The sequence below is a fragment of the uncultured Microbacterium sp. genome (assembly GCF_947488465.1).
In the GTDB taxonomy this organism is placed as follows: domain Bacteria; phylum Actinomycetota; class Actinomycetes; order Actinomycetales; family Microbacteriaceae; genus Microbacterium.
The window spans coordinates 855,505-970,847 of the sequence record NZ_CANKZA010000001.1; the positions used below are offsets into that span (position 1 = coordinate 855,505).

The 115,343-nt window shown below is 67.2% G+C and carries 112 protein-coding genes and 1 pseudogene (2 of these 113 only partly in view); 29 read left to right on the forward strand and 84 right to left on the reverse strand.

Going from position 1 to position 115,343, the window contains the following annotated elements; genetic code table 11:
• The 3 genes in view from zwf to pgl are tightly spaced (at most 9 nt apart) and all read left to right on the forward strand, a layout consistent with a single transcriptional unit that may run on beyond the window.
• Positions 1–782, forward strand: partial view of a glucose-6-phosphate dehydrogenase gene (gene zwf, locus Q0653_RS04130; RefSeq protein WP_298742559.1) — the 3' portion only. 802 nt of this gene lie to the left of the window's left edge; only the last 782 of its 1,584 coding nucleotides appear in the window; its start codon lies beyond the left edge, outside the window; the stop codon is at positions 780–782.
• A complete protein-coding gene (locus Q0653_RS04135; RefSeq protein WP_298942785.1) occupies positions 779–1,711 on the forward strand; it encodes a glucose-6-phosphate dehydrogenase assembly protein OpcA in 933 nt (310 codons plus the stop codon). The genes zwf and Q0653_RS04135 overlap by 4 nt, the downstream gene beginning before the upstream one ends.
• A 9-nt stretch (positions 1,712–1,720) precedes the next feature.
• Positions 1,721–2,500, forward strand: a complete 780-nt coding sequence (gene pgl / locus Q0653_RS04140; RefSeq protein WP_298942787.1) for a 6-phosphogluconolactonase — start codon at positions 1,721–1,723, stop codon at positions 2,498–2,500.
• 52 nt (positions 2,501–2,552) lie between these two features.
• Here the strand turns inward: pgl and Q0653_RS04145 are convergent, their stop codons facing one another.
• From Q0653_RS04145 to Q0653_RS04195, 11 genes are all read right to left on the reverse strand, one after another.
• A complete protein-coding gene (locus Q0653_RS04145) occupies positions 2,553–2,909 on the reverse strand; it encodes an RNA polymerase-binding protein RbpA (protein WP_298742556.1) in 357 nt (118 codons plus the stop codon).
• A complete protein-coding gene (gene secG / locus Q0653_RS04150) occupies positions 2,909–3,157 on the reverse strand; it encodes a preprotein translocase subunit SecG (protein ID WP_215486355.1) in 249 nt (82 codons plus the stop codon). The genes Q0653_RS04145 and secG overlap by 1 nt, the downstream gene beginning before the upstream one ends.
• A gap of 107 nt (positions 3,158–3,264) precedes the next feature.
• Entirely contained in the window at positions 3,265–4,050 is a 786-nt protein-coding gene (gene tpiA, locus Q0653_RS04155; protein ID WP_298942790.1) for a triose-phosphate isomerase, read from the reverse strand.
• Positions 4,041–5,255, reverse strand: coding sequence for a phosphoglycerate kinase (locus Q0653_RS04160; protein ID WP_298942793.1), 1,215 nt, complete (start codon positions 5,253–5,255; stop codon positions 4,041–4,043). Before Q0653_RS04160 ends, tpiA begins: the two co-directional genes overlap by 10 nt.
• Positions 5,256–5,264: 9 nt before the next feature.
• Entirely contained in the window at positions 5,265–6,275 is a 1,011-nt protein-coding gene (gene gap, locus Q0653_RS04165; RefSeq protein WP_298742553.1) for a type I glyceraldehyde-3-phosphate dehydrogenase, read from the reverse strand.
• 135 nt (positions 6,276–6,410) lie between these two features.
• Positions 6,411–7,031: a superoxide dismutase gene (locus Q0653_RS04170; protein ID WP_298742552.1), complete on the reverse strand. Its 621-nt coding sequence runs from the start codon at positions 7,029–7,031 to the stop codon at positions 6,411–6,413.
• Between the two features lie 135 nt (positions 7,032–7,166).
• Entirely contained in the window at positions 7,167–8,144 is a 978-nt protein-coding gene (whiA, locus tag Q0653_RS04175) for a DNA-binding protein WhiA (RefSeq protein ID WP_298942796.1), read from the reverse strand.
• A gap of 39 nt (positions 8,145–8,183) precedes the next feature.
• Positions 8,184–9,065 (reverse strand): RNase adapter RapZ, encoded by an 882-nt coding sequence (gene rapZ / locus Q0653_RS04180; protein WP_298742550.1) that lies wholly within the window; start codon positions 9,063–9,065, stop codon positions 8,184–8,186.
• 42 nt (positions 9,066–9,107) lie between these two features.
• Positions 9,108–11,009, reverse strand: coding sequence for an excinuclease ABC subunit UvrC (gene uvrC / locus Q0653_RS04185; RefSeq protein ID WP_298942800.1), 1,902 nt, complete (start codon positions 11,007–11,009; stop codon positions 9,108–9,110).
• 1 nt (position 11,010) lies between these two features.
• Positions 11,011–13,932 carry an excinuclease ABC subunit UvrA gene (gene uvrA, locus Q0653_RS04190; protein ID WP_298742548.1) on the reverse strand — a complete coding sequence of 974 codons (2,922 nt, stop codon included), beginning with the start codon at positions 13,930–13,932 and terminating at the stop codon, positions 11,011–11,013.
• Between the two features lie 81 nt (positions 13,933–14,013).
• Positions 14,014–14,460, reverse strand: a complete 447-nt coding sequence (locus Q0653_RS04195) for a MarR family transcriptional regulator (RefSeq protein WP_298942803.1) — start codon at positions 14,458–14,460, stop codon at positions 14,014–14,016.
• Positions 14,461–14,497: 37 nt separating this feature from the next.
• Between Q0653_RS04195 and Q0653_RS04200 the strand changes: the two genes are divergently transcribed.
• Positions 14,498–14,734 carry a hypothetical protein gene (locus Q0653_RS04200; RefSeq protein WP_298742546.1) on the forward strand — a complete coding sequence of 79 codons (237 nt, stop codon included), beginning with the start codon at positions 14,498–14,500 and terminating at the stop codon, positions 14,732–14,734.
• A gap of 9 nt (positions 14,735–14,743) precedes the next feature.
• Here the strand turns inward: Q0653_RS04200 and uvrB are convergent, their stop codons facing one another.
• The 6 genes and pseudogenes from uvrB to Q0653_RS14040 all read right to left on the reverse strand — a co-directional run.
• Positions 14,744–16,813, reverse strand: coding sequence for an excinuclease ABC subunit UvrB (gene uvrB, locus Q0653_RS04205; protein WP_298942804.1), 2,070 nt, complete (start codon positions 16,811–16,813; stop codon positions 14,744–14,746).
• 258 nt (positions 16,814–17,071) lie between these two features.
• Positions 17,072–17,692, reverse strand: a complete 621-nt coding sequence (gene coaE / locus Q0653_RS04210) for a dephospho-CoA kinase (protein WP_298942806.1) — start codon at positions 17,690–17,692, stop codon at positions 17,072–17,074.
• A 22-nt stretch (positions 17,693–17,714) separates the two neighbouring features.
• Positions 17,715–18,755 carry a hypothetical protein gene (locus Q0653_RS04215; RefSeq protein ID WP_298942808.1) on the reverse strand — a complete coding sequence of 347 codons (1,041 nt, stop codon included), beginning with the start codon at positions 18,753–18,755 and terminating at the stop codon, positions 17,715–17,717.
• Between the two features lie 85 nt (positions 18,756–18,840).
• Positions 18,841–20,295, reverse strand: coding sequence for a 30S ribosomal protein S1 (gene rpsA, locus Q0653_RS04220; protein WP_261605711.1), 1,455 nt, complete (start codon positions 20,293–20,295; stop codon positions 18,841–18,843).
• Between the two features lie 188 nt (positions 20,296–20,483).
• Entirely contained in the window at positions 20,484–20,762 is a 279-nt protein-coding gene (locus Q0653_RS04225) for a YchJ family metal-binding protein (protein ID WP_366521956.1), read from the reverse strand.
• A gap of 39 nt (positions 20,763–20,801) precedes the next feature.
• Positions 20,802–20,981 (reverse strand): annotated as a pseudogene (locus Q0653_RS14040) (SEC-C metal-binding domain-containing protein); the annotation flags it as partial.
• Between Q0653_RS14040 and Q0653_RS04230 the strand changes: the two are divergent.
• Positions 20,961–21,479, forward strand: a complete 519-nt coding sequence (locus Q0653_RS04230) for a hypothetical protein (RefSeq protein WP_298942811.1) — start codon at positions 20,961–20,963, stop codon at positions 21,477–21,479. The pseudogene Q0653_RS14040 and the gene Q0653_RS04230 overlap by 21 nt on opposite strands.
• Before the next feature lie 58 nt (positions 21,480–21,537).
• Here Q0653_RS04230 and Q0653_RS04235 read toward each other — a convergent pair whose 3' ends face one another.
• Positions 21,538–21,714 carry a hypothetical protein gene (locus tag Q0653_RS04235; protein ID WP_298942813.1) on the reverse strand — a complete coding sequence of 59 codons (177 nt, stop codon included), beginning with the start codon at positions 21,712–21,714 and terminating at the stop codon, positions 21,538–21,540.
• A gap of 37 nt (positions 21,715–21,751) precedes the next feature.
• Between Q0653_RS04235 and Q0653_RS04240 the strand changes: the two genes are divergently transcribed.
• Entirely contained in the window at positions 21,752–22,237 is a 486-nt protein-coding gene (locus Q0653_RS04240; protein ID WP_298942815.1) for a hypothetical protein, read from the forward strand.
• A gap of 32 nt (positions 22,238–22,269) precedes the next feature.
• Positions 22,270–23,187: a 5'-3' exonuclease gene (locus Q0653_RS04245; protein WP_298942817.1), complete on the forward strand. Its 918-nt coding sequence runs from the start codon at positions 22,270–22,272 to the stop codon at positions 23,185–23,187.
• A 298-nt stretch (positions 23,188–23,485) separates the two neighbouring features.
• On the opposite strand, the gene Q0653_RS04250 is transcribed toward Q0653_RS04245, so the two are convergent.
• From Q0653_RS04250 to trpD, 3 genes are all read right to left on the reverse strand, one after another.
• Positions 23,486–24,478, reverse strand: a complete 993-nt coding sequence (locus tag Q0653_RS04250) for a PHP domain-containing protein (RefSeq protein WP_298942819.1) — start codon at positions 24,476–24,478, stop codon at positions 23,486–23,488.
• Positions 24,479–24,530: 52 nt separating this feature from the next.
• Positions 24,531–25,022 carry an aromatic ring-opening dioxygenase LigA gene (locus tag Q0653_RS04255; RefSeq protein WP_298942823.1) on the reverse strand — a complete coding sequence of 164 codons (492 nt, stop codon included), beginning with the start codon at positions 25,020–25,022 and terminating at the stop codon, positions 24,531–24,533.
• A 105-nt stretch (positions 25,023–25,127) separates the two neighbouring features.
• Positions 25,128–26,189: an anthranilate phosphoribosyltransferase gene (trpD, locus tag Q0653_RS04260; protein WP_298942824.1), complete on the reverse strand. Its 1,062-nt coding sequence runs from the start codon at positions 26,187–26,189 to the stop codon at positions 25,128–25,130.
• A gap of 151 nt (positions 26,190–26,340) precedes the next feature.
• Between trpD and Q0653_RS04265 the strand changes: the two genes are divergently transcribed.
• From Q0653_RS04265 to Q0653_RS04285, 5 genes are all read left to right on the forward strand, one after another.
• Positions 26,341–26,976: a heme-copper oxidase subunit III gene (locus tag Q0653_RS04265; RefSeq protein WP_298742535.1), complete on the forward strand. Its 636-nt coding sequence runs from the start codon at positions 26,341–26,343 to the stop codon at positions 26,974–26,976.
• Between the two features lie 20 nt (positions 26,977–26,996).
• Positions 26,997–27,797: a cytochrome c gene (locus tag Q0653_RS04270; protein ID WP_298942826.1), complete on the forward strand. Its 801-nt coding sequence runs from the start codon at positions 26,997–26,999 to the stop codon at positions 27,795–27,797.
• Positions 27,798–27,836: 39 nt separating this feature from the next.
• Positions 27,837–28,916 (forward strand): Rieske (2Fe-2S) protein, encoded by a 1,080-nt coding sequence (locus Q0653_RS04275; protein ID WP_298742533.1) that lies wholly within the window; start codon positions 27,837–27,839, stop codon positions 28,914–28,916.
• Positions 28,913–30,613 carry a ubiquinol-cytochrome c reductase cytochrome b subunit gene (locus tag Q0653_RS04280; RefSeq protein WP_298942829.1) on the forward strand — a complete coding sequence of 567 codons (1,701 nt, stop codon included), beginning with the start codon at positions 28,913–28,915 and terminating at the stop codon, positions 30,611–30,613. The genes Q0653_RS04275 and Q0653_RS04280 overlap by 4 nt, the downstream gene beginning before the upstream one ends.
• Positions 30,614–30,697: 84 nt before the next feature.
• A complete protein-coding gene (locus Q0653_RS04285) occupies positions 30,698–31,111 on the forward strand; it encodes a rhodanese-like domain-containing protein (protein WP_298942831.1) in 414 nt (137 codons plus the stop codon).
• A gap of 6 nt (positions 31,112–31,117) precedes the next feature.
• Here Q0653_RS04285 and Q0653_RS04290 read toward each other — a convergent pair whose 3' ends face one another.
• The 6 genes from Q0653_RS04290 to Q0653_RS04315 form a co-directional block, all read right to left on the reverse strand.
• Complete coding sequence (locus tag Q0653_RS04290; protein WP_298942833.1) at positions 31,118–31,918, reverse strand: protein phosphatase 2C domain-containing protein; 801 nt, start codon at positions 31,916–31,918, stop codon at positions 31,118–31,120.
• Between the two features lie 49 nt (positions 31,919–31,967).
• Positions 31,968–32,402, reverse strand: coding sequence for a cytochrome c oxidase subunit 4 (locus Q0653_RS04295; RefSeq protein WP_298942835.1), 435 nt, complete (start codon positions 32,400–32,402; stop codon positions 31,968–31,970).
• Entirely contained in the window at positions 32,403–34,166 is a 1,764-nt protein-coding gene (gene ctaD, locus Q0653_RS04300) for a cytochrome c oxidase subunit I (RefSeq protein ID WP_298942837.1), read from the reverse strand.
• The gene (gene coxB / locus Q0653_RS04305) at positions 34,166–35,062 is read right to left on the reverse strand and encodes a cytochrome c oxidase subunit II (protein WP_298942839.1); all 897 of its coding nucleotides are present in this window, start codon (positions 35,060–35,062) and stop codon (positions 34,166–34,168) included. The genes ctaD and coxB overlap by 1 nt, the downstream gene beginning before the upstream one ends.
• Positions 35,063–35,174: 112 nt before the next feature.
• On the reverse strand, positions 35,175–35,534 hold the full coding sequence (gene erpA, locus Q0653_RS04310; protein ID WP_298942841.1) for an iron-sulfur cluster insertion protein ErpA: 360 nt from the start codon (positions 35,532–35,534) through the stop codon (positions 35,175–35,177).
• Positions 35,535–35,636: 102 nt separating this feature from the next.
• Positions 35,637–37,031 (reverse strand): dipeptidase, encoded by a 1,395-nt coding sequence (locus Q0653_RS04315; RefSeq protein ID WP_298942843.1) that lies wholly within the window; start codon positions 37,029–37,031, stop codon positions 35,637–35,639.
• A 48-nt stretch (positions 37,032–37,079) separates the two neighbouring features.
• Between Q0653_RS04315 and Q0653_RS04320 the strand changes: the two genes are divergently transcribed.
• Positions 37,080–37,640 carry a DUF3043 domain-containing protein gene (locus tag Q0653_RS04320; protein WP_298942844.1) on the forward strand — a complete coding sequence of 187 codons (561 nt, stop codon included), beginning with the start codon at positions 37,080–37,082 and terminating at the stop codon, positions 37,638–37,640.
• A gap of 19 nt (positions 37,641–37,659) precedes the next feature.
• Here the strand turns inward: Q0653_RS04320 and Q0653_RS04325 are convergent, their stop codons facing one another.
• From Q0653_RS04325 to dnaE, 5 genes are read right to left on the reverse strand one after another with little or no spacing between them, the layout of a single operon-like run.
• Positions 37,660–38,685, reverse strand: a complete 1,026-nt coding sequence (locus tag Q0653_RS04325) for a quinone-dependent dihydroorotate dehydrogenase (RefSeq protein ID WP_298942845.1) — start codon at positions 38,683–38,685, stop codon at positions 37,660–37,662.
• A 58-nt stretch (positions 38,686–38,743) separates the two neighbouring features.
• Positions 38,744–39,205, reverse strand: a complete 462-nt coding sequence (nrdR, locus tag Q0653_RS04330) for a transcriptional regulator NrdR (RefSeq protein ID WP_298742524.1) — start codon at positions 39,203–39,205, stop codon at positions 38,744–38,746.
• A gap of 3 nt (positions 39,206–39,208) precedes the next feature.
• Positions 39,209–40,507, reverse strand: coding sequence for a histidinol dehydrogenase (gene hisD / locus Q0653_RS04335; protein WP_298942846.1), 1,299 nt, complete (start codon positions 40,505–40,507; stop codon positions 39,209–39,211).
• A gap of 19 nt (positions 40,508–40,526) precedes the next feature.
• On the reverse strand, positions 40,527–41,594 hold the full coding sequence (locus tag Q0653_RS04340; RefSeq protein ID WP_298942847.1) for a hypothetical protein: 1,068 nt from the start codon (positions 41,592–41,594) through the stop codon (positions 40,527–40,529).
• Between the two features lie 56 nt (positions 41,595–41,650).
• Positions 41,651–45,169, reverse strand: a complete 3,519-nt coding sequence (gene dnaE / locus Q0653_RS04345; protein ID WP_298742521.1) for a DNA polymerase III subunit alpha — start codon at positions 45,167–45,169, stop codon at positions 41,651–41,653.
• A gap of 54 nt (positions 45,170–45,223) precedes the next feature.
• Between dnaE and Q0653_RS04350 the strand changes: the two genes are divergently transcribed.
• Entirely contained in the window at positions 45,224–45,697 is a 474-nt protein-coding gene (locus Q0653_RS04350; RefSeq protein ID WP_298742520.1) for an NUDIX domain-containing protein, read from the forward strand.
• A 3-nt stretch (positions 45,698–45,700) separates the two neighbouring features.
• Here Q0653_RS04350 and Q0653_RS04355 read toward each other — a convergent pair whose 3' ends face one another.
• The 10 genes from Q0653_RS04355 to murC form a co-directional block, all read right to left on the reverse strand.
• Positions 45,701–47,401 carry a long-chain-fatty-acid--CoA ligase gene (locus Q0653_RS04355; RefSeq protein WP_298942850.1) on the reverse strand — a complete coding sequence of 567 codons (1,701 nt, stop codon included), beginning with the start codon at positions 47,399–47,401 and terminating at the stop codon, positions 45,701–45,703.
• Between the two features lie 46 nt (positions 47,402–47,447).
• Positions 47,448–48,368 carry an RluA family pseudouridine synthase gene (locus Q0653_RS04360; RefSeq protein ID WP_298942852.1) on the reverse strand — a complete coding sequence of 307 codons (921 nt, stop codon included), beginning with the start codon at positions 48,366–48,368 and terminating at the stop codon, positions 47,448–47,450.
• 1 nt (position 48,369) lies between these two features.
• Positions 48,370–48,972: a signal peptidase II gene (gene lspA, locus Q0653_RS04365; RefSeq protein WP_298942854.1), complete on the reverse strand. Its 603-nt coding sequence runs from the start codon at positions 48,970–48,972 to the stop codon at positions 48,370–48,372.
• A gap of 5 nt (positions 48,973–48,977) precedes the next feature.
• Entirely contained in the window at positions 48,978–49,610 is a 633-nt protein-coding gene (locus Q0653_RS04370; RefSeq protein ID WP_298942856.1) for a DivIVA domain-containing protein, read from the reverse strand.
• 130 nt (positions 49,611–49,740) lie between these two features.
• A complete protein-coding gene (locus tag Q0653_RS04375; protein WP_298742515.1) occupies positions 49,741–50,043 on the reverse strand; it encodes a YggT family protein in 303 nt (100 codons plus the stop codon).
• Positions 50,043–50,498 (reverse strand): cell division protein SepF, encoded by a 456-nt coding sequence (gene sepF / locus Q0653_RS04380; protein WP_298742514.1) that lies wholly within the window; start codon positions 50,496–50,498, stop codon positions 50,043–50,045. Before sepF ends, Q0653_RS04375 begins: the two co-directional genes overlap by 1 nt.
• A gap of 32 nt (positions 50,499–50,530) precedes the next feature.
• On the reverse strand, positions 50,531–51,223 hold the full coding sequence (locus Q0653_RS04385) for a YggS family pyridoxal phosphate-dependent enzyme (RefSeq protein WP_298942859.1): 693 nt from the start codon (positions 51,221–51,223) through the stop codon (positions 50,531–50,533).
• 16 nt (positions 51,224–51,239) lie between these two features.
• Positions 51,240–52,385: a cell division protein FtsZ gene (gene ftsZ, locus Q0653_RS04390; protein ID WP_298742512.1), complete on the reverse strand. Its 1,146-nt coding sequence runs from the start codon at positions 52,383–52,385 to the stop codon at positions 51,240–51,242.
• Positions 52,386–52,548: 163 nt separating this feature from the next.
• Positions 52,549–53,547 (reverse strand): FtsQ-type POTRA domain-containing protein, encoded by a 999-nt coding sequence (locus Q0653_RS04395; RefSeq protein WP_298942862.1) that lies wholly within the window; start codon positions 53,545–53,547, stop codon positions 52,549–52,551.
• A 3-nt stretch (positions 53,548–53,550) separates the two neighbouring features.
• On the reverse strand, positions 53,551–54,951 hold the full coding sequence (gene murC, locus Q0653_RS04400; RefSeq protein WP_298942865.1) for a UDP-N-acetylmuramate--L-alanine ligase: 1,401 nt from the start codon (positions 54,949–54,951) through the stop codon (positions 53,551–53,553).
• A gap of 90 nt (positions 54,952–55,041) precedes the next feature.
• Here murC and Q0653_RS04405 point away from each other — a divergent pair, with 90 nt between their 5' ends.
• Positions 55,042–55,410: a GntR family transcriptional regulator gene (locus Q0653_RS04405; protein WP_298942867.1), complete on the forward strand. Its 369-nt coding sequence runs from the start codon at positions 55,042–55,044 to the stop codon at positions 55,408–55,410.
• Between the two features lie 192 nt (positions 55,411–55,602).
• Here Q0653_RS04405 and Q0653_RS04410 read toward each other — a convergent pair whose 3' ends face one another.
• The 10 genes from Q0653_RS04410 to Q0653_RS04455 all read right to left on the reverse strand — a co-directional run bounded on the left by Q0653_RS04410 (position 55,603) and on the right by Q0653_RS04455 (position 66,435).
• Complete coding sequence (locus Q0653_RS04410; RefSeq protein ID WP_298942869.1) at positions 55,603–56,676, reverse strand: UDP-N-acetylglucosamine--N-acetylmuramyl-(pentapeptide) pyrophosphoryl-undecaprenol N-acetylglucosamine transferase; 1,074 nt, start codon at positions 56,674–56,676, stop codon at positions 55,603–55,605.
• 10 nt (positions 56,677–56,686) lie between these two features.
• Complete coding sequence (gene ftsW / locus Q0653_RS04415; RefSeq protein ID WP_298942871.1) at positions 56,687–57,952, reverse strand: putative lipid II flippase FtsW; 1,266 nt, start codon at positions 57,950–57,952, stop codon at positions 56,687–56,689.
• Positions 57,903–59,450 (reverse strand): UDP-N-acetylmuramoyl-L-alanine--D-glutamate ligase, encoded by a 1,548-nt coding sequence (murD, locus tag Q0653_RS04420; RefSeq protein WP_298942873.1) that lies wholly within the window; start codon positions 59,448–59,450, stop codon positions 57,903–57,905. The genes ftsW and murD overlap by 50 nt, the downstream gene beginning before the upstream one ends.
• Positions 59,447–60,562, reverse strand: a complete 1,116-nt coding sequence (mraY, locus tag Q0653_RS04425) for a phospho-N-acetylmuramoyl-pentapeptide-transferase (RefSeq protein ID WP_298942875.1) — start codon at positions 60,560–60,562, stop codon at positions 59,447–59,449. The genes murD and mraY overlap by 4 nt, the downstream gene beginning before the upstream one ends.
• Positions 60,559–61,971, reverse strand: a complete 1,413-nt coding sequence (murF, locus tag Q0653_RS04430) for a UDP-N-acetylmuramoyl-tripeptide--D-alanyl-D-alanine ligase (protein ID WP_298942877.1) — start codon at positions 61,969–61,971, stop codon at positions 60,559–60,561. Before murF ends, mraY begins: the two co-directional genes overlap by 4 nt.
• Positions 61,972–62,001: 30 nt before the next feature.
• Positions 62,002–63,813 (reverse strand): penicillin-binding protein 2, encoded by a 1,812-nt coding sequence (locus tag Q0653_RS04435; RefSeq protein WP_298942879.1) that lies wholly within the window; start codon positions 63,811–63,813, stop codon positions 62,002–62,004.
• Between the two features lie 5 nt (positions 63,814–63,818).
• Positions 63,819–64,394: a hypothetical protein gene (locus tag Q0653_RS04440; protein WP_298942881.1), complete on the reverse strand. Its 576-nt coding sequence runs from the start codon at positions 64,392–64,394 to the stop codon at positions 63,819–63,821.
• The gene (gene rsmH / locus Q0653_RS04445) at positions 64,391–65,350 is read right to left on the reverse strand and encodes a 16S rRNA (cytosine(1402)-N(4))-methyltransferase RsmH (protein ID WP_298942883.1); all 960 of its coding nucleotides are present in this window, start codon (positions 65,348–65,350) and stop codon (positions 64,391–64,393) included. The genes Q0653_RS04440 and rsmH overlap by 4 nt, the downstream gene beginning before the upstream one ends.
• A 101-nt stretch (positions 65,351–65,451) precedes the next feature.
• Positions 65,452–65,883: a division/cell wall cluster transcriptional repressor MraZ gene (mraZ, locus tag Q0653_RS04450; protein WP_298742500.1), complete on the reverse strand. Its 432-nt coding sequence runs from the start codon at positions 65,881–65,883 to the stop codon at positions 65,452–65,454.
• A gap of 174 nt (positions 65,884–66,057) precedes the next feature.
• Positions 66,058–66,435, reverse strand: coding sequence for a DUF3040 domain-containing protein (locus Q0653_RS04455; protein ID WP_298742499.1), 378 nt, complete (start codon positions 66,433–66,435; stop codon positions 66,058–66,060).
• A 62-nt stretch (positions 66,436–66,497) separates the two neighbouring features.
• On the opposite strand from Q0653_RS04455, the gene Q0653_RS04460 reads away from it, so the two are divergent.
• Positions 66,498–67,589 (forward strand): polyprenyl synthetase family protein, encoded by a 1,092-nt coding sequence (locus Q0653_RS04460; RefSeq protein ID WP_298942886.1) that lies wholly within the window; start codon positions 66,498–66,500, stop codon positions 67,587–67,589.
• Positions 67,590–67,607: 18 nt separating this feature from the next.
• Here the strand turns inward: Q0653_RS04460 and Q0653_RS04465 are convergent, their stop codons facing one another.
• Positions 67,608–67,913 carry an Rv2175c family DNA-binding protein gene (locus Q0653_RS04465; RefSeq protein WP_298943123.1) on the reverse strand — a complete coding sequence of 102 codons (306 nt, stop codon included), beginning with the start codon at positions 67,911–67,913 and terminating at the stop codon, positions 67,608–67,610.
• 183 nt (positions 67,914–68,096) lie between these two features.
• Between Q0653_RS04465 and Q0653_RS04470 the strand changes: the two genes are divergently transcribed.
• Together Q0653_RS04470 and pknB are read left to right on the forward strand one after the other, a co-directional pair.
• Complete coding sequence (locus Q0653_RS04470) at positions 68,097–69,107, forward strand: LysM peptidoglycan-binding domain-containing protein (RefSeq protein WP_298942888.1); 1,011 nt, start codon at positions 68,097–68,099, stop codon at positions 69,105–69,107.
• 59 nt (positions 69,108–69,166) lie between these two features.
• Positions 69,167–71,098: a Stk1 family PASTA domain-containing Ser/Thr kinase gene (pknB, locus tag Q0653_RS04475; RefSeq protein ID WP_298942890.1), complete on the forward strand. Its 1,932-nt coding sequence runs from the start codon at positions 69,167–69,169 to the stop codon at positions 71,096–71,098.
• Between the two features lie 270 nt (positions 71,099–71,368).
• Here pknB and Q0653_RS04480 read toward each other — a convergent pair whose 3' ends face one another.
• The 4 genes from Q0653_RS04480 to Q0653_RS04495 form a co-directional block, all read right to left on the reverse strand.
• On the reverse strand, positions 71,369–72,331 hold the full coding sequence (locus Q0653_RS04480; RefSeq protein ID WP_298942892.1) for a hypothetical protein: 963 nt from the start codon (positions 72,329–72,331) through the stop codon (positions 71,369–71,371).
• A 386-nt stretch (positions 72,332–72,717) separates the two neighbouring features.
• Complete coding sequence (locus tag Q0653_RS04485) at positions 72,718–74,055, reverse strand: class II 3-deoxy-7-phosphoheptulonate synthase (protein ID WP_298942894.1); 1,338 nt, start codon at positions 74,053–74,055, stop codon at positions 72,718–72,720.
• A 57-nt stretch (positions 74,056–74,112) separates the two neighbouring features.
• On the reverse strand, positions 74,113–74,796 hold the full coding sequence (locus Q0653_RS04490) for a lysophospholipid acyltransferase family protein (RefSeq protein ID WP_298745018.1): 684 nt from the start codon (positions 74,794–74,796) through the stop codon (positions 74,113–74,115).
• 2 nt (positions 74,797–74,798) lie between these two features.
• Entirely contained in the window at positions 74,799–75,734 is a 936-nt protein-coding gene (locus Q0653_RS04495) for an ROK family protein (RefSeq protein WP_298942896.1), read from the reverse strand.
• A gap of 192 nt (positions 75,735–75,926) precedes the next feature.
• Between Q0653_RS04495 and Q0653_RS04500 the strand changes: the two genes are divergently transcribed.
• Complete coding sequence (locus tag Q0653_RS04500) at positions 75,927–77,762, forward strand: AMP-dependent synthetase/ligase (protein ID WP_298942898.1); 1,836 nt, start codon at positions 75,927–75,929, stop codon at positions 77,760–77,762.
• Between the two features lie 151 nt (positions 77,763–77,913).
• Here Q0653_RS04500 and Q0653_RS04505 read toward each other — a convergent pair whose 3' ends face one another.
• The 3 genes from Q0653_RS04505 to Q0653_RS04515 are packed head-to-tail and all read right to left on the reverse strand — an operon-like array spanning position 77,914 to position 83,233.
• Positions 77,914–78,405 carry a peptide deformylase gene (locus Q0653_RS04505; protein WP_298745013.1) on the reverse strand — a complete coding sequence of 164 codons (492 nt, stop codon included), beginning with the start codon at positions 78,403–78,405 and terminating at the stop codon, positions 77,914–77,916.
• Positions 78,405–79,775: a MinD/ParA family protein gene (locus Q0653_RS04510; RefSeq protein WP_298942902.1), complete on the reverse strand. Its 1,371-nt coding sequence runs from the start codon at positions 79,773–79,775 to the stop codon at positions 78,405–78,407. Before Q0653_RS04510 ends, Q0653_RS04505 begins: the two co-directional genes overlap by 1 nt.
• Positions 79,776–79,825: 50 nt before the next feature.
• The gene (locus Q0653_RS04515; RefSeq protein WP_298942904.1) at positions 79,826–83,233 is read right to left on the reverse strand and encodes a pyruvate carboxylase; all 3,408 of its coding nucleotides are present in this window, start codon (positions 83,231–83,233) and stop codon (positions 79,826–79,828) included.
• A 95-nt stretch (positions 83,234–83,328) separates the two neighbouring features.
• Here Q0653_RS04515 and Q0653_RS04520 point away from each other — a divergent pair, with 95 nt between their 5' ends.
• Complete coding sequence (locus Q0653_RS04520; protein ID WP_203189615.1) at positions 83,329–84,135, forward strand: ParA family protein; 807 nt, start codon at positions 83,329–83,331, stop codon at positions 84,133–84,135.
• Between the two features lie 268 nt (positions 84,136–84,403).
• On the opposite strand, the gene Q0653_RS04525 is transcribed toward Q0653_RS04520, so the two are convergent.
• The 3 genes from Q0653_RS04525 to Q0653_RS04535 all read right to left on the reverse strand — a co-directional run bounded on the left by Q0653_RS04525 (position 84,404) and on the right by Q0653_RS04535 (position 86,193).
• On the reverse strand, positions 84,404–84,949 hold the full coding sequence (locus tag Q0653_RS04525; protein WP_261605655.1) for a MerR family transcriptional regulator: 546 nt from the start codon (positions 84,947–84,949) through the stop codon (positions 84,404–84,406).
• Between the two features lie 102 nt (positions 84,950–85,051).
• Positions 85,052–85,732 (reverse strand): MerR family transcriptional regulator, encoded by a 681-nt coding sequence (locus tag Q0653_RS04530; RefSeq protein WP_298745005.1) that lies wholly within the window; start codon positions 85,730–85,732, stop codon positions 85,052–85,054.
• Positions 85,729–86,193 (reverse strand): FHA domain-containing protein, encoded by a 465-nt coding sequence (locus Q0653_RS04535; RefSeq protein WP_298943124.1) that lies wholly within the window; start codon positions 86,191–86,193, stop codon positions 85,729–85,731. Before Q0653_RS04535 ends, Q0653_RS04530 begins: the two co-directional genes overlap by 4 nt.
• 214 nt (positions 86,194–86,407) lie before the next feature.
• On the opposite strand from Q0653_RS04535, the gene Q0653_RS04540 reads away from it, so the two are divergent.
• Positions 86,408–86,755, forward strand: a complete 348-nt coding sequence (locus Q0653_RS04540) for a hypothetical protein (protein WP_298745003.1) — start codon at positions 86,408–86,410, stop codon at positions 86,753–86,755.
• Between the two features lie 16 nt (positions 86,756–86,771).
• Here the strand turns inward: Q0653_RS04540 and Q0653_RS04545 are convergent, their stop codons facing one another.
• The gene (locus Q0653_RS04545; RefSeq protein WP_298942908.1) at positions 86,772–87,170 is read right to left on the reverse strand and encodes a hypothetical protein; all 399 of its coding nucleotides are present in this window, start codon (positions 87,168–87,170) and stop codon (positions 86,772–86,774) included.
• Between the two features lie 117 nt (positions 87,171–87,287).
• Here Q0653_RS04545 and Q0653_RS04550 point away from each other — a divergent pair, with 117 nt between their 5' ends.
• Positions 87,288–87,854: a copper resistance CopC family protein gene (locus Q0653_RS04550; protein ID WP_298943127.1), complete on the forward strand. Its 567-nt coding sequence runs from the start codon at positions 87,288–87,290 to the stop codon at positions 87,852–87,854.
• Positions 87,855–87,863: 9 nt separating this feature from the next.
• On the forward strand, positions 87,864–89,264 hold the full coding sequence (lpdA, locus tag Q0653_RS04555; RefSeq protein WP_298942910.1) for a dihydrolipoyl dehydrogenase: 1,401 nt from the start codon (positions 87,864–87,866) through the stop codon (positions 89,262–89,264).
• Between the two features lie 51 nt (positions 89,265–89,315).
• Here lpdA and Q0653_RS04560 read toward each other — a convergent pair whose 3' ends face one another.
• The 4 genes from Q0653_RS04560 to Q0653_RS04575 all read right to left on the reverse strand — a co-directional run bounded on the left by Q0653_RS04560 (position 89,316) and on the right by Q0653_RS04575 (position 92,710).
• Entirely contained in the window at positions 89,316–89,948 is a 633-nt protein-coding gene (locus Q0653_RS04560) for a CYTH domain-containing protein (protein WP_298942912.1), read from the reverse strand.
• Entirely contained in the window at positions 89,945–90,172 is a 228-nt protein-coding gene (locus Q0653_RS04565) for a response regulator (protein ID WP_298744993.1), read from the reverse strand. The genes Q0653_RS04560 and Q0653_RS04565 overlap by 4 nt, the downstream gene beginning before the upstream one ends.
• Before the next feature lie 62 nt (positions 90,173–90,234).
• On the reverse strand, positions 90,235–91,746 hold the full coding sequence (locus Q0653_RS04570) for a CoA-acylating methylmalonate-semialdehyde dehydrogenase (RefSeq protein WP_298942914.1): 1,512 nt from the start codon (positions 91,744–91,746) through the stop codon (positions 90,235–90,237).
• A gap of 13 nt (positions 91,747–91,759) precedes the next feature.
• Complete coding sequence (locus Q0653_RS04575) at positions 91,760–92,710, reverse strand: NAD(P)-binding domain-containing protein (protein ID WP_298942916.1); 951 nt, start codon at positions 92,708–92,710, stop codon at positions 91,760–91,762.
• A gap of 184 nt (positions 92,711–92,894) precedes the next feature.
• On the opposite strand from Q0653_RS04575, the gene Q0653_RS04580 reads away from it, so the two are divergent.
• Together Q0653_RS04580 and Q0653_RS04585 are read left to right on the forward strand one after the other, a co-directional pair.
• Entirely contained in the window at positions 92,895–93,761 is an 867-nt protein-coding gene (locus Q0653_RS04580) for a LysR family transcriptional regulator (protein ID WP_298943129.1), read from the forward strand.
• A 12-nt stretch (positions 93,762–93,773) separates the two neighbouring features.
• Positions 93,774–94,505 carry a glutamine amidotransferase gene (locus Q0653_RS04585; RefSeq protein WP_298942918.1) on the forward strand — a complete coding sequence of 244 codons (732 nt, stop codon included), beginning with the start codon at positions 93,774–93,776 and terminating at the stop codon, positions 94,503–94,505.
• A gap of 90 nt (positions 94,506–94,595) precedes the next feature.
• Here the strand turns inward: Q0653_RS04585 and Q0653_RS04590 are convergent, their stop codons facing one another.
• A complete protein-coding gene (locus tag Q0653_RS04590) occupies positions 94,596–97,052 on the reverse strand; it encodes a glycogen/starch/alpha-glucan phosphorylase (RefSeq protein WP_298943131.1) in 2,457 nt (818 codons plus the stop codon).
• A 151-nt stretch (positions 97,053–97,203) separates the two neighbouring features.
• Positions 97,204–98,199 carry a YihY/virulence factor BrkB family protein gene (locus Q0653_RS04595; protein ID WP_298942920.1) on the reverse strand — a complete coding sequence of 332 codons (996 nt, stop codon included), beginning with the start codon at positions 98,197–98,199 and terminating at the stop codon, positions 97,204–97,206.
• A gap of 138 nt (positions 98,200–98,337) precedes the next feature.
• Between Q0653_RS04595 and Q0653_RS04600 the strand changes: the two genes are divergently transcribed.
• From Q0653_RS04600 to Q0653_RS04610, 3 genes are all read left to right on the forward strand, one after another.
• The gene (locus tag Q0653_RS04600; protein ID WP_298942922.1) at positions 98,338–100,005 is read left to right on the forward strand and encodes an ATPase, T2SS/T4P/T4SS family; all 1,668 of its coding nucleotides are present in this window, start codon (positions 98,338–98,340) and stop codon (positions 100,003–100,005) included.
• A gap of 81 nt (positions 100,006–100,086) precedes the next feature.
• A complete protein-coding gene (locus Q0653_RS04605; protein WP_298942924.1) occupies positions 100,087–100,332 on the forward strand; it encodes a helix-turn-helix transcriptional regulator in 246 nt (81 codons plus the stop codon).
• Positions 100,316–101,539 carry a HipA domain-containing protein gene (locus Q0653_RS04610; RefSeq protein WP_298942926.1) on the forward strand — a complete coding sequence of 408 codons (1,224 nt, stop codon included), beginning with the start codon at positions 100,316–100,318 and terminating at the stop codon, positions 101,537–101,539. Before Q0653_RS04605 ends, Q0653_RS04610 begins: the two co-directional genes overlap by 17 nt.
• 344 nt (positions 101,540–101,883) lie before the next feature.
• On the opposite strand, the gene Q0653_RS04615 is transcribed toward Q0653_RS04610, so the two are convergent.
• From Q0653_RS04615 to Q0653_RS04670, 12 genes are all read right to left on the reverse strand, one after another.
• Entirely contained in the window at positions 101,884–102,837 is a 954-nt protein-coding gene (locus Q0653_RS04615) for a hypothetical protein (protein ID WP_298942928.1), read from the reverse strand.
• Positions 102,838–103,151: 314 nt separating this feature from the next.
• Positions 103,152–104,393, reverse strand: a complete 1,242-nt coding sequence (locus Q0653_RS04620) for a type II secretion system F family protein (RefSeq protein ID WP_298942930.1) — start codon at positions 104,391–104,393, stop codon at positions 103,152–103,154.
• Entirely contained in the window at positions 104,393–105,538 is a 1,146-nt protein-coding gene (locus tag Q0653_RS04625) for a type IV pilus twitching motility protein PilT (RefSeq protein ID WP_298942932.1), read from the reverse strand. The genes Q0653_RS04620 and Q0653_RS04625 overlap by 1 nt, the downstream gene beginning before the upstream one ends.
• On the reverse strand, positions 105,535–106,311 hold the full coding sequence (locus Q0653_RS04630) for a hypothetical protein (protein WP_298942934.1): 777 nt from the start codon (positions 106,309–106,311) through the stop codon (positions 105,535–105,537). The genes Q0653_RS04625 and Q0653_RS04630 overlap by 4 nt, the downstream gene beginning before the upstream one ends.
• A complete protein-coding gene (locus Q0653_RS04635; RefSeq protein ID WP_298942936.1) occupies positions 106,308–106,952 on the reverse strand; it encodes a hypothetical protein in 645 nt (214 codons plus the stop codon). Before Q0653_RS04635 ends, Q0653_RS04630 begins: the two co-directional genes overlap by 4 nt.
• On the reverse strand, positions 106,952–108,013 hold the full coding sequence (gene pilM, locus Q0653_RS04640; RefSeq protein ID WP_298942939.1) for a pilus assembly protein PilM: 1,062 nt from the start codon (positions 108,011–108,013) through the stop codon (positions 106,952–106,954). Before pilM ends, Q0653_RS04635 begins: the two co-directional genes overlap by 1 nt.
• A gap of 27 nt (positions 108,014–108,040) precedes the next feature.
• On the reverse strand, positions 108,041–108,859 hold the full coding sequence (locus tag Q0653_RS04645; protein ID WP_298942942.1) for an A24 family peptidase: 819 nt from the start codon (positions 108,857–108,859) through the stop codon (positions 108,041–108,043).
• The gene (locus Q0653_RS04650; protein WP_298942944.1) at positions 108,856–110,559 is read right to left on the reverse strand and encodes a hypothetical protein; all 1,704 of its coding nucleotides are present in this window, start codon (positions 110,557–110,559) and stop codon (positions 108,856–108,858) included. Before Q0653_RS04650 ends, Q0653_RS04645 begins: the two co-directional genes overlap by 4 nt.
• Positions 110,547–111,086 (reverse strand): prepilin-type N-terminal cleavage/methylation domain-containing protein, encoded by a 540-nt coding sequence (locus tag Q0653_RS04655; protein ID WP_298942945.1) that lies wholly within the window; start codon positions 111,084–111,086, stop codon positions 110,547–110,549. Before Q0653_RS04655 ends, Q0653_RS04650 begins: the two co-directional genes overlap by 13 nt.
• On the reverse strand, positions 111,083–111,526 hold the full coding sequence (locus Q0653_RS04660) for a prepilin-type N-terminal cleavage/methylation domain-containing protein (protein ID WP_298942947.1): 444 nt from the start codon (positions 111,524–111,526) through the stop codon (positions 111,083–111,085). Before Q0653_RS04660 ends, Q0653_RS04655 begins: the two co-directional genes overlap by 4 nt.
• 93 nt (positions 111,527–111,619) lie before the next feature.
• Positions 111,620–112,027, reverse strand: a complete 408-nt coding sequence (locus Q0653_RS04665) for a type II secretion system protein (protein WP_298942949.1) — start codon at positions 112,025–112,027, stop codon at positions 111,620–111,622.
• A gap of 246 nt (positions 112,028–112,273) precedes the next feature.
• Positions 112,274–112,570 (reverse strand): DUF1905 domain-containing protein, encoded by a 297-nt coding sequence (locus Q0653_RS04670; RefSeq protein WP_298942951.1) that lies wholly within the window; start codon positions 112,568–112,570, stop codon positions 112,274–112,276.
• A 141-nt stretch (positions 112,571–112,711) separates the two neighbouring features.
• Between Q0653_RS04670 and Q0653_RS04675 the strand changes: the two genes are divergently transcribed.
• Positions 112,712–114,097, forward strand: coding sequence for an HNH endonuclease signature motif containing protein (locus tag Q0653_RS04675; RefSeq protein WP_298942952.1), 1,386 nt, complete (start codon positions 112,712–112,714; stop codon positions 114,095–114,097).
• Positions 114,098–114,242: 145 nt separating this feature from the next.
• On the opposite strand, the gene Q0653_RS04680 is transcribed toward Q0653_RS04675, so the two are convergent.
• Complete coding sequence (locus tag Q0653_RS04680; RefSeq protein ID WP_298942954.1) at positions 114,243–115,136, reverse strand: L,D-transpeptidase; 894 nt, start codon at positions 115,134–115,136, stop codon at positions 114,243–114,245.
• A gap of 98 nt (positions 115,137–115,234) precedes the next feature.
• Positions 115,235–115,343, reverse strand: the 3' portion of a protein-coding gene (locus tag Q0653_RS04685) for an aldo/keto reductase (RefSeq protein ID WP_298942956.1). The gene runs 875 nt beyond the window's last position; 109 of the gene's 984 nt are visible here — the last part of the coding sequence; its start codon lies beyond the right edge, outside the window — the gene reads right to left on this strand; it ends in the stop codon at positions 115,235–115,237.

A 115,343-nucleotide genomic window follows, 5' to 3' on the forward strand; every position in this document is an offset into this window, starting at 1 on the left:
ACGGCATCGGCGCGGCGCGCGACGTCATCCAGAACCACCTTCTCCAACTTCTGGCGCTGACGGCGATGGAAGAGCCCATCTCCATGGAGGCCGCCGATCTCCGGTCCGAAAAGGAGAAGGTCCTCGCGGCCGTTCGTCTGCCCGCCGATCTCGCGACGGCGACGGCGCGCGGACAGTATGCCGGCGGATGGCAGGGTGGCGAGGAGGTCACGGGATTCCTCGCCGAAGACGGGATGAAGCCGGATTCGACGACCGAGACCTACGCGGCCGTCAAGCTCGAGATAGCGACACGTCGCTGGGCGGGCGTGCCGTTCTACCTGCGCACCGGCAAGCGACTCGGACGCCGTGTGACCGAGATCGCCGTCGTGTTCAAGCGCGCACCCCAGCACCTGTTCCAGCGCAATCAGACGCTCGAGCTCGGACAGAATGCGCTCGTGATCCGCGTACAGCCCGACGAGGGTGTCACGATCCGCTTCGGATCGAAGGTCCCGGGTGCCGCGAACGAGGTCCGCGACGTGACGATGGACTTCGGCTACGGCCACGCCTTCACCGAATCGAGCCCCGAGGCCTATGAGCGGCTCATCTTGGACGTGCTCCTCGGCGACCCGCCGCTGTTCCCGCGCCACGAAGAGGTCGAACTGTCCTGGAAGATCCTCGACCCCGTCGAGGAATACTGGGCCGAGCAGACCGACCCGCTCGAGCAGTACTCCCCCGGTTCATGGGGCCCCCCGTCCGCCGATGAACTCCTGGCCCGTGATGGCCGCGTCTGGAGGCGCCCGTGATCGTCGACCTGCCGGACACCACGGTGTCCAAGATTGCCCGCTCGCTCGTGAACGTCCGCGAAGAGGGCGGCGCCGTCGCTCTCGGGCGCGTTCTCACACTCGTCATCGTGACGACCCATGGCCTGCAGGAGGAAGCCATCGAGGCCGCGAACGATGCGTCTCGCGAGCACCCGATGCGTGTGATCGTGTTGATCACCGACCCTGAGGGTCCCGCGAAGCTCGACGCCCAGATCCGGGTCGGCGGCGACGCCGGCGCGAGCGAGGTCATCGTCCTCCGCGCCACCGGCGACGCGGCGAGCAACCAAGAGGGCCTCGTCACGGGACTCCTCCTGCCGGATGCCCCCGTCGTGGCCTGGTGGCCGGACCACCCGCCGGCCAGGCCCGGCGAGTCCCCGATCGGACGCATGGCCCAGCGCCGGATCACGGATGCATCGACCAAGCCGTTCTCCAAGGACCGCTTGTCCTCGCTCGGCCCGTCATACGCGCCGGGTGACACCGACCTCGCCTGGACGAGACTCACGCACTGGCGGGAGCAATTGGCCGCGGTGCTCGACCAGCCGCCGTACGAGCCCGTGACAGCCATCGACGTCGTCGGTGCCGGCAACTCACCGTCGACGGGACTTCTGGCCGCATGGCTCCGCCTCAAGCTCGGTGTGCCGGTGACGTGGCGATACGCGCCGCCGGAGGAGTGGGCCCACGGCATCCAACGCGTGCGTCTCGTGCGCGCGGGCGGCGACATCGTGCTCGAACGCAGCAACGACATCGACGCCACCCTGACCCAGCCCGGGCAGCCGTCGCACGACATCGTCCTTCCCCGCCGCACTCTGCGCGAATGCCTCGCCGAGGAACTGCGCCGACTGGATCCCGACGTCTTGTATGGTCGAGTCATCACGGAGGGCTGGGAGTTGCTCGGGCCCGCGACGACGTAGGAGTCACACATGGCCGAGTTCTGGACGGACAAGCGTGTCGTGATCGACTCAGATCCCGCCACGGTTGCCTCCAACGTCGCCTGCCGCCTGATCCAACGCATCGCCAAGCAGACGTCTGCCGGGAAGACCGTGCACGTCGGCCTCACCGGGGGCATGATCGGCACGCAGGTGCTCGAAGCCGCCGGAGCCGATCCCGCCCGCACGGCGATCGATTGGTCGCGCGTGCACTTCTGGTGGGGCGATGAGCGATTCGTCGGTCGCGACGACGCCCTCCGCAACGAGCGCGGAGCGCGCGCGGCGTTCCTCGACCACATCAACGTGCCGGCGGAGAACATCCACGCGATGCTGAGCGCTGACGACGCGATGGATGCGGATGCGGCCGCCGAGGCTTATTCCGCCGAGCTCGCGCGGTTCGCCGGCGATGACCAGCCGTGGCCGTCGTTCGATGTCTGCTTCCTCGGTGTCGGTCCCGACGCGCACATCGCGTCGTTGTTCCCCGATCGTCCGGAAATCCAGATCAAGGACAAGGCCGTCGTACCGGTCTACGACTCCCCGACCCCGCCGTCGACGCGGATCACGCTCACTCGCCCCGTATTGAACTCGTCCAAGCGCGTCTGGATGGTGCTCGTCGGAACCGACAAAGCCGCCGCTCTGGGGCTCGCGCTCGCGGGCGCAAGCTACGAAACCGTGCCCGCGGCCGGGGCCAAGGGTCGCAAGCGCACCATCCTGTTCGTCGATGAAGCGGCCGCGACGAACGTCCCCGCGGAATTGATCGACGGCGAATACTGAGCCTCACGCCCGGTCGGAGAATCCCGGCGCGTGAGCGCGTAGCCGCGTGCGATCAGGCTTGGCCGCGCCGTTCGCGCAGCTGCTGCAGTGCGTCGTCGAGGAGAGTCTCTGCTTCATCCTCGGTGCGCCGTTCCTTCACGTACGCAAGGTGTGTCTTGTAGGGCTCAGCCTTGGCGAGCGCCGGCGGGTTCGCCTTGTCGCGTCCCGCGGGAAGACCGGAGTGGGGAGAGTCGATCGTCTCGGGGATCTCCTCCTCGGCGATCCCGGCAGCGAAGTGACGCACGGTCTCGTTGCCCAACGCATCCCAGTACGAGACCGAGATTCGGTCCGCGTGGTGTCCATGGTCCTGTTCGCCCATCGGGCCGGCACCGACTCGGGTGCCACGGATTGCGTTACCGCCGGATGCCATTAGATCCCCTGGAATTTCGTGATGAGGCCCAGGGCGACGATCGCCACGAACCAGACAAGAGCGAGGACGACCGTGAATCGGTTGAGGTTGCGCTCGGCAAGTCCCGAAGACCCCATCGCCGAGCTCATCCCGCCGCCGAACATGTCGGACAGACCGCCACCGCGACCCTTGTGCAGCAGGATCAGGAGGGTCAGCAAGAGGCTGGTGATACCCAGCAGCACCTGCAGTACGAACTCGAGGATGTCCACGATCGATGAAGCCTTTCGCTGCGCCCGCGACAGGGCGCACAATGTTCGAGTATACCGGCGACAGGCCCGAGGACTCTCACGGGTCCTCGGGCCTGTCGCGGTACGGGTCAGACGCCGACGTGCTTCTGGTAGCGGATGATGGCGGCGAATTCGTCGACCACCAGGCTTGCACCGCCGACCAGGGCTCCGTCGATGTCGGGCTCGCGCATGAAGCTCGCGACGTTGCCCGACTTCACCGAACCGCCGTACAGCACGCGCGTGCGCGCTGCTGCCTCGTCACCGAGAACGTCGGCGATCACTGTCCGCAGCTGAGCGCACACCTCCTGCGCCTGCTCGGGCGAGGCAACCTGGCCGGTGCCGATGGCCCACACCGGCTCGTACGCCACGACGATGTCGGCATCGGCGGGAACGCCCGCGAGGGCGGCCTGCAGCTGCGCGACCGAGACCGCGGTCGGTCCGGACTGCTCGCGCTGCTCCAGCGTCTCGCCGACGCAGATCACGGGGACGAGCCCGTGGCGAAGCGCGGCCTGCACCTTGGCTGCGACGACCTCATCCGTCTCGGCGTGGTAGTCACGACGTTCGGAGTGGCCGATGATCACGTAGCCGCAATCGAGCTTCTTCAGGAACGCGCCCGAGATCTCACCCGTGTACGCGCCGGAGTCCTTCGTCGAGAGGTCTTGACCTCCCAGCGAGAACGGGATCTTGTCGGCATCGATCAACGTCTGCACAGTGCGGATGTCGGTGAAGGGCGGGAAGACCGCGACCTCGACCGAACCGTTCTCGTGCCCGGCTTCCTTCAACGTCCAATGCAACTTCTGCACGAACGCGACCGCCTGCAGGTGATCGAGGTTCATCTTCCAGTTGCCCGCGATGAGCGGGGTTCTCACTGCCATCCGAGGATCTCCAAACCGGGCAGTTTCTTGCCCTCCAAGAACTCCAGGCTGGCGCCGCCACCCGTGGAGATGTGACCGAACTGGTCGTCGGCGAATCCGAGCTGGCGGACGGCGGCGGCCGAATCACCCCCACCGACGACAGACAGCCCGTCGACCTCGGTCAGAGCAGCTGCGACGGTCTGGGTGCCGGCGGCGAATGCCGGCATCTCGAAGACACCCATCGGACCATTCCAGAACACCGTCTTCGATCCGCGGATCGCCTCCGCGAACAGCTCGGCCGATGCCGGTCCGATGTCCAGGCCCATCCCGTCGGGGCCGAAGGGCGTGTCTTCGAGCGCATCCGCAGGAGCGACGACGTGATCGGCGTCGGCGGCGAAGCCGGCGGCCATGACGGCATCCACCGGAAGGATGAGCTCCACGCCGCGCTCCTGCGCGGTCGTGATGTACCCACGGACGGTGTCGATCAGATCGGTCTCGAGCAGGCTCTTGCCGACCGAGTGCCCCTGGGCCGCGAGGAAGGTGAACAGCATCCCGCCGCCGACGAGGATCTTGTCGGCGCGCGGCAGCAGGTGCTCGATGACCCCGAGCTTGTCGCTGACTTTGGATCCACCGAGGACGACCGCATAGGGACGCTCGGGGTTCTCGGTCAGGCGGTCGAGGACGTCGACCTCCTTCTCGATGAGGAACCCAGCCGCCGACGGAAGAAGCTCGGCGAGCTCGTAGACCGACGCCTGCTTCCGGTGGACGACTCCGAAGCCGTCGGACACGAACGCATCGCCGAGGGCCGCGAGCTGCTCCGCGAACGCACGACGCTCGCCGTCGTCCTTCGCGGTTTCGCCCGGGTTGAAGCGAAGGTTCTCGATGACGGCGATCTCACCGTCCGCGAGTGCGGCGGCGGCATCCTGCGCCGACTCTCCGACGGTGTCGCGTGCGAACGCGACGGGGGCGCCGAGGAGTTCGGACAGCCGCTGAGCGACCGGCTCGAGGCTGTACTTCGCGTCCGGAGCGCCGTCCGGGCGACCCAGGTGGGAGCACGCGATCACACGGGCCCCCTGGTTGAGGAGATGGTTGAGCGTGGGAAGTGCTGCCCGGATACGGCCATCGTCCGTGATGACGCCCTCTTTCAGAGGGACATTGAAGTCAACACGGACGATGACGCGCTTACCGGCCAGCGAACCCAGCGAGTCGAGGGTGCGCAGAGCCATGGCGGAATCTCAGAGCTTGTCGCCGACGAGCTCAGCGAGGTCGACGAGGCGGTTCGAGTAGCCCCACTCGTTGTCGTACCACGCGGAGACCTTGACCAGGTTGCCCGAGACGTTCGTCTGACCCGCGTCGAAGATCGACGAGTGGTCGTCGTGGACGATGTCGGTCGAGACGATGGCGTCCGTGTTGTACTTCAGGTACCCGACGAGCGCACCCTCGGCAGCGGCCTTCTCGTATGCGGCGTTGATGGTCTCCACGGTCAGGCCGTCGGTCGGCGTGATGATCGTGAGGTCGACGATCGAGCCCGTGGGGATCGGAACCCGGTACGAGGAGCCGCTCAGCTTGCCCTGGAGTTCCGGAAGCACCAGGCCGATGGCCTTCGCGGCACCGGTCGAGGCGGGCACGATGTTCAGCGCTGCGGCGCGCGCACGGTGCAGGTCACCGTGCGGGCCGTCCTGAAGGTTCTGGTCGGCGGTGTAGGCGTGCGCGGTCATCATGAAGCCACGCTCGATGCCGAACGCGTCGTTGAAGACCTGTGCGAGGGGCGCGAGGCAGTTGGTCGTGCACGACGCGTTCGAGATGATGTGCATCGTCTCGTTGTCGTAGTCACCGTCGTTGACGCCCATGACGAACGTGCCGTCGACGTCGGTGCCGGGGGCCGAGATGATGACCTTCTTCGCACCGCCATCGATGTGCTTCTTCGCGTCGACGGCCTTGGTGAAGCGGCCGGTCGACTCGATGACGATGTCCACACCCAGGTCGCCCCAGGGAAGGTTGGCGGGGTCACGCTCTTCGAAGACCTTGATGGCCTTGCCGTCGACCGTGATGGAGTCTGCATCGAACGAGACGTCTGCGGCGAGGCGGCCACCGACGGAATCGTACTTGAGAAGGTGAGCGAGCGTCTTGTTGTCGGTGAGGTCGTTCACCGCGACGATCTCGATGTCAGCGCTCTGCTCCATAGCCGCCCGCAGGAAGTTGCGGCCGATGCGGCCGAAGCCGTTGATTCCGATCTTGACAGTCACTGTTTCTCCCGTTGTGTGTTGCGCCGATGCACCCCTTCGGCACACCCGGAACGCTACTGCTGGATAGAAAGGATGCCGGGCTTTCCACCCCGTTGCCGGAGGGAAACCCGGCATCCTCACCTGGTCATGACCCTACTACGCGAGCAGGCCCGACGTCTTCTCGCGTGCCGTGGAAAAGCGCTCGGCGACGTTCTCCCAGTTCGCGATGTTCCATACAGCCTTGACGTAGTCGGCCTTGACGTTCAGGTAGTCGAGGTAGAACGCGTGCTCCCACATGTCGAGCTGGAAGATCGGCACTGTTCCCTGCGCCGTGTTGGACTGCTGGTCGAAGAGCTGCTGGATGATCAGCTGCTCGCCCAGGACGTCCCAGCTGAGCACCGCCCAGCCGGACCCCTGGATGCCGGTCGCCGCAGCCGTGAAGTGCGCCTGGAACTTCTCGAAGCCACCGAAGTTGTCGTCGATGGCCGCCGCGAGCTCACCCTCGGGCTGTCCGCCGCCGTTCGGGGACAGGTTGGTCCAGAAGATGGAGTGGTTGACGTGCCCGCCCAGGTTGAACGCCAGGTCCTTCTCGAGCTTGTTGACGTTGGCGAGGTTGCCGGAGTCGCGCGCCTCGGCGAGCTGCTCGAGCGCGGTGTTCGCGCCGGTCACGTATGCCTGGTGGTGCTTGTCATGATGCAGCTGCATGATCTTGCCGCTGATGTGCGGCTCGAGCGCCGCGAAGTCGTACGGGAGGTCGGGGAGGGTGTACTTCGCCATGCTGTCTTCTTCCTGTCGGCGCCGCACGTGCGCGCGGCGAGTGGACGTCTTCATCCTATTGACAGCGACAACACACGAGGCAGGGGGTTGCTTCCCTCACGGGGACGTGAGAAAAACACCGCGCGGGCGGAGTCGTCAGTCCTCCATGCCCTCCGGCACGGCGGAATCCGTTCCCGGGATGCCGTCGTGGACGGCCTTCTTGTCGGCCATCGCGAGCAGGCGACGGATGCGGCCGGCCACCGCATCCTTCGTCATCGGCGGGTCGGCGTGGTGTCCGAGCTCGTCGAGGCTCGCGTCGCGGTGGGCCAGCCTCAGTTCGCCGGCTTCGCGCAGATGATCGGGGACGTCGTCCGCCAGGATCTCCAGCGCTCGCTCCACCCGCGCGCACGCGGCGACGGCCGCCTGCGCGGAGCGGCGGAGGTTCGCGTCGTCGAAGTTCACGAGCCGGTTGACGCCCGCGCGGACTTCTCGCCGCTGACGGAGCTCTTCCCAGGCGCTGGCGGTGCGCGCGGCGCCCATTTCTGCCAACGCCACGCGAATCGCCTCGCCGTCACGCACGACGACGCGAGGTATCCCGCGCACTTCGCGCGCCTTCGCAGCGATGCCGATGCGGTGGGCCGCGCCCACGAGCGCCATCGCGGCTTCGCCCGACGGGCATCCGATCTCGAGCGCGGCCGAGCGGCCGGGTTCGGTCAGCGAACCGGCCGCGAGGAAGGCACCGCGCCACACGGCGGCAAGATCGGGCCGGGCACCGGTGGTGAGTTTGTTCGGGAGGCCCCGGACCGGTCGACGACGCGCGTCGAGGAGCCCGGTCTGGCGCGCGAGCGTCTCGCCGCCGTCGATGACTCGGACGGCGAAGTGACCACCGGCGCGACCCCCAGAGGCCTGCACCCGGTGCAATTCGGGGCGGACTCCATAGATCTCCATGAGGTCGCGCGCGACGCGTCGGGCCAGGACCTCCGACTCGACTTCCGCTTCCACGGCGACGCGTCCGGCGATCGAGTGAAGGCCGCCGGAGAAGCGCAACAGGGCCGTCAACTCAGCCACCCGCGCCGTGGGCCGAGGGTCACGAACGCTGGCCAGCTCGGTCTTCACATCAGCGGTCAACGACACAACGATCCTTCGGTAGAGCGGCGGAGGGAAGAGTCCAGCCTACTCGCGACCGAGGTCGCGGTGTTTCACGCGCACAGCCACTCCGGGCACATTCGCCAGTCGATCAGCAATCTCCACAGCGGTCACAACTGAGCGGTGCTTGCCGCCGGTGCACCCGATCGCGACGACCGAATGACGCTTGTTCTCCCGCTGATAGCCCTCGAGCACCGGCCGAAGTGCCGTCGAGTACGCGTCGATGAACTCGAGTGCGCCGGTTTGCGAGAGCACGTAGTCACGGACCGGTTGCTCTTCACCGGTGTGGGCCTTCAACTCCGGAATCCAGAACGGATTGGGCAGAAAGCGCATGTCCGCGACCAGGTCGACGTCGGTGGGGAGCCCGTACTTGAACCCGAAGCTCATGACGGTCACCGTGTGCCGAGCGGCGCCGTCCTCGCTGAAGAGATCGACGATCCGCGTAGCCAATTGGTGGATGTTCAAGTTCGTCGTGTCGACGATCACGTCCGCGCTCTCGCGGATGACAGCCACCCGTTCGCGCTCCCGGCGGATGCCGTCGAGGATCGTGCCGTCCCCCTGGAGCGGATGCGGCCGCCGCACCGATTCGAACCGCCGGACGAGCACTTCGTCGGAGGCATCGAGGAAGAGCACACGCAACTGACGACCACCGCGGAGCGACTGCGTGACGGCGGGCAACTCGCGGAAGAGATCACGGCCACGGACATCCACGACGGCTGCCACCTTCGGCAACGCTTCGCCGGCGAACTCGGTGAGCTCCAGCAGCGGACGCAGCATCTGCGGCGGCAGGTTGTCGACGACGTACCAGTCGAGGTCTTCGAGCGCATTCGCGGCGGTTGTCCGACCGGCGCCGGACATGCCGGTGACGATGAGCACCTCGCCCGGGGGCAACTCGTCCGGTGTGGCCACTATGACTCTCCCCAGGTTCGTCGCGTGGATCGCCCTGCCAGCCTAGCGATTCGCGAGGTGACGATGCACCGCGTCGGCGAGCGTCGGGCCGATGCCGGGAAGCTCGGCGATTTGCTCGGGGGTCGCCTGCGTGAGCTTCGCCACCGACCCGAAGTGCCGGAGAAGTGCCTTGATCCGGATCTGGCCGAGCCCGGGAACGTCGCTGAGCACGGTCGTGATATCACGCTTGCGCCGCGACCGCTGATGCGTGATCGCGAAGCGGTGCGCTTCGTCGCGCAGACGTTGCAGCAGGTAGAGCGCCTCGGACGTGCGCGGCAGGATGACGGGGTACTCCTCCCCCGGGAGCCACACCTCTTCGAGACGCTTGGCGATACCGCACAGGGCGATCTGAGGCCCGCCGGCATCTCGGAGTGCGCGAGCGGCCGCTTCGACCTGCGGCTGGCCACCGTCGACGACCAGCAATTGCGGCCGGTAGGCGAATCTCGGCTTCTTCCGGATCATCACCACCGGCTCATCGCCGTCGACGACCGGGACGGCGTCTGGTGTCGCCGGGTCATCTTCGTCGATGTGGGAAAGACGCCGCGTGAGCACCTGGTAGATCGAGTCGGTGTCGTCGGTGGTCTCGGGAATACCGAAAGATCGGTACTGATCTTTGCGGGGTAGCCCGTCCTCGAAGACCACCATCGACGCGACAACGTTCGTGCCGCCGAGGTGCGAGACGTCGTAGCATTCGATCCGCAGCGGCGCCTCATCGAGCCCGAGCGCCTCCTGAAGATCGGTCAAGGCGCGCGTCCGCGACGTGTAGTCACTCGTCCGTCGCATCTTGTGCAGCAGCAACGCCTGCTCCGCGTTGCGGGTCGCTGTTTTCAGCAACTCCGACTTCTGTCCGCGTTGCGCGACCTGCACGGCCACGCGACGACCGCGGCGTTCGGTCAACCACTGCTCGATCTCGGCGGAGTCATCGGGGAGCACCGGCACGAGTACCTGCCGCGGGATGTCGGCGGCGGCCGCATCACCGTACGTGCGCTGGAGCACCTGATCGACCAGGTCGGCGCCGGCGATGTCGAGCTCTTTGTCGATCGTGGTGGCACGTACCCCGCGCACCCGACCACCGCGCACGATGAAGTGCTGCACCGCCGCGGAGAGCTCGTCCTCCGCGATGCCGAACAGGTCGGCATCCGTATCGTCCGAGAGCACCAAGGCACTGCGCTGGAGGACCGCATCGATGGACTGCAGACGATCGCGGTAGACGGCCGCCGACTCGTAGTCCATCGCGGCGGATGCCTCCCGCATGCGCTTCGTGAGGTCTTTCGTGAAGCGCTGATCGCCGCCAGACATGAAGGCGACGAAGTCGTCGACGATCGCCCGGTGCTCTTCGATCGTCACGGTCATCGAACACGGCCCGCCGCAGCGGCCGATCTGACCGGGGAAGCAGGGCCGGCCGCTCGCCATCGCCTTCTTGTACGACGAGTCGGAGCACGTGCGGATCGGGAACACCTTGATCATGAGGTCGATCGTGTCGTGCACGGCCCAGATCTTCGGGTAGGGACCGAAGTACTTCGCCCCCCGGATGCGGCGGTTGCGGGTCACGATGACCCGCGGCGCCTCATCGGCCAGCGTGATGGCCATATAGGGGTAGGACTTGTCGTCCTTGTACCGCACGTTGAAGGGCGGCGAATACTCCTGGATCCAGGTGTACTCGAGTTGCAGCGAGTCGACGTCGGAGTCGACGACGGTCCACTCGACCGACGAGGCCGTCAGCACCATCCGACGCGTCCGCTCGTGCAGTGTGTGCAACGGTGCGAAGTAGTTCGACAGGCGCGCCCGGAGGTTCTTCGCCTTCCCGACGTACAGCACACGCCCCTGCGCGTCGCGGAAGCGATACACGCCGGGTTCGGTGGGGATCTCCCCCGGCTTCGGCTTGTAGGGAAGTGCGTCGGCCATTTCAGCCGGCCTTGCGCGCCTTCGGCGCCGCGGCGAGCGTCTTCTCCGGAGCGTGAATCCGCCCCGATGCCAAGACCTCGGCGAGGAAGGTGCCGGTGTGGCTGGCCTCGACGCGTGCGACCTGCTCCGGGGTACCCACCGCGATGATCTGACCGCCACCGGCACCACCCTCGGGACCGAGGTCGATGATCCAGTCGGACGACTTGATGACATCGAGATTGTGCTCGATCACGATGACGCTATTGCCCTTGTCGACGAGGCTGTTCAGCACCTCGAGCAACCGTGCGACGTCTTCGAAATGCAGCCCCGTCGTCGGTTCGTCGAGAACGTAGATGCTCCGACCGTTCGATCGGCGCTGCAGTTCCGTCGCGAGCTTGACGCGCTGGGCTTCGCCACCGGAGAGGGTCGTGGCCGACTGACCGAGCCGCACGTAACCGAGCCCGACGTCCACGAGCGTCTTGAGGTAGCGGTGGATCGCCTGGATCGGTTCGAAGAAGTCCGCCGCCTCGGCGATCGGCATCTCGAGCACCTCGGCGATGTTCTTGCCCTTGTAGTGCACGCTCAAGGTGTCGCGGTTGTATCGCTTGCCGTGGCACACCTCGCAGTCGACGTAGACGTCGGGCAGGAAGTTCATCTCGATCTTGATCGTGCCGTCGCCCGAGCAGGCCTCACAGCGCCCGCCCTTGACGTTGAAGCTGAACCGTCCGGGCTGGTAGCCGCGCACCTTTGCCTCGGGCGTCTCGCTGAAAAGCGTGCGGATGCGATCGAACACACCGGTATAGGTGGCAGGGTTCGAGCGCGGGGTGCGACCGATCGGGGCCTGGTCGACGTGCACGACCTTGTCGAGGTTTTCGAGGCCCGTCACCCGCGTGTGCTTTCCGGCGACGCGGCGTGCACCGTTGAGGCGGGTCGCCAGCACTTCGTACAGGATGCCGTTGACCAGCGACGACTTGCCCGATCCGCTGACCCCGGTGACCGCGGTGAGCACGCCGAGCGGAAAGTCGGCGGTCACATTCTTGAGATTGTTCTCCCGCGCGCCGACGACCGACAGCATCCGACTCTTGTCGATCTTGCGACGCTTCTTGGGTGTTTCGATCATGCGACGGCCGCTGAGGTACTCACCGGTGAGCGACGAGCGATCCTCCAGAAGCGACGCCAGCGGCCCGGAGTGGACGACGTGACCGCCGTCGACACCGGCGCGCGGTCCGATGTCGACCACCCAGTCCGCCGCGTGGATCGTCTCTTCGTCGTGCTCGACGACGATGAGCGTGTTGCCGAGCTCCTTGAGCCGGACGAGTGTCTCGATCAAACGACGGTTGTCACGTTGGTGGAGGCCGATCGACGGTTCGTCGAGGACGTACAGCACACCGGTCAGCCCCGAACCGATCTGCGTCGCGAGGCGGATGCGTTGCGCTTCACCGCCGGAGAGCGACCCCGCCGCGCGCGACAAGCTGAGGTAGTTGAGTCCGACCTGGATGAGGAACTCCAACCGGGCCCGGATCTCACGCAACACCGCCGCCGCGATCTTCGCTTCGCGATCGGTGAGCTCGAGCTGGGCGAAGTACTCCTGCGCTTGGCCCAGGCTCAAGCGCGAGGCATCGGCGATCGAGTGGCCGTGCACCAGCACCGCGAGCACTTCCGGCTTGAGTCGGTCGCCCTTGCAGACCGCGCAGGGGACTTCACGCAGATACTCCGACCACCGCTGGCGCTGACTGTCGGATTCGGCCTGCGTGTACTGCCGTTCGATGTAGGGAACCACGCCCTCGAACCCGGAGGAGTACCGCATCTCGCGACCGTAGCGGTTCTTCCACTTCACGGTGACCTTGTAGTTCTCTCCGCGGAGGATCGCTTCCTGTACCTCGGGAGTCAGATCACGCCAGGGCGTGTCGAGCGAGAAATCGAGGTCATCGGCGAGGCCCACCAGGAGACGCTCGTAGTACTGGAAGAGCCCCTTGCCCTGGGTCGTCCACGGAATGATCACGCCCTCGTTGATCGACAGTTCCTCGTCGCCGAGCATGAGCTCGACGTCGACCGACATGCGGGTGCCGAGACCGGAGCACGTCGGGCAGGCCCCGAACGGCGCGTTGAACGAAAAGGTCCGGGGCTCGATCTCGGTGAGCTGCAGGGCGTGACCGTTCGGGCAGGCGAGCTTCTCACTGAAGCTCTGCCACGCGTCATCGCCCTCTTCATCGACGAAGTTCACCTGCATGATCCCGGAGGCAAGGCCGAGCGCGGTCTCGACCGAGTCCGTGACACGGCTCAGGATGTCGGGGGCGGCGACCAGTCGGTCGACGACGACGGCGATGTCGTGCTTGTAGCTCTTCTTGAGCGTGGGCGGCTCGGCGAGTTGGATGAGGTCACCGTCGACCACGGCGCGCGCATAGCCCTTGGCCGAGAGCTCCTTGAAGAGGTCGACGAACTCGCCCTTCTTCTGCGTCACGACCGGAGCGACGATCTGATACCGCGTGCGCTCGGGGAGCTCCATGAGCTGGTCGGCGATCTGCTGCACGGTCTGCCGCTGGATCTGCGCCCCGCACTCGGGACAGTGGGGCACGCCGATCCGAGCCCACAGGAGTCGCATGTAGTCGTGGATCTCGGTGATCGTGCCCACGGTCGATCGCGGGTTGCGGTTCGTCGACTTCTGATCGATGCTCACGGCCGGCGACAGGCCTTCGATGAAATCGACATCGGGTCGGTCGACCTGACCGAGGAACTGGCGCGCGTAGGCGCTCAGCGACTCGACGTAGCGGCGTTGCCCCTCCGCGAAGATGGTGTCGAACGCGAGGCTCGACTTCCCCGATCCGGAGAGACCCGTGAAGACCACGAGGGAGTCCCGGGGGATGTCCAGATCCACGTTCTTGAGGTTGTGGACGCGGGCTCCGCGGACGCTGAGTTTCGACGCTGCGACGGGGACGATAGGCACCGCACAAGTCTAAGCGGGGCCTCCGACACCGGGCCCCCGCGTGCGCTCTGAGCGAAGCCCCTTCCGGATGCCGGGAGCTCCTCACACGGTGCGCCGTCCCGCGAACGGCGCCAGTCCGTCGCGGAGAGTCACCACCTGTTCGGACGTCATGCCGGTGGCCGCCATCACCTTCCCCGGAACGTCGAGCGCACGCTCGCGAAGCGCCACGCCCGCCGGCGTGAGACCCAGCGCGAGTACGCGGGCATCCCCCACACTGCGACCGCGGGAGACGAGCCCCTGCGCCTCCAAGCGCCCGATGAGCGGCGACAGCGTCGCGGGTTCCATCGCCAGCTCGTCGGCCAGCTCCCCCAGGGCGCGGGGCGAGCCCTCCCACAGGGCGAGCATGACGAGATACTGCGGGTGCGTGAGGCCGAGCGGCTCGAGGATCGGGCGGTAGATCGCGACGACGTTCCGCGCGGCGGTCACCACCGCGAAGCAGAGCTGATTGTCGAGCTTCAGCAGGTCATCGCGCGGGTCGTCGGCGTTCATGACCCTCATCCTACATATTCGTTAGTACACTAAGGATATGACCGAGCCCGATCCTGCCCGCCCACCGCTCCGCGAACGCGTGCGTGCGGCCGGGGGCTGGTATGCGTACCTCAACACCCGTCTCATCCGCGTCGCCGGGCCGGCGTCGGTCGGCCCCTACGACACCGAGCCGGAGCCCGTGCGTGCCGAGCGCGCCTGCCCCCTCTGCGGGCACGCGATGTCGGCGCACACGTTCGACCGGTCAGGGCCGAAGCCCCTCATGCACTGTCCGTGACACCCGAGCTCAGGCGTGTCCCGCCTTCTCCATCGCGCGCAGCTCCTTTTTGAGGTCCTGCACCTCATCGCGCAGGCGCCCAGCGAGCTCGAACTTGAGCTCGGCCGCCGCCGCGAGCATCTGCCCGGACAAATCCTGGATCGTCGCCTCGAGTTGATTGGCCCCCTCGGCCGCGATCCCTTCACGGCGGAGCTGCGGCGTCGGAGACTTGCCCTTGCCGCTCTTGGTCTTCTTGGACAGCAGATCCTGGGTGTCGGAGGCCTCCCGTGCGAGCGCCTCCGTGATGTCGGCGATCTTCTTGCGCAGCGGCTGCGGATCGATGCCGTGCTCGAGGTTGTAGGCAACCTGCTTCTCGCGGCGCCGATCGGTCTCGTCGATGGCTTTACGCATCGAATCGGTCATGTTGTCGGCGTACATGTGCACTTCGCCGGAGACGTTTCGAGCCGCGCGACCGATCGTTTGGATGAGCGACGTACCACTGCGCAGGAAGCCCTCCTTGTCGGCGTCGAGGATCGCGACGAGCGACACTTCGGGCAGGTCGAGGCCTTCACGCAAGAGGTTGATGCCGACCAGGACGTCGTACACACCCTGTCGCAGCTCCGTGAGGAGCTCCACACGGCGGAGCGTATCGACATCGGAGTGGAGGTAGCGCACCCGCACTCCGTGCTCGCCGAGGAAGTCGGTCAGCTCTTCCGCCATCTTCTTCGTGAGAGTGGTGACGAGCACACGCTCGTCACGTTCGACGCGGATGCGGATCTCTTCCAACAGATCGTCGATCTGACCCTTCGACGGCTTCACGATGATCTCGGGGTCGACCAACCCGGTCGGACGGATGATCTGCTCGACCACTCCATCGGCGATGCCCATTTCGTAGCGACCGGGGGTCGCCGACAAGTAGACGGTCTGACCGATCCGCTGCTTGAACTCGTCGAAGCGCAGCGGCCTGTTGTCCAGCGCGCTGGGCAGCCGGAAGCCGTGGTCGACCAGCGTGCGCTTGCGCGACGCATCCCCCTCGTACATCGCGCCGATCTGCGGCACGGTGACGTGCGATTCATCGATGACCATGAGGAAGTCGTCGGGAAAGAAGTCGAGGAGCGTGTGCGGCGGTTCGCCGGGCTCGCGCACGTCGAGATGGCGTGAATAGTTTTCGATCCCCGAGCAGAATCCGAGCTGCTGCAGCATCTCCAGGTCGAAGGTCGTCCGCATGCGGAGCCGCTGAGCTTCGAGCAGCTTGCCCTGCCCCTCGAGCTCCTTAAGCCGCTCGGCCAGTTCGGTCTCGATCGTCCCGATCGCGCGATGGACGGTGTCGGTGCCGGCGACATAGTGCGATGCGGGGAAGATCGGCACGCTCTCGAGCTTCTTCACGACATCCCCGGTCAGCGGATGCAGCATGTACAACGCCTCGATCTCGTCACCGAACAGTTCGATGCGGATCGCATACTCCTCGTAGACCGGAATGATCTCGATCGTGTCGCCGCGCACCCGGAAATTGCCGCGGGAGAAATCGACGTCGTTGCGGTTGTACTGCATGGCGATGAACTTGCGGATCAGCGCGTCGCGGTCGTACCGCTCCCCCACCTGCAGCGCGACCATCGCGCGCATGTACTCTTCCGGAGCGCCGAGCCCGTAGATGCACGAGACCGTGCTGACCACGACGACGTCTCGGCGGCTCAGGAGCGAGTTCGTCGTGGAGTGACGGAGACGTTCGACCTCCGCGTTGACCGACGAGTCTTTCTCGATGAAGGTATCGGTCTGCGGAACGTAGGCCTCGGGCTGGTAGTAGTCGTAGTAGCTGACGAAGTACTCGACGGCGTTGTTCGGCATGAGTTCACGGAACTCGTTGGCCAGCTGTGCGGCCAGCGTCTTGTTGTGCGCGAGCACGAGCGTCGGACGCTGCACCTGCTCGATGAGCCACGCGGTCGTCGCCGACTTTCCGGTTCCCGTCGCACCGAGCAGCACGACATCTGTTTCACCGGCGTTGATGCGGCCGGCGAGCTCGGCGATCGCGTGCGGTTGATCGCCGCTGGGCTGATACTCGCTGATCACCTCGAAAGGGCGGACGGAACGCGTGGTCTGCATCATCCCAGCGTAGGCGGGGCGTCCGACACGGCGGCGATCGTTCGCCCTCGGCGTCAGACGTCCTCGTCTTCGCCCGACTCGAAGTCACCGACGGCGAAGTCGTCCCATTCGACGTCCGGATCGGACTTCCGGCGAGCAATTCTCCTCGTGGATGCGCACATGATGACTCCTCGGACCGGTGGAGCTCGGGTGATGCGGCCACGGTAGCGGCTCCCCATGAACGGCCCGTTGCGGAGCCGTGTCGGCGCGATATCGCGCTCAGCGCGCGAGAGCGGTTCGGGTGAGACGCGGCAGCTCTTCCCACAACCGGTCGACCTGCGCTGCCGTCTCCGCGAGCGTACCGGCCGTATCGATCACGACATCAGCGACGGCCAGACGCCGATCGTCGGAGACCTGCGCGGCGATACGGGCGGATGCCTCGGACTCGCTCAGTCCGCGAATCTCGACCAGCCGGCCCATCCGCACGTCGGTGGGAGCGTGCGCGACGACGATCAGATCCCAGGGGTCGTCGACGCGGGCTTCGACGAGGAGCGGAACGTCATAGACGACGACGGCGTCCGGGTCGTCCGCGAAGACCTGCGCGAACCGCCGAGCCGACTCGATGCGGACGGCCGGGTGCACGATCGCATTCAGCGCGGCGAGCCGCGATTCGTCGCCGAACACCCGCGCTCCGAGCGCCGGGCGGTCGAGGGAGCCGTCGGCGCGGATCACCTCCGCACCGAACTCCTCGGCGATTCGCGCGAGAACGGGTGACCCCGCACTCTGCACGTCGCGCACAATCTGATCGGCATCGACGATGACGGCGCCATGATCGGCGAGATGCCGGGCGATGGTGGATTTTCCGGAGGCGATACCACCGGTCAGTGCGATCAATGCCATAAGACCACGATGCCATGTCCCGTCAGCGGTGCGCGGGACGTGAACCGCTGACACCCCCGAACAACACCGACGCTTCCACGCTGTGCGCCGCGTCACCCGCTGCGAGCCGCGCCGACGCGAGGAGGTGTTCGGCGTCGTACCCCAAGGTCTCGGTGAGCGCCACCCCGACCCCGACCTGCGGCAGGAGTCCTCGATCGAGCCCGCTCAACTCGTCGACGCACCCGCGGTAGATCGCCGCTGCCTGCACGATCACATCGCTGAACTCCTCGCCGCGGAGCGCACGCGCCAACGGTCGCTCGGCGGCGGACAACAGGGTGAGGCCGTCCTCTCGATACGAGACGAGGTCCTCATCGACGCGCCCGAATCCCGGGATGCGGAGACGGAACGCGCCGAGCGCATCGTTGACGTGCGTGACGGCGCCGGAGGCATCGATTCGGATCACGCCGAAATCGACCGTGTCGAGCACTTCGGTGACCAGTTGCTCCTGCCGATTCGCCTGGGCCAGCGCGGCGGATAGGCGGTCGGTCTGCCGATCGAGCAAAACGCGTTGCGCAGACGAGCGGCGGGTGGCGGAGTAGCTGGCCCAGCCGATGGCGAACATCAGCATGGGCAACAGCACGTGGGCGTAGGTGCGCTCGGTGGCGCCGGAGGTGGCCACCACCACCCAGTACACAGCCGTCACGAGCATGGACGAGAGAAGGAATGCCCCTCGTCCGAGCGACGAGAGCCACAGCACCGGGAACGCCCACAGCAGGCCGAGTCCCCCGGACGGATCGGATGCGCGGAGAAGTGCGATCGCCCCGATGTCCACCAGGGGGATGATCGCGACCCAGGCGGGGGCGATCCGAGTCCACGGCACCGCGAGGCTCGCCCCGGCACCGACCACGATGACGAGCACCCCGAGTCCGAACAGCTCCGGATTCCGCAGCGACTGCGTCGCGAAGCCGACGACGAACAGTGCGCCGACGATGGCGGTGAGGAGGAGTTGGTTGTTGGCAACCACCCGATCGCGCAAGTCGATCGTCGCACCCGAAGGCCGACGGCCACCTCGGTGCACGTGCATACCTCGACGTTAGCGCGGACCAACCCGAAAGGGCCGCCACCCTCGGATTTCTCCGAGGGTGGCGGCCCTCACACGGGTTCTAGATTCAGCGACCCGACAGCTTCTCGCGGAGTGCCGCGAGCGCCTCGTCATCGGCGAGCGTTCCGCCGCCGGTGCTGTCCGAGGTGAACGACGGCGAGGCCGAGGTGGTCTCGGTCGGGGCGTTCGCCTCGGCCTCGATCGCCTTGGCGACGGCAGCCTTGTGCGACTCCCAGCGACCCTGGGCCGCAGCGTAGTCCTGCTCCCACTTCTCGCGCTGAGCGTCGAAGCCCTCGAGCCACGCACCCGACTCGGGGTCGAAGCCCTCGGGGTACTTGTACTCGCCGAGCTCGTCGTACTCGGTCGCCATGCCGTACAGCGCCGGGTCGAACTCGGTGCCGTTGGGGTCGACCGACTCGTTGGCCTGCTTGAGCGACAGCGAGATGCGGCGACGCTCGAGGTCGATGTCGATGATCTTGACGAAGACCTCTTCGCCGACCGACACGACCTGCTCAGCGAGCTCGACGTGCTTGCCGGACAGCTCGGAGATGTGGACGAGGCCCTCGATGCCGTCTGCGACACGCACGAACGCACCGAACGGAACGAGCTTGGTGACCTTGCCCGGAGCAACCTGGCCGATGGCGTGGGTGCGGGCGAAGACCTGCCACGGGTCCTCCTGCGTCGCCTTCAGCGACAGGGAGACACGCTCACGGTCAAGGTCGACCTCGAGGATCTCGACGGTGACTTCCTGACCGACCTCGACGACCTCGGAGGCGTGCTCGATGTGCTTCCAGCTGAGCTCGGAGACGTGCACGAGGCCGTCCACGCCGCCCAGGTCGACGAACGCACCGAAGTTGACGATCGACGAAACGACACCCTTGCGAACCTGACCCTTGTGAAGGTTGTTGAGGAACGTGGTGCGCGACTCCGACTGCGTCTGCTCGAGCAGGGCGCGACGCGAGAGCACGACGTTGTTGCGGTTCTTGTCGAGCTCGAGGATCTTCGCCTCGATCTCCTGGCCGAGGTACGGCGTGAGGTCGCGAACGCGACGCAGCTCGATGAGCGATGCCGGCAGGAAGCCGCGGAGTCCGATGTCGACGATGAGTCCACCCTTGACGACCTCGATCACGGAACCGGTGACAACACCGTCGTTCTCCTTGATCTTCTCCACGTCGCCCCACGCACGCTCGTACTGCGCGCGCTTCTTCGACAGGATGAGACGGCCTTCCTTGTCCTCCTTCTGGAGAACGAGGGCTTCGACCTCGTCGCCGACCTTGACGACCTCGTTGGGGTCGACGTCGTGCTTGATGGAAAGCTCGCGCGAGGGGATGACACCCTCGGTCTTGAATCCGACGTCGAGGAGAACCTCGTCGCGGTCGACCTTCACGACGGTTCCTTCGATGAGGTCGCCGTCGTTGAAGGACTTGATCGTCAGTTCGACCGCGGCCAGGAAGTCTTCAGCAGATCCGATGTCATTGATGGCGACCTGCTTGGTGGCCGGGGCGGTCGTTGCGGTAGTCATGTAGTGGGTTGTCCTTGTTGGGTTGGGGTATCGGGCTTCGCGCTGTCAACGGCATCCGTCCGCGTGAAGACGTCCGGAAACCTCGAGCCGAAACGGTGAGTAGGGAGTGCATGTCACGAAGGCATGGCAATAGCGCCACACAAATGACACTCAAGGCTATCAGAAGTCCCCGGTTCCCTGCAGGCGAGTTACTCCGCGTCGCCGTCGACGTAGAACCAGCGGCCCGCCGCCTGGCGAAACCGGCTCACCTCGTGAAGCTCGCCCGCGGTGTGGGCGGTGGCGTCATGCCACTGCGCGCGAAACTCCACGATGCCGTGCGTGCCCTGATCCTGCGCGCGGACGATGTCGAGACGTCGCCATTCCCACGTGTCCTCGAGTTCCAACGTTTCGGGTCGCGTTGTCGGATGCCAGGAGCTCAGAAGATGGTCGACATCCCCGAGCGCGAATGCGGTGTAGCGCGATCGCATCAGGGTTTCGGACGACCGGGCCGGAGCGCAGTCGAGAATGGGCCCGCAACACGCAGAGAAGTCCTGGCCGCTCCCGCACGGACACGGATCTACGGCCGGCAGGCGACGGCCACGGCGCGCTGCGGCGGAACCGAACGACATGACGACTCCTTGTGGATAACCGCGACCCCGGCAAGGGCCACTGGCTAGCGTAGGCACATGATGGATCGGATGCTGCATCGCGCCGGCGCGATGCTCGGCGCCCTGGCCATCGCCCTGCTCGCGAGCGGATGCACGCCGGAGCCGACACCGACTCCCTCGCCCACCGGTTTCGCCTCGGAGGAAGAGGCCTTCGCCGCCGCCGAGGCCACCTATCGCGCCTACGTCGACGCGGTGAACGCGCGGCGGGCAGATCCCACGTCAGCTATGGATCCGCAAGGGTTTCTCACCGGTGTGGCACTGGAAGCGGACATTGATGGTCAGAGAACATTCGTGGCGGAGGGCTTGAGCTTGCAGGGCGATTCAATCGTCTCGGCAGTAGCCCCGTCGGACTGGAGCCTGGCTTCCAGTTCAATACTGGTCTGCATCAACGTCTCTCAGACGCGGCTAGTGAACCGTGATGGGGTCGACGTGACACCCTATGATCGAGCAGACAAGCTTGGTCTGGAAGCGACCGTGATCTGGGTAACACCCGAACCACTGATTTCGAGCACCACGGCGACTGACTCCGCATGCTAGGAATCCTCCTGCTCTATATCGCATTGTCAGGTGCGCAGACCGATCAATGTAGCTTCGATCAACGCGCAGCGGGGTTGTGCACGATCTCGAACTCGGGGTCGTCGGTGGAGATCGGCGCCACGCGACCGGGCGGCGGCTCGTCCGGCGGCGGGCGTGAGAACGCCTCCGCGCCGGAGTCCGGACCGCGCCCGCCCGGGGGTCCGGCCGCGCCGGTACCGCCCGGACCGGACTGCATCGCCGATCCGCGGGATCCGCGGTGCTACTCGATCGTGGTGTTGCGTCCGACGCTTGCCGACGTCGCGTCGTTCGCGCCGGCGGCATCGCTCCTCGCCGACGAGCCGGACGGCGTGGGCATCGTCGGCATGCCGATGAACTTCGTCGTCAGCGCGACGCCGCACACGGCGACGGGGACCCTGTTCGACCTGCCGGTGACGGTGCGGTTCGTGCCGGCATCCTTCGTTTTCGTGCACGGCGATGGCACGTCGCGCACGGCGGCGACCGGAGGACAGAGCTGGGCAGCGCTCGGCCAGGCACAGTTCAGCGCCACCGCGACCAGTCACGCCTATGCCGCACGCGGCACGTACGGTGCCGCCGCGATCGTGCAGTACGCCGCGACCGTCGACTTCGGCAGCGGCGATGTGCCCGTTCCGGGACTCCTCGAGGTGCGGACGCCCACGTCGACGATCGAGGTGGTCGAGGTGCGCACCGCGCTTGTCGATCGCACCTGTCTCGAAAGCCCCGGTGGCCCCGGCTGCTGACGCATATCCGCGGTGCGTGACAGGATGTGCACGTGCCCGACCGACTGATGCTGCTTGACACCGCGAGCCTGTATTTCCGTGCGTTCTACGGGGTGCCCGACACGGTGCGCTCCCCCGACGGTCGACCGGTGAACGCGGCACGCGGACTGCTCGACATGATCGCCAAGCTCGTCTCGACGTACGAGCCGACGCATCTCATCGCCTGCTGGGACGACGATTGGCGACCGCAGTGGCGAGTCGACCTCATCCCGAGCTACAAGACCCATCGCGTCGCCACGGAGGTCGAGGCGGGTCCCGATGTCGAGGTCATCCCCGATCCCCTCGAAGCCCAGATCCCGCTTATCCGCGAGGAACTGGGCGTTCTCGGCATCCCGATCGTCGGGGTGCCGGAGCACGAAGCCGACGATGTGATCGGCAGCCTCGCGACGCAGGCATCCATGCCCGTCGACGTCGTCACCGGTGATCGCGATCTGTTCCAGCTCGTTGACGATGCCCGGGGCGTCCGCGTCGTCTATACCGGACGCGGCATGAGCAACCTCGAGGTTCTCGACGACGCAGCCGTCGTCGCGAACTACGCAGTACTGCCCACCCAGTACGCCGACTTCGCCGTGCTCCGCGGCGACGCGTCCGACGGGCTTCCCGGCGTCGCGGGGATCGGCGAGAAGACCGCGGCGACACTGCTCGCCGCGCACGGCGACCTGGCCGGCATCCGCTCAGCCGCCGAGCGGGGCGAGGGGATGACGGCCGGCATTCGCGCCAAGCTCCACGCGTCCGCCGACTACCTCGACGTGGCACCGACGGTCGTCGAAGTGGTCCGCACCCTGGACCTGCCGGAAATTGACAGCCGCCTCCGCGCCGCCGACCCCGCGAAAGCGGCGAGCCTCAGCGCGGCCTGGAACCTCGGATCCTCGCTCGATCGCGCCGTTGCGGCGATCGCCGCCCGCGTCTGATTGCCCGCGCCACACACCTATATGGGGTCCCGTGTGGCCGCTCTGCGAGGGTGGGAGCGACGACATGAGACCCAAAATCTCAAGCTCGAGGGTCACGCGACCCGCGAGCCACCCCTCACGTCAGCCACGGCGACCACAACAGGCCCAAAACTGCAGACCCCTATCTGGGGTCCCGTGTGGCCGCTCTGCGAGGGTGGGAGCGACGACACGAGACCCAAAATCACCAACCACAGGGTCAGCCCCCTCGCCCGGACCCCCTGGCGACCACAGCAGGCCCTCAGTGGGATCCCTCCTGAACTCAGCGACGCCGCTCGGTCCATTCCCGCAGCCTGTCGAGCGGCCACGTCGTGACGATCCGCTCCGGTGGGATGCCGGCCGCTTCTGCGCGTGCCGCGCCCTCGGCGAGAAGGGCGAGTTGGCCCGGTGCGTGCGCATCCGAGTCGATCGAGAACAGGCATCCCTCGGCGAGGGCCAGGGCGATCAACTCATCCGGCGGATCCTCCCGCTCGGGTCGGGAGTTGATTTCGACGGCGACGCCGCGATCCGCACACGCCGCGAAGACCGCAGGCGCGTCGAAGTCCGATGCGGGTCGCAGCCCGCGCGCCCCGGCGACGAGGCGACCGGTGACGTGTCCCAGCACGTCGGTGTGCGGATGACACACGGCGGCCACGAGCCGCCGCGTCATCGCGCGCTTCTCCATGCGCAACTGGGAGTGCGCCGAGGCCACGACGATGTCGAGCACGGCGAGGAGATCCGTTTCCTGATCGAGGTCGCCGCCGTCGAGGATGTCGACCTCGATGCCGGTGAGGAGCGTGAAGCCGGACCTGCGGAATCCCGCGACCACGTCGATCTGTTCGCGGAGGCGCTCGGCATCCAGACCGTGCGCGACGCGCAACCGTGGCGAATGATCCGTGATCGCGAGGTACTCGTGGCCGAGCGCCCGAGCGCCGTCGACCATCAGGTCGATCGAGGTCAACCCGTCCGACCACTCCGAGTGGGCATGCAGGTCGCCCCGCAAGAGCGACCGAAGGGTCGACGGCGGCGGACCGTGCAACGCCCGCAATTCGGCGAGATAGTCAGGCACCGCTCCTCCGCGCGCCTGCACGATCACACGCAGGGTGGACTCCCCGATCCCGGGCCGGCGACGCAGGCTCGCCACGTCGTCAAGCTGCGCGGCGGAGAGTCCCGCGATGGCCGCCGACGCGGTTCGGAACGCCTTCGACTTATAGCGCGACGCACGCTCCCGCTCGAGGAGCGAGGCGATTTCGTCGAGAGCGGCGCCGGGGTCCATGTCGAGAGACGCGAAACGGGCTCGCACCGAAGCGCGAGCCCGTTTCGTCGGGTCAGGAGTTGGTGACCGTCGACCGTCGAACGACGACCGGCACCGAGGCCAGCCGGTTCAGTGCCAACCCGAACAAGATCGACAGGATGCCGATTCCCATTGCAAAGGCGGCGACACCGAACGAGACGACCGAGGTGAACAGCGACGCACGGAGGAACGACGCGTTCATCATCGTGGCGCGCACCGGGTCATCCTGCGCGAGCTCGGCGTAGGTCTTGCCGCCCGATGCGCCAAGAGCGTGGTGCTGGATGATGTCGGCCTGGACATACGCGGTGAAGGGCCCGGCGACTGTCTGACCCTGGAAGGCCATTGCGTCGTCCGGGATGGTGATGTTCTCGGCACGCAACTGGGAGGAAACGATCACCCAGACCACGATTCCGACGACGATCAGCGCGATGCCGCCGAGAATGCCGAGGATGCCGGCGAGCTTGACGATGCCGACCTTTTTCTGGGGCGGCTCGACGGTGTCAGCCGTCACAACCTGTTCTGACATGGCGGTTCCTCTCTAGGGGTGCCGTGATGTTGTCTTCACCGTAACGCCGCTCAGGAGAGGCTCACCAGTACCTATCGCCGGAGAAAATGCGGACGAGGTGCGCTCTCAGACCGATCCCGACGAGGTGGCTTCGACCCACGCGGTCAGCTTCGCGGCGGCGGCTCCGGAGTCGATCGCCTCCGCCGCGCGCGCCACTGCGTCACCCAAGCGCTCCACGATCGGACGCTGAACCTGAGTCGCATCGCGGAACAGGTCGTACGCCACGATGCCGGCGGCGGTGTTCAGCAGCACGATGTCGCGCACCGGACCGGTCTCGCCCGCCAGCACGCGGTGAACGACGGCAGCGTTGTGCTCGGCGTCACCGCCGAGCAGATCGTCGATCTGAGCCAACGGGATCCCGAGGTCGCGGGGATCGAGATCATGCTCGTGGATGTCACCGCGGCTGATCTCCCACAGACGACTGTGACCAGTGGTGGTGAGTTCGTCGAGGCCATCATCTCCGCGGAACACGAGCGCCGTCGCACCGCGCGTCCGAAAGACACCGGTGATCAACGGGACGCGATCGAGGTTCGCGACACCGACGGCGTTCGCCTCGGCCCGGGCCGGGTTGCACAACGGACCGAGGAAGTTGAAGACGGTCGGCACACCCAGTTCGGAACGGGTCGGCCCCGCGTGACGGAAGCCGGGGTGGAAGGCCGACGCGAACGCGAACGTGATGCCCACCTCGGCGAGCACGTCGGCGACGCGTTCCGGCGACAGCGTCAGATCGATGCCGAGCGCACGCAGGACGTCCGATGACCCGGATGCCGAGCTCGCCGCCTTGTTGCCGTGTTTGACAACCGGAATCCCCGCGGATGCTGCGACGATCGCCGACATCGTCGAAATGTTCACCGTACCGAACCGGTCACCACCCGTCCCGACGATGTCGAGCACGTCTGCGGGAACAGGGAGCGGGACGGCGGCTTCGAGGATCGCGTCACGGAACCCGACGATCTCATCGACCGTCTCGCCCTTCGCCCGCAGGGCGATGAGGAATCCGGCCAGTTGCGACGGTGTCGCCTCTCCTGCCATGACGTGGCGCATGGCCCACGTCGACTCTGAGACGGTCAGGTCACGTCGGTCCAGGACGGCCGTGAGAATCTCAGGCCACGAGTAGAGCTCCGCCATGGTGACCGATCCTATCGGGACTCTGACGGCGAACTCACGGCCTCCTCAAAGCGCATGCTCATCCCTCCGAAAGTCGGATGCCGGGACGATTCCACCCAAAACGACCTTCAGTGATGCGAAAACCTCGTCCCCTATCCGCCATAATGGAGAGGTGACGAGCACTTCAGCGACGTATCCCCAGGCATTGCGCTCCGTGAAGCGGCCGGACCCGGTCGCGGTCGGAACGATCGTGTGGCTCGGCAGCGAAGTCATGTTCTTCGCGGGCCTTTTCGCCATCTACTTCACGCTGCGCAACGCCTCTCCGGAGTTGTGGGCCGAGCGCACCGTCGAACTCAACGTGCCCTTCGCCGCGATCAATACGGTCATCCTGATCCTGTCGTCGTTCACCGCTCAGGCCGGCGTTTTCGCCGCTGAGCGCTTCCAGCCGTACCGCAAGGGATCGCTCTGGCAGTTCCGCCAGTGGGGCATGGTCGAGTGGTTCTTCCTCTCCTTCCTGATGGGCGCCGTCTTCGTCTCGGGCCAGGTCTGGGAGTACGCGACTCTGGTTGCCGAGGGCGTCGCGATCAGCACCGACTCGTACGCGTCGGCCTTCTACATCACGACGGGCTTCCACGCCCTCCACGTCACCGGCGGCCTCATCGCCTTCCTGCTCGTCATCGGCCGCGCCTACGCGGTCAAGAACTTCGGCCGTAAGGAGATGACATCCTCGATCGTCGTCTCGTACTACTGGCACTTCGTCGATGTCGTCTGGATCGTCCTGTTCGTCGTCATCTACTTCATCAAGTGAGAGCGGAGCTGAACACTTCCATGGCATCGAAGACCCCGCGCCGTCAGACCGGCCGCCGCAGCAAGTGGGCCGCGGCCGCCCTGATCGGCATCGGCCTACTCGTCACGGGTGGCATCTACGCCGGCGCCTCCGCTGCGATGGCGGCAACCGAGCCCACCGCCGTCGCCTCCGCGCTGACCGCCGAAGACGGCAAGAAGCTCTTCCAGGCGAACTGCGCCACCTGTCACGGCCTCAACCTGGAGGGCACGCCCGACGGGCCGTCGCTGTACGGTGTGGGCGAGCTCGCGGTCGAGTTCCAGGTCTCGACCGGCCGCATGCCCCTGCAGGCCCAGGGACCGCAAGCCCCGCAGAAGCCCTCGCAGTTCACCGAGGAGCAGACACTCGCGATGGCCGCATGGGTCCAGTCGGTGGCTCCCGGCCCCACGTTCCCCGACGAGCAGGTGCTCGACGGGGAAGGTGACGTGGCCAACGGTGCCGAACTCTTCCGCATCAACTGCGCCATGTGCCACAACGTGGCGGCCGCCGGCGGCGCCCTGACGGAGGGCAAGTACGCTCCCGCGCTCACCTCGACCAGCGCGCTGCACATGTACGCCGCCATGACGACCGGCCCGCAGAACATGCCGGTCTTCAACGACATGACCCTCACCACCGAGGAAAAGCGCGACATCATCTCGTCGCTGATCTTTCTTCAGGAGAACGAGTCGGCCGGCGGATTCTCGCTCGGTTCGCTCGGACCGGTCTCCGAGGGTCTGTTCATCTGGATCTTCGGCATCGGTTCCCTCATCGGCCTCACCGTGTGGATCACGGCGAAGTCCAACTGATCACGAACTTCACTGACGAGAAATAACGCGAGGAGCACCATGGCACACGAGGAAGACGCGCTCGAGCACGAGAGGGCTTCATGGAAGCCCTCCGCGGGGCTCGCTGTCGCGGTTCCCGATCCCGTGCAGAACCCGGGACTGCCGCCGCACCGGACGCGAGTGACCGACCAGGACCCGGCCGCTATGAAGCGCGCCGTCCGCACGGTGTACACGCTGTTCTACCTGTCGCTGGCCGGCAGCATCTGGGCGGTCGCCGCCTACATGCTCTTCCCGATCGAGAGTGGCCGGATCATCGATATCCGCCACAACAACCTCTTCATCGGGCTCGGCATCGGCCTCGCCTTGCTGGCCCTCGGCATCGGTGCGATCCACTGGTCCAAGGCCGTCATGAGCGACAAGGAGTTCATCGAGCCCCGCCACGCTACCCGCGGCCGCGACACGACGCGTGAAGGCGCCGTCGCGGCGCTGCGTGACGCGAACGAGGAGTCCGGATTCGGACGCCGCACCGCGATCCGCGGATCGCTGATCGCTGCGCTGGCCGCGTCGATCCTCCCCGGGATCACACTCTTTCGCGGTCTCGCTCCGGAGAACAGCCCGAGCAACCCGATCGCCGGTGACCCGGTCGCTCTCCTCAGTCACACGATGTGGAAGGAAGGGATGCGCCTCGCGCACGACCCGAGTGGCGAGCCGATTCGTGCTGCCGACCTGACCCTCGGCTCCGCTGTGCACGTCATCCCCGCTCCTCTCGCCGAGCTCAGCCACCACGACGGCTATCTCGAAGAGAAGGCGAAGGCGATCGTGTTGCTCATGCGCCTGCTCCCCGAGCAGCTTCCCGCCGACCAGAACAAGCTCGAGTGGTCGTACGACGGCATCGTCGCGTACTCGAAGGTCTGCACGCACGTGGGATGCCCCGTCGCGCTCTACGAGCAGCAGACGCACCACCTGCTCTGCCCGTGTCACCAGTCGCAGTTCGACGTCTCTCGCTCGGCCGCAGTGATCTTCGGCCCCGCAGCGCGTCCGCTGCCGCAGTTGCCGATCACGGTCGATGACGAGGGCTACCTCGTCGCACAGAGCGATTTCCAAGAACCCGTCGGCCCGAGCTTCTGGGAGCGCCATTGAGCACCGCGACTGTCACTGAGACAGACACTGAGAAGAACCCGAACGACAAGCCGCTCGGCGGCCGCTTCGTCGCGGGCGCGGCGAACTACATCGACGAGCGCACGAGCATCTCGGGACTGGTCAAAGAACTCGGCCGCAAGATCTTCCCCGACCACTGGTCGTTCATGCTGGGCGAGATCGCGCTCTGGAGCTTCGTCGCGGTGCTGTTGTCCGGCACCTTCCTGACGTTCTTCTTCCAGGCATCCATGGTCGAAACGCACTACACCGGCGCCTTCCTGCCGTTGCGTGGCGTGGAGATGTCGGCGGCACTCGATTCGTCACTGCGCATCTCGTTCGACATCCGCGGCGGTCTGCTCGTGCGCCAGATCCACCACTGGGCGGCCCTGGTCTTCGTGGCCGGCATCGGCGTGCACATGCTGCGTGTCTTCTTCACCGGCGCGTTCCGCAAGCCGCGTGAGCTGAACTGGGTGATCGGATTCATCCTGTTCATCCTCGCGATGGCGGAAGGCTTCACCGGCTACTCGCTCCCCGACGACCTGCTCTCGGGCAACGGCCTGCGGATCATCGACGGCATGGTCAAGGGCATCCCGCTCGTGGGGACCTGGATCTCGTTCCTGCTCTTCGGCGGCGAATTCCCGGGCACCGAGATCGTCGGGCGCCTGTACACGCTGCACATCCTGTTGTTGCCAGCGATCCTCGTGGCACTCCTCGCGGTGCACCTGATGCTGATGATCGTCAACAAGCACACGCAGTTCGCCGGACCCGGCCGCACGAACAGCAACGTGGTGGGCTACCCGATGATGCCCGTGTACATGTCGAAGATGGGTGGCTTCTTCTTCATCACCTTCGGCGTGATCGTCCTGATCGCCTCGCTGTTCACGATCAACCCGATCTGGAACTACGGCCCGTACGACCCGTCACCGGTGTCGGCGGGTACGCAGCCCGACTGGTACATCGGCTTCGCGGATGGCGCCCTGCGTCTCGTGCCGCCGCACCTCGAGTCGGTCTTCTGGGGCCACACCTGGTCGTGGAACATCCTGCTGCCACTCGGCATCATCGGGATCTTCATCGTCCTCGTGCTCATCTACCCGTTCATCGAAGCGTGGATCACCGGCGACAAGCGCGAACACCACATCGCTCAGCGCCCGCGCAATGCCGCGACGCGCACCGCGATCGGTGCCGCCGGCGTCACGTTCTACGCCGTCCTGTGGGCCGCTGCCTCCTCCGACATCATCGCGACCCACTTCTGGCTCACGATGGAAGGTGTGATCCACACGCTCCAGGCTCTGCTGATCGTCGGCCCGGTCATCGCGTACTTCGTCACGAAGCGCATCTGCCTCGCCCTGCAGAAGAAGGATCGTGAGATCGCTCTGCACGGCTACGAGTCCGGTCGCATCGTCCGCCTTCCCGGCGGCGAGTACATCGAGGTCCACCAGCCGGTCGACGACTACGAGCTCGTCAAGCTCGTGGACTTCGAGACCAACGAGCCGCTGGTCGTGCGTCCGAACGACCAGGGTCGCATCCCCTGGCACGAGAACCTGCGCGCGTCGATCTCTCGGTGGTTCTTCGAGGACCGTCTCGCCCCGGTGACGCAGGCCGATATCGACGAGGCCCGCGCGCACCACCACCACGCTCTCGAACAGGCGGACCACGCCGAGCTCGAAGAAGGCGACGGAACAGGCCACAAGGGGCACTGACCTCTCGTGATCTGGCCGAAAAGCGGCGAGGCGTGACCGTCCCGGTCACTCTCGCCGCTTTCTGCATCCCGTAGCGTCTCAGTCATGACCGACTCCCTCAGCTACTTCTCTCGCAAGCTCGCCCACGAGACCGATCCCTCCGACGTGTACGCCGCGCAGAAAGCCGGCGACAGCGTGGTGCTGATCGATGTGCGCAGCACGGATGCCTGGAACCAGGGCCACGCGGTCGGAGCCATCCACATGCCCTACCGAGACATCGCCGAGCGTGCGCCACGGGAGCTCGACGCGGGTGTGCCCGTCGTCGTCTACTGCTGGAGCCCCGGCTGCAACGCAGGTGCCAAGGGTGCCGTCGAGTTTGCGCGGCTGGGCTTTTCCGTGCGCGAAATGATCGGTGGCTATGAGTATTGGCTCCGCGAAGGTCTGCCGTGCGTCGACGCTGACGGGCAGCTCCCCCGCGTCTTCGACCCGCAGGTCATGTACGTCCGTCCGGAGAACTGAAACCGGTCAGCCGGCGAGCTCATCGAAGCGCTCGATGAAGCGCGTGGCAGCTGCTCCGGCGAACTCCGGCTCTGCGTCGTCGTCGCGCTCCCCCGGCACGATGTCGGCCACCACGGCCGTCACGTTGTCGCGCGAGCCCGCGTCGAGCGCAGCGGCGATCAAGAGATCGGCCGTCTCCTGCGGGACGGCGACCGAGCGGAGAATCGCGGCGATCACCTCATCCGGCAGATAGTCGCTGATGCCGTCACTGCACAGCAGCCACCGGTCACCACGGAGCCCGGTCCGCTCGGTGACGCGGACGACATCCCCCTCATCTCCGCGGAGCGATGCCGTGATGATGTTGCGCCGCGGATGCCTCATGGCGTCTTCCTCGCTCACGGCACCTTGGTCGACGAGGCTCTGAACGAAAGAGTCGTCACGCGTCTGGCGGATCAGGTGATGGTCGCGCACAAGGTACGCGCGCGAATCACCGGTATGCGCCAGGAGCAGCGTCCCCTCATGGGTGAACCAGACGCCGGTGAACGTCGTGGCCATCCCCGTCAATGCCGGATCTCGGCGGACATGTGCGCTCAGATCCCCGTTGGCGGCGCGGATGCGGCGCACGAGCGATTCGCCGTCATCGACCTGCGCTCCCCCGGCAGAGACCAGACGATGCAGAAACGCCGCAGAGGCGAGATCGCCGGCCGGCCCCCCTCCGACACCGTCGGCAACCCCGGCGCCCCACGGTGCGACGAACGCGGCATCCTGATTGATGTCGCGGTAACCGCCGACATCGCTGGCAACGCCCGTGTCGAGGTGCAGTGTCATGACGAAGAATGCCGCCGGATGAATGACGTCTCGGCGTCATCCGATCCGCTCAGCGTGCGAAGTACCCGCGGTAGTACTCGTAGACCCAGCCGACGATCGCCACGATGAACACGGCGAAACCGATCGGCAGCAGGAACGTCCCGACCGCCAGCCCGAGGATCGCCAGCGCCGCTGAGAACGCGAGCACGAGGGGCCACCACGACCACGGGCTGAACTCACCTATCTCGGGGTCAGCATCATCGATATCCGCCGTCAGGGTGTCTTCGGGAAGTTCCCCGCCCTGTGCCTGGTGCACCCGGTTGACGTAAAACGCGATCAGCATTGCCATGAAGACCGTGAACAGCAACGCCACGGTCCCGACCCACTCAATCGCGCCGTACCACGGGAGCGACGAGTGCTCGATGATGTTCCAGCCGGTGTAGACCGCCGTGCAGAGGAAAAAGAACCCGGCGAGGATCCACCAGAGGTTGGTGTTGGTCTTCACTTACTTGACCTCTCCATCAGCCAGGTCCACAACGGGGGCATCGGGTGCGTCCTTCGCCGGACCCACACCGACCGGCGTGGCCGCTTCGGGGTGGTTCAGGTCGAACGCGGGGCGCTCGCTACGGATGCGCGGGATCGACGTGAAGTTATGCCGCGGCGGCGGGCAGCTCGTCGCCCACTCGAGCGATCCACCGTAACCCCACGGGTCGTTGACCGTGACACGGGGCGCCGTACGAGCGGTGATCCACACATTCAGGAAGAACGGAATCATCGAGGCGCCGAGAATCATGGCGCCGATCGTGGACACCTGGTTCTGCCACGTCCACCCGTCTGCGGCGGAATAGTCGGCGTAGCGACGCACCATACCGTCCACGCCCAGCCAGTGCTGGATCAGGAAGGTCATGTGGAAGCCGATGAACAGCAGCCAGAAGTGCACCATTCCGAGTCGCTCGTTCAGCATGCGGCCGGTCCACTTGGGCCACCAGAAGTAGAAGCCGGCGAACATCGCGAACACGACCGTGCCGAAGACGACGTAGTGGAAGTGCGCGACGACGAAGTACGAATCGGACAACGCGAAGTCGAGCGGCGGCGAGGCCAGGATGACACCCGTGAGACCACCGAAGACGAAGGAGACCAGGAAGCCGAGCGAGAACACCATGGGTGTCTCGAACGTGACGGACCCTCTCCACATCGTGCCGATCCAGTTGAAGATCTTCACACCGGTCGGGACCGCGATCAGCATGGTCATCAGGGCGAAGAACGGCAGGAGCACAGCTCCCGTGACATACATGTGGTGCGCCCAGACCGACACAGACAGCGCGGCGATCGCGATGGTCGCGTACACCAATGTCTTGTATCCGAAGATCGGCTTGCGGCTGAAGACCGGGAGGATCTCGGAGACGATGCCGAAGAACGGCAACGCGATGATGTAGACCTCGGGGTGACCGAAGAACCAGAACAGGTGCTGCCAGAGCAGAACTCCGCCGTTGGCGGGATCGAAGATGTGCGCACCGAGAACGCGGTCTGCGGCGGCGGAGAGAATCGCGGCGGCCAGCACGGGGAACGCCATCAGGATGAGGATGCTGGTGACCAGCGTGTTCCAGGAGAAGATCGGCAGTCGCCACATCGTCATACCGGGCGCGCGCATCGTGATGATCGTCGTGATGAAGTTGACGGCACCGAGGATCGTTCCGAAACCACTCATACCGAGACCGAGCATCCACAGGTTGCCACCGGCACCGGGCGAGAAGCTCGCATTGGCGAGCGGTTGATACGCGAACCAGCCGAACGACGCCGCGCCCTGCGGCGTGAGGAACCCGGCGACGGCGATCAGCGATCCGAAGATGAAGAGCCAGAGCGCGAAGGCGTTCAGCCGCGGGAACGCGACGTCGGGCGCGCCGATCTGCAGCGGGAGAATCGCGTTCGCGAAGCCGGCGAACAGCGGGGTCGCGAACATCAGCAGCATGATCGTGCCGTGCATCGTGAACAGCTGGTTGTACTGATCCTTCGTCGGAAGGATCTGCATGCCCGGCTCGAACAGCTCGGCACGGATGATGAGCGCCATCACGCCACCGAGGAGGAAGAACAGCACCGAGGCGATCAGGTACATGTACCCGATGGTCTTGTGGTCAGTGGAGGTGATCCACTTGACGATGATGTTGCCCTTCTGCTCCACGCGGGACGAGCTCAGCAGAGCGGCCTGGCGGGGCGGCAGAGTCGACACCCGACGCGGGGCTTCTCCCTGAAGCGGAACTGTCGTCGCCATCAGTTTTCTCCCTCGGAGGTTGCGCCGGTACCGGGCAGGTTCTGCAGTCGGTCGTAGGCGTCGTTGATGCCACCGGTCTGGCCGGCATCGCGCAGGCTGTCGAGGTAGGCGTCGTACTCGGCCTGTTCGACGACCTTGACCTTGAAGAGCATCATCGAGTGGTACTGGCCACACAGTTCGGCGCACTTGCCGTCGTACTCCCCGACACGGGTCGGCGTGAAGGACCAGTAGTTGTCCTTGCCGATGTACATGTCCTTCTTGTACAGGAAGTCGATGATCCAGAAGGAGTGGATCACGTCACGCGACGTGAGCTTGATCTTCACTTCCTTGTCGACCGGGAGGTAGAGCGTGGGCAGTTCGCTGATGATGTTGCCCTGCGCATCGGTCTCCGCCTGAACACCCATCGACCAGACCGCGGCCTCGTCTTCTTCACAGTCAGCCTCGTTGTACTGGAAATCCCAGGCCCACTGCTTGCCGATCGCGGTGATGCACGCGTCCGGGTCTTCGTACTGTGTCTCGAGAATCGCCTGGTCACGAGCGGTGAACGCGAAGAAACCGATGACGAGGATGAGCGGCACGATCGTGTAGAAAATCTCGATCGGCATGTTGTAGCGCATCTGCACCGGCAGGCCGCTCTGGCCCTTGCGGCGACGGTAGGCCACAGCCGCGAAGCCCATCAGCGCCCACGTGATCACCCCGACGATGAGGAGGACGATCCACGAGTTCACCCACAGCCCCGACACCATCTCGGTGTGGTTGGTTGCGGGCTTCGCGTCAGCATCCTCGAAACCGGGAAGGTAGCCGTTCAGCTCGGTCGGAGTGCAGGCAGCCAGAGCGACTGCGGTGGCAATTCCCATCGGGACGACAGCCCAGCGGAGGCGACGTTTGACGCGCACGGTTCACCTTTCGGGGTCATGAAGGTCGACACCAGCCAGTCTAGGGCAACCTCCCACGCGATTCAGGCCAGGCGCTCAGGATGTCCGGACTATCGGAGGGGGTTTCGTGGGGTCAGTGGAAGCTGTCGCCGCACGCGCAGCTCCCGGCTGCGTTCGGGTTGTCGATCGTGAACCCCTGTTCCGAGATCGTGTCCTTGAAATCGATCTTGGCGCCGTCGAGGTAGGGCACCGACATGTCGTCGACGATGACCTCGACGCCGTCGAAGTCGACCGCCTGGTCGCCGTCGAGGAACCGCTCGTCGAAGTACAGCTGATAGATGAGACCCGAGCATCCGCCGGGCTGGACGGCGACGCGCAGACGCAGGTCGTCGCGGCCTTCCTGGTCGAGCAGGCTCTTGACCTTGGCCGCGGCAGCGTCGGTGAGGCCGACGCCGTGAGCGGACGCGGCGGGGGGCGTAGCGAGGTCGGTCATGAGTACTCCCGGTTGTCGGGCCGTCCGGTGCTCGCGCGAGCGTGACGGCGGGATGCCTCCGATTCTACGCGGTGGCACGCCCCGGGGACCGGAAAAGGGGATTCAGACGGTGGTGGCGTCGAGGCTTTCCAGCAGCAGGGCCTCGGAGACGAGCGCATGGCGGAAGGTATCCAGGTGCAGCGACTCATTCGGACTGTGTGCCCGAGCGTGCGGGTCTTCGACGCCGGTGACGAGGATCTGCGCGGCGGGGAACTCACGGACGAGGTCTGCGATGAAGGGGATCGACCCGCCCACTCCGATGTCGACGGGATCCACTCCGTAGCCTGCGGCGAGGGCGGTTCGCGCCTGCGCGACTGCCCACCCGCTCGTGTCGACGAGGAACGAGTCGCCGCAATCGACGTCGCGGAAGGTCAGCTCCGCACCGAACGGCGCGTGGGCACGCAGGTGCGCCTCGAGCGCGGCGTAGGCCTCACGCGCGGGCTGTCCGGGAGCCACCCGTGAACTGATGACGACGGAGACCTCGGGGCTCAGGGTGTTCGAGGCGTTCGTGACGCTCGGCGCATCGATGCCGGTCACCGTCACCGTGGGCTTGTTCCAGATGCGGCTCAGGATGCTGCCGCGCCCGATGGGGTCGACGCCGGCGGGCAGGCCGGCTTCGCTGCGAAGAGTCTCCTCCGTGTACACGGGCGTCTCAGCGTCGCGCTCGGCGAGACCCGCGACAGCGACAGCCCCGTCCTCGTCCCACAGGGTCGCGAGCAGGCGGATCGTCGCCATCATGGCGTCCGGCACCGCACCCCCGAACATTCCGGAGTGAGACGCATGGTCGAGCGTCTTCACGGTGAGGGTGAAACGCGCGTTACCGCGAAGCGAGACCGTGAGGGCGGGAGTTGCCGCATCCCAGTTACCGGAATCGGCGACGACGATCACGTCGGCGCGCAGCGCCTCGGCGTTATCGCTCAGGAACTGCGCGAACGAAGCGGAACCGGCCTCCTCCTCCCCCTCGATGAAGAGATTCACGCCGAGATCGAAGTCAGCGCCGAGGGCCTCGGTGAGCGCACGGAGCGCCCCCACGTGCGCCATGACCCCCGCTTTGTCGTCGGCGGCGCCGCGCCCGTAGAGGCGGCCATCTCGGACGGTGGGCTCGAACGGCGCGGATTCCCACAGCGCCTCGTCACCGACGGGCTGCACATCGTGGTGGGCGTACAGCAGGATCGTCGGACGCCCATTGCGGGCAGCACGCGACGCCAGGACCGCCGGCATCCCTTCCACGCCCGTCTCGGGGACGATGGCGGTCTTCACCTGCACGGAATCGAAGATGCCGAGGTCGTCGAGAAGGCCCTTCACGGCCGCGGCGCTGCGTTCGACGTCGGCCCGATCGAAACCCGGGAATGCGACGGACGGAATGCGCACCAGCGCGCCGAGATCGGCAAGAGCAGCGGGAACGGCGGACAGTGCCGCCTCGCGGACGGCGGCGGGGCGGGACAGGTCGGAGCTCATGCGGGTAATCTTAAGGGGCACGATTCCCGCCGAACCGAGGTACCTCCCGTGGCCCACACGCCTGCAGCACCCGAGACCGCTCCCGACGCCCCGACCGGAGCCGGCAAGAACCGCCCGACGCCCTCGCGCGCCGAGCAGGAGGCGGCCCGCAAGCGCCCCCTCGTCGCCGACACGAAAGAGGCCAAGGCGCGCGCGAAGATGGAGCTCGCGTCGGCGCGCGAGAAAGCCCGCATCGGCATGGCCAACGGCGACGAGAAGTACCTGCCGATGCGCGACAAGGGTCCGCAGCGCCGCTTCGCGCGTGACTTCGTGGATGCCGGTTGGCACCTCGGCGAGGCGCTCATGCCGCTCATGCTCGTCGTGATCCTGATGACGTTCCTGCCCCAGGCGTTCGTCTACTACGGCTTCGTGGGCCTGTGGATGTTCATCCTCTTCGTGGTCGCCGACATGATCTTCACCAGCATCCGTGTCAAGCGCGCCGTGAAGGCAAAATTCGGCGACACCAAGATGGAAAAGGGTCTCGGCTGGTACGCGGCGATGCGCACCGTGCAGATGCGCTTCATGCGGCTACCCAAAGCGCAGGTGAAGCGCGGCCAGTACCCCGTCTGATCGGAACCGATCCGACGGATCAGCCGCGGGCGAGCGCCCGGCTGATCTGCCGCGCCCAGAGGGGTCCGCGGTAGATGAAGCCCGAGTATCCCTGAACGAGGGTCGCACCCAGGGCGAGGCGCTCCCGGACGTCGGCGGCCGTTTCCACGCCCCCGGCCGAGATCACGCAGAACTGCGGCTGCGGCGCCACCGAGCGGACGATGCGCAACACCTCGAGCGCGCGCTGCGTCAGCGGCGCGCCGGAGAGCCCACCGGCGCCGGCCGCCTCAACCTTCGCAGAATCGGTGCGAAGTCCCTCGCGAGAAATCGTCGTGTTCGTCGCGACGAGTCCGGCAAGTCCGAGGTCCACGGCCAGTCGGGTGACAGCCTCGACCTCGTCGTCGGGGAGATCCGGCGCGATCTTGACGAGCAGTGGTGTCGTCCCGGCGGCATCCTTCACGGCCGACAACAGCGGACGCAGCGTCTCGACTGCTTGGAGACCGCGGAGGCCCGGGGTGTTCGGGGAGGAGACGTTGACGACGAGATAGTCCGCTACCGGAGCGATGAGTCGCGTGCTGGCCACGTAGTCGGCAGTCGCCGAATCGACATCGACCACACGGCTCTTGCCGATGTTCGCGCCCAGCACGAGGCGCTTCGTACGGCGACGCGCCTTCGCGAGCCGCGCGGATGCCGCCTCCGCACCGGCGTTGTTGAAGCCCATGCGGTTCACGAGTGCGCGATCCGGGACCAGGCGGAACAGGCGCGGCTTCGGGTTGCCGTCCTGCGGGATCGCGGTGACCGTTCCCACCTCCACGTGGCCGAACCCGAGCGCGTAGAGGCCCGACGTCGCGAGGGCGTTCTTGTCGAAACCCGCGGCGACCCCGAACGGTGAATCGAACACCAGGCCGAGCGCCTCGGTGCGCAGGTGCGGGGCGGGGCGCGTCAGAGCGTGGACGATCGGTCGCAGCGGCCAGATTCCCAGCACACGGATGACGGGCATCACGAGGTGGTGCGCGACCTCCGGATCCATCCGGGTGAACACGTGGCGGAAGACGAAGTCATACATCAGGTGTCAGCCTATTTCTCAAGCGGCCGCGGCTTACTGCGAGCCCGGCCGGAACAATTCACTCGGACGCGGCGGCGTGGTCGGCGCGCAGCTGCGCGATCGAACTCTCGAAGTCCTCCAGCGAGTCGAACGCCTGGTAGACGCTCGCGAATCGAAGGTACGCAACCTCGTCGAGGGTGCGGAGCGGCTCGAGGATCGCGAGACCGAGATCGTTCGTGTCGATCTGGGACGATCCGGTCTGGCGCACGGCTTCTTCGACCGCCTGGGCGAGAACAGCGAGATCGGCCTCGGTCACCGGCCTCCCCTGGCACGCCTTGCGTACGCCGGAGATCACCTTCTGCCGACTGAACGGCTCGATCACGCCGGACCGCTTGATCACGTTCAGGCTGGCCGTCTCCATGGTGGAGAAGCGACCGCCGCACTCGGGGCATTGCCGACGCCGACGAATGCTGAGTCCGTCGTCGCTCGTGCGCGAATCGATCACGCGCGAGTCTGCGTGGCGGCAAAAGGGACAGTGCACAGCTCACCCCTCGAATCGGGCGATGACAGCCTCGCCGTGCGCGGGCAAGGCCTCGGCGGTCGCGAGCGCCACGATCGCTTCGCGCACGTCCTGGAGGCCCCCGCGGTCGTACGCGATCACCTGTTGCGGACGGAGGAAGGTGGATGCCGACAAGCCGGCCGCGTAGCGAGCCTGGCCGCCGGTCGGGAGCACGTGGTTGCTGCCGGCGAGGTAGTCGCCGAGACTCACGGGCGAGTGCGGCCCCACGAAGACGGCGCCCGCGTTGACGAAGTCGTCGACGCGGGGATCGGCGAGGTGCAGTTCGAGGTGCTCGGGAGCGTAGGCATTGCTGAACGCGGTGGCAACCGCAATGTCATCGACCAGGACGATCGCCGATTGCACGCCTGCGAGGGCTTCTCCGACGCGAGTCGCGTGCAGCGTCCGCGCGGCGCGGGCGGCGACGCGGTCGGCGACGGATGCCGCAAGCTCAGGCGAGTCCGTGACGAGCACGGCCGCGGCCTGCTCGTCGTGCTCGGCCTGGCTCACGAGGTCGGCCGCGACCCAGTCCGCGTCAGCGGAGGCATCCGCGACGATCAGGATCTCCGTGGCTCCGGCCTCCGAATCGGTGCCGACCATGCCGGCGACCACGCGCTTGGCGAGGGCGACGAAGTTGTTGCCGGGTCCGGAGATGACATCGACACGGTGGAGGTCGAGCGAGGCCACCCCGTGGGCGTAGGCGCCGATGGCACCTGCGCCGCCCATCGCGTACACCTCGGTGACGTCGAGCAGGCGCGCCGCAGCGAGGATCACCGGGTGCACGCGGCCGCCGAATTCGCGCTGCGGCGGAGAGGCGAGCGCGACCTCGGTGACGCCGGCGACCTGGGCCGGGACGACATTCATGACGACACTCGACGGGTAGACCGCCTTGCCGCCGGGAACGTAGACGCCGACGCGACGCACGGGCCGCCAGCGCTGCTCGACGTGCGCGCCGGCCCCGATCTCGGTGACGACGGCGGGCGGAACCTGCGCCGCCGAAGCGACACGGACGCGGCGAATGGCTTCTTCCAGGGCCTTCCGCACCTCCGGCTCGAGCGCAACGAGCGCCTCGTCGAGGTGCGCTTGCGGTACCCGGAGCTCGTGTCCCTCGACGCCGTCGAAACGTGCCGCCTGGTCACGGAGCGCGGTCTCTCCTCCGACGGCGACGTCGCTGACGATGCGGGCGGCCGTCACCAGCGCTTCGTCGCGAGCGGCCGACGCACGCGGCACCGCCGCCAAGAGCTCGTCGGTACTCAGCGCGCGACCGCGCAGATCAATCGTGCGCATCGATCAGACCGTCCCGCACTCAGCCACGGGTGACGCCGGAGATGTCGCGCAGCGATCCGATGCGGCCATCTTCGTGGCGGACCACGAAGCTGTCGCCACGGTCCTCGATCACGAGAGCCCAGGCGGTCGGGCCCACGGTGAACAGCGTCTCGCCGGCATCGTCGACCACATCGCGCTCGACGGGGGCGAGCGCCCAGAACGCCTGCGTCGCGGGAGCGGTGACGGGTGTGTGCTCTTCCTCGGCGAGGACATCAAGGACCTGCGTCTCTCCCGCCTCGAAGAGGGGCGACGCGGCGTCGACCTGATCGTCCCCGGGCGTCGCTGTGGCGACGGGCGCCGCAGTCGCCGGCGCCGCCTGAGTTGCCGGGCGCGCGGTGGCAGGGCGGGGGATGACGGGCCGGGCGGGGCTCGCGAAACGGTGGGCCGGGATCTCCGCGCGGTGCCGGAAGTCATCGCCGATCGTCGGGAACAGCGGCGCGAGGACGGTGAGGAAGACACCGGCGAGCATCAGGATGAACTCGATCCACACAACCCACGTGGCGTAGAAGACCCGCGAACCGGCGAGGGTGACGAAGGAGTTCCAGAGCATGCCCAGCCACACCACGGTCGACACCGAGAACGCGACGGACGCGAACTGGTCGATCCCGAGCGAACCGACGCGACGGATGCCCTGCGGCGACAGGCGACGCAGGCCGATCAGGAAGACGGCCACCGTGGGCACACCGATCGTCAGGACCCAGTCGATACCGTTCCAGGTCGAGACGCCATTACCGATCTGACCGTAGATCGGGAAGAACGAGAAGATGAACGCGAGCAGCCACACGCCACCGAGCGCGACCTCACGGATCGAGAACGGGCCCACACCGTACTGGGGTGGTGCGGTCTCGTCGACGGCGTCGGGTCCGTCGGTGACCGCTGCGAAGGCCGCGCCGATCGACTCGAACGACACGTCAGGGTCGTGGTCGGCCGTCTCATCGCGGTCGGGTGCGGATGTGCCGACCTCGGGGTTGTTCGGGTCGTGCGTCGCGCTCTCGGGGGCGAAGACGTCGGCCTGGGCCTCTTCGGGGGTGGTCTTCTCGTCACTCACGGTGATGGGTCCTTCCGGGACGGTTCGGGTGTGATCCTACCCGGCCAGGTGATGAGTCACCCGAGACATTGGGGCCCGAGAAGCCCCTTCAGCTCACCGTAGAGGTCGACCGTCACCCGCACGCGCGTGGGGATCTCGAACACTTTCGCCACTGCGGCCTTGTGCAGTTTGACCGTGATCTCGGTGTCGCCGGGGTGGCGTGTGAAGACCTCGGCGAGCTGACCGATCGTCGTCTCGGTCGCGCGGTGTTCGGGCATGAGGAGCACGAGGGGGCCGGCGGCATCCACCGTGCCGAGATCCGGGGTGAACGCCATCTGACCGTGCAGGTTCAGCCCGTCATCGCGCCGCGACACACGTCCGCGGACGACCAGGATCGCGTCGGCGACCAGCATCGACTGGAACTCGGTATAGGTCTTCCCCATGAACATCACGGTGACCTCACCATCGAAGTCCTCGACCGTGATCATGCCGTACGGATTGCCGCTCTGCTTGGCCACCCGGTGCTGCACACTCGTCACGAGGCCCGCGATCGTGACCTGGTCTCCGTCCTCGACATCGTCGGAGGCGAGGAGATCGTGGATCGACGTGGATGCGTGCTTGGCGAGCGGAATCTCGAGACCGGCCAGCGGGTGGTCGGAGACGTAGAGCCCGAGCATCTCGCGCTCGAACGCGAGCTTGTCCTTCTTCGTCCATTCGGGACGCTCGGGAACCTTGGCAGGCATGATCTCTTCGGCTTCGTCGTACAGGCTGTCGAAGTCGAACCCGATCGCACCGGTGGCGGCCTTGCGCTTCGTCTCGACGGCGGCTTCGGTCGCATCCTCGTGGATCTCCATGAGGGCGCGTCGCGTTGAGCCGAGCGAGTCGAAGGCACCGGCTTTGATGAGCGACTCGATCGTGCGCTTGTTGGCCACGTGGGCGGGCACTTTGGTGAGAAAGTCGTGGAAGCTCACGAAGCTGTCGTCCTGACGGGCGGCGACGATCCCGTCGACGACATTCGCGCCGACGTTGCGGACGGCACCCAACCCAAACCGGATGTCCTCGCCGACGGCGGCGAAGTAGCGGATCGACTCGCCGACGTCCGGCGGCAGCACGCGGATACCCATCCGGCGGCACTCGTTGAGGTAGACGGCGAGCTTGTCCTTGGCGTCACCGACGCTCGTCAGCAGGGCCGCCATGTACTCGGCCGGGTAGTGGGCCTTCAGGTAGGCCGTCCAATAGGACACCAGCCCGTACGCGGCCGAGTGCGCCTTGTTGAACGCGTAGTCCGAGAAGGGAAGCAGAATCTCCCAGAGCTTCTGCACTGCGGCATCCGAGTAGCCGTTGGCGTGCATGCCCGCTTCGAACCCGGCGAACTGCTTGTCGAGTTCTTCCTTCTTCTTCTTCCCCATCGCGCGGCGCAGGATGTCGGCTTGACCGAGGCTGAACCCGGCCACCTTCTGCGCGATCGCCATGACCTGCTCTTGATAGATGATCAGGCCGTAGCTGGTGCTGAGGATCTCGGCGAGCGACTCTTCGAACTCGGCATGGATCGGAGTGATCTCCTGCAGCCCGTTCTTGCGGAGCGCGTAGTTGGTGTGCGAGTTCGCCCCCATCGGACCCGGCCGATAGAGCGCGATGACCGCGGAGATATCTTCGAAGTTGTCGGGCTTGAGCAGCCGCAGAAGCGACCGCATCGGACCACCGTCGAGCTGGAAGACCCCAAGAGTGTCACCCCGGGCGAGCAGCTCATAGGCCGCGGTGTCATCAAGGCCGAGGTCTTCGAGAACCACCTTCTCGCCGCGGTTGGCGGCGATGTTGTCGAGCGCGTCGTCGATGATCGTGAGGTTGCGCAGCCCCAGGAAGTCCATCTTGATGAGACCGAGCGATTCGCACGAGGGGTAGTCGAACTGCGTGACGATCTGGCCGTCCTGCTCCCGCTTCATGATCGGGATGATGTCGATCAGCGGCTCCGACGACATGATGACACCGGCGGCGTGCACGCCCCACTGGCGTTTCAGATTTTCCAGACCCACGGCCGTGTCGAAGACCGTCTTGGCTTCGGGATCCGACTCGATGAGGGCGCGAAACTCGCCCGCCTCTTTGAACCGCGCGTGGGCCGGGTCGAACATGCCCTCCAGCGGCATGTCCTTGCCCATCACGGCGGGCGGCATGGCCTTGGTGAGCTTCTCCCCCATGCTGAAGGGGAACCCGAGCACACGACCGGCATCCTTCAGCGCCTGTTTGGCCTTGATGGTGCCGTAGGTGACGATCTGGGCGACACGCTCGTCGCCGTACTTCTCGGTCACGTACTGAATGACCTCGCCGCGGCGGCGATCGTCGAAGTCGACGTCGAAGTCGGGCATCGAGACACGGTCGGGGTTGAGGAAGCGCTCGAAGATCAGACCGTGCCGGAGCGGGTCGAGATCGGTGATGCGCATCGCGTACGCCGCCATCGAACCGGCACCGGAGCCACGCCCGGGACCGACCCGGATGCCGTGGTCCTTGGCCCAGTTGATGAAGTCGGCGACGACGAGGAAGTACCCCGGGAAGCCCATCTGCAGGATGACGCCGGTCTCGTACTCGGCCTGTGCGCGGACTTCCGTGGGAATGCCGTTCGGATATCGGTACTCGAGCCCGGTTTCGACCTCTTTGACGAACCAGCTCTCCTCGGTCTCGCCGGCGGGCACCGGAAAGCGGGGCATGTAGTTGGCCGACTCGTTGAACTGGACGTTGCACCGCTCGGCGATCAGCAGCGTGTTGTCGCAGGCCTCGGGATTGTCACGGAAGACCTGGCGCATCTCGGCTGCACTCTTGACGTAGTAGCCGTCGCCGTCGAACTTGAAGCGGTTGGGATCGTCGAGCGTCGAGCCGGACTGCACGCACAACAACGCTGCGTGCGAGGTGGCGTCGTGCTGATGCGTGTAGTGCAGGTCGTTTGTCCCGACGAGCGGGATGGACAGGTCTTTCGCGATCTTCAGCAGATCGCCGGTGACACGGCGTTCGATTTCGAGGCCGTGATCCATGATCTCGGCGAAGTAGTTGTCCTTGCCGAAGATGTCCTGGAACTCGGCGGCTGCCGCGCGCGCCGCGTCGTACTGCCCGAGCCGCAGCCGGGTCTGGATCTCGCCCGACGGGCATCCGGTCGTCGCGATCAGACCTGTGCTGTAGGTCTGCAGCAGTTCGCGGTCCATGCGGGGCTTGAAGTAATACCCCTCGAGCGAGGATTTCGAGCTCAGCCGGAAGAGATTGTGCATCCCCTCCGTCGTCTCGCTCAGCAGGGTCATGTGGGTGTACGCGCCCGAGCCGGAGACATCGTCGCGGTTCTGCTCGGGGGTACCCCAGCGGACCCGGGACTTGTCGGAGCGGTGCGTTCCGGGTGTGACGTAGGCCTCGATGCCGATGATCGGTTTGATGCCGGCGGCCTGGGCTTTGCGGTAGAACTCGAACGCCGCGAACGTGTTGCCGTGGTCGGTCACGGCAATCGCCGGCATGTCCAACCGCGCGGCTTCCTGGACCATCGCACCGATGCGGGCCGCCCCGTCGAGCATCGAGTACTCGCTGTGCACGTGCAGGTGAACGAAGGAGTCGGATGCCACCCGACGAGTCTACGTCGGAGGGTCAGGCACCCGCTCCGGTCGTAGGCTGAGCGCATGGCCACTCCCGAGTTCATCCTGGCGCTCCGCGAGAAGATCGGACACGCGCCCCTCAGCCTCGTCGGCGTGACCGCCGTCGTCTTCCGGGACGAGAAAGTCCTCCTGGGAAAGCGCGCCGACAACGGCGCCTGGCAGTGCGTGTCGGGCATCGTCGACCCGGGCGAAGAGCCCGCCGATGCGGCGATCCGCGAGTGCCTCGAGGAGGCCGGCGTCGTCGTCACGGCCACGCGTCTTGCGGTCGTGCAGCAGATTCCCCGCATCACGTATGCGAACGGGGATCAGGCGGACTATCTCGATCTGGTGTTCCGCTGCGACTGGGTCTCCGGCACGCCCCACCCCGCCGACGGCGAGCTCACCGAGGTGGGCTGGTACGGACTGGGCGAGCTCGTGGACGTCGAGCCGTTCCACGTCCGCAAGATCGCTCTCGCGCTCGCGGAGGACGACCCGGCGGTCTTTTCGGGCGGACGCTGAGGGTCAGCCCTGGCGCCGACGGACGAGTTCCTCGCGCACCTCGCGGCGGAGGACCTTCCCGACGAGCGATCGCGGGAGCGTGTCCAACGCGACGATCGCGCGCGGCACCTTGTACGCGGCCAGGTGTGCGCGAGCGAGGTCGCGAATCGCCTCGGCGTCGAACGGGGCGCCCTCGCGCACGACGACAGCGGCCGTCACCACTTCGCCGCCGTCGGCGCGTGGGATGCCGACGACCGCAGCATCGGCGATGTCCGGGTTCAGCAGGAGCGCGTTTTCGACTTCGCTCGGGCTGATGTTGAATCCCCCCGTGATGATGAGTTCCTTGATGCGGTCGACGACCGTCACGAAGCCATGGGCGTCGGCCGTGACGATGTCGCCGGTGCGCAGCCAGCCACCGGCCAGCAGCGTGCGCGCCGTCTCATCGGGTTGCTTCCAGTAGCCCTGGAACACCTGCGGGCCGCGCACGAGGAGCTCACCCGGTTCACCGACGGCGCGGTCGATCGTGGGGTCCTCAGGGTCCACCACTCGGATGTCGGTGCTCGGGAACGGCACGCCGACCGTGCCCGTGCGACGCAGGGGGCCCATCGGGTTACCGATGCTGATGGGTGAGGACTCGGTCATCCCGTAGCCCTCCACGAGGATTCCGCCGGTTGCCTTCTCCCAGCGTTGCACGGTCGCCGCCGGCAGCGCCATCGCACCCGAAATCGCGTTGCGCAGCGACGAGAGATCGAGGCCGGCGCGCGACGTCGCCCGTGCGAGCGCGTCGTAGATCGGGGGCACAGCGGGGAGGAACGTGGGGGGCGTGCGACGGATCGCATCCATCGTCATGCCGACCTCGAACGTCGGGAACAGGACGATCCGTGCGCCGACCGAAATCGAGGTGGTCAGGCACAGCGTCAGGCCGTAGGCGTGGAAGAGCGGGAGCACCGCGTAGAACACCTCGCCGCCGGGAATCAGACCCGGCACCCACGCGACCGATTGTGCCGCATTGGACCGCAGGTTGCGGTGGGTGAGGACGGCGGCCTTCGGTCGCCCGGTCGTGCCGCTGGTGAACTGCAACACGGCGATGTCGTCGAGTGCGGGGCGGGGCACTTTGCGCGATACCCGGCGTGCGCGGGCGACATCCCTCCACGGGATAACGCCCTTCGCGGTCGGCCGCTGTGTGAGGGCAGCTCGCGCTTCGCGGGCCTTCTTCACCGGCAGTCGCAGCATCGCGCGCATGCGCCGCGGCATCGCATCCGGGAGTGTCACGGCGACGATGTGGGCCGGACGGATGTCGGAGGGGAACTCGGCGATCGTGTCGGCGACGGCATCCCACACGATCGCGACGGTGGCGTGGTGGACTTCGAACAAGTGGCGCAGCTCCGGCGCCGTGTAGCGCGGATTGTGCTCCACCACGATCGCGCCGAGGCGCTGCGCCGCGTAGAAGGCGACGACGTGCTGGGGGCAATTCGGCAGGATGAGCGCGACACGGTCACCGGCGCGCACACCGCGTCGGCGGAGGCCTTCGGCGGCCCGCGCCACCTGTTCGCCCAGATCGGCATAGGTCGTCTCCGCGCCGAAAAACTCGAGCGCCGCGCGCGTGGGGTAGCGTGCGACGGCGTCGTCGAGCATGTCGACGAGGGTCTGGGTGACCGGCTCGATTTCGGCCGGCACTCCCTCTGCATAGGAGGACAACCAGGGGCGCGAGGCGAGCGGATTCACACGCTCAGCCTAGGCACTCCGGTGTACCCGCACAGGCATGTGGGGCTCAGTCGCCGCGGAGGACCTCGAGTGCGTGTGAGAGATCGGCGGGATAGCTCGAGGAGAACGTGACCCACTCGGTCGTCGCCGGATGAGCGAAGGACAATTCGCGGGCGTGCAGCCACTGACGGGTGAGGCCGAGCTGTGCCGAGATGGTCGGATCGCTTCCGTACAACGGGTCGCCGACGCAGGGGTGCCGATGCGCTGCCATGTGCACGCGGATCTGGTGCGTGCGTCCCGTTTCGAGATGCACCTCCACGAGAGCGGCGCGCGGGAACGCCTCCAGCGTCTCGTAGTGGGTGATCGAGTCTTTTCCGGACGGCGTGACGGCGAACTTCCACGAGTGTGAAGGATGCCGACCGATCGGCGCATCGATCGTGCCCGCGAGTGGATCGGGGTGACCCTGCACGACCGCATGGTAGATCTTGTCGACCTCGCGCTCTTTGAACGCGCGCTTGAGTGCCGTATAGGCCCGCTCCGTCTTGGCGACGACCATCAGGCCGCTCGTGCCGACGTCGAGTCGGTGCACGACACCCTGACGCTCCGCGGCGCCGGTGGTGGCGATCCGGAAGCCGGCAGCAGCCAATGCGCCCAGAACCGTCGGCCCCTCCCAGCCCACAGAGGGGTGGGCTGCGACCCCGGACGGCTTGTCGACGACGACGATGTCGTCATCGTCGTGCACGATGCCGAGATCATCGACAGCGATCGGAATGATCTCGGGGCCGCGCTTGTCTTCCCATTCGACCTCGAGCCAACTGCCGCCGCGCAACCGGTCGGACTTCCCCACGGGCCGGCCGTCCATCCGGACGCCGCCGCCCTCGATCACCTCGGCGGCGAAAGTTCGTGAGAAGCCGAGCATCTTCGCCAGCGCTGCGTCGACGCGCGCACCGTCCAAGCCGTCGGGAACCGGCAGAGTCCGAGACTCCACGTCAGTCATCCGTCCGCGTGCGGGGCGCCTCGGGCACGGTGGGCGCCACCTCGTGGGTGTCCGCGGCATCCTCCGCGGCCGTGGTCTCGCGTGGCTCACGCGTGCCGTCGAGGCGCAGACCGAGGAGGATCAGGAGAGCGACGAGGATCATCATCGTGACGATGAACATGTCGGCGACGTTGTAGATGGCCGGCATCATCCACGGCGTGTAGATGAAGTCGATCACGTGCCCGACGCCGAAGCCCGGCTCCCGCACGAGACGGTCGGTGAGGTTGCCGAGGATGCCGCCCAGAAGGAGGCCGAGGACCACCGCCCATCGGCGTGATCGGACCCGCGCCACGGCCAGGAACACGACGAGTCCGGCAGCGATAGCCAGGATGATCGTGAAGATCCAGGTGACTTCCTCGCCGAGCGAAAAGGCGGCTCCGGGGTTACGGGTGAGGTACAGCTGCAGGAAGTCACCGAGGACCGGGACCGTCTCCTGGTAGGGCAGGTTCTCGAGCGCGAGGTACTTCGTGAACCGGTCGGCGGCCAGCACCAGGACGGCGAGAAACGCCGTGAGGGTGCCGGCCGCCGCCGCGCGCAGAGGTGTTCTGTCGGTCAAAGCCTTCAGCGACCGGCAGCCGAGGTGGCGCCCGTGACGTCGAGGTCGCGGAGCTTCTCCTCGATGAACCCGCGGAGCTGGTTGCGGTAGTCGCTCTCGAACTGACGCAGTTCGCTGATGCGGGTCTCGAGCGTGGTGCGCTCGGCATCGAGGCGAGCACGCTCCTCGCGTCCCTTGGCTTCCGCCTCGGCGACGATGGCCTTCGCGTGCGCCTCGGCCTCGGCGATCAGCTTGTCGCGCTGGGCGATGCCCTCCGCGACGTGCTCGTCGTGGAGTCGCTGGGCGAGCTCGATGATGCCGGCCGACGCGGCGGCGCCGCCTCCGGCCGCAGCGGCGATCGGAGCGGGCTCTGCGGCGGCGACCGGCGCGGGAACCTCTTCGACGACCTCAGGCTCGGGCTCTGCCTCGACGACCTCTTCCGCCACGACGACCTCGTCGGCAGGAGCGGCGGCAACGGGAGTCTCACCCGACTCATACGCGGCGAGCTTCGTCTTCAGCTCTTCGTTCTCGGCGATCGTCTTGCGCCACTCGACCACGATCTCGTCGAGGAAGTCGTCGACCTCGTCGGGGTCGAAACCCTCCTTGAAGCGGACGTGCTGGAACTGCTTGGTGACGACGTCTTCGGGGGTCAAAGCCATGGTGTTTCCTCTTTCGGGGGCTCACGACGCGGGCCGAGTCGGGGCGGCGTCTCCTACAGCGTGCCGTACAGACTCAGCGCCGTACGGTCTTCAGCATAGCCCGCCACCTCACCTGGATGCGAGAAGACGGTCAGAGGCGGGCGATGACGCGGACGATCGTCAGCAAGACGAAACACGCGAGCATTGTGACCGGAAAGCCCAGGTCGAGGGCAATCGGACCGATCCGCACCGGCGGGAGGAGGCGGCGGAAGAACCGCAACGGCGGATCGGTGACCGTGAAGACGGCCTCGGCGAGCACGAGCCCGATTCCCCGTGGGCGCCACTCGCGGTTGAACATCGGAATGTACTCGAGGATCAGCCTCGCGAGCAGCAGCAGGATGTACAGCAGGAGAAGGACGTCGGCGACCGTAGCCACCCACCGAACGATCTCCACTACGCGGTGAAGGCGGCGGTCTCGGGATCGGCCTGCGCGAGCGTGCCATCACCGGAGACGGCGACGTTCTCGGGCGACAGCAGGAACACCTTGCTTGTCACACGTTCGATGCGGCCGTACAACCCGAGCGAGAGTCCGCTGGCGAAGTCGATCAAGCGTCGGGCGTCAGCATCGCTCATCTGGGAAAGATTGATGATCACCGGGATGCCGTCGCGGAAGTTCTCCGCGATGATCTGCGCGTCGCGGTACTGCTTGGGATGCACCGTGAGGATCTCGCTGACCGTGCCGGACGTCGGCTGACGCACGACGGTGGGGCGGTGCAGGGGCGTGACCGGGGCAGCCTTCTCCACCGGACGCTCCCGGCGCGCGGGGGCGTCGGACGTCGCCTCTTCGTAGGCTTCTTCCTCGTCGGCGAGGCCCAGGTACACCATGGTCTTCTTGAGCGGGTTCGACATCAGCATCCTCCGTTTGCTCGTCTGTTCTGAGGCTAATCGCGCACGGGCCGTGGACCCGTGATTGCCGAGCCGATCCGCAGGTGTGTCGCGCCTGCGGCGATCGCCTCGGCGAAATCTCCCGACATCCCGGCCGACATCCACGTCGCGTCCGGCACAACGCGGCGGACGGCGGCACCCGCATCCGCCAGCTGAGCGAAGGCGGCGGCCGGTTCGACGCCGAGCGGCGCGACGGCCATGACTCCCCGCACCCGTAGCGAACCGCAGGTGCCGGCGACATGCTCCGCCAATGCGACAACCTCCGCCGGTGCCACTCCCCCACGACCGGAATCGTCGGTGAGATTCACCTGGAGGAAGACATCCAGCGGTGCACCGTCCGGATCGACGGCGTGGAGGGCATCCGCGAGCCGGGCGCGGTCGACGGAGTGCACACAGTCGGATGCGGCACGGATTGCCCGGGCCTTCTTGGTCTGAATCTGCCCGACGAAATGCCACCGCAGTCCGTCGAGCGCGGCAAGCTCGGCGCGCTTCGTGGCGAGTTCCTGCTGACGGCTCTCGCCGACGTCGCGGACCCCCAGCCCGTGCAGCTGTGTGACCAGGGCAGCGGGGTGGAACTTCGTCACGACGATGCGAGTGAGCTCCGACGGGTCGCGGCCCGCCGATCTCGCGGCATCGGAGATGCGTGCATCGAGATCGGCGAGCCGCGTGTGCAGATCCACCGTCGTCACTGAGCCTGTCGGCCTCTCACTTCAGGAAGTCGGGGATGTCCAGATCGTCATCACCGAAGACCGAGTCGTACGACTCGGTGGTCGCCGTCACCGAGACCGGCTGCCGCTCCTCGGCGACCACGACCTCGCGTGCCGCCTCGTCGGCCGGTACCTGCGGCGGCACGGGCGGCGCCACCGGACGCTGGGCCGTGATCGGCTCGATGCGCGTCTGCGGCTCACCCCCGTCGAATCCCGCGGCGATGACCGTGACGCGCACCTCGTCGCCGAGCGTGTCGTCGATGACGGTACCGAAGATGATGTTCGCCTCCGGGTGCGCCGCCTCTTTGACGAGCTGCGCCGCATCGTTGATCTCGAAGATGCCGAGGTTGGAGCCACCCTGGATCGACAGCAGCACGCCGTGCGCGCCCTCGATCGATGCTTCCAGGAGGGGTGACTCGACCGCGAGCTCGGCGGCCTTGATCGCGCGGTCCGCACCGCGCGCCGACCCGATGCCCATGAGGGCAGATCCGGCGCCCTGCATGACGGACTTGACGTCGGCGAAGTCGAGGTTGATGAGACCCGGCGTCGTGATGAGGTCCGTGATGCCCTGGACACCGGCGAGAAGCACCTGGTCGGCCGTGGCGAACGCCTCGATCATCGAGATGCCGCGGTCGCTGATCTCGAGCAGTCGGTCGTTCGGCACGACGATGAGGGTGTCGACTTCTTCCTTGAGCTTCGCGACGCCGGCTTCGGCCTGGCTCTGACGACGGCGACCCTCGAAGGAGAAGGGCTTCGTGACGACACCGATCGTGAGAGCACCGATCGACTTCGCGATCCGCGCGACGACGGGAGCACCGCCGGTGCCTGTTCCGCCACCTTCACCTGCGGTGACGAACACCATGTCTGCGCCCGCAAGCGCTTCTTCGATCTCCTCCGCGTGGTCCTCTGCCGCGCGGCGACCCACCTCGGGGTCGGCGCCGGCACCGAGGCCGCGCGTGAGCTCACGACCGACATCGAGCTTGACGTCGGCGTCGCTCATCAGGAGCGCCTGGGCGTCGGTGTTCACCGCGATGAACTCCACACCCCGCAGCCCCAGGTCGATCATCCGATTGACGGCGTTCACGCCACCGCCACCTACACCCACGACCTTGATCACCGCGAGGTAGTTCTGGTTCTGGCTCATGCCGGCTCCTTCGTGTCCCGAACCACTGTCTGTAAACCTTGAACCTCTAGTTGAGGTTTAAAGAATTGCCGAGTATGCAATTCCTTGACTTGAAGGTATGCGGGGGGATGCGTGCGCGGGCCCAGGCAGTGGGCGTGTCGCGCAGAAAGATGCGTGAGATCGGTCAGCGCACCACGACGGCGTTCGGCGACGACACGTCATAGCTGGAGACACCCTCGGGCGGGCGGGCGGCCATGATCGACTCGAGCGCGACGGCCTTGTACTCCGAGTCGTCGGCGTTGCCCCAGACGACCGAGGTCCCGGGCCCGCCGAGATCGAGCGTCACGTCATTCGCGGTCGTCGCCGTCATACCGGTCACCTGCGTGCGGATGCTGTCGGGGAGCGCGCGGAACACGGTACCGACGGCCTCGAACGCGGGCGATCCCACTCCCCCGGTGACGTCGATCACGGGGTGGCCCGCGGGGGGTTCCGCCGTCGTGGAAAGCGCGACCCCGGCCGCGTCGACCAGCGTGTAACCGGCGGCTGATTGCACCGATCCGATCGGCGTGCGCTCGACGATGCGCACGACGAGGTCGTGCGGCGGGCGCGCCTCGAGCGTGTAGGTCTCCACGAGCGGAAACTGGATGAGCGCGGCCTTCACCGCCGACGAATCCACGAGGGGCAACGGCACACCGATCTGGTCGGCCAGCGCCGCCTCGACGGCACCGGCATCCAAACTCGACGTGCCGACGACCTGCACGCGCTCGACGGCGAACAACGGGCTGTAGGCGGCGCCGAGCGTGCCGAGGACGAGGAGCACGAGAGCGGCCGCGACGCCGATCCACAGCATCCGCCGCCGCCGTTGACGGGCCGTGAAGCGGCGGACCTCGGCGCGCAGCGCACGGCGGCGCGCCCGCGCGGCGGCCCAGACATCACGGACACCGACCTCGGGGTCGATGTCCGGTGCGGACTCCGCCGCGGGAGCGAAGGGAATCGGGCGAACCGCGTCATCCGGCACGTCGTGCCACAGCGGCTCGATGGGCGCCGTCTCGTCCGGGTCGCCGGGACCTCCCTCGGGCACTGCGACCGGCGGTCCGATCCGCGTGAACGCGATCTCCTCGTCGGGGGACCACGCCGGACGAGCAGGAGGCGTCGACGCCGGCAGCGGCGTGGGCCGTTGCATGGGCTAGTCCTGCGCTCCGGAAAGGGCCTGCAACACCTGCGGAATGATCAAGTAGACGTTGCCGCAGCCGAGGGTGATGATGTAGTCACCGTCGTGCGCAACCGATGCCGTGTACGCGGCGGCATCCGCCCAATCGGCGACGAAGTGGACTTTCTCGGGATCGTCGAATGCGCCGCTCACCAGCGCCCCCGTGACGCCCGGCACCGGGTCTTCGCGCGCGCCGTAGACATCGAGCACCACGGTGTGGTCGGCGCGAGACTCGAGGACCTCCGCGAACTCGCGGTACATCTCCTGCGTGCGGGAATAGGTGTGCGGCTGGTGCAGGGCGATGAGGCGTCCCTCCCCGACGACGCTGCGGGCGGCATCCAGCGCGGCGGCGACCTCGGTCGGGTGATGCGCGTAGTCGTCGTACACGCTGACGCCGCGGGCGACACCGTGGAGTTCGAAGCGACGAATCGTGCCCCCGAACGCCTCGACCGCGCGGAGCGCCGGCTCGAGCGCGAACCCGAGCGTGAGAAGCACCGCAACGGCGCCGCCCGCGTTGATCGCGTTGTGGGCGCCGGGCAGGGCCAGCGCGCCGTCGACCGTGACGCCGGCGTGAGTGAGCGTGAAGCGCACCGGACCGTCTGTCACGATGTCTCCGACCCGGACGTCGGCTCCGGCATCCGTGCCGAACGTCATGATGGTCGGATGCGTGAGCGCCGCCGCGACGCGCTGAGCACCCTCGTCGTCGGAGGAGATCACGACGGCCTCACGCGCCTCGTTGCCGAAGCGCACGAAACCGTCGTAGAAGGCGTCGCGCGACTCCCAGTGGTCGAGGTGATCGGGGTCGACGTTGGTGATGAGGGCGACCGACGTGTCGTACAGCAGGAACGTTCCGTCGGATTCGTCCGCTTCGATCACGAACAGGTCGTCCGCGCCGGTGCCGCTGGACACACCGAGGTCCGAGATGACGCCACCGCTGACGAACGTCGGATCGGCATCGAGTGCGCGCAGCGCCGTGACGAGCATGCCGGTCGAGGTGGTTTTGCCGTGAGCGCCGGCCACCGAGACCAGTCGCCGACCACCGATCAGCCAGTGCAACGCCTGCGAGCGATGGATGACGTGGAGTCCCCGCTCTTTCGCGAGGAGGAACTCCGGGTTCTGCGGCCAGATCGCTCCGGTGTGGATGACGGTGTCGACATCGTCCGGCAGGTTCGCGGCGTCGTGACCGACGTGCACGGTCGCGCCGCGTGCCGCGAGGGCGCGGAGGGCTGCGCTGTCGGCACGGTCTGATCCGGACACGCGGATGCCGCGGTCCAGGAACATCCCGGCGAGTCCCGACATGCCGGATCCTCCGATGCCGATGAAGTGCGCGGCCGCGATGTCGGCGGGGATCGGGAGGGTGAGGTCGGGTCGAATCATGGCTCGACAAGTCTAGATCGCCGCACCTCCGCCCCGGCCGAGGGCGCGCCCGAGGTGGACAGCACGATCCGGGCGCGGTACGAACGACCTATGGATCTCTCTGCCCTCGTCGCCCTGGATCCGGCATCCGCTGCCCCGCCGTTCGAGCAGGTACGCAGTCAGGTGATGGATGCTGTGTCCTGCGGTGTCCTCGTCGCCGGCTCGCGGATGCCGACCGTGCGGCGCCTCGCCGATGACCTCGGGATCGCGCCGGGCACCGTGGCGCGCGCGTACCGCGAGCTGGAAGCGGCCGGCTTCATCGAAACGCGGGGCCGCAACGGCAGTTTCGTCTCGCCGCAGGGCGACGCCACCCTGCAGCAGGCCCAGCGTGCCGCGACGGCCTTCGCCGAGCAGATCCGCCTGCTCCACGTGGATGCCGATCAGGCGCTCGCGCTCGTCGCCACCGCGCTGCGCACCTGACCACCCGCGAGGGTTTTGGGGCCGCTTCTGGCCGCTTCGCGAGCCCGCCAGCGACCACACGCGACCCCGAACACAAAGCCCGCGGTGAAGCTGACGGGCCCACGCGAGGGTTTTGGGGCCGCTTCTGGTCGCTTCGCGAGCCCAGCGGCGACCACACGCGACCCCGAACCGCCGGGGCCCGAGGAGGTGAGCTCAGCGCGGGAGGGCGGCGTCGATCATCGCGACGACGTTCTCGGTGCCCGCGCGCGTGCCGACGGATGCCGCGGCGGCGCGCATGGCCGCCAGAGCGCCGGCATCCTTCAGAAGCGGCACGATCTCCGAGGTCACCCGGGCCGGAACGAATTCCGCATCGGGGATGATTCTCGCCGCCCCCGCCCGCACGGCCGAGGCCGCGTTCAGCGCCTGCTCGCCATTGCCGACGGCGTAGGGCACGTACACGGCCGGGATCCCGAGCGCGCTCACCTCGGCGACGGTCGCCGACCCCGACCGCGAGACGATCAGGTCGGCCAACGCGAAGGCGAGGTCCATCCGGTCGAGATACGGCACGATCCGGTAATCGGGATGCCCCGGATCTATCGCTTCGTTGCGTTCCCCCGTCGCATGCACCACTTGCCACCCGGCGTCGACGATGTCGCGCCAGGACTCGACCAGCGTGTCGTTGAGCCGACGCGCACCGAGCGACCCGCCGAAGACCAAGAGCACGGGGCGCGCGGGATCCAGCCCGAACGCTGCGGCGGCCTCGGCCCGGCGGGCCTCACGGTCGAGCTCGACGATCTCGCGCCGCAACGGCATGCCGACCACTCGCCCTCCGCGGATCGGAGTGCCCTCGAACACGACGCCGACGCCGGATGCGGCGCGCGCACCGAGGACGTTGGCAAGACCCGGCTTCGCGTTCGCCTCGTGCACGACGTAGGGCACGCGCTCCCGGCGCGCGGCCACATAGGCAGGCGCAGATGCGTAGCCACCGAAGCCGACGACCACCTCGACACCGTGCGCGCGGATGTGGGCACGCACCTGCGCGATCGCGCGCGAGAACCGCACCGGGAAACGTGCCGCGGCCCCGTTCGGGCGACGGGGAAAGGGCACCTTGTCGACGACGAGAAGCTCGTAGCCTCGCTCCGGAACAAGCCGCGATTCGAGCCCCTCGCGCGTTCCCAGGACGAGGACGGATGCCTGGGCTTCTCGCGCGCGAAGCGCATCGGCCACAGCCAGCAGAGGATTGACATGACCGGCTGTTCCGCCGCCGGCCAACAGGTAAGTCGTCACCGGATCGAGACTACCGCGCGCGGACGGGCCGTCCCTGTGGGGCGGGCACGGTGCGCTCGGTGGGTGCCGGCAAGCTCCGAGCGAAGGACAGGAGCACACCGCAGGCGAGAAGCACCGACAGCAGCGCCGTGCCCCCCTGCGACATGAATGGCAGCGGGACACCGAGCACCGGGAAGATGCGCAGGACGACACCGATGTTGACGACGGCCTGGCCGACGACCCAGACGGTGATGCCACCGGCGACGATGCGCACGAACGGGTCGTGGGTCTTGCGGATCACGTGGAAGGCGCCGACCGCGAACAGGGTGAAGAGCGCGAGGACGACCAAGCATCCGATCAGCCCCAGTTCTTCACCCAGGATCGCGAAGATGTAGTCGTTGGACTGCGCGGGCAGCCAGCCGTACTTCTCGCGCGAATTGCCGAGGCCGAGGCCGAAGATGCCACCGTTGGCGAGTCCCCACACGCCGTGCACGGCCTGGTAGCAGTCGCCGACGGCGGCGTAGTAGCAATCCAGCGTGTCGACGTTGAAGTTGCTGAGGATACGGGCCATCCGGTTGGGGCTCGTCACCGCGAAGACGGCGACGACGGCGAGCACCACCAGCAACGGCAACACGAAGATGCGCAGCTTCACGCCCGAGAAGAAGAGGCATCCGAGCAGGATCGCCATGAGGATCATCGCGGTGCCGAGGTCGTGGCCACCGAGGACGGTCCCGATCACGAGTCCGCCGACGGGCACGACCGGGATGAAGACGTGGCGCCACAGACCCAGCAGGGTCTGCTTGCGGTACAGGACGTACCCGAGCCACAACGCGAGCGAGAGCTTGAGGAACTCCGACGGTTGCATCTGCATGCCGGCGATGTTGATCCAGTTGCGGTTTCCGGCGTCGTTGACTCCGAGGCCCGGGACGAACACCAGCAGTTGGAACATCGTCGTGACGATGAGCGCCGGCCAGGCGATCCTCTTCCAGAACGAGATCGGGAAGCGGCTCGCCACGAACATCAACGGAATACCGATGACCGCGAACACGCCCTGCTTCAGCACGACTTCGAACGGACTCTCGCCGTCGGCCACCGATCGCGCCATCGTCGCGGACAACACCATCACCAACCCGAAGCCGGTGAGAAGCAGCGCGGTCGAGGCGATCAGCAGGAATTCGCTGGGCACGGGGGTGAACACCCGGCCGAGCGAGACGCGAGCCGCGTAGCCCTGCGAATCGGACCCGAGCTCAGGAGTCGGATTCGCCGGACGGGTCCGGTGCGATGTCGTGGTGGCCACCGATCCCCCTCCCGATCCGCTGGCGGACCGCGTCGGCGAAGCGCCGCCCCCGGTCCGAATAGGACTCGAACTGATCGAAGGATGCCGCAGCCGGAGCGAGGAGGACCACATCTCCGTCACGCGCGACACCCGCCGCCAGGTCGACGACCTCTGTCATGACGTCTTCAGTCTGTGCGTGGTCGACCTCGAAGACGGGGACCGCGGGCGCGTGTCGTGCGAACGCTTCGGCGATCTCGCTCCGCGAGGTACCGATGACGATCGCGGCCTTCACCCGCGAACCGCGACCGGCGACGAGCCCCGCGATGTCGACACCCTTCAGAAGCCCACCGACAACCCACACGGCTCCGGGATAGGCAGCCAGCGACGAGTCCGCCGCGTGCGGATTGGTGGCCTTCGAATCGTCGACCCACGTGATGCCGGCAGCGACGGCGACGACCTCGATCCGGTGCGGGTCGAGCCGGAAGTCCCGCAGCGCATCGCGGACGGCTTCCGGCGTGACGCCGAGCGCCCGCGCGAGGGCCGCCGCGGCGAGCGTGTTGGCGACGATGTGCGGGGCCGCAAGCCCGCGCTCGGCGAGGTCGGCGATCGTGGTCAGCTCGAGCGCACTCGTGCGGCGCTCCTCCAAAAACGCGCGGTCCACGAGGATGCCGTCGACCACACCGAGGTCGCTCGGACCCGGAACGCCGAGATCGAAGCCGATGGCGCGGCATCCATCGATGACCTCCGCATTTTCGACCATCTCGCGCGTGGCGACGTCGGACTTGTTGTAAAGGCAGGCGACGCGGGTGTGCTGATAGACGAATGCTTTGGCATCGCGATACGCAGCGGCCGAACCATGCCATTCGAGGTGGTCGTCGGCGAGGTTGAGGCAGACGCTCGCGGCCGGCGACAGAGGGTCAGGTCCGTTCTGGAGAGAGAGGTACCAGAGCTGGTGACTGGAGAGCTCGACCACCAGGACGTCGAAGCCGGCGGGATCGCGGACCGCATCGAGCACGGGGATGCCGATGTTGCCGCACGGCGCCGCTCTCAGCCCGCCGGTGGCGAGCATGGTGGCCGTCAGCCGCGTCGTGGTCGTCTTGCCGTTGGTTCCCGTGATGAGCACCCAGTCGGCGGGGCGCCCGTCGGGCCGGGTGACCTTGTCGCGCACCCGCCACGCGAGCTCGATATCGCCCCACAGGGCGATTCCGCTCGCGAGGACCCAGGAGATTACCGGGTGGTGCGGCGGGAATCCGGGAGACGCGATGACGACCTCGGGCGCGACGTCCGTCAGCGCGTCGGGAACGCTGTCCAGCGGCCCGGTCCACAGGCGCGCTCCGATCACCGGCAACAGGCGCGCGTATTCTTCGTCCGCCCGCTCGGTGAAGACGTGCACCTCCGCGCCGAGCTCGGCGAGCGTGTCCGCGACGGCGAAGCCGGTGACCGACAACCCGAGGACGGCGACGCGGAGCCCGCCCCAGTCGGCGTGCCAGCTCGTCAGCGAATCGAGGCGCGCGGTCATAGTGCCGCGAGCCAAGCGACGTAGAAAAGGCCCACGCCGGCCACCGCGAGCATGCCGGCGATGATCCACATGCGGACGACGATCGTGATCTCCGGCCACCCGCGCATCTCGAGATGGTGGTGGAACGGACTCATGAGGAAGAGGCGTTTGCCGCCCGTCGCCTTGAAGTAGTAGCGCTGCAGGATGACCGATCCGGGACCGATGATGAAGACACCGGCGATCACGATGGCAAGGATCTCGGTGCGCGACAGGACCGACATCGCCACGATGACCCCGCCGATCGCCATCGAGCCGACGTCACCCATGAAGATCTTCGCCTTGGGTGCGTTCCACCACATGAATCCGACGAGCGCACCGACGAAGGATGCCGCGATGATCGTGAGATCCATCGGGTCGCGCGTCGGGTAGCACGCCGCCACGTAGGAATCGACGAGGTCGCTGCTGTGGCAGCGCTGTTGGAACTGCCAGAAGGTCACGAGGCTGTACGCCGAGATCGTGAAGATGCCGGCGCCGGTGGCCAGGCCGTCCAGGCCGTCGGTGAGGTTGGTCGCATTCGACCATGCCACCGAGAGGAAAGAGACCCAGACCAGGTACAGGATCCAACCGACGATCGCCCCGAGTGCCATGAACGACAGCATCGGAATGTCGCGGAAGAAAGAAATGAACGGCGACCCGGGAGTCTGGTTGTACGTGTTGGGGAAGTTCAGCGCCACGATGCCGAACGGAACGGCCACCGCGATCTGGCCGACGACTTTCCGCCATCCCGAGAGTCCCAGGCTGCGTTGCTGGCGCACCTTCATGTAGTCGTCGATGAATCCGACGGCGCCGAGTCCCACCATCATCCAGATGACCAGCAGGCCCGACATCGTCGGCGGCGCGCCGCCCGTGAAGGTGCCCACGACGTACCCGATGATCGCCCCGAGGATGAAGATGACGCCGCCCATCGTGGGGGTGCCGCGTTTGGCGTGGTGGTTCGGGTTGTTGCTCTTCGCATCATCCGGGGTGCGGATGACCTGCCCCCAGCCCAGCTTCTCGAACAGGCGGATGAACAGCGGCGTCAGAAACAGCGTGAACGCGAGCGAGATCGTGGCGGCAGCAAGGAGGGATCTCACGAGAACGATTCTCCCAGACGATCACCCAGATGCCGGAGTCCGGCGGAGTTGGAAGATTTCACGAGCACCCGGTCTCCGTCACGGAGCTCCCCCATCAGGTAGTCGTAGGCTTCGTCGGCGGTCGCGAAGAACACCGCTTCGCCGTCCCACGATCCCTCGCTGATGGCCGAGATGAACAGGCGCCGCGCCTCGGGCCCGACCACCACGATCCGCTCGATCCGCAGGCGCACCGCCAGCAGGCCCACGCGATCGTGCTCCTCGCCGGCCTGCTCACCGAGTTCGCTCATCGCGCCGAGAACGGCGACCTTGCGCTGGCCGGGCAGGACGATCTGCGCGAGGGTGCGCAGCGCCGCGGCCATCGAGTCGGGACTCGCGTTGTAGGCGTCGTTGATGATGCGGACGCGATCGGAGCCGAGCGGCTGCATCCGCCACCGTTCGGCGATCTCCACCGTCTCCAGCCGCGCGATCGCTTCGGCGAGGGGAATTCCGATCTCGCGCGCCGCGGTGAGCGCCGCGAGGGCGTTCATGACGTGGTGCTCGCCGAGGACGCGGAGGCGCAGCGGCATCCGCTCCTTCCCGACCACGATCGTGCAGGTCGTGCCGGATGCCGTGACCTCGACGTCGTCGGCGCGCACCTCGGCGGCCGTTCCCCGCCCGAACCAGCGCACCGAGACCCCGCGCGCCTCCGCGACCGCGGCCATGGTGGCCACCCGCGCGTCATCGGCGTTCAGCACAGCGACGCCACCGGGACGCACCGCCTCGACGAGCTCCGTCTTCGCTTTCAGCGTCGCTTCGACGCCACCGAATCCGCCCGCGTGGGCGAGGCCGACCATCAGCACGATTCCGATGTCCGGTGTGACAAGACCCGCCAGTCGCGCGATCTGGCCGGGACCGGCCGCACCGAACTCGCTCACGAGATACCGCGTCTGCGTCGTGACACGCAGCATCGTCAGCGGTGCGCCGACCTCATTGTTGAACGACGCGCGCGGAGCGACGGTCTCGCCGTCGTCCTGCAGAATCCGCGCGAGAAGGTTCTTGGTCGTGGTCTTGCCATTGGAGCCGGTAATGCCGACGACCGTCAGGGTGCCGAGGGCGCGCACACGGGCGACCACCTCGCGGGCCAGATCGGCGAGAGCAGCCACGACGTCGGGAACGACGATCTGGGAGATCGCAGCATCCACGCGATGCTCGACGATCGCGAGCGCGGCACCCGCGTCGGCCACCGCCGCGACGAAAAGGTGACCGTCGGTGGCCTCGCCGGGCTTCGCGACGAAGATGTCACCCGAGCCGATCAGTCGCGAATCGGTGTCGACCGTCCCGTCGACGATCGTCGTGGGGCTGTCGGCGCCGAACAGCTCCAGGGTTCCCGAAACGGCTGCGGCCACCTCGGCCAGGGTCATGCGAATCATGGTGTCTGGTTCCTCACGCCGGGGGGCGCGTCACGGTGTCACAGGGAGCAAAGGCGTCGTCGAGTCCGACGGCATGACCCGATAGTGCGTAAGCACCTGTGTCATGGCCTTCGTGAACGACGTGCGGTTGGCCGACGACATGCGAACCGTCTGTGGCTCGTCGAAGACCGTGATGACAACGTACTTCGGATCGTCCGCGGGCGCGTAGCCGACGAGGGACGTGAAGTAGACGCCGTCCTTGTACCCGCCCGCGCCGTTGCTGACCTGCGCGGTACCGGTCTTGCCCGCCATCCGGTAGCCCGGGATCGCCACGTCCTCGGCGAGCGTGCCCTGGACGAAGACGTTCTCGAGCATCTGCCCGACCTGCGCGGCGGTGTCGGGCTTGATGACCTGCACGGGCTCGGGGAGCTCGGGCGTTGTCACTGTTCCGTCATCCGTGGTGCACGATTCGACGAACGACAAAGGCTCGCGCACTCCGCCGTTCGCGATCGTCTGATAGACGCTCGCGACCTGCGGAACCGTCACGGTGAAGGCCTGGCCGAACGTCGTCGTGTAATAGGTCTGGTTGTCCCAGTCCGCGACCTCGTGGTACGTGCCCGAGGGCTCGCCCGACCAGTCGAGAGCGGTTCCCTGCCCCACGCCGAACTTCTGGAGGTAATCCAACCTGGTCTGCGGATCGATCATCGCGCCGAACTGCGACAGAGCGACATTCGACGAGCGCACGAGAGCGCCGTTGAGCGTCAGCGTGAGCGGATCGTGCTTCTCGTCGTCGTTGATCACGGCGCCGTTCGGAAACTCCATCCGGTCGGGGTCATAGGCCGTGGTGAACGGGGTCAGCACGCCCACGTCGATGCCCGTGGCCGCCGTGACGGGCTTGAACGTGGATCCCGGCTCATACGAGTACCGCAGCAGCTTCGATGAGCGACTTTCGGCATCGGAGGCGCCGGGATCGTTGGGATCGACGGTGTCCGACTCGGCCGCCGCGCGGATCTTTCCGGTCGCGACCTCGACGACCATGATCCCGCCCCAGTTGGCCTGGAGTCGATCGGTCTCTTCGGCGATCAGCTGCTGCATGTACCACTGCAGGTCCGAGTCGATGGTCAGCCGCAGCGTGCCGCCGTCGGTCGCGGGGGTTTCGACCTCGGTGCCCGGGATGATCACGCCGTCGGCACCGCGCTGGTAGGTGAGCTTTCCATCGGCACCGGCCAAGCACGAGTCCTGCAGACTCTCCAGCCCTTCCAGCGGCGTGCCGTCGGACCCCACGAAACCGATCAGATTTCCGGCGACCGCTCCGTCGGGATAAGTCCGCGACGGATCGGTCGGGAAGAACAGGAAGGGAAACCGGAGATCGGCCAGCGCCCGGTACTCCTGCGTCGACACGCGCTGTTTGATGACGGCGTACTGCGACTCGGGGTTGATGGCCAAGGCATCCGCCACGATCTTCCGCACGTCATCGGCGGATTGGCCGGTGATGGCCGCGATCTGCGCCGCGAGCGACTCCCACGGGACGATCACCGGATCGCCCTCGTCATCCTTGACGATCGCGCCCTGAGCATCGCGCTGAGGGGCGCCCTTGACCGCCAGGGCGGGGTCGATCTGCACGTCGTAGCGCACCGTACTGTCGGCGAGAACGACGCCGGTCGTGTCGACGATGTCACCGCGGGCGCCGTGGAGAGTGACGGTCGCACCGGTCGCATAGTCCTGCGAATCTTTGACGTGGTCGCTCGCGTTCACGACCTGGATGTCGACGAGTCGAACGACGAACGCCGACAGCACGACGAGGACGACGGCGAGAGCGACGACGGTACGGCGGCGCGGGCTGCGGGTGGCTCGAGTCGTCATGTCTCTCAGTGTGTGGCGGGAGTCGGCAGACCCTCGGCGATCGCGGGGGGTGTCGAAGAATCGGCCGTCAAGATGGCGGCATCCACGGTGGCGCCGCTGCTGAGGCTGGAGGCGGGGTCGGTCACGAGCGGGACGCCCCCCACGAGAGCGTTGGGGACGGCGGCTTTCGTCAGTGCGTCGATCGAGGTCGCCCCTGTTCCGCCCGCGCCGTCACCGATGATGGTGTGGTCGCTCAGTCGTAGGTAGCTGGGCGGCTGCCCGACGACCATGCCGAGCGCGGAGGCGTTGGCCGCCAAGTATTGAGGAGAGCTGAGGCCGGCGACCTGGTCTTCGAGCATCTGCTTCTCCCAGCCGAGCGCGCGGTTCTCCTGCGTGAGCGCCGCGATGTCGTACGACGTCTGCGTCGTGAGGATGGACAAGCCCATCTGGATCGCGCCGATCAGCACAGCGCCCGCCACCGCGATCAGGCCATACATCAGGCGTGGGCGGCGCGCGGGTTGGGGTGCCGCGACGGCCCGCAGGCGGGGTCTCGGCGCACGATCCGGCTCGGGAAGGGCGACAGCCAGCAGATCAGCGCTCACGACGCCTCCCTCACTCGTTCAGCGGCGCGCAAGCGCACCGGAGTGGCCCGCGGGTTGCGGGCGCGCTCTTCCTCGGACGCCAGTTCGGCGCCCTTGGTGATCAGTCGGAAGCGGGGCGCGTGCTCGGGCAACTCGACCGGCAAGCGCGGCGGTGCGGTCGAGGCCGCGGCATCCGCGAACACACGCTTGACGAGTCGGTCTTCCAGCGACTGGTAGGACATCACCACGATCCGGCCACCTACGTTCAGCACGCTGAGGGCCGCCGGCATCGCATTCTCCAGCACGGCGAGTTCCGCGTTCACCTCGATGCGCAGCGCCTGGAAGACGCGCTTGGCAGGGTGCCCGCGCCCCTCACGCTGGACCGCGACAGGAGTGGCGGCGAGGAGGATGTCGACGAGCTGACCGGAACGCTCGATCGGCGCGGTGCCACGTGCCGCGATGATCGCGCGGGCGTACCGGCCGGACAGCTTCTCTTCGCCGTAGCGCTCGAAGATGCGGCGCAGGTCACCCTCGCCGTACGTCGCGACGATATCGGCGGCTGTCGTGCCGGCCGTCTGATCCATCCGCATGTCCAGCGGTGCATCCTGCGAATAGGCGAAACCGCGGTCGGCGTCGTCGAGTTGCAACGACGAAACGCCGAGATCGAACAGGATGCCGTCCACGCGCGGTGCGCCGGCCGACGCCACCGCATCGGCGATGCCGTCGTACACCGCGTGCACCAGCGTCACGCGGTCGCCGAAGCGGGCGAGCCGCTCGCCCGCGATCCGTAGCGCATCGGTATCGCGATCGAGGCCGATGAGTCGGGTCTGGGGGAACCGTTGGAGGAGCGCTTCGGAGTGTCCGCCCATGCCTTCGGTGGCGTCGACGAGGACGGCTCCGTCCCGCTGCAGCGCAGGGCCGAGCAGCTCGACGCAGCGGTCGAGCAGAACGGGGGTGTGGATGTCGTTGAGGTCCATGATGCGAGAGGGCCGGTGATCCGGAGTCGTGATCCCCATCCGCCGCGACCTGGCACCGGGGAAGTGTGTCAGGGCGTGCGGCTGGGAGTCACGGCCACGGATCAGAACAAGCCGGGAATCACCTCCTGCTCCATGTCCGAGTAGCCGTCTTCGTTGTCGGCGGCGTAGTCGTTCCAGGCCTGTGCGTCCCAGATCTCCGCGTGTGCACCGACACCGGTCACGACGAGGTCGCGGCCGAGGTTGGCGTAGGTCCGCAGGTGCGCCGGCAGGGTCACCCGGCTCTGGCTGTCCGGCTTCTCGTCGCTGGCGCCGGAGAGGAACATGCGCTGGAAGTCACGTGCCTGCTTGTTGGTGAGCGGCGCTTCGCGAATCTTCTCGTAGACGCGCTCGAACTCCTTCGTGCTGAAGACGTAGAGGCAACGTTCCTGGCCACGGGTGACGACGACACCATCACCGAGGTCGGTACGGAACTTGGCCGGCAGGATGACGCGACCTTTGTCGTCGAGCTTGGGGGTGTACGTGCCCAGCAGCATCGGACCCTCCCCCTGTGTCGACCCGGCCGTCGTCTATGCGCACCACTTTACTCCACTTCCCTCCACATCACTATCCTTTTGCCGGGTATTCCTCCCCAGAAGGCCCCACACGCACAAAAAAGCACCGACCCGGAGGTCGGTGCTTTGACGAACGTGCCCCGTGGGGCGCGAAATCTACTCGGAGCCGTTGCGACGGTCCCACCGGTCGTTGATGCGATCCATGAAGGACGAGGATGCGGGAGCTGCGGGGGCGGACTTTCGTTCGCCCATGGTGCCCTGCGTCGAGGTTCCGCCGTTGCGGTTGGGCGTCACCGCGAGCACGACGCCAACAACCATCACCACGAAAGCGAGGACGCCGACGATGACGACGTCGGTCGAGACACCCACGATCAGACCGCCGAGACCGAGAAGCACGAGGATCGAGCCGTAGACGATGTTGCGATAGCTGAGCGTCTGACCTTCTCGGGGCGCGGTGACGACGTCTGCGTCCTTGCTCATGAGATGACGTTCCATCTCATCGAGCAGACGCTGTTCCTGCTCTGACAGCGGCATGCATCCCCCTCGGGCTCCGGTGCACTGATTCTACGCATGTACTCGAGAACTAGGCTAGGCCCGTGAGCGCTCCTGCGGACCCTATCGAGGCTGTTTCCCAGCGACTGGAAAGTTTCACCGCCCGGCAAGCTGCGTCCGCCGATGCGTGGGGGGACGAAGCGGCGGGTTTCGTGCAGTCGGCAGCGGACGCCGTCGCCGGCGGAAAGCGCCTGCGTGCGCGATTCTGCATCACCGGCTGGCGCGCGGTGGCCGAGCATCGAGATGGCCGGCCCCTCCCCGTCGCCGATGACGCGATCGGGGCCGCGGCGGCCCTCGAGATCTTCCATGCGGCCGCGCTGGTCCACGACGACATCATCGACAACTCCGACACCCGGCGCGGGCACCCGGCTGCGCATCGGGCCTTTGAATCGGGTCACCGCAACGCACACTGGGCCGGGGATGCCGCCGGATTCGGCCGTTCGGCCGCCATCCTGCTCGGCGACCTCCTCGTGGCGTGGAGTGATGACCTGCTGGAAGAGGGGCTCCGCGGCAGCGCCCACGCGCCCGAAGCGCGGGACATCTACGCGATGATGCGCCGGGAAGTCACCGTGGGCCAGTTCCTCGACCTCGCCGAAGAAGCCGCGTACCTGACCGCTCCAGACAGCGCTCAGGCGGAGCGTGCGCTTCGGGTCGCGTCACTGAAGTCCGCCCGCTATTCGATCCAGCATCCCTTGCTCCTCGGCGGAGCACTCGCGGGCGCCAGTGCGGCACAGTCCGACGCGCTCAGCGGATTCGGCCACCCGCTCGGGCTCGCCTTCCAACTGCGCGATGACGTTCTGGGGGTCTTCGGGGACAGCTCCGTGACGGGCAAGCCCTCCGGCGATGACCTTCGCGAAGGCAAGCGGACGCTCCTGATCGCCTACGCCCGCGAGGCGCTGTCGCCCGGAGCTCGCCGGGTGCTGGATGAACTGATCGGCGACCCGACGCTGAATGACGCCCAGATCTCATCGCTCCAACAGACGATCGTCGATTCCGGAGCACTCGCACGCGTGGAGGACCACATCACGCGCTACGCCGACGAGGGCGACCGTGCGCTGCGCGGCGCACCGCTCGGCACCTCGGCCGTCGGCGTGCTCCGTGACCTCGCCCGGGAGGCGACGGTCCGCACCGCCTGATATCCCCGCGGTGGCGCGTCAGGCGAGAGTCTGGGCGACGCGACGCACTTCCGCCTTGCGTCCTTCACGGAGTGCGGCGATCGGCGCACGGCCGATGGCCTCTTCGTGACCGAGGAGCCAGTCGATCGCTTCGTCGTCGGAGAACCCGGCATCCTGCAACACGATCACGGTCCCGCGCAGCGACGGCAGCGGGTGGTCATCGACGATGAACACTTCCGGCACCGCGAAAACACCGGTCCGCCGCGAACCGATCAGGAACTTGTCGTCGAGGAGGCGGCGCACCCGGCCGAGCGACTCATCGAGGCGCTCCACGAGCTCGGGCATCGTCAGCCATTCGGTCGGTGTCGTTTCGGGGGTCTGACCAGTCACCCCTCCACTATTCCACTGGGCCGCCCCTGTCGCCGCCACTCGCCAATTCACTTCTGTCACATTCGCCCCATCCTTATCACCCGTTGACAGGAGTTCACTTCCGTGACACGGTGGCCAAGTCAAAAGAAGGGGAAGATCTTGCGACGATTCCACACCCTCGTGCCGCGGTCCTTCGCCGTACCGACAGCCGTGCTCGGCACGATCGCACTGTCGCTGACCGCGACGCCCGCGGGAGCGGTCGAGGCTGAACGCGCGCACAATCGCCCGCTGGCTCCTCTCCCTGCGACGAAGGTCCCGCCGCAGAGCGTGCCGGCATCCACCCCTCCCTCCTCGCACACCGTCGAGCCCGGAGACACCGTCAGCGCGATCGCCGCGCAGCACGGTCTGAAGACCGCGGACGTCCTTGCCTGGAACGGTCTCGGCTGGAGTTCGATCATCCGCCCCGGGCAGGTACTGGCGCTCACTGGCGCGAGCACGGATCCCGCGGTGGCACCGCCCGCTCCCGCTCCCGCTCCCGCCGCCGCGACGATCGCCACACATACGGTGACCGGCGGCGAGACCCTGTGGGGCATCGCGCAGGCCGGCGGCATCGGGCTGACCGCGCTTCTGGCTGCCAACGGCCTGACGCGTGACTCGATCATCTATCCCGGGCAAGAGCTGTCGATTCCGAGCGCCGCCGCGCCGGCATCCCCCACCATGACTCCGGCGGCCGTCGTCGCCGTCGAGACAGCCCCGGTCACCGCCCTCGACGCCGAGCAGATCGCGAACGCACAGATCATCATCGACGTCGGCCGCGGCCTCGGCGTTCCCGACCGCGGCATAGCGATCGCACTCGCCACAGCGATGGTCGAATCCTGGATCCGCAACCTCGACTGGGGCGACCGCGATTCACTCGGGCTGTTCCAACAGCGTCCGAGCCAGGGGTGGGGCACCGAGGGCGAGGTTCGCGATGCACGACGCGCTGCCGCCGCCTTCTTCGGCGGCACACACGACCCGAACGGCTCGCGCACGCAGGGACTCCTCGATGTCCCCGGGTGGCAGGAGATGGAGTTCGGTGCAGCCGCGCAAGCCGTCCAGCGATCGGCGTATCCCGAGCGGTACGCGCCCTGGGAAGAACAGGCGAGAACGTGGGTCGCCGCCTACGGATAAGGATGATCCAGGGTGAGCCGCTCCCGGCCTCACCTGGTCTGATCCGTAGAATCTCGTAAGTGAGCACGAGCCAGCAGACGGACCCGCTGATCGGCCGTCTGGTCGACGGCCGATACCGCGTCCGCGCTCGCATCGCCCGCGGCGGCATGGCGACGGTGTACGTCGCCACAGATCTTCGCCTCGAGCGCCGGGTGGCCCTCAAGGTCATGCACGGACACCTCTCCGACGACACGGTGTTCCAGGGGCGGTTCATCCAGGAGGCGCGGGCCGCGGCACGACTCGCCGATCCACACGTGGTGAACGTCTTCGACCAGGGCCAGGATGGCGAGCTCGCCTACCTCGTCATGGAGTACCTCCCCGGAATCACGATGCGCGAACTGCTGCGCGAGCAGCGCCGACTCACGATCCCGCAGACGATCACGATCATGGATGCCGTGCTCTCCGGCCTCGCAGCCGCCCACCGAGCCGGGATCGTGCACCGCGATGTGAAGCCCGAGAATGTGCTGCTCGCCGAGGACGGTCGGATCAAGATCGGCGACTTCGGGCTGGCGCGCGCGACGAGCGCGAACACAGCCACCGGACAGATGCTGCTGGGGACGATCGCCTACCTCGCTCCCGAACTCGTCACCCGCGGCACGGCCGACGCCCGTAGCGACATCTACGCGCTCGGCATCATGCTCTACGAAATGCTCGTCGGCGAGCAACCGTACAAGGGCGAGCAGCCGATGCAGATCGCCTACCAGCACGCGACCGATTCGGTTCCCCGACCGAGCGCGAAGAACCCGGGGGTGCCCGAGCAGTTCGATGAGCTCGTCATGTGGGCGACCGAGCGTGAACCCGACGACCGGCCGACCGACGCGCGGGTCATGCTCGAGCGCCTGCGCGAGATCGAGAAGGATCTGGGCGTTTTTCCGCACGTCGTGCGCACGGTGACGCCGGGCGCGACGCGCGAAGAAGAGGCCTACGACTCGGGCGAGATGACGAAGGTCATGCCCGGCACGTTCACGGCCCCGACCGTCACGGACGATTCCGACAACGCCACACGGCTGCGCGCCCGCACGCGTCGTAACTCCGTCACGGGCGGATGGCTGATCGCGCTCGTGCTGCTCCTCGCCGGGCTCGCCGCCGGTGCCGGCTGGTGGTTCGGCTCCGGGCCGGGGTCGCTCGTCGCCGTCGCCGATGTCTCCGGCAGATCGATCGAAGAAGCATCCGCCCTCTTGGCAGAGCAGTCTCTCGTCGCGGTGCCCGGCCAGGATTACAGCCGCGACGTGCCCACCGGGCAGGCCATCGGCACGGATCCCCCTGCCGGATCCCGCGTCGACAAGGACAGCGAGGTCACGGTGATCATCTCGCTGGGGCCGGCATCCCACGATCTCGCGGCACTGTCGGGAGTGAGCGTGGATGCTGCCACCGCGACGCTGGCCGAGTTCTTCATCACGCCGTCGGGTGATCCGACACCGTACTTCACCGACGCCCCAGAGGGCACCGTCATCGGCGCATGGATCACGCCGCCGGGGGGTGGCGACGCGGTGGACTGCACGAGCGGCTGCACGGCGCTCGAGGGGTCGACCGTTGTCTACGACGTATCCCTCGGGCCGATCCCCGACGTCGTCGGCGAGAACGTGGATGCTGCCCGCTCGACCCTGTCGGACGTCCAGCTCGAGACCTCGGTCGCAGAGGAGTTCAGCGACGACGTCGACAAGGGTGTGGTGATCGGCATCGGCGAACACGACGGCAACTTCCGTCCCGGCGACACGGTGACCCTGATCGTGTCGAAGGGTCCGCAGCTGTTCGAGGTGCCGAGCGTCGTCGGAATGACGCTGTCGGATGCCGCGCAAGCGCTCCGCGACGCAGGCTTCTCTCCCAACTACGCCGCGTTCTGGAACGCGGTCCCCAACGGCCTGACGAAGGTCGCGGACACCTCCCCCGCTGGCGAGAGCCTGCACCCGCGCGGGACTCGGATCGACCTCACCATCAGCCTGCTCGGCTGACCCCGCGTCGCCCCTTCCCCCCGACTGACCCTCCCCGCGTCGCGCTCCCTTCCTCCCTCGCTCACCCGCTCCTTGCCCCCGGCCCCCGGCCGGCCCAACCGCGAAACCGCCCGTATGTACTCATTCGGCGGGATTTTCGTGACACACGCGCAGTCTCCCGAGCTGGGAGCACCCGTGGACGTCCCCCTCACCTCCCGCGAAACCGCCCGTATGTTCGCGTGCGATGACCTTCGCGTGACACACGCGCGGTCTCGCTCGTCGGCGAGCGATTCACCCCGTGGAGAAGCGGCCCACGAGGGCACGGCGGATGCGGTGAGCCAGCGCCGCGCAATCGTCCGTGAACGCATCGATCGTGACCGCGATGACGCGGTAGCCGGCATCCTCGAAGAGTTGCTGACGGTGGAGATCCTCGCGCCACTGCCGAGCATCGGTGCGGTGGTGGTCTCCCTGATACTCGATCAGCAACCGCGCCTCGGGATACCCCAGATCTGCGTGGCGAATGCCGTCCGCCGTCTGCACCGGCGGCTGAATCACCGGTTCCGGCAGCCCATGATCGACGAGGGCGAGGCGCAGAAGGCTCTCTCTCGGCGACTGCGGTCCTGTGCGCACACGTTCGAGTGCCCACGCGAGCGCTCGCGCGCCCCGCCGGCCATGACGAGCATCCACCGCCTCGACGAGTTCATCGCGCGTGCACAGCGGCACCCGGATGCCGGATACACGCGGCCCCGTCAGCACATAGTCGCCGGCCGCCACGAGCCAGCGCAGCGAGAGCGCTCGCTTGCGTCCGGTCTCCAGATCCGTGCCCGTCGCGCCCGGGATGGACAACTGTGCCCACGTCGCCGCCGGCGATACGAGCGGGATCATTCCCTGTGACATTTCTCCGGGGTGTGCCGCGCTTTCCCAACCGACGATTCTCGGCCGGCGCAGCGGCTCGGCTCCACGAACGGCGAGAACGTGCAACGGTTCGGATGCCGCCCACGCGAAGGGCACGGGGATTCCCCAGAGGCGCGCCGCGGTGAGGTGGCTGAAGCATCGATCCTCGCCGAGCAGCGAGAGAGTGTTGATGCAGTCCTCGCGCAGGTCCGCGACGGCACCCGCCGGCGCATATAGTCCACGATGCACGTGCGCCACGTCGGGCTGACGCAGACGGCGACGGCTGATCCCGGCATCCGTGGCTTCACGGAACGCGAACGCCCCCAGATTCAGCGGATGCGGCAACGGTGAATTGTGCATCTCCCGATCGTGCCGCGCGATCGAGACGCGCGTTCACGTAGTCCACACCCCGATGCGAGACCGCGCTTGTGTCACGCAAACAACCCCATCCGCGTACATAGCGGCAGTCTCGCGGCCCAGACGCGCACCTCTCGCGCGGCCGCAACCGTCGTGAGATCGCGCTTGTGTCGCGCGATCAGGCCCAAAAGCGAACACAGGAGCGGTTTCGCGGAGAGTGCGCCGGGCGCTACGCACGGACGGACGGACGGGCGCGACGCGACGCAAACGCACGCACGCACGCAACGCACGCACGCAACGCACGCACGCACGCACGCAACGCAACGCACGCACGCACGCAACGCACGCAACGCAACGCACGCACGCAACGCACGTGCGCGCGGCCGGAGTCAGCGCTTCTCGAGCTCCTCGGCCACGAGGAAGGCCAGCTCGAGCGACTGCTTGTGGTTCAGGCGCGGGTCGCACAAGCTCTCGTAGCGCGTCGCGAGGGTCGCCTCGTCGATCTGCTCCGAACCGCCCAGGCACTCCGTCACGTCATCGCCCGTGAGCTCGACATGGATGCCGCCCGCGAACGTCCCGACAGCGCGGTGCGCCTCGAAGAACCCGCGGACCTCGTCGACCACGTCGTCGAAGCGGCGAGTCTTGTACCCGGTCGGCGTCGTGATCCCGTTGCCGTGCATGGGATCGGTGACCCACAGCGGAGTCGCGCCGGAGTCGCGCACGGCCTCGAGCAGCGGCGGCAGCGCGTCGCGGATCTTGCCCGCACCCATGCGGGTGATGAACGTGAGGCGGCCAGGCTCGCGCTCAGGATCGAGCTTGTCGATGAGCTCCAGTGCCGTTTCAGGCGTCGTCGAGGGACCGAGCTTGACCCCGATGGGGTTGCGGATCTTCGAGAAGTAGTCGATGTGGGCACCGTCGAGATCGCGCGTGCGCTCACCGATCCACAGGAAGTGCCCGGACGTGTTGTACGGCGTCCCGGTGCGTGAATCGATGCGCGTCATCGGTCGTTCGTAGTCCATCAGCAGGCCCTCGTGGCCCGTGTAGAACTCGACGCCGCGGAGCTCGTCGAAGTTCGCCCCGGCAGCCTCCATGAACTTGATGGCCCGGTCGATTTCGGCCGCGAGTCGCTCGTACGCCTGATTGGCCGGATTCTGCGCAAAGCCCTTGTTCCAGGAGTGCACCTCGCGGAGGTCCGCGAATCCACCCTGCGTGAACGCGCGGATCAGATTGATCGTCGACGCCGCCGTGTGGTACCCCTTCAGCAGGCGCTGGGGGTCGGGCTGGCGCGACGCCTCGGTGAAGTCGTACCCGTTGACGATGTCGCCGCGGTACGCGGGAAGAGTCACGTCTCCACGCGTCTCGGTGTCGCTCGACCGCGGCTTGGCGAACTGTCCGGCCATGCGGCCCATCTTCACGACCGGCATCGAGGCGCCGTAGGTGAGGACCACCGCCATCTGCAGCACCGTCTTGACCCGGTTGCGGATCTGCTCGGCGGTCGCACCGGCGAATGTCTCCGCGCAGTCGCCGCCCTGCAGCAGGAACGCCTGGCCGGACGCGGCGCGCGCGAGGCGCTCCCGGAGGTTGTCGACCTCGCCGGCGAAGACCAGCGGAGGCAGCGTCGCGATCTCGTTCGACACGGCGGTCACGGCGTCGAGGTCGGTCCAGTTCGGCTGCTGCTTGATAGGAAGCGAGCGCCAGTGATCGAGGTCGTCGTGCAGGGTGGGCATCCGGCCAGTCTAGTGGCGGCATCCTGCTGGTGGATGCCGGATGACACCTCCGGCGGCCTACTCGGGCGGGCGGCGGTCCTTCACGGTCGAGGCGTAGACATCGTCGTACTTCTGCTCGCCGAGGCGTTGCAAGGCGACCATGATTTCATCGGTGACCGATCGCAGGATATAGCGATCGCTTTCCATGCCGTGGAAGCGGGAGAAATCCAGGGGCTCGCCGATCACCATGCCCACCCGGCCGATGCGGGGAATCGACCGGCCGATCGGCATGACCGTGCCCGTGTCGACCATCACGACCGGCACGACGGGAACGCGAGCCTCGAGTGCCATGCGCGCGAGGCCCGTGCGGCCGCGATACAGCTGTCCGTCTGGGCTACGGGTGCCCTCCGGGTAGATACCGAGGAGATCGCCCCGCCCGAGCACCTGAAGTCCGGTGTTGAGCGAATCCTCCGAGGCTTTTCCGCCCGTCCGATCGATCGCGATCTGGCCGCTCGCCTTCATGAAGACGCGCGTGGCCCATCCCTTGATGCCCGTGCCGGTGAAGTAATCACTCTTCGCGAGGAAGGACATGCGGCGGTCGATCATCAGCGGGAGGAAGATCGAATCGCTCACCGAGAGGTGGTTGCTCGCGAGAATCGCCGCGCCGGATGCCGGCACGTTGGTGCGTCCCACGATCCAGGGCCGGAAGATCGCCTTGACGATCGGTCCGATCACGACGTACTTCATCACCCAGTAGAACACCGTCAGGTCCGGATTCTCGCGAGGTCGGCCACGCCGACCAGGCCCGCGTCGTTGCCGAGCGTCGCGGTGATGAATCGCGCCGTCGGGCGCTCCCCGAAGCCGGGCAGCGAGGTCTCGTAGGCGATGCGGGTGGGCTCGAGCAGATCTTCGCCCAATTCCGCTACTCCCCCGCCGATGACGAACAGTTCAGGATCGAGAACCGCCTGGAAAGCGCCGCAGGCCTCGCCGAGCGCCGTCGCCACCCGCCGCACGGCTTCGAGCGCACCGGCATCCTCTTCCGCGAGCAACAGTTGGAGATCCGCACCGGGGACGATCCCGGCGGCGTTTCGGTGAGTGGCAAGGCGCGATCCACGCCCGCCGGCGTCGGCGATGTCGGCGATCTCGCGTTGCAGAGCGCGTCCGGATGCGTATTGCTCGAGGCACCCGTTCTGCCCGCACCCGCAGGGGCGACCGCCCCGGACGAACCGGAGGTGCCCGAGCTCGGCGGCGCTGCCGTTGGCGCCGATGAGGAGCGATCCATCACCGACCGCCGCACCGCCGACACCGGTCCCGAGGGTGATCATGACCATGTCCGTGGACCCCCGTCCGGCGCCGAACCGGTACTCGCCCCAGCCCGCAGCATTGGCGTCATTCTCGAGCGTGACGGGGCGCCCGATCTGCGCTTCGAACTGCGCTCGCAGGGGGGCGTTCTGCCAATCGATGTTCGGCGCGTGCAACATCACCGAGCGCGTGCGATCGATGAAGCCGGCGGCGGCCACGCCGACGGCGTGCACCTCGTGCCGCGAAGCGAGCTCGGCGACCATCGCGGCCACGGCATCCGCGAGCGCCCCCGTGTCGACGGGCGTCGGAACGCGAAGCTGCTCGACGATCGTGCCGTCGAGGGCGACGACGCCCCCGGCGATCTTGGTGCCACCGATGTCGATGCCGACGTTGAGCACAGTCCTCCTCTCCGCCGACACCGGCGGTGCGGCATCGGAGAGTCTAGTGTGGACTGCACAGTCCTCCGGGGTACGCGAACCGGTGTTACCCGAATGGGGCGCGGCACCCGCGGGACTGAGTTTCATCAGCAGTTAGACTCGATCCCGTCGTCATCACCCGACGCCACCCGGTACACAAAGGAGTTGCCGCCCATGAGCGCCGTCCAATTCGAAGTCCCCGCGATCGTTCCCGCCGATCCGCAGGCGAACGTCGCTGATCTTCTCGTCGAACGCGTCAAGGCGACCCCGTCGCTCGCGCTGTTCGCCGTCCCCGAGGGAGACGGGTGGCGCGATATCACCGCCGCGGAGTTCGAACGTGAGGTCATCGCTCTCGCGAAGGGGTTCGCCGCCGCCGGCATCGAGCCCGGCGACAAGGTCGGCTTCATCGCGCGAACCACCTACCACTGGACGCTGGTCGACTTCGCTCTGTTCTACGCAGGCGCCGTCATGGTTCCGGTATACGAGACGAGCTCGGCCGGACAGGTCAGCTGGATCCTGTCGGACTCGGGCGCCACCTGGGTCATCGGCGAGTCGGAGGACCACGCTGCGCGGATCGCCGAGATCCGCAGTGACGTGCCCCTCATCCGACAGGCATGGACGATGGCCGCCGGAGATCTCGACACCCTGACGGCCGCCGGCACCGGGATCACCGACGAAGAGATCGCGCGCCGTCGCTCGATCGCCGTCGGCGCCGACATCGCGACGCTCATCTACACGTCCGGCTCGACCGGCCGCCCCAAGGGGTGCGTGCTCACGCACAGCAACTTCGTGGAGCTCTGCCGCAACTCCTCCGTCGCACTGAACGAAGTGGTGAGCGTGCCGAACTCCTCCACGCTGCTGTTCATCACGACGGCGCACATCTTCGCCCGCTTCATCTCGATCCTCGACATCCATGCGGGTGTGAAGACCGGCCACCAGCCCGACACGAAGCAGTTGCTGCCGGCGCTCGGCTCGTTCAAACCGACCTTCCTCCTGGCCGTTCCGCGCGTCTTCGAGAAGGTCTACAACTCGGCCGAGCAGAAGGCCGAAGCCGGCGGCAAGGGAAAGATCTTCCGCGCCGCTGCCCACACGGCGATCGAGCACTCCCGTCTCCTGCAGGAAGGCAAGAAGGTCCCGTTCGGCACCAAGATCAAGTTCGCCCTGTTCGACCGTCTCGTCTACAGCAAGTTGCGCGATGCCATGGGCGGCCGCGTGCAGTACGCCGTTTCAGGATCGGCTCCGCTCGGACCGCGCCTCGGGCACTTCTTCCACAGCCTCGGCGTCACGATCCTCGAGGGCTACGGCCTCACCGAGACCACGGCGCCCGCGACCGTCAACCTGGCCACCAAGTCGAAGATCGGCTCCGTGGGTCCCGTGCTTCCCGGAGTCGGCGTACGTCTGGCCGAGGACGGCGAGGTCGAGGTCCGCGGCATCAACGTGTTCAAGGAGTACTGGCGCAACCCCGAAGCGACCGCCGAAGCATTCGACGGCGACTGGTTCCGCACGGGGGATATCGGCTCGTTCGATGAGGCGGGCTTCCTCACGATCACCGGACGGAAGAAAGAGATCATCGTCACCGCCGGTGGCAAGAACGTGGCCCCGGCTGCGCTCGAAGACCCCATCCGCGCCAACCCGATCGTCGGTCAGGTGGTCGTCGTCGGCGACCAGAAGCCCTTCATCTCGGCGCTGGTCACACTCGACCCCGAGATGCTCCCCGCATGGCTGGCCAACAACGGGCTCGACCGTGAGATGTCGCTGACGGATGCTGCAGCTCACCCCACGGTGCGCGAAGAGGTCCAGCGCGCGATCGACATCGCGAACAAGAAGGTCTCGCGCGCGGAGTCGATCCGCAAGTTCGCGATCCTCGACACCGAGTGGACGGAAGCCTCCGGTCACCTCACGCCGAAGATGAGCATCAAGCGGAACATCATCATGCAGGACTTCGCAGGCGCGGTCGAAGACCTCTACAACGTGCCGGTCTCGACGACGAACATCCCGCTCGGCGGCTGATCGCCCGAAGAAAGCACAACGACCGGCGGAGCTTCGGCTCCCCGGTCGTTGTTGTTGGTGCGTGAGGTTTCGATACGCGACGGTGCGCGCCGCTACTCCACCTGAGTCGCAGCCGCATCAACGCCGCTGCGCGGCATTGACCCGTCTCGACTCAGAACCAGCTGGACTCGCGGATCTCGCGCATCGCCTGGCGCCGCGTGTCGGCGGGCAGACGATCGAGATACAGCTTCCCGTCGAGGTGATCGGTCTCGTGTTGCAGCGCCTGGGCCAACAGGCCCTCGCCTTCCAGCACGACCTCGTTGCCGTCGAGATCCGTGCCGACGACTTTCGCCCACGGATACCGGATCGCGTCATGCCAGAGACCCGGAACCGACAGGCATCCTTCGCCGACCGGCTGCGGCTCCCCCGACACCTCGACGAGCACCGGATTGAGCACATATCCGATGTCGCCATCGATGTTGTAGCTGAACGCGCGAAGGCCCACACCGATCTGGGGAGCCGCGACGCCAGCTCGCCCCGCCGGCTCCACGGAGTCGAGGAGGTCCCGGACGAGCGCGCGGATGCCGTCATCGACGACGTCGATGGCCGCGCTCGGTGCACGAAGAACCGGGTCGCCGAACAGGCGGATCGGACGGACGGGCATCAGACGGCAGCCGGGACCCGTAGGCCCTCGACGACGGTGGCGGCCAGTTCGCGGGCGGCCTGGCGGGTCTCGGGCTGAAGATCGCGGAAGGACACGGTGCTGCCCGAGGCGATGTGCGGGTCGTAGGGCATGCGGACGACCGCGCGGACGCGACTGCGGAAGTGCGCGTCGAGTTCACTCGCGCGCACGAGCGCGGCCCCGGGCCGCGCAGCGTTGAGCACCACGACAGCGCGGCGCGCCTGCTCGGCGAATCCGTTGGTCTCCAGCCAGGTCAGCGTCTCGGCGGCCAGACGGGCCTCGTCGATGCTCAAGCCGGTCACGATCACGAGCTCGTCGGCACGGTCGAGCGTCGCCTCCATCACCGAGTGCACGATGCCGGTGCCGGTATCGGTGAGCACGATCGAGTAGAAGTGCGCGGCGATCTCCGCGACCTGCTGGTAGTCGGCGTCGCTGAACGCTTCCGACACGTGCGGGTCGGTCTCCGAGGCGAGCACGTCCAGCCGCGTTTCGTCTCGCGAGACGATGCGCGAGATGTCGTTGAACCCGTGGACGTCGCCGCGGGCGCGAACGAGATCGCGCACGGTCTGACCGCTGGCCCTCCCGACCCGATCGGCCAGCGTGCCCCGGTCCGGATTGGCGTCGACGGCGATGACGCGATCGTCGCGCGCATCGGCGAGGGCCATCCCGAGCAGTGTCGTCACGGTCGTCTTGCCGACACCGCCCTTGCGCGAGAGCACCGGAACGAACCGCGCCCCGCCCGCGAGCGGCGCACCGATGCGACGGTCGAGTTCTTTGCGGGCGCGTGCGCGCTTGCTGTCGCCGAGGTTGATGCGGCGGCCGGACAACGAATAGACGATGTGCTGCCACGTTCCTTCGGGTTCCGGGCGCACGATGTGCGCCGGATCGAGGAGCCGGTCGGACGTCAGCAGGTCGGAGCTTTCCCGATCCGCTTCGAAATCACCGAGGCGTCGAGAGTGCAGCGCGATCTCGGACGTCCGCGGGCGGACTCGTTCGTGGTGGTCGAGGTCCTGCGCGGCGACGGCCTCGACGGATGCATCGACGACCGGCACGCTCGTCGTGTCTCCGAGGCGGGCGACGCGGCCGACATCCACCTTCTTCTTCGTCGACGGTGCGAACGCAGGCTCGGCGGGCTTCGCGGGTGCCTCCGCCGCAGCGACGAGCGCGACGTCATCGAGCACGACGTCATCATCGTCGAAATCGTCGTCGCCGCCGAGCGTCGGCACCACGATCTCGACGTGCGCGGTCGACCCGTCGACGATCCCGACGCCGGACACATCGACGCTTTCCGTCGTGTTCAGGACGCCATGGTCAGGGTCGTTCGACGAGCTCTCGTCATGGTCATGACTCACGGTGCACTCTCCCAGAATGTTCTCGGATGCGAGGCATCCAACATCACAGGCTACTCGGCGGGCCGGACGACGACCAAAAGGTCGCCGGCTTCGACCGCTGCCGTGCCCGTGATCGCGAGGCGCTCCACCGTGCCGTCGACGGGTGCGGTGATCGCCGCTTCCATCTTCATGGCCTCGATCGAGGCGACCGGCTGTCCGGCCTTCACGACATCTCCCACAGCCGCCTTGATCGTCACGACACCCGCGAACGGGGCGGCGACCTGACCGGCCTTGCTGGTGTCGGCTTTCTCGACCGTCACCTTGTCGACGGCGATCGAACGGTCGCGCACCCAGACCGGGCGCAGTTGCCCGTTCAGGGTCGTCATGACCGTGCGCATGCCCGCAGCATCCGGCTCACCGATCGCCTCGAGCCCGACGTAGAGCTGCACCCCGGGATCGATTTCGGCGACGTGCTCTTCGCCCGGCTTGAGGCCGTAGAAGTAGTCGGGCGTTCCGAGCGCCGACAGGTCACCGTACGCCTCGCGTGTCGCTTCGAACTCCTTCGCCGGTCCGGGGAACAGCAGCCGGTTGAGGGTGCGACGGCGCGTCGCGGCGTCGCCTGTGAGCCCCTCCTCCTCGGCGGGGGTGAGGGCGGGGATCTCGATCTTGATCTCGCGCCCGGCCAGCACCTTCGTCCGGAACGGTTCCGGCCATCCGCCCGGGAGATCGCCGAGCTCGCCCGCCATGAATCCGACGACCGAGTCGGGGATGTCGTAGTTCTGCGGGTTCTGTTCGAAATCGGCCGGATCGGCCTTCGCTGCCACCAACGCGAGAGCGAGGTCGCCGACGACCTTCGACGAGGGCGTCACCTTCGGAATGCGTCCGAGGATGCGATCTGCCGCGGCGTACATGTCCTCGATGCGCTCGAACTCATCGGCCATCCCCAGGGCGATCGCCTGCTGGCGAAGGTTCGAGAGCTGACCACCCGGGATCTCGTGGTGGTAGACGCGCCCGGTGGGGCCGGGCAAACCCGACTCGAACGGGCGGTACAGGTGGCGGACGCCCTCCCAGTACGGCTCGAGATCGCTGACGTTCTGCAGCGACAGCCCGGTATCACGATCGGTGTACGCGAGGGCGGCCACCAAGGCGGATAGCGACGGCTGACTGGTTGTTCCGGCCAGCGGTGCGGCGGCGGCATCCACCGCGTCGGCACCCGCGGCGCTGGCAGCCAGCAGTGTCGCTAACTGACCACCCGCCGTGTCGTGGGTGTGCACCTGTACCGGCAGGTCGAAGCGCTCGCGGAGCGCGCGCACGAGGGTGGCGGCAGCGGCCGGACGCAGCAGTCCCGCCATGTCCTTGATCGCGAGCACGTGCGCGCCGGACGCGGCGATCCGGTCGGCCAGCTTCAGGTAGTAGTCGAGGGTATACAGCTCTTCGGCGGGGTTGAGCAGGTCGCCCGTGTAGCAGAGGGCGACCTCTGCCACGGCGGTCCCCGTCTCGAGGACGGCCGAGATCGCCGGGAGCATCTGGTCGACGTCGTTGAGCGCGTCGAAGATGCGGAAGATGTCGACGCCGGATGCCGCCGCTTCCTTGACGAATGCGTCGGTCACGGCCGTCGGCCGGGGCGTGTAGCCGACCGTGTTGCGTCCGCGCAACAGCATCTGGATCGGAATGTTGGGCATGGCATCGCGGAGCGCCTCCAGGCGCTCCCACGGGTCTTCGGCGAGGAAGCGGAGAGCGACGTCGTACGTCGCGCCGCCCCACGCTTCGACCGAGAGCAGTTCCGGCGTCATGCGGGCCAGGTGCGGTCCGACGCGGACGAGGTCACGCGTGCGCACGCGGGTCGCGAGGAGCGACTGGTGTGCATCGCGGAACGTGGTCTCGGTGACGGCGAGAGCCGTCTGCGCACGCAATGCCTGTGCGAAGCCGGCCGGACCGAGATCACGCAGACGCTGACGGTTGCCGCTGGGCGGGGGCGCCAACAGATCGAGCTCGGGCAGCTTGCTGCCGGGCGAGACGGAGAGCGGCTTCTCCCCGTAGGGGCGGTTGACGGTCACGTCGGCCAGCCAGTTCAGCAGCTTCGTCGCACGGTCGCGCGACGGGTTGCTCGTGAGGAGCTCGGGACGCTCGTCGATGAACGAGGTGGAGAGGTCGCCGGCGACGAAGGCCGGGTCGTTCAGCACGGCACGGAGGAAGGGCACGTTGGTCGAGACGCCACGGATGCGGTACTCCGCCAGGGCCCGCTTGGCGCGCGCGACCGCTGCCGGAAAATCGCGGCCACGGCATGTGAGCTTGGCGAGCATGGAGTCGAAGTGCGGGCTGATCTGCGAGCCTGCCGCCGTGGTGCCGCCGTCGAGGCGGATGCCGGCACCACCGGGCGAGCGATATGTCGTGATGCGGCCGGTGTCGGGGCGGAACCCCTGCGAGGGGTCTTCCGTGGTGATGCGGGTTTGGAGCGCCGCGCCGCGCAGATGGATGTTCTCCTGCTGCAGGCCGAGCTCTTCCAGAGTCGCACCCGCCGCGATCAGCATCTGCGACTGCACGAGGTCGACATCCGTGACCTCTTCCGTGACGGTGTGCTCGACCTGGATGCGAGGGTTCATCTCGATGAAGACGGCCTCGCCGGTGCGGGGACCGGCGGTTTCGAGGAGAAACTCGACCGTGCCGGCGTTGACGTAGCCGATCGAGCGGGCGAACGCGACCGCGTGGGCGTGCAACGCATCGCGGATCGCGGGGTCGAGGTTCGGCGCGGGCGCGATCTCGACGACCTTCTGATGGCGGCGCTGCACCGAGCAGTCGCGCTCGAAGAGATGCACGGTCTCCCCCGCGGCATCCGCCAGGATCTGCACTTCGATGTGCCGCGGGCGCATGACGGCTTGCTCGAGGAACACACGCGCGTCACCGAAGGCCGCTCCGGCCTCGCGCATCGCCTCGGCGATCGCGGGGGGCAGCTCTCCGGGAGTCTCGACCCGGCGCATGCCGCGCCCGCCGCCGCCGGCGACGGCTTTGACGAAGATGGGAAATCCGATGTCCGCGGCCTGCGCCACGAGCTCGTCCACGTCGTCTGCGGCGGGGGTGGAGCGCAACACCGGGACGCCTGCGGCGATCGCGTGCTCTTTCGCCGTGACCTTGTTGCCGGCCATCTCGAGAGCGAGCGAGGGCGGCCCGATGAACGTGATGCCGTTCTCGGCGGCGCGCGCCGCCAGCTCGGGGTTCTCCGAGAGGAATCCGTAGCCGGGGTAGATCGCGTCGGCGCCGGAGGCCAGAGCGACCCGGATGATCTCGTCGACGTCGAGGTACGCGCGGACCGGATGCCCCTTCTCGCCGATCTCGTACGACTCGTCCGCCTTCTGGCGATGAAGCGACCCGCGGTCCTCCCAGGGGAAGACGGCGACCGTTCGTGCGCCGAGCTCAACGGCAGCTCGGAACGCGCGAATCGCGATCTCGCCACGGTTCGCGACCAGGATTTTACGGAACATGCTCACCTCATTGGGATGCCGGGGCTCCAGTGCATCGGGCCACCGTCGGCGGGCTGAGTACCCTCACAGCCTAGGGGACGGTAACGTAGAGCCTCGTGCACGTACTTTCCGTCAGCTCCCTCAAGGGTGGCGTCGGCAAGACCACCGTGACCCTCGGCCTCGCCTCGGCGGCGTTCGCTCGTGGGGTGCGAACTCTTGTCGTCGACCTCGACCCGCAGTCTGACGTGTCCACGGGGATGGACATCCAAGTCGCCGGACGCCTGAACGTTGCCGATGTGCTGGCCAACCCGAAGGAGAAAGTGGTCCGTCAGGCCATCACCTCCAGCGGCTGGGCCAAGGTGCACCCCGGCACGATCGACGTGATGATCGGCAGCCCGTCTGCCATCAACTTCGACGGCCCGCACCCAAGCGTGCGCGACGTGTGGAAGCTCGAAGAGGCGCTCGCCACGATCGAGGCTGACTACGACCTGGTCCTCATCGATTGCGCCCCGTCGCTGAACGCGTTGACGCGCACGGCGTGGGCAGCATCCGACCGGGTCATCGTCGTGACCGAACCGGGTCTGTTCTCCGTCGCCGCCGCCGACCGTGCGCTCCGCGCGATCGAAGAGATCCGCCGCGGCCTGTCGCCCCGTCTCCAGCCCCTCGGTATCGTCGTCAACCGCGTGCGCCCGCAGTCGATCGAGCACCAGTTCCGCATCAAGGAACTGCGCGACATGTTCGGTCCGCTCGTGTTGTCACCTCAACTGCCCGAGCGCACGTCGCTGCAGCAGGCGCAGGGCGCGGCGAAGCCGTTGCACATCTGGCCGGGCGATTCGGCGCAAGAGCTCGCGGGTGACTTCGACGCCTTGCTCGACCGGGTCATGCGCACCGGCCGCATCGCCGCCGGCGAACAGCGCGCCTGACCCCTCGTCCCACTTCGGGCGCCCCTCGTCCCACTTGTGGCGCCCCTTGTCCCACTTGTGGTTGTTTTCACGCGCCAGAAGCAACCACTTTTGGGACATGCCCCGGAAGAGCGCACCTTGTCCCACTTATGGTCGGCTTCAAGCGCCAGACACAACCACTTCTGGGACATACACCCCGGAAGGGGACCCTTGTCCCACTTGTGGCTGGTTTCAGGCACTGAAAACAGCCACTTTTGGGACATGCCCGAGAGGGGCCAGCCCGAGCGACTCAGGCGGAGCGCGCGGAGCGACGTGCGGAGAGCTCGTCGACGGGGTCCGGAGCCTGCGGGTCGAAGTCGAGCAGCGTCGATTCGACTTCGTGCAGAACCTTGCCGACCGCAATACCGAACACGCCTTGACCGCGGCTCACGAGGTCGATGACCTCGTCGTTCGACGTGCAGAGATAGACCGAAGCGCCGTCGCTCATGAGCGTCGTTCCGGCGAGATCGCGGATGCCGGCAGCGCGCAACTGCTCGACGGCCGTGCGGATCTGCTGCAGCGAGATCCCGGTGTCGAGCAGACGCTTGACGAGCTTGAGGACGAGGATGTCGCGGAAACCGTACAGACGCTGCGACCCCGAGCCGCTGGCGCCGCGAACCGTCGGTTCGACAAGTTCAGTGCGCGCCCAGTAGTCCAACTGGCGATAGGTGATCCCGGCCGCGCGAGCCGCGACCGCACCGCGGTAGCCGACTTCGTCGTCCATCTGCGGCAGACCGTCGGTGAAGAGCAGGTCCGTGGCGAAGGGTGTTTCGCCGAACGCGTCATGCGCGGTCATCGTGGCCTCCTGCGTACGATCGGGATTCTTCCACGCTAGAGGAGCCGGAGCCGACCGGCAACGACATCGGCATGGAAGGGGGCGGCGTGTCGCGGCGGCGCGTCACGGAGTCAGTCGATCCAGCGCGGTCTGGACGAACCCGGCACGCACATCGTCGAGGCGTCGCACGAGCTCGGGCGCGATTTCGTTCGCCCGGGCGCGAGACCCGGCATCCGCCCGGCGAAGCAGCGGCGCGAGCGCACTCTCCACGAGTGCGACATCACGTTCCGCTGCCTGTCGGATGGTCCGCAGGTGACGAGGCTGGATGCCGTGCGCCTCGAGCGCAACGAGTGCACGCAGAAGCGCGAGGGCGCGCTCATCGTAGGTGTCCGCGGCGATCAGCAGGCCCGCGGTGACCGCATCGCCGAGCAGACTCGCCTTCGCACCGGATGCGGCGAGCAGCTCATCACGGCGGTATCGGCGCGGCGTCTCCAGAATCGAGGGCGGGACGACGACATCGCCCATGCCGTCGTGAGCGTCGAGGTATTCCCGAATACGAGCGAGCTTGAAGTCGTGATCACGCTGGAGCGTCAGCGCGGTGCGCAAGCGTTCGAGATCCGCTGGCGAGAACTTGCGGTACCCCGACTCGGTGCGCACGGGCGTGACAATCCCCTGCACTTCCAGGAAGCGCAGCTTGCTCGCGGTCAGTTGCGGGAACTCGGGCGCGAGGCGCGCGAGCACCTGGCCGATGCTGAGGTGCCCCGTAGCCGCTGAGCGACTGCGGGGAGATGACGCCGGCGTCACGCCCCGGTCGCCTGACCGCGGTCAAGCGGAGCGACGAAGAAGTTCAGCCGGAACTTGCCGATACGCACCTCGGCACCGTCGGTGAGGAGCGCGCGGTCCGCACGCTCGCCGTTGACGTAGGTCCCGTTGAGCGAGCGCTGATCGACGAGCTCGAAGATATTGCCCGTCCGGGTGATCTCCGCGTGACGACGCGAGACCGTCACGTCGTCGAAGAAGATGTCTGCTTCCGGGTGGCGGCCGACCGTCGTGACGTCACCATCGAGGAGATAGCGGGCGCCGGCTGTGGGGCCGGAGCGGACCAGCAGCAGAGCGGAGCGCGAGGGAAGCGCGTTGATCGCCTCAACCTCGACGTCGGTCAGTTCCATCCCGAACGGCACGAAGGACAGATCGGAATCGTGTCCGAACGTCTGGGTCGTGTCGGTGAAACCGGTGTCGCCCTCGCGGCGGATTCCCGCGGGCACGGCAGAACCGTCGCCTTCCGGGGTTCCCGGCTGGCCGATTCGATCGTTGTCGTCCACGTTGTCCTCCTTCACCCACCCTAACGGATCGACATGCCCGAGTGAGGCCCGATCCGAGAGGCGGCTTCCGCCAATGTTGCGCCCTGTTTCGCGCGCCGGGCGACCCCGCCGCGGACTTCGTACTCTGAGTTGACCACCTACCCGTCAGGAGAAACCCGTGTCCACGTCGCATACCCGCCTCACGCCCCCCTCGGTGCGTCAGGATGCGGTCTGCATGTGCGCGCTCGGTCACGCCTGCTCGTCGTTCGCTCCGGGTCACGCCGTCCACCTGATCCAGTCCCGGCTCGTCTCCGCAACGCCGAGCGAGTGGGTCGACGCGATCGTCACGTCGACGGCGACTGACGGCACGATCGTCGTGCACACCGTTGCTGACGGCACCGAACTCACGGTGTGGAACGGCGCGGGAGCCGCGGACGCGGTCTCCCCCGGTCTGCCCGTCGCCTTCCACGGTCGCTATCACGTGCTGAACGTCGGCGGCCGCCTGTTCAACGCACTGTCGCTGTAACGGACCGCGCGATAGCTCACGCCATCGACATCGCATCCTTCATCGCCATGCAGGCATCCATGCACGCCTGGCAGGAGTCCGCACACATCTTGCACACGACGCTGTCGTCGGCATGCATCATGCACGTGTCCATGCACGTCTGACACATGGCGATGCAGGCATCCAGCATCGCCATCATGGATGCCGGGGTCATCCCCTGCATGCGCATCATCGATCGCATCATCGTGTTGCACATATCGGCGCAGTTCATGCAGGCCGGAGCGCAGTCCATCATCTGCGCCGAACACACCGTGCATGCCTGCTCGCATGCGGCGCAGGCATCCATGCACGCCTGCATCATGGCCATGTCCATGGCCGGCATGCCCTCCATCGACATCATGTCTTCGGACATCGCGTTCATCATCATCGCGTCCATCACGCACCCCTTTCGCTCGAGGCGGTCGCACCCGGCTCTGCCTGTCGAGGGGCCACCTGACGCCATGCTAGGCCTCCGCACCGACACTCGAAAGCCCTAGGTAGGCTCGATCGCGTGATGTCACAAGGAATTCACAAGGCCCATCCCCGCCGTCGCTCCGGCATCCGTTCGCTTCTCGCCGTGATCGTGGCGATCGCACTTGTGGGAGTCGCCTCGCCCGCGTTCGCACACGACGAACTCGTCGGCGCCGTGCCGGCGACCGGAGGCCAGGTCGACGCGCTGCCGCCGGAGCTCGTCCTCACGTTCAGCGGCGTGCTGCTCGACGAGCCGGGAGCCACCGAAGTTGTCGTCACCGATGCCACCGGCGCCTCGCTCACCGGCGGCGATCCGGTACTCGACGGCACGAAGCTCACCCAGCCGCTCACGGGGTCGGCGTCCGGCGTCGTCTCCGTCATCTGGCGCGTCGTCTCCAGCGACGGGCACCCGGTCTCCGGCGAGTACAGCTTCACGGTTGGCGACCCCGCGGTGGCTCCCCTCGGCACGGAGACTCCGCTCCCCGGTCCACCCATGAGCGACACCGGGATGGGCGCCGTCTGGATCGTCCTCCTCGTCGCTGCGGTGGCCCTCGGCGGAGCGCTCGTGGCGGTGCTGATCGCGCGGGCCCGCGGCCGGCGTGAGGACTAGGCTGGAGGCATGCCTCACTACAACGTCGTCATCCTCGGCGCCGGCCCTGGCGGCTATGTCGCGGCCGTCCGCGCCGCGCAGCTCGGCCAGTCGGTCGCCATCATCGAAGAGAAGTATTGGGGCGGTGTCTGCCTCAACGTCGGCTGCATCCCCTCCAAGGCACTTCTGCGCAACGCCGACCTCGCGCACGTCTTCCACGACCAGGCCGAGCTCTTCGGCATTTCGGGCGATGTGTCGTTCGACTTCGGCGTCGCGTGGGACCGCAGCCGCAAGGTGTCCGAGACACACGTCAAGGGCATCCACTTCCTGATGAAGAAGAACAAGGTCACGGAGTACGAGGGTCGCGGCACCTTCACCGGTCCGAACGCGATCACGGTTGCGCGCTCCGACGGCCAGCCCGAAGAGGTCACCTTTGACAACGCGATCATCGCCACGGGCTCGCGCGTGCGTTTGTTGCCGGGCGTGCAGCTCAGCGACAACGTCGTCACGTACGAAGAGCAGATCATGACGCGGGAGCTTCCGGGCTCGATCGTCATCGTCGGTGCCGGCGCGATCGGCATGGAGTTCGCGTTCGTCCTCCACAACTACGGCGTGAAGGTCACGATCATCGAGTTCCTCGATCGGGCGCTCCCGAACGAGGATGCCGACGTCTCGAAGGAAATCGCCCGTCAGTACAAGAAGTACGGGATCGACATCCTCACCTCGACCAAGGTCGAGACCGTCACCGATCACGGCGATCACGTCACGGTGACCTACACGCCCAACGCCGGCGGCGACACGCAGTCGATCGACGCCGACAAGGTGCTCATGTCGATCGGGTTCGCGCCGAACGTCGAGAACTTCGGCCTGGAGGCCACCGGCGTCGCCCTCACCGACCGGGGCGCGATCGGCATCGACGACTACATGCGCACCAACGTGCCGCACATCTACGCGATCGGTGACGTCACCGCCAAGCTGCAGCTGGCCCACGTCGCCGAAGCTCAGGCGGTCGTCGCAGCCGAGACCATCGCCGGCGCAGAGACGCAGACGCTGGGCGACTATCGCATGATGCCGCGTGCCACGTTCTGCTCGCCGCAGGTCGCCTCGTTCGGCCTAACCGAGCAGCAGGCCCGGGATGCCGGTTACGACGTCAAGGTCTCGAAGTTCCCGTTCTCGGCCAACGGCAAGGCCAACGGCTTGGGAGAACCGATCGGCTTCGTCAAGCTCATCGCCGACGGCGAGCACCTGGAGCTCCTCGGTGGACACCTCATCGGCCCTGATGTCTCGGAGCTTCTGCCCGAGCTCACGCTCGCGCAGAAGTGGGATCTCACGGCTCTCGAAGCGGCCCGGAACGTGCACACGCACCCGACGCTGTCGGAGGCTCTGCAGGAAGGCTTCCACGGCCTCGCCGGTCACATGATCAACATGTGAGATCAGTTGCCATCTGACGCCGCCCCGGGAAACTGGGGCGGCGTCAGTGCGTTAGAGGCCGAGCGTACGGGCGAGCTTCGAATCGGATGCCGCCACCCGCCCGCCGGCGCGCAGGACGGCGTCGGTGGCTGCCGCGAGCAGCTCGGCGCGCGCGGCCGGGTCGGTCGGAGCCGCAGGGCCGAGTTCGAACTCCCATTCGCGCCAACTCGAGGTCGCGCCGCGGCGCTCGTCGGTCGCCTGGACGTGATCGTCGACGAACTCCGCGATGAGTCCGCCGTCGGCGTCGGTCAGGGCATAGGCGTCGCGGGCGTTGCGGATGCGGGCGAGCGCGAGGAGCGGCCCCGGGGCGATCGCGGCGACGGCAGCGGCGACAGCATCCGGCACCACCGCACCGTCGGTGTCATCGAGCGGCCAGTGCGTTTCGAGGCGGCCGCCGTCGGAGCGGCGGGGTCCTTTGATATGCCAGCCCTCGTCGGGACCGCCGGAACGGCGGCGAACGGCGTAGCCGGCGCGACCCAGAGCGACATCGGCGAGGTCGAGATACCGCGCGTCGAGGTCGCGGTGCTCGGGACCCGCCACGTGGGCGACACCGGGGAGCCCCGTCCAGTCCGGCAGCGTCGTCAGCTCATCGACATCGAATGTCAGCTCGACCTCCACCGACGAAGCGCCGCCGGAACCGGTCACTCGTCCCGACCGTCGACGTCAGGGTTGATGTCGTCCTGCGCCTCGACGAAGTGGAACTCCGCCGTGGTCGGGCCGTCGGCGTCGCCCGTGTTCGTGTCGACACCCGCGCGTTCGTAGACGATCTGGGTCTCGCTGTACGGCATGATCAGCCGGTCGAGAGTGTCGTCTTCCAGGGGAAGAACCTGCCCGTCGAGCGGGCCTCCGTGCAGTCGTGCAATGGCCATGGTGGACCTCCTCGTTTCAGCCTATCCCCGGGCGGCGACACCGACTCCCCTCCACCCGGCCCTCAGTGCGTCGGGAACCCGAGACTGATCTGGCTCTCGCTGGGATCGGGCCAGCGAGTCGTGACGACCTTGCGGCGCGTGTAGAACGAGAACGCCTCCGGCCCGTACATGTGCGTGTCGCCGAAGAGCGAGTCCTTCCAACCACCGAAGGAGAACGCGCCGATCGGCACCGGAATCGGCACGTTGATGCCGACCATGCCCACCTCGATGTCGTACTCGAACTGGCGGGCCGTCTTGCCGTCGCGCGTGAAGACCGCCGTCCCGTTCGCGTAGCGGTTGCTGTTGATCAGGGCGACGGCCTCGTCGAACGTCGCGACGCGCACGACCGAGAGCACCGGGCCGAAGATCTCCTCGTCGTAGACGCGCATGCCGGGGGTCACACCGTCGACCAGGGAGGGCCCGATGAAGAACCCACCGCCGTCGAACTCGCGCTCGCGCCCGTCGACGACGACGCACGCGCCCTCGTCCGCTGCACCGGCGACGAATCTCGTCACGCGGTCCAGCGCATCCCGCGTGATGAGCGGTCCCATCTCGCTCGTGGGGTCGAATCCGTCGCCGACCGTGAGCGTCCCGATGCGCTCAGCGACTTTTGCCACGAGAGCATCTGCGATGTCGCCGACGGCGACGACGACCGAGACGGCCATGCAGCGCTCCCCCGCCGAGCCGTACGCGGCGGACACGGCGGCGTCAGCGGTGGCATCCAGATCGGCGTCGGGCATGACGATCATGTGATTCTTCGCACCGCCGAGAGCCTGCACGCGCTTGCCGTTCTCCGCGGCGCGCGCATAGATGTAGCGCGCGATCGGCGTCGACCCGACGAACGAGACGGCGCGGATGATGGGGTCGTCCAGAATCGCATCGACGGCCTCTTTGTCACCGTGGACGATGTTGAGGATGCCGGCCGGCAACCCGGCTTCGGCGAACGCCTCGGCGAGCCAGACCGCCGCCGACGGGTCACGCTCGGAGGGCTTGAGGATCACGGCGTTTCCCGCGGCGATCGCCGTCGTGACCATCCAGAGCGGCACCATCACGGGGAAGTTGAACGGTGTGATGCACGCCACGACGCCGATCGGCTGGCGCACCTGGTGCACGTCGACGCCGCCGGCGACCTGCTCGGAGTAGTCGCCCTTGAGGTGGTGCATGAGGCTCGTGCAGAACTCGACGTTCTCGAGCCCCCGGGCGACTTCACCGAGCGCATCATCGACCGTCTTGCCGTGCTCAGCCGTGATAATGCGGGCGAGCTCGTCGGAGCGCGACGAGATGATTTCGCGCAGGCGGAACATCACTTGCTGCCGCTTGCCGAGCCCGGTGTCCCGCCAGCCGCGCTGTGCGACCTGTGCCGCGCGGGCGCTCTCGTGCACGAACTCGGCGGACGCGAGCACGACCTCGCCGCTCTGTTGCCCCGTCGCGGGGTTGAACACCGGGCCGCGGCGCGCGGCATCGTCGGCGATGCGCCGGCCGGCGACGACGTGGGGCACCGTGGCGAGAGTGCGGGAGGGGGTATCGATGCTCATGGGATGCGTCCGTTCAGGCGTGGGCGGGAGTGGCGTCGAGCGCGGGGTCATAGCCGCGCAGGGTGCCGTCGGGGGTGGCGAGCCGGGCGACGAGCGTGCAGTCCTTGCCGCCGAGGCCTTCGTCAGCCAGCTGCGCGAGTTGTGCGTGGGCGAGGGCCGCCGCCGGCAGATGCACGCCGACCTGCTCGCCGGCGGCAAGGGCAAGGCCGCAGTCCTTCAGCGCGAGGTCGACCGAAAAAGTCGGCGCGAAGTTGTTGTTGGCGGCGGCTTTCTCGAGCACGCCCGGCACGGGATACCACGTGCGCATTGCCCACGACGATCCCGATGACACCGAGGCCACCTGCCAGAAGGTCTCCGCATCCAACCCCAGCTCTTCTGCCAGCTGCGAGCCTTCGGACATCGCCATCACGTTGATGAACAGCATCATGTTGTTGACGAGTTTCGCGGCGATTCCCGCGCCGGCGTCGCCGCAGGAGATGACGTTGCCCGCCATCGGCGCGACGATCTCGGCGACCCGAGCGACATCGGCGGGCTCTCCTCCGAGCATGAATGTGAGGGTGCCGGCCTCGGCTCCCGCCGTGCCGCCGGAAATCGGCGCGTCGACGAAGGTGAGTCCGCGCGCGACTGCTTCCGCATGGCACCAGCGGGAGGTGTCGACATCGACTGTGGAGGTGTCGAGCAGGATCATGTCAGACGTCGCGTGGGCGAAGATGCCGTCCGCGCCGCCGTAGACCTCGCGGACGTGGGCGGGCTTGGGGAGCGAGGTGATGCACACCGTGGCGCCCTCGAGTGCATCGGCGACGGACGCCGCGAGGGCGACTCCTCCCGCCGCAGCGGCCGCGGCGGCCGCGGGGTTCAGATCCACACCGCGGACCGTGTGACCGGCCTCGACGAGGTGAGCCGTCATCGGCGCGCCCATCCGGCCGAGCCCGATCCACGCGATCTGGAGGGGGGATGAAGACATGACGACTCCCTGCATCATCGAAGGTGTGCCGCGGGACGACCTCGTCCACGCGATGAAGCCAGGCTAGGCGCCGAATGCCTGCATCTCAATGCACATTGGACCGACACTCTTGCACGAGTGTTGTGCGTTGGCGCACACTGATGGCGTGACCGCGACCGCACCAGAGCCCCCTCTCGACGCCTTGATGACCTTCCTCGCGGTCGCGCGGCTGGGCCGGTACACCGCCGCCGGCGCAGTGCTGGGCATCAACCACTCCACGGTGTCGCGCCGCATTGCCGCGCTCGAGGCGGCGACGGGCGGACGGCTCCTCGTGCGGGGCGCGGGCGGATGGGAGGTCACCGATCTCGGTCGCCGCGCCGTCGGCACAGCGGAACGCATCGAGAGCTCGATGCGGGAGCTCCTCGACGGCGAGGACGGCGATCCCGTGCACGGAATAGTGCGCATCGCCGCGCCCGATGCGTTCACCTCCGCGTTCCTCGCGCCCGCGATGACCACGCTGCGCGCCGCGCATCCCGCCCTCGCCGTCGAACTCCTCTCGGCCACCCAGCGGGTGCGGCAAAACCGCTCGGGGGTCGACCTGGAGATCGTCGTCGGTCGTCCGCAGGTTCTGCGGGCGTACGCGACACCGGTCTGCGCCTACGCGCTGCGGCTCTACGCCACCGCGGACTATCTCGCGGCGCGCGGAAAGCCGGCATCCGTCGCCGATCTTGCGAACCACCCGCTCGTCTATTACGTCGAGAGCTCGCTACAGGTCGACGAACTCGACCGCGCGCTGCAAGAGCTCCCCGACTCTCCCCCGTCACTGCGGTCCACGAGCGTCTTCGCCCACGTCGAGGCGACGGCAGCGGGCGCGGGCATCGGGATCCTGCCCGATTTCCTCGGCGATCGAGACTCGCGCCTGGTGCGCGTCCTCGACGGGGCCTACGAGCATCCCCTCGCGTACTGGGCGGTCGCGCGTGACGAAGGCACCCGCAATCCCGCGGTCGCCGAGACGCTCCGGGCGATCACCGAGCACATCCGTGTGGCGCAACGGATGCCCGCCAGCGCCTAGACTCGGGTGCCGATGAAGCCCTTCCTGCTCCTGGCCACCCGCGCCGAAGATCGCCCCGCCGACGACGAATACACGCTGTTTCAGCGGTTCACCGGTCTCGCCGCTGGCGATCTCGTTCGCGTGCGGATGGAGGCCGGTCCGCTCGGTGACATCGATCTCGACGATTACTCCGGGATCTTCGTCGGGGGCGGGCCGTTCAACGCGTCAGACCCGCTCGAGAAGAAATCCGCCGTGCAGCGCCGGGTCGAAGCAGAGTTCGCGACACTGCTGGATGAGGTCGTCGCGCGGGACTTCCCGTTCTTCGGCGCGTGCTACGGCGTCGGGACCCTCGGCACGCACCAGGGTGCGGTGATCGACGGCACGTACCGCGAGCCGATCAGTGTCATCGATGTGGCACTGACGCCCGAGGGCGCCGCCGATCCGGTTCTCGCCGGCATGCCGGAGACGTTCGCCGCGTTCGTCGGCCACAAGGAGGCGATCACCGTCCTGCCTCCGTCGGCGACGCTGCTCGTCCGCGGCGCCGGATGCCCCGTGCAGATGTTCCGGGTCGGCCACAACGTGTACGCGACCCAGTTCCACCCGGAGTGCGATGTCGAGGGGATCTCCACCCGCATCCGCGTGTATGCCGGGCACGGCTACTTCGGCGAGGGCGAACTGGATGCCACGCTCCAGGCCGTGCGTCGACTCCCCGTCGTGCACACCGGCGCGATCCTCCGCCGGTTCACCGAGCGCTACGCCCGCTGAACCGCTGGCGCGATCAGTGGGCGCAGATGGATGCTTCCCCACGGGGAAACGACGATCTGCGCCCACAGAATGCATCGAGGAGAAGCGCGCTCAGCGCAGGGGCTGGGCGCGCCAGATGCGATCGATGTAGTCACGCATCGACCGGTCGGACGAGAAGAATCCGCTGCGGGCGACGTTGAGGATCGCCGCGTGGGTCCAGGCATCCTGATCGGCATACGCGGCGTCGACCTTGTCTTGCGCCGCGATGTAGGTCGAGTAGTCCGCCAGCACCATGAATCGGTCGTCGTAGAGCAAGTTCGACACGACCGGCTCAAACACGCTCTTGTCGCCGCCGGAGAAGGCACCCGAGGCGATCAGATCCATCGCGCGGCGCAGGCTCTCATCGCCCTGGTAGAAGTCGGCCGGCTTGTAGCCGCGCGCCCACAGCGCCTCGACCTCGGGCTCGCTCATCCCGAAGAGGAAGAAGTTGTCGTCGCCCACGAGCTCGCGGATCTCGACGTTCGCACCGTCGTCCGTGCCGATCGTGAGCGCACCGTTGAGGGCGAACTTCATGTTTCCCGTGCCGGATGCTTCCTTACCCGCGAGGGAGATCTGCTCGGAGAGGTCGGCGGCCGGGATCACCCGTTCGGCGAGGGTCACGTTGTAGTTCGGCGGGAACAGCACCTTCAACCGCCCCTCGACGCGCGGATCGTTGTTGACGACCGAGCCGACGGCGTTGATGAGGTGGATGATGCGCTTGGCCATCGCGTAGCCCGGCGCCGCCTTCGCGCCGAAGATGAACGTGCGCGGCTGAATGTCGGATGCCGCCACCTGACCCGACACGATGCGCTCGTACTGCGTGACGATGTGCAGCACCTTGAGCATCTGCCGCTTGTATTCGTGCAGGCGCTTGACCATGACGTCGAGCATGTGGCCATCGCTGACCGTGAATCCGTCGCGGGCCAGCAGCACGTCGTTGAGGTGGCGCTTGTTGGCGGCTTTCACCGCGGCGAACGCCTCGCGGAAGAGCGGGTCCTCAGCGGATGCTTCCAGTTCGCGCAGGCGCTCGAGGTCGGTGAGCCAGCCGGTGCCGATCGCCTCGGTGATGAGGTCGGACAGGCCCGGGTTCGCGAGCCGGATGAAACGGCGTGGGGTGATGCCGTTCGTGACGTTGGTGAACTTGCCCGGGTAGAACTCGTTGAAGTCGGGCAGCACCTTGTCGCGCAGCAGCTGCGAGTGCAGCTCCGCGACGCCGTTGACCTTCGCGCCGGCGACCGTCGCGAGGTACGCCATCCGCACCGACCGCTCGGGGAACTCGCTGATGATCGACATGTTGCGCAGGCGCATCTCGTCGTCGCCGAAGCGCGCGCGGACGGCATCCAGGAACTCGTCGTTGATGCGGTAGATGATCTCGAGGTGTCGGGGCAGGAGCCGGCCCAGCAGGTCGACCGACCAGACTTCCAGCGCCTCGGGCAGCAGTGTGTGGCACGTGTAGGCGAAGCACTGCTGGGTGATCGCCCACGCCTCATCCCAGTCGAGCTTCTTCTCATCGAGCAGCACGCGCATGAACTCCGGCACACCGATGACGGGATGCGTGTCGTTCAGCTGGAAGATGACGCGCTCGGGCAGCTTCGCGAGGTCGAAGTCCGGCGCCAGCTGGTGGTCGAAGAAGTCCTTGATGGATGCCGCGACGAAGAAGTACTGCTGCTGCAGGCGCAGCTCCTTGCCCTGCGGGGTGGAGTCTTCGGGATAGAGCACCTTCGAGATGTTCTCGGCGAACGTCTGCGACCGCACGGCTTCTTCGTAGTCGCCGGAGTTGAACACGCGCAGGTCGAACGAGTTCGTCGCCTTCGCGCTCCAGAGGCGGAGCGTGTTGACGCGGCCGTTCTGGTACCCCGGGACCATGTAGTTGTACGGGATGGCCAGCACGTTCCACGCGGGGATCCAGCGGCTGCGTTCCGTGCCCTCGTCGTCATAGTGCTCGGTATAGCCGCCGAACGACACGGGCTGGGCGGCCTCGGGGTGCGGGAACTCCCAGGGCGACCCCATCGTGAGCCACGAGTCGGGCTGCTCGACCTGCTGGCCGTCCTGGAACGTCTGCCGGAAGATTCCGTACTCGTAGCGGATGCCGTACCCGATGTTCGGCACGGCCATCGTCGCGAGCGAATCGATGAAGCAGGCGGCCAAACGTCCGAGCCCGCCGTTGCCGAGGCCGGGTTCGACCTCCGCCGCGCGGAGGTCTTCGATGTCGATGCCGCACTCCGCCATCGCGGTCGTGGCGATATCGGTCAGGCCGCTCGCGAGCAGGTTGTTGTCGAGCTGGCGGCCGAGGAGATACTCCGCCGAGAGGTAGCAGACGCCCTTGACCTGTGCGACGCGCTGGCGGCGGAGGTCTTCGAGCCACCGGGCCATGAGGTAGTCGCGCACGGTCATCGCGAACGCGAAGTACCGGTCGTTCGCGCTGGCGGCCGACAGTGGTACGCCGCGCTCGTAATTGAGGTTGCGCAGGAACTGGCGCACGAACCCGTCGACCGTGCTGGCGGGGCCCGCGACGGGCGCGAGCGCCAGCGGATGGGTCGCCTGAAGCGGGTGGGATGCTGCTGCGGCAGCGGAACTGGGACCGGTCACAGGTTCATGTTCTGACACGCTCCCACGCTAATGCCCCGCGCGCTTCGGCGCACATCGAGCGGGCGGATGTAACACAGGGATTACCCGCGCGTCATGTACCCGTTCGTTCCTGCTCCTCCGCCTCGCGCGCTGCGGAGAGCTCGGCCGTGGCGACCAGGACGGCATCTTCGGCCCGGCGCAGGCGGTGCTGCGCGAGCGTCGCGGCGCCGAAGCGGGCGCGCACGCGGTCGGCATCTTCCTCGACGAGGGTCATGATGTAGGCCGTCGCGATGAGAATCACCTGCGCCGAGAGGTTGAACCACAACAGCAGCGCGATCAGCGCGCCGAACGAAGCAAGTAGCGGGTTGGATGCCGCTCCCCCGACAAACAGGCCCGAGGCCTGCTGCAGCACTGTCAGGCCGATTGCGCCCAGGAGCGAACCGGTCCACAGCGCGCGAGCCGGAGCGCGGACACCCGACAGCGTGCGGAACAGCACCGCGATGGCGACGGCATCCAACGCGAACGTGACGACGATCGCGAAGATCCGACTCCCCCACGTGATGAGGGGGTCATCGCTCGCGACGCCCAGCCACGCGGCGACCGCGCTGAGCCCCGCCGTGCCGAGCACGGTGACGACCGCCGAGGCGGCCAGCGCACCGCCCGCGCCGACCGCGAGGGCGAGGTTGCGCAGCAACACCCAGATGAAGAGGACGTCGTCCGTGAGTTGATCGCAGATCGCGCGCATCGCGGTGCGCAGCGACCCGATCGCGCCGATGGCCGCACCGATCAGACCGACGAGCGCCAGGATGCCGGCCACCGACAGTCCCGCGGGCGCCGTCACCTGGTCGAGGTCGATCAGGCCGCCGTCGCCGACGAGTCCGGGAATGGCGCTGTCGACGGCATCGACCAACGCGTTCCAGGCCGCGGGGTTGCCGCTGAGCCACAGCGCCGCCGCCGAGAAGCCCAGCAGCACGCCCGCGAACACGCTGAAGAGCGTGCGGTAGGTGACGCTGTCGGCGAGCACCGGTCCGCGCCGCTCGCTGTACCGGAGGAATGCACGGACCGGGACCAGGGTCAGGGCCCAAGCGATAACGCGCGCGATGTTCATGCCGCCCAGGATATGCGCCGGTGCCGACGTTCCGCGGGGCCTTGACAGGTCACTCGGTGTGCACTCTTGTCACAGAGAACTCTCTATTCACATCCGTACCACCGGCGGCATAGGATACAGAACGGGAGAGGATCCACCGTGAAGGGACTCGCGGAATCGCTCGTTCGGTCTGGGGCCGTTCGAGCTGAGGACATGTGGGATGCCGTCGCCGAATACGGGGACGGTCCTGAGCTGCGCCACAAACTGGTCGCGGCACGCTTGGCGACCGAGACGCAGGTCGCGGAGGGAATCGCCGCGCAGACCGGCCTCCCGTTCATCGACCTGGCCTCCATCACCCTGTCTGCCGACACGATCGCTTCGGTGCCCGCGGCTCTCTGTCGCCGCTACCACGTCATCCCGATCGAGCGGGGGCGTCGCAGCCTCACGATCGGGATGCTGGATCCGACCGACCTCATCGCGATCGACGACATCACAACGGCGACCGAGCTCAATATCCGGCCCGCCGTCGTCTCGGCCGATGCCTTGGAAGCCGCGTTCGGTCGGTTCTTGCGGTCCGACGAGGAGCTCAGCGACCTGTCGGAGCAGATCGGCGAGAGCGCCGTTGCCGATGGTTCGGCCGGCACGGAGTCGATTGAAGAATCGGTCGACGACGCCCCGATCGTCCGGTTCGTGAACCTCCTCATCAGTCAGGCGATCAACGACCGCGCGAGCGACATCCACATCGAGCCCGGCGAGAAGCAGCTGCTGGTGCGCTACCGCATCGACGGCGTGCTCCACGAGATGCAGCGCGCCGATCGTGCGATCCAGGACGGCGTCATCTCTCGGCTCAAGATCATGGCTGCGGTCGACATCGCCGAACGCCGCAAGCCCCAGGACGGTCGCTTGTCCGTCCATCACGACGGCCGTCAGATCGACCTGCGCCTGGCTACCCTCCCGACAGTGTGGGGCGAGAAGATCGTCATGCGAATCCTCGACAGCTCCGCCCAGTCGCTCTCGATGGGCGATCTGCGCTTCTCCATCCGCAACGAGCAGCGCTTCCGCGGTGCGATCACGCGTCCGCATGGCATGGTGCTGGTGACCGGCCCGACCGGCTCCGGCAAGTCGACGACGCTGTACACCGCGCTGAACACCGTCGCCAATCCGCGGATCAACGTGATCACGGTCGAGGACCCGGTCGAGTACCGGATGGCCGGTATCAATCAGGTGCAGGTAAACGCCCGCGCCGGCATGACGTTCCAAGCGGCACTGCGCTCGATCCTCCGGTCCGACCCCGACGTCGTGCTCGTCGGGGAGATCCGCGACCAAGAAACCGCGACGATCTCGATCGAGGCGGCCCTGACCGGTCACCTCGTGCTGTCGACCCTGCACACGAACGATGCCCCGTCGGCGCTCACGCGTCTCGTCGAGATCGGATGCGAGCCGTTCTTGGTCGGTACTGCCCTGTCGGCGGTCGTCGCGCAGCGCCTCGCCCGGCGCCTGTGCGTGAAGTGCCGCGAGGCCTACACCGAGAGCCGCGACGTGCTCTCGTCGGTGAAGTTCCCCCATAATCCCCTCGATCCGCCCGTGCTGTATCGCGCCGTGGGATGCTCGGCCTGCTCCGGCACGGGATACCGCGGTCGCGTCGCACTGCACGAGGTGATGGAAGTCACCGAGAGCCTCGAGCAGATGGTCGTCGGTCACGCGACCGGAACCGAACTTCGCCAATCGGCGCTGGCGGACGGGATGATCCCCCTCCGCGAAGACGGCTTCAGCAAGGTCTCCGAGGGCATCACGACGATCGAAGAAGTGCTGCGCGTCTCGATCTGACGCTTCCGCGGTACCGCTCGGTATCTAGATAATCCGATACGTGCGAGGTATCGTGATAATCCGATACCTCAGGAGCATCTCATGGCACAGCGCACCGCGCGACTTCGCGCACCCGCCGACTTCGGACTTGCCGTTCAGCAGGCGCGCATCGCGCGTGGGATGTCGCAGACCGAGTTGGCCGCAGAGCTCGACATCCCCCAGAGCATGATCAGCGAGATCGAGAACGGCAAATCCACGATCTATCTGCGCCGATTGCTCGGCATCGCCCACGTCACCGGGATCGAGTTCAGCGCACGGTGGGAGGATGCCGATGCGACTGACCATTGAGCTCCATGACACGACGATCGGCACCCTCGAGGGCGACGCGCGGTCTTTCGACTTCTCCCCCAGCTCGAACGGGATCGAGAGATTCGGAGCCAACAGCACCATCTTGTCGGTCGCGGTCCCCTTGGTCGGAGGCCAACGTCGAGATCACGCCGGTCGTCGACGCACCTGGTTCTCGGAGCTCCTCCCCGAAGGCGATCAGTACGAGTATCTGATCAGTCAGGCGGGGCTCCGGCGCGATGACATTCCCGCCTTCCTCGCTCGCTACGGCCGAGATGTCGCGGGTGCGCTGCAAATCTGGGATCTCGATGACCCCACCGAGCCACGCACACCCGCGGTGCGTTCGCTCGACGAAGACGCGGTGCGCGCGCTGCTGGAAGATCCCATCGGGTCGCCGCTGGCCAACGACCCCCGAGCCGGCCGGTCTTCTCTCGGAGGCGTACAGCCCAAGGTCGTCCTCGTGCGCACGGAGACGGGCTGGGCGCAAGCGCTCGGCGGCTATCCGACCACGCACATCCTCAAGCCGCAACTTCCGGGTGACAACGCGACCGTGATCTACGACGAAGAGTTCGGATCGCGCATCGCTCGCCGGATGGGATTGGCCGCTTTCGACACGAGGATCGCAGATTTCGCCGGCCTGCCCGCACTCGTCATCGAGCGTTTCGATCGCCACAACGGGTCTCGCGTCCATCAGGAAGATTTCGCTCAGGCGCTGGGTGCGCGCGGCATCCAGAAGTATCAGGAGTACGGCGGGGTCGTGAGTACACGGCGGATCGCCGACACCCTGACGATGCATGCTCCCGAGAGCGAGCTCCGAACGCTCGCGAGACTTGTCGTTCTCGCGGTGGGCGTCGGAAACCTCGACATGCACGCAAAGAACATCGGCCTGCTGCACCCGATCGACGACAACGTCGAACTCGCTCCCGCGTATGACGTGGTCCCCCAGGCTCACCTGAGCCGCGATGGGAAGCTGGCACTCGCGATCAATCGGAAGTATCGGCACCACGACATCACGCGCGGTGATGTGGTCGCGGAGGTGTCTTCCTGGGGGGTGCGGCGCGCAGAAAAAGTCGTCGCAGACGCGATCGAGGAGCTTGAATCGATCGTCGAGGCCGAGGAGCCCCTGGACGGGGCGGCGTGGAACCTGAAGCCGAACGTCACTGCGTTCGTTCAGAACCTCGCAGACGGGGGTCCGATCGGGGGGCGTTGAGGCCACCGCGCGGTCGTCGGTATCCCGGGCCACTTTTGTCGCCTCGGATGCCACCAGGCGACCAAACGTGCCCGCAACGCAGCGCGACCCAGCAGCGCCCCCGCATCCCGGGCCTGTTCTGTCGCCACGGATGCCGGCATCCGACCAAAGCTGCCCGCAACGCAACGCGCGCCGAGCGGTGCCTCGCAAACCGGGCCGCTTTTGTCGCCGTGGATGCCGGCATCCGACCAAAGCTGCCCGCAACGCAACGCGCGCCGAGCGGTGCCTCGCAAACCGGGCCTGTTCTGTCGCCGTGGATGCCGGCATCCGACCAAAGCTGCCCGCAATGCACTGCGGGTGGGACGTCAGCGCGATGACAACGCGCGGCGCACGCGGGCGACAGCGGCGCCCGGATCAGGGTAGAGATCGGCCCGGGTGATCTGGACGACGGTCCACCCGGCTTCGCGGGCACGCTCGGACTTGCGGATGTCCGCGGCCCACGCCGTCGGGGACATGCGGTGATACTCCCCCTGATACTCGACCAGCACGCGCTCGCCGACGTAGGCCAGATCGAAGATGCCGATCAAAGCCGCCGCGTCGTCGAACACGGGCACGTCGAACTCGGGTTCAGCGAGGCCCGCCTGCAGAATGGCGAGGAACAGGTGCACCTCGGGACGACTCCGCGCGCCGACGCGGACGTAGGGCACCGCCGCGCGGAGCGCCGCGACTCCGGTGCGCGACCCTGCGGCTGTGACGGCCTTCAGCGCGGGCAGCGTCGTCAGTGCAGGGCCGGCGATCACACCACCAGGCCCGCGTGGCGGCGTGACCATCAGCGAACCGACGGCGACGAGGTCTCGCCACGGAAGATCTCGCGCAAGAGTCGCCCAGGTCGAGGCGGGCGATGTCACTGGCAAGCCGTCGCACTCGGTCACCGTTGCCAGGTGGCGGCCCACCTGATGGCCACGGATGCCACGCGCACGCGGCGTGCGCTCCGGCGCGAGGACGCCGACATCCAGGGGCGGGCACGGCCGCACAGGAAGCATGTCGCACCAGAGGACGAGCGCCGAGAGCCCGGTGAAGAAGCGCGTCGGCGCAATCCGCTCCGCGTACGCCTCGATCCGGTGGCGCAGCAACCGCGCGTCGGCATCGGCGAGGCCGTCGCGTTCGGGCGGGTCGAACGGATGCGCGCGCACGCCCCAGAACGGCGCCTCGAGGTCGCCGGCTCGCAGCCGGCGAGGGGTGACCCCGGCATCCCGCGCCGCGCTCACCGCGAAACGCGGCCCGAGTCGCGGGGGGAGGGGCGTCGGACGGGATGCCATGATCCACCGTGGCGCGCAGGGACGCGGCCTCCCGTCGAGATCGCCGAAAATGTGGACAACTCCTGGCAACTGGCGCGTGGGGAGGAGACTCCGCCCACCGACGTGTGCCCCGCATCCCGGACATGAAACGTCGCCACCCACGCCGCGTGGCGACAAAAGGCGCCCGGAACGCCGGCGCGTGAGGAGGAGACGTGGCACACGCAAGAATCGCCGGCATCCCGGTCAAGAATTGTCGCCAACCGCGCCAGGTGTCGACAAAAGCGGCCCGCACCGCCACCGGTGACACGGTGACGCCGTGCGAAGCGCGCCGCGAATCAGCCGCCGGCGCCGCCGATCTCGCCGTAGATCGAGAAGATCGGCATGTAGAGCGAGATGACCATGCCACCGATGATGATGCCGATGCCGACGATCAAGATCGGCTCGATCGCGCTCGTGAGCTGCTCGGTCGCGGTCTTCACTTCGCCTTCGTAGAAGTCGGCGATGGATGCCAGCATGTCGGGTAGCGTGCCCGATTCCTCACCGACGGCCACCATCTGCGCAACCATCGTCGGGAACACCTCGGCCTTCGCGAGCGGCGACGAGAATGACTTCCCCTGCTTGACCGACTCCTGCACCTGCCGGACGGCTTCCTCGATCTTGTAATTGTTCGACGCGGCGCCGACGATCGACAGCGCTTGGACGAGCGGTACGCCGGCCTTCAACATCATCGACAGGCCACGGCTGAATCGGGCGACCGCGATCTTGGTGGCGAGGGGGCCGAACACCGGCATCCGCAGCTTGAGCGGGTCGACCACCTTCCGCACGCGATCCGAGTTGCGATTGCGAAGCCACCAGAACCAGAACACGATGCCGGCGACGATCATGAGCGGCAGAATCCACACCATGTTGTTCGACAGCGTCACGAGGATCTGCGTCGGCAACGGGAGCTCAGAACCGAGGTTTTTGAACATCCCCTCGAAGACGGGCACGACGAACGTGATCATCGCGACCACACCGAGGATCGCGATCGACAGGACGATCAGCGGGTAGGTCGTGGCCGACTTGATCTTGTCCTGCAGCTCGGCTTCATCCTTATAGGTGTCGGCGACCGTCGTCAGCGCCTGCCCGAGGAAACCGCCCGACTCGCCGACGCGCACCATGTTGACCATGAGCGGCGGGAAGACGTCGGGATGCTGCGCCAGCGCCGCCGAGAACGCCGCCCCCGATTCGACCGAGGCGTGCACGCGCACGAGCGCTTCGCGCAGCATCTTGTCTTCGGTCTGCTCGATGAGGATCGAGAGGGTGCGCATGAGCGGGAGCCCCGCGTTGATGAGGCCGGCCATCTGCTTGGCGTAGACCGCCAGCGCTGCCACTTTCACCCGGCGCTGAAGACCCGGAATCGAGATCTCCCGGTTGAGTCCGGTTTTCGACGTCAGCGAGACCTCGAGCGGAGTGAGGCCTTGGGCGCGGAGCTTCGATGCGACGGCGTTCTCGCTCGATGCTTCGAGCGTGCCCTTGACGACCGCTCCCCCGGTCGCGTCGACCGCGCGATAGGTGTACTCCTCGATCAGCGACATCAGTTCCCCCAGCCCACGGCCTGGCGCTCAGACGAGTGCATGGTCCATGCTTCGGCGTCGTAGTCGGCGGGCCGCACGCGCGCCTCGTCGAAGGTACGCGGGTCTTCGGCGATCTCCTTCGCGAGCGCGAGCGAGATGGTGCCCTTCTCGACCAGACGCTTCAGGTCCTGATCGAGCGTGTGCATGCCGAGCCCGCCACCCGCTTGCAGCATGGAGTAGATCTGGCTGATCTCGCCCTCGCGGATGAGGTTGGCGATGGCGGGGGTGTTGACGAGCACTTCGGTCGCGATGACACGCCCCTCGTTCTGCGCCTGCGGCAGGAGCGTCTGGGTGATGATCCCGCGGAGAGTGTCGCCGAGTTGCGTGCGCACCTGGTTCTGCTGGTCGGAGGGGAACGCGTCGACGATACGGTTGATCGACTTCGCGGCGCTCTGGGTGTGCAGGGTCGACAGGACGAGGTGACCGGTCTCGGCGGCGGTGAGGGCGGTCGAGATCGACTCGGGATCACGGAGCTCACCGATGAGGATGATGTCGGGGTCTTGACGCAGCACGCGTCGCAGCGCTTCGGAGAACGACGCGGTGTCACTGCCGATCTCGCGCTGATGGATGAGCGCGCGCTTGCTGGTGTGCTGGAATTCCACCGGGTCTTCGACCGTGACGATGTGCGCGGGCTTGGTCTGGTTGACGACGTCGATCATCGAGGCGAGCGTCGTCGATTTGCCAGAGCCCGTCGGCCCAGTCACCAGCACGAGACCACGGGGCTTGGTGACGAGGTCGGCGGCGATCTGCGGCACGCCGAGCTCGGCGAAGCTGCGGATGCGATCCGGGATGAATCGCATCGCGACGGCGACTTCTCCGAGCTGGCGGAAGACGTTGACACGGAAGCGAGCGACATCGGGCACCGTGATCGACAGGTCGACCTCGCCGTGCTGGCGGAACTCAGCGACCTGCTCGTTCGTCATGATCCCGCCGATGGCGCCTTCGAGCCAGTTCTGACTCGTCGGCTCGAGAAAGCCGGGGATGCCGGCGAGATCGCCGTCGACACGCATGAGCGGCGGATGCTTCGCCGTCAGGTGGACGTCGGATGCCCGAGAGCGCGCAGCGACGGCGAGCAGCGGGGCGATGGGCGCGACGTCGAGGGTCATTGCGCGGTCTCCGTTCGGATGAAGGCGAGCACCGAGATCGTGAGCTTGCCGCCCGTGTACTCGACGTTGATCGGGGCGAGAAGACGCGGGCCGACACCCAGGGCGTCGACGAACGCGGCTGCCTTCTGCGCTTGCGCCGTGGCATCGGCCCGCACGGCGGCCGGATCGGTTTCGGTCTCCAGCGCGGCCGGATCTGCGGCCTCGCCCTCGGCGGCGGCCGGTAGTGCGTAAGGCTGGGCGACATCGATCGTGATGGTGACGAGCACCTGCCGCTGTGGGGCGTCTTCGGCAGTCGTCGGTTCCGGCGCGACCGGCTCCTCGACCTCGGTCTCGGCCGCGGGTGCGGCGCCATCTTCGACCGGTGCGGGCTCAGGCTCCGGCTCAGCCACGACCGCGTTGCCCTCGGCATCCAACGCCGTGCGCGCAATGAAGGGGGCCGACTCTTCGGCCGCGATGCTTTCGATGCGCACGTCTGCCTGCTGGGCCGTCGCACCGATGATCTCGTACACGTCGTCGAGCTGCGGGGCCGCAGCGATCTGCGTCCGGAGGTTGGCGAGGCTCTGATCGATCTCCTCGATCCGCTCGTTCGCCGCGCTCAGCCCGTCGATCTGCGCCTGGTAGACCGCGTTGGTCTGTGCGACCGTCGTGGCATTGGCGTTGATCGTCTGGGCCTGCGAGTACATCGGCAACGCGATGAGCGCGAGGCCGGCGACCAGCACGATCACGGCGACGAGAATGCCGAGCAGGTTGATCAGCTGCTTGTTGAGGGTCATTCGGTCGCCTCCGCTGCGAAAGTGCCGGTGTAGACGGTCTGGTCGAAGGTCACCCGGAGTTCGTAGCGATACTCCGACCCGCTGAGCGTGCTCGCCCAGCCATCCGCGTCGATGATGCCGGGGAGCGTGCGCACCGAACGGATCAGACCGACGATGTCGGTGGGGGTCGCGCTCGTGAAGTTCACGGTGCCCTGAGCGCCGACCTCTGCGTCGGGCGCGTCGCCCTGCGGCAACCCGCCGGGCGCGAGCGTGTACTCGATGATCCCGACGTCGGCCGGGAGTGCCGTCCGGATGGAATCGAGCAGGCCGGTCCACTCCAGGTCGGTGCCCATGGCCTGCACGCGGAAGTCACCGAGCTCGGTCTGCAGTTGCAGCTTCTGGCTCACGGGCTGGAGCGCGGCAACCTGGACGAGCAGGTCGTTCGTGCGGGCGTTCTCCGCTGCCAGTCGCTGCTGCGCGGCGAACTGGAGCACGTAGGTGCCCGCGGCCGCGAGCACGACGACGGCGAGAGCGGCGACAAGCCCCCAGCCCCATTTGCGGAGCAGGATCGAGCGCTCGCGCCGTTCGGTGACGGCGCGAGGCAACAGGTTGACGCGGGGAGCGCCACCGACGACCAGTGCAGAAGTGGATGCGAGGGCCATCAGTTCGTGCCTCCCAGAGCGAGGGCGGCGGTGGTGATCAGGTTGAGATCGTCATCACCGGGCTGCAACGGCACTTTCGACGCGAAGACGCTCGAGGCGCCCAGGACCTCGACGGCGATCGGCAGGCTCGCCGCAAGAGAGGCCGGAATGCCCTCCACCCCGGCACCGGCGCCGCTGACGAGCACGCGGGTCACCGGGGTGTCGCCGGAGCGGTCGGCGTAGAAGCGCAGAGTGCTGCCGAGTCGGAGCACGAGGTCGTCGATCGCCGCCGGGGTCATCCCCGAGGAGGGGCGCACTGCGGACCGCTGAGCCGACCGGCGCCGCAGCGGCACGTCGTCTCCGGTGGATGCCGGGACGGTCTCGAGCAGTTCTTCCATCGGCGCCGCGTCGAGTTCGGAAGCCGACCCCGCACCTTCGCGTGCGCGGACGGCGGCCGTCGTGATGTCGACGGGAATGATGCGAACGAATCGAGGTGCACCGTCCTGCACGACGACGACGTAGCTCGTGTGGTCGCCGAGATAGAGCGCGGCGACAGCCTCACCGGGTGCGGCGACGCGGTTCACGGCGCGTGCGAGCGCGAACGGCGCAAGATCGACGACCTGCACGTCGACCTTGGCGCGCCCGATCGTCGACACGAGCTCTTCAACGGTCTCGGCGACGGCCGCCACGAGAAGCCCGGTAACCTGATCGCCCTCTTGCGAGATGGGGTAGAAATCGAGCACGGCCTGGTCGGCAGGCACCGGGAGAAGGTCTTGCACCTGATACGGCAGCGACTGCGCGAGCAGATCGGGCCGCATCGCCTGCGTCGTGTAGTCGCGCACGAGGATCCGTCGGCTGCCGATGCCGAGCACCACCTTCTTGCCCTTGATTCCTGCGCGCGACCAGAGCTGGCGGATGGCGAGAGCCACGGCATCCTGATCGAAGATCTCGGAGTCCTTCGCCGCCCCCGCCGGCAGCGGAACGGATCCGTAGGCGACGATGGTGGGGTTCTTGCCCGTCGTCAGTTCGGCCGCGCGCACCCCCTCTTCGGTGATCTCGAGCCCGACGATCGTGTTCGCCATGACCTTCTCCTCTCTCCGCGCCGTCGCTCAGCTGAGCGAGAGCATTCCCACATACCAGCGGGCGATCGGTTCGCCCACAACGATTCCGAGCCAGGCACCGACGACCATGAAGGGGCCGAAGGGCACGGCGGTTTTGCGCGTCGCGCGGTGGGTCAGCATGAGCGCGATGCCGACCACGCCGCCGATCAAGAACGCGGCGAAGGCGCCGCCGATGAGCGCGCCCCAGCCGATCCAGCCGAGCGCGATGCCGAGCACGCCCGCGAGTTTGACGTCTCCCCCGCCCATGCCCCCCGGGCGGATCGCCCGGAGCAGCCAGTAGAAGGCGAAGAGCGCGGCGCCGGCAATTGCGGCGCGGAGGAGGTTCTCCCACGGGGCCCCGAACACGCACGCGGCGGTGAAGAGCACACCCAGCACGAGGTAGCTCGGGAGCACGATCGCGTTCGGGAGGCGCCGGGTATCGAGGTCGATGAGCGTCAGCGCGATGCTGATCGCCGCGAGGTAGAGATACGCGAGCGTGACGAGCACCAGCGCGGGAGTCGCGATCGGCGCGGCGTCGAGCGCCATCCACACCACGCCGACGAACGCGCCGCCGGTCGCGAGCTCGACGAGCGGATACCGCGCCGAGATCGGCGCGGCGCAGTTCGCGCATTTCCCGCGCAGAGCGAGCCATGAGACGACCGGCACGTTCTGCCAGGGCCGCACCGGCGCATCACACGAGGGACACTGACTCGGCCGAGTGAGTGAGATGCCCGCGGGGACGCGATAGATCACGACGTTGAGGAACGAGCCGATGATCAAGCCGAAGAGGCCGGCGATGATGAGGAGATAGATCGCGAGCGGCGTCACGGGGAAGCCACATCACGACGCGAGATCAGGTCGCCCAGGATTGCTTCCGTCCCCGACTCGCTGTCCTCGTCCTCGCCGGGGGCCGTGCTTCCCGGGAACCCGACGGGGGTGTACCAGAAGTTCGGTTTTCCGGTCATCTTTCCGGCCTGAATCGACCCTTTCCAGCCTTCGCCGCTGTTGGGGAAGTCGACCGTGCACTGGGTGAAGATCATGGCAGAGATCTTCGAGGCACCGGCTCCGGGGTTCATGTTGGTTCCATCGATGCTGATGGGGGGCACGGTGTCACACGTCCGACCAGGCACCTCCGGATCGATGAACCAGATGCGGTGCGCGGCGCCATCAGCAGACTCGAAATCTTGGTCTTCGATGTTGAACGACGGGGCGACGAAGATGACATCCGTCTTCAGCGACGTCGTTCCGCTGTACTTGTGCATGTCCACCTGAGCGCAGTGCGTGGCGTCGATGAGAGTCGGCTTCGTGAGCGCTTTGATCTTGGCGACCATCTCATGCTCGGGGTACCAGTCGTAGGCGCAGGCACCGGTCCACGTGATCTTTTCGAACATGCCGCTCGACACGAGCGAGTCCAAGTCTGCTTTCGTGATCCCTTGCCACTCGGGCGCGCTGGGGAGCTGAGGGACGCTGACGACGGGTTGCAGCGGGGTGCGCGTGACCGAGTTGACGGCCCACGACGCCGCGGTGCCGCTCGAATAGGAGAAGGCACCTCCGTACATGATGCGATCGCGCGCCACCGGACCGCCGCCCGTGAGTGTCAGGTTGCCCCCCGCGTAGATGCTCTGCACCACATTGGCGCCGGTACTCGTGCCCACGACGTTCTGTTTGGCGTGGATGCTGCCATCGATGGTGATGCCACCGTTGACGCTGACGCTCCCCATGACCGAGACGACATCGCCGTGGAGTTTCGGACCGCCGGAGAGTGTGATGTCGTTGCGTGCGTACACACCCTTTCCGACTGTGCTTCCGCCTGAAATCGACACTTTTCCGTTGAGCGAGACGAGGTCCCCGCCGATCTTGGTACCGCGATCGATCGTGACGTCACCCTCGGCATAGACATCGCCGGCGACGACGCATCCGCCGACACCGCGGACGGTGCCCGCGGGCAGGTACACGGATCCCGCGATCGCGCCTCCGGAGTCGCACGTGAAGTCACCGGCGACGCCGGGTTCGGGGATGACCCAGACCGTCGCCGGCTCGTCGGGGTCGACGGCCTGGATCTTGAGCGCGCTCAGGTTGAGCGGCGCCTTGGTGATGAGGGCCGGCTCCTTGATGACCGCGGGTGCGGGCGTGTACTCGTACACGGCCTCGGTGGTGGTGATCGCGCCGCCTGGTGCGCGCCCCACGGCGCTGAAAATGGCTCGCCCCTCGACCGAGACGCAGTCACGCGTCACCGCGTAGGTCGCGCCGCCGTCCAGCGTTCCATTCACCGGCGCCACTTCGATCGGACCCTGGTCGCAGATCTCGCCATCGCGGAGAGCGACCGCCAGCGCCTGCGCGAGACCCGCATCCGCCGCGGCACGCGATTGGGCCGTGCTGCGACTGTCCGTCACCATGCCGGACGTATTGACGACGATCGCAGAAAGCGCGAGTCCGCCGATCGTGAGTACGAGCATGACCATCAAGACGGTGACAAGCGCCGATCCCTCGTCACGCGAAAGACTCACCCGCGCCCTCAGTCCCAGCATGTGAGTCCCCCTCCACCAACGGCCTGCGCGGTCACGCCACTCTCGAGAGGTGCCGTGATGCCCTCCATGGTGATCGTCATTCCGATTCGAAGATTCTTGCTGTCGTCCCACCCGAAGACCGCGGTGCCGTCGATGGTTCCCTCAATGCCACTCGCCAGAGTTCCCCAGGTGTCGTCGGCGGCGGGTAGCGGTGTTGTCTGATCGGATCGGTAGACGAGGCGACCGTCTCGCACTTCCCACGCACGGCACTCCGGTGTGCCGTCGGGCGCGATGAAGACGGCGTCGAGACGTGTGCCCGCATCGTTGACGCGAATCTCCGTGGCGTTGCGGACCGAAGTGGTGAGGCTGCGGGATACCACGTTCGCGGCACCTGTCGCGTTGTCACGGATCACGCCGTCGCGCTGCGCGACCATGCCGTTGACGAACGTGATCGCGATGAGCGCGAGGACGATACCGCTGACGACGATCGTCACGATGAGTTCGACGAGGGTGAGCCCTGCGTCGTCCTGCGCGAGCTGTCGCGTCATGATGCCGCCCCGACCGTGACGCGGGTGGAGACGGTCGACGTGCCACCGGCACTGTCATCGACGACGACGGTCACCAGGACGGCGCGTGGGTACGCGTCCGCACCCGTCGGGCACACCGCTGCCTGACCCGCGTCGACGAAGGCTTCGGCGGCGATCGTGAACCCCGCTGGCACGGTGTCGTCTGCGTTCATGTCGGTGAGTGCCGCGGTCAAGGCCGCGCACGTTCTGGTCGAATCGGCCGCCGTGGGAAAGCTCTCGCGCAGCTGCGCCACGCGATCGTTCGCGAGTGCGGTGGCCGAGACGACGTCACGGTTGACGACGCTCAGGCTGACAGCAGAAATGAGAAGAGGGAGCACCGCCAGCGAGATCACCGCGAAGAGGAACATCGCGATGAGGACTTCGACGAGGCTGAAGCCTTCGTCGTAGTGGCGCTGGAACACGCGGCACCTCCGGGGGGAGTGCGGTGGAAATGTGGGGGTGCGTCAAGGCCGGCCCGTCGGGAACGGGCCGGCCTTGACGAGTTTGGACCTAGGTTACGAGCTGACCAGGTCTCCAGTGCAGCCCGGACCGGCCTTCGCCCACGAACCACCTTCAGTCTTCGTGGCAGTTACGCAAACGTCCTCTACGCTGGCAGGCGTCCCACCGTCGAGAGTGACAGCGATGCCGTCCTTGCTGAGCTGCGTCAGCTCGTCAGGAATACCCGCGGCGTTGTCCGATGCGATCTGCGAAGCGACCGCGGTGGCGCCGTTCGCTGCGACAGTCTGAAGCGCCTGCTTCTGCGCCTGGTCCTGCAGACCGGCGAAGATCGGGATGGCGATTGCGGCGAGGATGCCGAGAATGACCACCACGACGATGAGCTCGATGAGCGAGAAGCCCTCGTCACCGTTCTCTTCGCGGCGGGCCTTCTCGGCCTGGACATAATTGCGGACGGTGCTGCGCATGCGCGTGCCTCTCCATGTGGGGGAAATCGAACAGGGCGCTCAGGCACGCCAGCGAGCGCTCCGGGGGAGGACGCACATCGGGTACGTCTCGAATTCAGGTCGATTCCGAGACTGTGCTGAGCTGGATGAGGTATGGCCGCCGCGAGGACGTTCGTCCCTCTCCGGGACTAATCATTAGAGGTCTCTCATGTTGTTGTCAATGAGAAATTTGTTACTCATGTGAAAACTGAGCGAAGTAACTACACCTCATACGTCGAGAACATCGATCTCAATCGCGATCACATCGCCGTCGCCGATGGCCTCGGCATCCCGGACCGCTCGTTTGAGTGGTAGTACGTACGTACCACTCTCAGCGTCGGGAAAGAGCGACGTGCGCCATTCGGAACCGCCGACCGTGACGGCAACGCGCACCGAGCCGAACCCGCGCGTGGGGCGCGGCATCTCCTGAATCATCGCACTGAGATCGGCAGGAACCTCGGCCAGATAGAAATCTTCACGACGCGCAGACCATCGGAAGACCTCGCTCGCGAACTCCAGATGCATGCGCACAGCATAGCGACGACGGGACCAGATTCCTCTTGCGCGTGTCGTATCTATGTACTACTATGGGCGTTAGAAGCCCCGTATGTGCCCACATTCGAAACGGGTTCTCCGCCGACGTCGCTCGGTGTGGAGGTAGTGGGCATGAGCGTGCACGAAGAGTCGCCGTGGCCGGTTCTCGACCGGCTGGTCGATCGCGTACTCAATGCGCGTCGAATGGTGGCGGCCGCGCAGGCAGCCGAGGCCGCCGTTCTCGCTGAAGCCGTCGACGTGATCTCCGATCGCGCCACGCAACTGCGCCAAGAGGCGACTGGCACTGGTCGCAGCGGGCTTTCGAGCTCAGATCTCCCCCTTCGCGAGGTGTCGCTCGAGCTCGGCGCCGCGATGCGGGTCTCCGACCGCACGGTGCAGGCGCGCATCTCGGATGCTTTCCTGTTGACCACCCAGTTCGCCCGCACGTTCACGGCGCTTTCCGACGGTGAGATCGATGCGGCCCACGCCACCGCGATCGTCCGAACGGGCGTGCTCCTCTCGGACACCGACGATCGCGCACGCTACGAGAGCCTGGCCCTCGACGTCGCCGCGACAGAGTCTCCCGCCCGCATGACCGCCGCGGCCAAAGCGATCGCTGCGACGATCTGCCCCGAAGCCTTTGCCGAACGCGCTCGCGCTGCCGCGCAAGAGCGCGCCGTGCGCCTCTACGATCTCGACGAAGGTCTCGCGCGCCTCATCGTCGACGGCCCCGCGCCACTCCTCCATGCGGCGCACGACCGCCTCACCACGATGGGTCGGAGCGTGCTGGGTGGCTCCGGTGCACGACGTGCTGAGGCCGAATCGGATGCGGGCACTCCCCCCGATGGCGCAGCCTCGACCACGACTCTTCGCACAGAGCCCTCCCTTGGCGCGGAGTCGACGACACACCGACCCGACCCGCGCACACTCGATCAAGTCCGCGCCGATCTGCTCTGCGAGCTGCTGCTTACCGGAGTCCCGACGTCGTTCGACGACAACGCTGCCCTCGGCGCGATCATGGGACGTGTGCAAGTCACTGTGCCGGCGCTCACTCTCGCCGGAGATCCCACCGGCGGACCGGCCCTCCTCGCCGGCTACGGCCCCATCGACCCTGATCTCGCCCGCCGGATCGCGGGGCTTGCCCCCGGATGGGATCGCGTCTTCACCGATCCCTACACGGGCGAACCGCTGGCCGTCGATCGCTACCGGCCGAGCGCACAGCTTCAGCGGTACTTAGCCGCGCGCGACGAGCATTGCCGCACGCCGGGATGCCGCAGGCGCGTACACCAAAGCGATGTCGATCACACGGTGGCCGCCGCCGACGGTGGCGCAACCGATCACCGCAACCTGGCGTGTCTCTGCCGCCGACATCACGTCGTCAAACACTGCACTGCGTGGCGGGTGCGTCAGCTCGGCCACGGTGTACTCGAGTGGACCGGACCGACCGGCCGAAGATACATCGACCGCCCGCCCGCGACAGTTCGCTTCGTCCCCGCAATCGACGTCGCTCCCTTCTGAGCTGCCCTACTCACCCACCGCTGGTCGAGTGCCCGCGGCGCGGCCGCGGGTGTACCGAGACCAGCTGAGCCACTCGCGGTGATCTCGATACACACCCCCTTCGCACGCACACTCGATCAGCCGCGGGCGTGAACGGCGGGCATGCCTACGGGTGGATGATCACGGGCGTGCCGGGCGGAAGCTGAGCCACACGATCCGTGGCCGCGGCATCCAGGTAGATGCACCCGAACGACACGTCGCCCGACCGCACCTTGTAGTAGTGGAACGCGGTCACCGCGGCCTCTCCCCCATCGAAGCCGGCCATGGCCGGCGACTGCACGCCGAGATAGGTCAGCGGGTGTCCCTGTGTGTACGCGAACTCGGGCACCACCGTCGTCCACATCACAAATGTGCGGCCGACCGGTGTCGGTGTCGCGGGTTTGCCCCAGGCGAAGTCGTCGGCGACGCGCTCGGCGCCAGCATCCGTGATGATGTCGATCGTATGCGCAGCAAGCTGAACCTCGACGTACTCCGCAACCGGGCGAAGCTCGACGTCGGCGGCGCGCAACCAGCCCACGGTCTGCGCCGCGTTCCCCTCCGGCGGCACCCCCTGCCGCCCCGCCAGCATGACCTTCACCCAATGGGTGTCGTGCGCGATCACCGGGACGGTGGTGCCGCCGTACGCAGCCTCGCGTGGCAGGTATCCGATGGGCTCCCCCGTCGGGTCGGCGAAGATCGGCGCCGCAACGAGCGGCTGAGCGAGCTCACCGGTAAGCGGCCCGAATGGGTCGTCATCGACGGGCATGGCGGGCGTCACCGACCACACGTCGATCTGAGTCAGGGTCGCGACGTCGTAGATCGTCGAATTCTCAGGGGCGCCAATGACCACTCCGGAGGCGGGAGCGGCGGCGGCTTCCGTCGCCGAGGCGACCGAGGCGACCGGATCGGCGGGCGCCAGTGTTGCCTCCGCGTACGGCGGCGGGGCAAGGGCGACCGCGGCAACCAGCGCCACACCGCCGAGGGCGGCGAGCGCGGTGACGATCCAGGGTGCTCTGCTCACGCTTCTATCGTCGCGCCTTTGCCGACATCACGGGCACAATCGGTCACCATTGTCCACTCACGACGACAAAAGCGGCCCGGAACGGCGTGAACCGCTTCTCACCAGTGGGGGTGGATGTCGGTACGCAGGAGACGGTCGTAGACGTCGGTCACGGCGGCATCGAAGCCCGACAGGTCGACGTCGATCTCCCCGGCGGCGGCATTCGAC

Coding starts and splice junctions, on each gene's coding strand:
- Q0653_RS04595 (WP_298942920.1), bottom strand. CDS start 98,199: ATGAACATCGCGCGCGTTATCGCTTGGGCCCTGACCCTGGTCCCGGTC.
- Q0653_RS04605 (WP_298942924.1), top strand. CDS start 100,087: ATGGCACAGCGCACCGCGCGACTTCGCGCACCCGCCGACTTCGGACTT.
- trpD (WP_298942824.1), bottom strand. CDS start 26,189: ATGGCGGAGCTCTACTCGTGGCCTGAGATTCTCACGGCCGTCCTGGAC.
- Q0653_RS04195 (WP_298942803.1), bottom strand. CDS start 14,460: ATGAACGCCGACGACCCGCGCGATGACCTGCTGAAGCTCGACAATCAG.
- uvrB (WP_298942804.1), bottom strand. CDS start 16,813: ATGCAGACCACGCGTTCCGTCCGCCCTTTCGAGGTGATCAGCGAGTAT.
- Q0653_RS04545 (WP_298942908.1), bottom strand. CDS start 87,170: ATGGACGCGATGATGATGAACGCGATGTCCGAAGACATGATGTCGATG.
- pilM (WP_298942939.1), bottom strand. CDS start 108,013: ATGGCGAACACGATCGTCGGGCTCGAGATCACCGAAGAGGGGGTGCGC.
- Q0653_RS04370 (WP_298942856.1), bottom strand. CDS start 49,610: ATGGCTTTGACCCCCGAAGACGTCGTCACCAAGCAGTTCCAGCACGTC.
- Q0653_RS04275 (WP_298742533.1), top strand. CDS start 27,837: ATGGCACACGAGGAAGACGCGCTCGAGCACGAGAGGGCTTCATGGAAG.
- Q0653_RS04620 (WP_298942930.1), bottom strand. CDS start 104,393: ATGTCGCTGATCGAGGAGTACACCTATCGCGCGGTCGACGCGACCGGG.
- rsmH (WP_298942883.1), bottom strand. CDS start 65,350: ATGGACCTCAACGACATCCACACCCCCGTTCTGCTCGACCGCTGCGTC.
- Q0653_RS04635 (WP_298942936.1), bottom strand. CDS start 106,952: ATGGCCCTCGCATCCACTTCTGCACTGGTCGTCGGTGGCGCTCCCCGC.
- Q0653_RS04225 (WP_366521956.1), bottom strand. CDS start 20,762: ATGCGATCGCGCTACACCGCATTCGCGCTCGGGGATGTCGACCATCTT.
- Q0653_RS04270 (WP_298942826.1), top strand. CDS start 26,997: ATGGCATCGAAGACCCCGCGCCGTCAGACCGGCCGCCGCAGCAAGTGG.
- Q0653_RS04350 (WP_298742520.1), top strand. CDS start 45,224: ATGGCCACTCCCGAGTTCATCCTGGCGCTCCGCGAGAAGATCGGACAC.
- Q0653_RS04485 (WP_298942894.1), bottom strand. CDS start 74,055: ATGCCCACCCTGCACGACGACCTCGATCACTGGCGCTCGCTTCCTATC.
- hisD (WP_298942846.1), bottom strand. CDS start 40,507: ATGCGCACGATTGATCTGCGCGGTCGCGCGCTGAGTACCGACGAGCTC.
- murC (WP_298942865.1), bottom strand. CDS start 54,951: ATGATTCGACCCGACCTCACCCTCCCGATCCCCGCCGACATCGCGGCC.
- Q0653_RS04465 (WP_298943123.1), bottom strand. CDS start 67,913: ATGCCCGAGCTCGTGGAGCGCCTCGATGAGTCGCTCGGCCGGGTGCGC.
- Q0653_RS04170 (WP_298742552.1), bottom strand. CDS start 7,031: ATGGCGAAGTACACCCTCCCCGACCTCCCGTACGACTTCGCGGCGCTC.
- Q0653_RS04525 (WP_261605655.1), bottom strand. CDS start 84,949: ATGACCGCGCATGACGCGTTCGGCGAAACACCCTTCGCCACGGACCTG.
- Q0653_RS04405 (WP_298942867.1), top strand. CDS start 55,042: ATGGATCTCTCTGCCCTCGTCGCCCTGGATCCGGCATCCGCTGCCCCG.
- Q0653_RS04160 (WP_298942793.1), bottom strand. CDS start 5,255: ATGGCTCTGCGCACCCTCGACTCGCTGGGTTCGCTGGCCGGTAAGCGC.
- Q0653_RS04665 (WP_298942949.1), bottom strand. CDS start 112,027: ATGCGCAGCACCGTCCGCAATTATGTCCAGGCCGAGAAGGCCCGCCGC.
- Q0653_RS04200 (WP_298742546.1), top strand. CDS start 14,498: ATGACCGAGCCCGATCCTGCCCGCCCACCGCTCCGCGAACGCGTGCGT.
- Q0653_RS04655 (WP_298942945.1), bottom strand. CDS start 111,086: ATGACGCGACAGCTCGCGCAGGACGACGCAGGGCTCACCCTCGTCGAA.
- mraZ (WP_298742500.1), bottom strand. CDS start 65,883: ATGCTGCTGGGCACGTACACCCCCAAGCTCGACGACAAAGGTCGCGTC.
- erpA (WP_298942841.1), bottom strand. CDS start 35,534: ATGACCGACCTCGCTACGCCCCCCGCCGCGTCCGCTCACGGCGTCGGC.
- ctaD (WP_298942837.1), bottom strand. CDS start 34,166: ATGGCGACGACAGTTCCGCTTCAGGGAGAAGCCCCGCGTCGGGTGTCG.
- Q0653_RS04565 (WP_298744993.1), bottom strand. CDS start 90,172: ATGGCCATTGCACGACTGCACGGAGGCCCGCTCGACGGGCAGGTTCTT.
- coaE (WP_298942806.1), bottom strand. CDS start 17,692: ATGGCATTGATCGCACTGACCGGTGGTATCGCCTCCGGAAAATCCACC.
- Q0653_RS04455 (WP_298742499.1), bottom strand. CDS start 66,435: ATGCCGCTGTCAGAGCAGGAACAGCGTCTGCTCGATGAGATGGAACGT.
- Q0653_RS04570 (WP_298942914.1), bottom strand. CDS start 91,746: ATGAGCATCGATACCCCCTCCCGCACTCTCGCCACGGTGCCCCACGTC.
- Q0653_RS04515 (WP_298942904.1), bottom strand. CDS start 83,233: ATGTTCCGTAAAATCCTGGTCGCGAACCGTGGCGAGATCGCGATTCGC.
- ftsZ (WP_298742512.1), bottom strand. CDS start 52,385: ATGAGCCAGAACCAGAACTACCTCGCGGTGATCAAGGTCGTGGGTGTA.
- Q0653_RS04575 (WP_298942916.1), bottom strand. CDS start 92,710: ATGTCTTCATCCCCCCTCCAGATCGCGTGGATCGGGCTCGGCCGGATG.
- Q0653_RS04325 (WP_298942845.1), bottom strand. CDS start 38,685: ATGTATGACTTCGTCTTCCGCCACGTGTTCACCCGGATGGATCCGGAG.
- Q0653_RS04145 (WP_298742556.1), bottom strand. CDS start 2,909: ATGGCATCCGGCGGTAACGCAATCCGTGGCACCCGAGTCGGTGCCGGC.
- Q0653_RS04250 (WP_298942819.1), bottom strand. CDS start 24,478: ATGGACCCCGGCGCCGCTCTCGACGAAATCGCCTCGCTCCTCGAGCGG.
- Q0653_RS04290 (WP_298942833.1), bottom strand. CDS start 31,918: ATGACACTGCACCTCGACACGGGCGTTGCCAGCGATGTCGGCGGTTAC.
- Q0653_RS04235 (WP_298942813.1), bottom strand. CDS start 21,714: ATGCAGTCCGGTCCGGGCGGTACCGGCGCGGCCGGACCCCCGGGCGGG.
- Q0653_RS04500 (WP_298942898.1), top strand. CDS start 75,927: ATGAGCGCCGTCCAATTCGAAGTCCCCGCGATCGTTCCCGCCGATCCG.
- murD (WP_298942873.1), bottom strand. CDS start 59,450: ATGACCGCGCGCCTCGATTCGCTGACGAGCTGGCACGCCGACTGGGGC.
- Q0653_RS04480 (WP_298942892.1), bottom strand. CDS start 72,331: ATGCACAATTCACCGTTGCCGCATCCGCTGAATCTGGGGGCGTTCGCG.
- pgl (WP_298942787.1), top strand. CDS start 1,721: ATGGCCGAGTTCTGGACGGACAAGCGTGTCGTGATCGACTCAGATCCC.
- Q0653_RS04230 (WP_298942811.1), top strand. CDS start 20,961: ATGATGGATCGGATGCTGCATCGCGCCGGCGCGATGCTCGGCGCCCTG.
- Q0653_RS04505 (WP_298745013.1), bottom strand. CDS start 78,405: ATGCCCGTCCGTCCGATCCGCCTGTTCGGCGACCCGGTTCTTCGTGCA.
- Q0653_RS04215 (WP_298942808.1), bottom strand. CDS start 18,755: ATGCACGTGCACCGAGGTGGCCGTCGGCCTTCGGGTGCGACGATCGAC.
- Q0653_RS04550 (WP_298943127.1), top strand. CDS start 87,288: ATGTCACAAGGAATTCACAAGGCCCATCCCCGCCGTCGCTCCGGCATC.
- Q0653_RS04625 (WP_298942932.1), bottom strand. CDS start 105,538: ATGACCCTCGACGTCGCGCCCATCGCCCCGCTGCTCGCCGTCGCTGCG.
- uvrC (WP_298942800.1), bottom strand. CDS start 11,009: ATGGCCGACGCACTTCCCTACAAGCCGAAGCCGGGGGAGATCCCCACC.
- Q0653_RS04255 (WP_298942823.1), bottom strand. CDS start 25,022: ATGTCAGAACAGGTTGTGACGGCTGACACCGTCGAGCCGCCCCAGAAA.
- Q0653_RS04630 (WP_298942934.1), bottom strand. CDS start 106,311: ATGACCCTCAACAAGCAGCTGATCAACCTGCTCGGCATTCTCGTCGCC.
- rpsA (WP_261605711.1), bottom strand. CDS start 20,295: ATGACTACCGCAACGACCGCCCCGGCCACCAAGCAGGTCGCCATCAAT.
- Q0653_RS04615 (WP_298942928.1), bottom strand. CDS start 102,837: ATGGCATCCCGTCCGACGCCCCTCCCCCCGCGACTCGGGCCGCGTTTC.
- Q0653_RS04610 (WP_298942926.1), top strand. CDS start 100,316: ATGCGACTGACCATTGAGCTCCATGACACGACGATCGGCACCCTCGAG.
- Q0653_RS04675 (WP_298942952.1), top strand. CDS start 112,712: ATGAGCGTGCACGAAGAGTCGCCGTGGCCGGTTCTCGACCGGCTGGTC.
- Q0653_RS04315 (WP_298942843.1), bottom strand. CDS start 37,031: ATGAGCTCCGACCTGTCCCGCCCCGCCGCCGTCCGCGAGGCGGCACTG.
- lpdA (WP_298942910.1), top strand. CDS start 87,864: ATGCCTCACTACAACGTCGTCATCCTCGGCGCCGGCCCTGGCGGCTAT.
- sepF (WP_298742514.1), bottom strand. CDS start 50,498: ATGTCGAACCCGCTCAAGAAGACCATGGTGTACCTGGGCCTCGCCGAC.
- Q0653_RS04585 (WP_298942918.1), top strand. CDS start 93,774: ATGAAGCCCTTCCTGCTCCTGGCCACCCGCGCCGAAGATCGCCCCGCC.
- Q0653_RS04395 (WP_298942862.1), bottom strand. CDS start 53,547: ATGCAACGGCCCACGCCGCTGCCGGCGTCGACGCCTCCTGCTCGTCCG.
- Q0653_RS04435 (WP_298942879.1), bottom strand. CDS start 63,813: ATGACGACTCGAGCCACCCGCAGCCCGCGCCGCCGTACCGTCGTCGCT.
- Q0653_RS04650 (WP_298942944.1), bottom strand. CDS start 110,559: ATGCTGGGACTGAGGGCGCGGGTGAGTCTTTCGCGTGACGAGGGATCG.
- murF (WP_298942877.1), bottom strand. CDS start 61,971: ATGATTCGCATGACCCTGGCCGAGGTGGCCGCAGCCGTTTCGGGAACC.
- Q0653_RS04670 (WP_298942951.1), bottom strand. CDS start 112,570: ATGCATCTGGAGTTCGCGAGCGAGGTCTTCCGATGGTCTGCGCGTCGT.
- Q0653_RS04285 (WP_298942831.1), top strand. CDS start 30,698: ATGACCGACTCCCTCAGCTACTTCTCTCGCAAGCTCGCCCACGAGACC.
- tpiA (WP_298942790.1), bottom strand. CDS start 4,050: ATGGCAGTGAGAACCCCGCTCATCGCGGGCAACTGGAAGATGAACCTC.
- Q0653_RS04580 (WP_298943129.1), top strand. CDS start 92,895: ATGACCTTCCTCGCGGTCGCGCGGCTGGGCCGGTACACCGCCGCCGGC.